Here is a 115,343-nt window from a genome sequence, read left to right on the forward strand (position 1 = left end):
AACTCTTTATGCTTTTTCAACTGAGAACTGGAAAAGACCGAAAAAGGAAGTTGATTATTTAATGAAGCTTCCAGAAGAATTTCTAGGTACATTTTTACCAGAATTGATTGAAGAAAACGTACAAGTCCGAGTAATAGGGCAAAAAGATCGTCTTCCTACGCATACACGCAGAGCGATGGAGAAAGCCATGGAAGATACGAAAGAGAATACGGGATTAATTCTTAATTTCGCGTTAAACTATGGAAGTCGAGATGAAATCGTTTCTGCTGTGCAACATATGATGAAAGATAATGAGGAAGGAAAAATTCGTTCTGAAGAGGTAAGTGAAGAAATGCTTTCCTCCTACTTAATGACGAATTCTTTACCTGATCCAGAGTTGTTAATCCGAACAAGCGGAGAGCTACGTATTAGTAATTTCATGTTATGGCAAATTGCATATTCGGAGTTTTGGTTTACAGACGTGTATTGGCCAGACTTCAAAGAAGAACATTTGCTAAATGCGATTACTGACTTTCAACATAGAGGGCGCAGATTCGGAGGCGTGTAGAAAGAGAGGGTTTGGTAGTGAAACAGAGAATTATTACTGGAGTGGTTGCTGCCGCGCTATTCATTCCCATCGTAATATACGGTGGCGTGCCTTTTACGGTTTTAGTGTATGCACTTGCTTCTATAGGTTTATATGAATTAATTCGTATGAATAAGCTTACGCTTATTTCAGTACCGACAGTTTTAGCTGCAGTATTATTGTGGATTCTTTTAATTCCAAGTAGTGCATCAGAACTGTTTACATGGATTGGATTAGGTAAATTGGAAATCACATTTGTGATTGTTTTATTACTTTTATCATATACAGTCCTTTCTAAGAATACATTTACTTTTGATAATGCTTCATTTTTACTGATGGCGACGACATATGTGGCAATGGGATTCTTATATTTAAATGAAACGAGAATATTAGGAATTAAATATGTATTTTGCGCATTATTTGTTATATGGGCTACTGATTCAGGCGCATATTTCGTAGGAAAAGCATTGGGCAAGAGAAAATTGTGGCCAGAAATCAGTCCAAATAAAACGATTGAAGGTTCATTAGGGGGCATCGTTTGTGGAATTATTGTGGCACTTGTTTACAACGTGTTCTTCCCAGTCGAATCGAATGTAGTAATTTTAATTGTGCTGACAATTATCATTTCTATTTTTGGACAAATTGGTGATTTAGTACAATCTGCTTTTAAACGTCATTATGGCGTAAAGGATTCAGGTACAATTTTACCTGGGCATGGTGGTATATTAGACCGAACAGATAGTTGGTTATTCGTTTTACCAATTCTCTACTTCTTATTACAATACAATTAATAAATGAACGAGGGGTTGGAGTCATGAAAAACATTAGTTTATTAGGTGCAAGCGGATCAATTGGTACACAAACTTTAGATGTATTACGCTCGCACCCAGACCAATTCCGTCTCGTTGCTTTTTCTGTAGGGAAAAATATTGACTACGCAGTAAAGGTAATTCAAGAATTTTCTCCGCAAATCGTCTCTGTGCAAAGAGAGGAAGATGTTTTAAAATTACAATCTGTTTCTGGTAATACAAAAATTGTATATGGTAGTGAAGGACTTTTAGAAGTAGCATTACATCCAGATGCGGAGATTGTAGTAAATGCTGTTGTAGGTAGCGTAGGGTTGTTACCAACACTTCGTGCAATTGAGGCGAAAAAAACAATTGGAATTGCAAATAAAGAAACGTTAGTAACTGCAGGACATCTTGTAATGGAAGCAGCACGAAAACATAATGTTTCGTTACTTCCAGTTGATAGTGAACATTCGGCTATTTTTCAATGCTTGAATGGTGAAAATGAAAAAAGAATTTCTCGTCTTATTATAACGGCTTCTGGTGGAAGTTTCCGCGATAAAACGAGGGATGAATTGCATCGTGTGACCGTAGAAGATGCGCTTCGACATCCAAACTGGTCAATGGGTTCGAAAATTACAATTGATTCTGCTACAATGATGAATAAGGGACTAGAAGTAATTGAAGCACATTGGCTTTTTGGTATCCCTTATGAGCAAATCGATGTTGTTTTACATAAAGAAAGTATTATCCATTCTATGGTTGAATTTGAAGATCGTAGTGTAATGGCGCAGCTTGGTTCACCTGATATGCGAGTACCAATTCAATACGCACTTACATATCCTGATAGATTGCCTCTTTCAGACACAAAACAGTTAAACTTATGGGAAATAGGGGCGTTGCATTTTGAGAAAATGGACCAAGAACGATTCCGTTGTTTACGTTTTGCGTATGAAGCTGGAAAAGCAGGTGGAAGTATGCCAGCTGTAATGAACGCAGCGAATGAAGTAGCTGTTGAAGCCTTTTTACAAAAGAGAATTGATTTCTTAACAGTGGAAGACCTCATTGAAAAAGCAATGAACCATCACAATGTCATTGCACGACCGAGCTTAGAGGAAATTTTGGAAATTGATGCGGCCACAAGACGGTTTGTGATGGAACAAATTTAGCAAAGGTGGTTATGGAATTGAATACAGCGATTGCCTTTATATTAATTTTCGGTGCACTCGTATTTTTCCATGAGCTAGGGCATCTATATTTCGCAAAAAGAGCAGGTATTTTATGCCGCGAGTTTGCGATTGGTTTTGGTCCGAAAATATTCTCATTTGAAAAGAATGAAACGGTGTATACGATTCGATTACTGCCCCTTGGTGGCTATGTAAGAATGGCTGGCGAGGATGCGGACACAGTTGAGTTAAAGCCTGGGAAAAAGGTTGGCCTTGTATTAAATGAAAAAGACGAAGTTGTGAAATTAGTTTTTGATGGATATGAAAAGTATCCAAATGTTCGTGTTATTGAAGTCGAACAAGCTGATTTGGAGCATAATTTAACAATTTCGGGCTATGAAGAGTACGAGGAAGAGCTTCAAACATTCCGAGTGAATGAAAAGGCTCGTATTATTACTGCGGGGGAAGAAATTCAAATTGCCCCGTATAATAGACAATTTGGCTCGAAAAAACTAGGGCAACGCGCTTTAACAATCTTTGCGGGTCCTGCAATGAACTTCATTTTAGCATTTGTTATTTTTGTGATTCTTGGATTTGTACAAGGGGTCCCTATTGACAAACCAATGGTCGGAAAAGTGATGGATAACAGTGCAGCACAGCAAGCTGGATTGAAAGAGAATGATACAATTCAAGCTATTGATGGGAAAAACACAAGTACATGGAAAGATGTTGTTACTATTGTACGTGAAAACCCAAATAAAGAAATTACGTTACAAGTAAAGCGTGATAATGAACAGTTTAATGTGAAAGTAACGCCAACACTCGATAAAGAAGGAAAAGACGAAGTTGGTAGGATCGGTGTTTATTCTCCTGTAGAGAAAACAGTGATGGGTTCTATTAAATCAGGTTTTGAACAAACGTACCAATGGACGAAACTAATTTTTGAGTCTCTTGTGAAATTAGTAACTGGTCAATTTTCTATTAATGAGTTGTCAGGTCCAGTAGGAATTTATAATCTAACAGATCAAGTTGTAGATTATGGGTTTACGCGTGTACTAAGTTTAGCTGCAGTTCTAAGCATTAATCTTGGTTTATTTAATTTATTACCAGTTCCTGCTTTAGATGGTGGCCGTTTATTCTTCTTCTTAATTGAAGCGTTACGAGGGAAACCAATTGATCGCCAAAAAGAAGGAATGGTTCACTTTATTGGTTTTGCATTATTAATGTTACTTATGTTAGTTGTAACTTGGAATGACATTCGTAAGTTTTTCTTGTAAAATAAAGTGAAACTTATAATGAAATAGAGCTCGTAGAATAAAATCCCTCACCTAACTCGAGGTGAGGGGTTTTACTGCGTGTAAGAGTAAAATGAAGAGGTGCAAATAAATGAAACAAAGTATGGTATTCAGTCCTACATTACGTGAAGTTCCAGCTGATGCTGAAATTAAGAGTCATCAGCTATTACTTCGTGCAGGTTTTATGCGTCAAAATGCTTCTGGTATTTATAGCTTTCTACCATTTGGATTAAAAGTATTACACAAAGTAGAACGTATCGTTCGAGAAGAAATGGAGCGCGCAGGAGCTGTAGAATTATTAATGCCAGCTATGCAAGCTGCAGAATTATGGCAAGAATCAGGTCGTTGGTATTCTTACGGATCTGAATTAATGCGTATGAAAGATCGTAACGCTCGTGAATTCGCATTAGGAGCGACACATGAGGAAGTAATTACGGATCTTGTGCGTGATGAAGTGAAATCATATAAAAAATTACCGTTAACATTATACCAAATTCAAACAAAATTCCGTGATGAGCAAAGACCTCGTTTCGGCTTATTACGTGGAAGAGAGTTTCTAATGAAAGATGCATACTCTTTCCATGCTACACAAGAGAGCTTAGATGAAGTATACGATCGCTTATATAAAGCATACTCTAACATTTTTGCTCGCTGTGGCTTGAATTTCCGTGCAGTTATTGCTGATTCTGGAGCAATGGGCGGAAAAGATACACATGAATTTATGGTATTATCTGATGTTGGTGAAGATACAATTGCATACTCTGACACATCTGATTATGCAGCAAACATCGAAATGGCTCCTGTTGTAGCTACGTATACGAAGAGTGACGAAGCAGAAAAAGCACTTGAAAAAGTAGCAACACCAGACCAAAAAGCAATTGAAGAAGTATCTGCATTCTTAAACATTGCAGCTGACAAGTGCATTAAGTCTATGGTGTTTAAAGTAGATGAGAAATTAGTAGTTGTACTTGTTCGTGGTGATCACGAAGTAAACGATGTGAAAGTGAAAAATGTATACGGCGCTTCAGTTGTTGAGCTTGCTTCTCATGAAGAAGTAAAAGCATTATTAAATTGTGAAGTTGGTTCATTAGGACCGATTAATGTAACAGGTGATATCGAAATTATTGCTGATCACGCTGTAGCATCAATTGTTAACGGATGTTCAGGAGCGAATGAAGAAGGGTTCCATTATGTAAATGTAAATCCAGAACGTGACTTTAAAGTAAGTCAATATACAGATTTACGCTTTATTCAAGAAGGAGACCAATCTCCAGATGGAAACGGAACAATTCTTTTCGCACGCGGAATTGAAGTTGGTCATGTATTCAAATTAGGAACTCGTTATAGTGAAGCAATGAACGCAACATTCCTAGATGAAAATGGAAAAACACAACCACTTATTATGGGTTGTTACGGTATCGGTGTATCTCGTACAGTAGCAGCAATTGCAGAGCAATTTAACGATGAGAACGGCTTAGTTTGGCCAAAAGCGGTAGCACCGTTCCATGTGCATGTAATTCCAGTAAATATGAAATCTGATGCACAACGTGAAATGGGTGAAAATATCTACAACTCATTACAAGAACAAGGCTATGAAGTGTTATTAGACGATCGTGCAGAACGTGCAGGTGTTAAATTTGCAGATGCAGATTTATTCGGTCTTCCAGTTCGTGTTACAGTTGGTAAAAAAGCAGACGAAGGTATTGTAGAAGTGAAAGTACGTGCTACAGGTGAGTCTGAAGAAGTAAAAGTAGAAGAACTTCAAACATATATTGCAAATATTTTAAAATAAGAAGAGGTACCTCGTAATGGGGTACCTTCTCTTTCTTTGTAAACGTATTTTGTAAAAGAAGAGGTGAGAAATCTTTCTTTGTGGTACGTTTCAATTTATAATAGCAAATGGAAGGAGAGTGCTTATGTCTTTAACAAATGAACAACAAGAGCGATTTCAAATTTTGCTCCAGCAGTTGCAAATACCAGACGACCTTATAAATCAATATTTACAAGGCGGTGGTATTGAAAGGCTCGTTATTGATAAAGCGAATAAAAGTTGGCATTTTGATTTACAAGTGCCACGTATTTTGCCTACAGAATTATATGAATTGCTAGAAACAAAGCTTAAGCAATCATTTTCTCATATTGCAAGAACAACATTTGCATTAGAAACAGAGAATAAACAATTTACAGAAGAAGAAGTGAGGGCGTATTGGCCGCTTTGTACGGAACGAATTACATTTTCACCTATGTTCGCATACTTAAAGAAGCAGCTTCCACAGGTGAATGGAGTGAAGTTGCTAATAAATGTAAATAACGAGCTGGAGTCTACGGCTTTAAAGAAAAACGTTGCGAAACCAGTAGGGGATCAATACGAAGTTTTTGGATTCCCGCGTTTTCAGTTAGACACACATATACAGCAAAATACAGAAGAAATGCAAAAGTTTCGTGAACAAACGCAGCAAGAAGACCGTGAGCGTGTTATACAAGCTATGGAAGAAATGGCGAAGAAGCAAGCTGAAGAAAGCAGCGTTGTGTATGAAGGACCGATTACACTCGGGTATCTTATTAAGCCAGATGAAGAGATTACACCGATGCGAGAAATTCAAGATGAAGAAAGAAGAAAAACGGTTCAAGGATATGTCTTCCATGTAGAAACAAAAGAGCTTCGTAGTGGGCGTACGTTATTAACTTTAAAAATAACGGATTATACGGATTCTATTATGATCAAAATGTTCTCACGTGACAAAGAAGATATTCCAATGCTGCAATCCTTGAAAAAAGGAATGTGGGTGAAAGCGCGTGGTTCTGTTCAAAATGATACATTCGTTCGAGATTTAGTAATGATTGCAAATGATATTAATGAAATAACAGGACCGTCTCGTAAAGATAAAGCACCAGAAGGCGAAAAACGAGTAGAGCTGCATCTCCATACTCCGATGAGTCAAATGGACGCTGTCACTCCAGTTTCTAAGCTTGTTGCTCAAGCTGGTAAATGGGGACATGAGGCTATTGCGGTTACAGATCATGCCGTGGCTCAGTCCTTCCCAGAGGCGTATTCTGCAGGGAAGAAGGCTGGTGTTAAAGTTATATATGGTGTAGAAGCAAATCTAGTTAATGATGGTGTACCGATAGCGTATAACGAAGCGCATCGTTTACTTGCAGAGGAAACGTATGTTGTTTTCGACGTTGAGACGACAGGTTTATCAGCTGTATACGATACAGTCATTGAGTTGGCTGCCGTAAAAGTAAAGGGTGGCGAAATTATTGATCGCTTTGAATCTTTCGCAAATCCACATCAACCATTATCAGCGACGATTATTGAATTGACAGGTATTACGGATGATATGTTAACTGATGCACCTGAAGTGGACGAAGTGTTTAAAAAGTTTGAGGAATGGATGGGCGACCATACACTTGTTGCCCATAACGCGAGCTTTGATATGGGCTTTATTAACGTAGGTTTTAAAAAGGCTGGACTAGAAAAAACGAATAATCCAGTTATTGATACGTTAGAACTTGCACGATTTTTATTCCCAGAAATGAAAAATCATCGATTAAATACGATGTGTAAAAAACTTGATATTGAATTAACACAACATCACCGTGCGATTTATGATACAGAAGCGACGGGATATTTACTTGTGAAAATGTTGAAAGACGTAATTGAAAAGGGATTTGAATATCACGATCAATTAAATGATAGCATGGGACAAGGGGATGCGTATAAGCGTGGCCGTCCAAGTCATATGACGTTACTTGCCACATCAGATGTTGGATTGAAAAATTTATATAAACTTGTTTCATATTCTCACCTTAATTACTTTTACCGTGTACCACGTGTGCCGAGATCACTATTAAAAAAATATCGTGAAGGGATTTTAGTAGGAACGGCTTGTGATAAAGGTGAAGTGTTCGAGGCAATGATGCAAAAGGCACCTGAAGAGGTAGAAGAAATTGCCCAGTTCTATGATTACATTGAAGTAATGCCTCCAGAGGTGTTGCGTCATTTAGTAGAACGTGAGCTTGTTCGAGACGAAGGTCAATTAAAAACAATTATTTCTAACTTAGTAAAACTAGGTGAGACGTTAGATAAACCAGTTGTTGCTACAGGAAACGTGCATTATTTAGACCCTGAGGATGCGATGTATCGTAAAATTTTAGTCAGTTCGCAGGGCGGAGCCAATCCGTTAAATCGACATTCATTACCGCCAGTACATTTCCGTACAACTGATGAAATGTTAGAATGTTTTTCATTCTTAGGTGAAGACAAAGCGAAAGAAGTTGTTGTAACAAATACACAAAAGATTGCGTCATTAATTGGTGATGTGCATCCAGTAAAAGACGATCTATACACACCGAAAATTGAAGGTGCTGATGATGAAACGCGTGATATGAGTTATAAAATGGCGCGTAGCATTTATGGTGAAGAACTACCGGAAATTGTAGAAGCACGTTTAGAAAAAGAATTAAAAAGTATTATTGGGCATGGATTCGCCGTAATTTATTTAATTTCACATAAGCTTGTGAAAAAATCGTTAGTAGACGGATATCTAGTAGGTTCGCGTGGATCGGTAGGGTCATCATTTGTTGCAACGATGATGGAAATTACAGAAGTAAACCCATTACCACCACACTATGTATGTCCGAAGTGTAAGCAATCAGAATTCTTTAATGATGGTTCTGTAGGTTCTGGTTTTGACTTACCAGATAAAGAATGTCCTGCTTGTAATATTCCATATGTAAAAGATGGACATGACATTCCTTTCGAAACGTTCCTTGGATTTAAAGGAGATAAGGTGCCCGATATCGATTTGAACTTCTCCGGGGAATACCAACCACGTGCCCATAACTATACGAAAGTACTGTTCGGTGAAGACTATGTATATCGTGCAGGAACGATTGGTACAGTTGCGGAAAAAACTGCTTACGGATATGTAAAAGGTTATGCAAATGATCATAACTTAACGATTCGAAATGCAGAGATTGATCGCTTAGTAGCAGGGTGTACCGGTGTAAAACGTACAACAGGACAGCATCCAGGCGGTATTATCGTTGTGCCAGATTACATGGATATCTTTGATTTCTCACCAATACAGTACCCAGCTGATTCAATTGGTGCTGAATGGAGAACAACGCATTTTGATTTCCACTCGATTCATGATAATTTATTAAAACTTGATATACTAGGACACGATGATCCGACCGTTATTCGTATGTTACAAGATTTAAGTGGTATTGATCCGAAAACAATCCCAACGGATGATCCAGAAGTAATGAAAATTTTCTCTGGTCCAGAATCGTTAGGGGTAACAGAAGAGCAAATTAACTGTAAAACAGGTACACTTGGTATACCAGAGTTTGGTACAAAATTCGTAAGACAGATGTTAGAAGAGACAAAACCGACGACATTCTCAGAGTTAGTCCAAATTTCTGGACTATCACATGGTACTGACGTATGGCTTGGTAATGCAAACGAGTTAATTTATAACGGTACATGTACGCTGAGCGAAGTTATCGGTTGTCGTGATGACATCATGGTATATTTAATCTATCAAGGTCTAGATCCATCATTAGCCTTCAAAATCATGGAGTCGGTTCGTAAAGGTAAAGGTGTACCGGAAGAATGGGAAGAAGACATGAAAAATAATAATGTACCAGGTTGGTATATTGATTCATGTAAGAAGATTAAATACATGTTCCCTAAAGCCCATGCGGCTGCTTACGTACTTATGGCTGTACGTATCGCATATTTTAAAGTACATTTTGCACTGTTATTCTATGCCGCATATTTTACAGTTCGTGCAGATGATTTTGATGTAGAGGCAATGGCGAAAGGTTCAGCATCTATACGTGCAAGAATTGATGAAATTGCTCAAAAAGGATTGGATGCAGCGCCGAAAGAGAAAAGTTTATTAACAGTACTAGAAATGACACTTGAAATGTGTGAGCGAGGATACTCATTCCAAAAGGTGGATTTATACCGCTCACATGCAACAGAATTTATTATTGATGGAGACACATTAATTCCTCCATTTAATGCGGTACCTGGTCTTGGTACAAACGCAGCTTTAAGTATTGTGGAAGCACGTAAAAATGGAGACTTCTTATCAAAAGAGGACTTGCAGCAGCGTAGTAAGGTCTCGAAAACAATTATTGAGTATTTAGATAGTCAAGGTTGTTTAGGAGATTTACCGGATCAAAACCAGTTATCACTGTTCTAGTAGGTAGGAAAAGTCTTTGCAAATCAACATTTCCTATGATATACTATTAACCGAGATAACCATGTCATGTATATTGTGTAAAGAAAAGAGTGGGGAAACCCACTCTTTCGTGTTACTATCTATGTTTTCTCTACGTAGATAGGTAAAAGATTTCTGTCGTATATACATATTTTGTTACAAGTTTTACTTCTTAAATTTGGTAATACTAAGACAGATAATCCCTGCTGAACAGCAGGGGCTTTTGTTAGCTAACGAGAAAGAATAAGATAGACCGTTTTTAAAGTGGCGGGGTCTTCTTCTTTTAAATGGTACATGACGGCAGGAAGGAGGCTGTTTATGGATAAGAAAGTCACAGAAGTTGTAGAAGCATTTGCGCAGCCGATCGTTGAAGAGTTAAATCTTGAACTTGTAGATGTAGAGTATGTGAAAGAAGGACAAGACTGGTTCTTACGCGTATTCATCGATTCTGAAAAGGGAGTCGACATTGAAGAATGCGGTGCGGTAAGTGAACGTTTAAGCGAAGCTTTAGATAAAGAGGATCCAATTCCTCATCTTTACTTTTTGGATGTATCATCTCCTGGAGCGGAACGCCCATTAAAGAAAGAAAAAGACTTCCAGCAAGCGGTAGGAAAACAAGTGGCAATTAAAACATATGAGCCGATTGATGGTGAAAAGATGTTTGAAGGAAAACTGCTTTCTTACGATGGTACAACAATAACATTATTATTAACAATTAAAACACGTAAAAAAGAAATCCAAATTTCGATGGATAAAGTCGCAAATGCGCGACTTGCTGTTACGTTTTAGTTAGAAGGGGGATCTTCATGAGCACTGAGTTATTAGATGCTTTGCTCGTATTAGAATCTGAAAAAGGCATTAGCAAAGACATTATTATTGATGCGATTGAAGCAGCTTTAATCTCTGCTTATAAGCGCAATTTTAATCAAGCACAAAACGTTCGTGTGAGCTTTAACCCAGAAGTGGGAACAATTCAAGTTTTAGCACGTAAAGACGTAGTAGACAATGTGTTTGATCCACGTCTTGAAATTTCTGTAGAGGAAGCAAGACAAATTAATCCAAACTACCAAGATGGTGACGTACTAGAAATTGAAGTAACACCAAAAGACTTTGGTCGTATTGCAGCACAAACTGCAAAACAAGTTGTCACACAACGAGTGCGTGAAGCAGAGCGCGGTGTTATTTACTCTGAGTTTAGTGACCGTGAAGAAGATATTATGGTAGGTATTGTACAACGTCAAGATGCTCGTTTCATCTATGTAAGCTTAGGAAAAGTAGAAGCTTTATTACCTGTAAGTGAGCAAATGCCTAATGAGCAATACAAACCACATGATCGTATTCGCGTATTCATTACGAAAGTAGAAAAAACGACAAAAGGACCACAAATTTACGTATCACGTACACATCCTGGTCTTTTAAAACGTTTATTCGAAATGGAAGTTCCTGAAATCTATGATGGAACTGTAGAAATTCGTTCTGTAGCACGTGAAGCTGGCGATCGCTCTAAGATCTCTGTATATGCAGAGAACACTGATGTTGATCCAGTTGGTTCTTGTGTAGGACCAAAAGGGCAACGTGTACAACGCATTGTAGACGAATTAAAAGGTGAAAAAATTGACATCGTCCGCTGGTCAAATGATCCAGTTGAATATGTTGCAAATGCATTAAGCCCATCACAAGTTGTTAAAGTACTTGTAGATGAAGAAGAAAAAGCGACAACAGTAGTTGTTCCAGACCACCAGTTATCATTAGCTATCGGTAAGCGTGGACAAAATGCACGTCTTGCAGCTAAATTAACAGGCTGGAAAATTGATATTAAGAGTGAGTCTGATGCGAAACAACTTGGTATTGTAACAGAAGAAGATAGGGTAATCGCATTTGGATTCGATTCAGTGGAAGACGAAATCGAATAGAGGTGATGAGTATGAGCAATCGAAAAGTTCCGTTACGAAAATGTGTTGCAACGCAAGAAATGAAATCAAAACGAGAGCTCGTTCGCATTGTTCGTTCCAAAGAGGGAGAAGTGTCCATTGATTTAACTGGGAAAAAATCAGGACGAGGTGCTTACTTGTCGAAGGACAAGGAGAGCATTCTTCAAGCTCAAAAGAAAAATGTTTTGGAACATCATCTAAAAGCGAAAATCGACGGTTCTTTATATGAAGAGCTTCTTGAGCTTGTTGAGAAGGAGTCGAAATAAGTGTCCGATTGGAAATCGTTTTTAGGACTAGCAAACCGGGCTCGGAAAATTATTTCGGGTGAAGAACTCGTTTTAAAAGAAGTACGAAGTGGCAAAGCAAAACTTGTATTGCTATCTGAAGATGCGTCAGTAAATACTACAAAACGCATCACAGATAAAACTACGTACTACAACGTACCAATGAGAAAGGTCGAAAATCGACAACAATTAGGGCATGCGATTGGGAGAGATGAGCGAGTCGTTGTAGCTGTGTTAGATGTAGGCTTTGCGAAAAAGCTGCGTAGCATGCTCGATACAAATTACCGGGGGTGAAGGTATGAGTAAAATTCGAGTGCATGAATATGCAAAAAAACATAATATCTCAAGTAAAGATCTTATGACAAAACTAAAAGAAATGAATATCGAGGTTTCGAATCATATGACAATGTTAGACGATGAAGTAGTAAATAAATTAGATAATGAATATCAAACTGAAAAACCTTCTGTTGCAGATGAGTTTGAAGTAGAAGAAAAAGTTGTTCGCAGTAAAAAGAACAGCAATAAGAAAAAGAAAAAAGGCAAAGGAAACGAAGACAAACGTCAAGAGAACTTTGCTGGTAGACAACAAACTCAAATTGTAGAAACACCAGATAAAATTACTTTCTCTGGAAGCCTTACAGTAGGAGATCTTGCTAAAAAATTAAGCAAAGAGCCATCTGAAATTATTAAGAAGCTCTTCATGCTTGGAATTATGGCAACAATTAACCAAGACTTGGATAAAGATACAATTGAGTTAATTGCTAACGACTACGGTATTGAAGTAGAAGAAGAAGTAATTGTAAGCGAGACTGAGTTTGAAACATTCATTGATGAGCAAGATGATGAAGAGAACTTAAAAGAACGTCCAGCTGTAGTTACAATCATGGGACACGTTGACCATGGTAAAACAACATTACTGGATTCTATTCGTAACTCAAAAGTAACTGCAGGCGAAGCGGGTGGAATTACTCAGCATATCGGTGCATATCAAGTTGAAGTAAACGATAAGAAGATTACATTCTTAGATACACCTGGTCACGCAGCATTTACAACGATGCGTGCTCGTGGGGCACAAGTAACGGATATTACAATCCTTGTTGTTGCAGCGGATGACGGTGTTATGCCACAAACGGTTGAAGCAATTAACCATGCGAAGGCAGCAGGAGTACCAATTATTGTTGCTGTGAATAAAATGGATAAACCAGCTGCAAACCCTGATCGCGTAATGCAAGAACTAACTGAATATGAATTAGTTCCAGAAGCTTGGGGCGGAGATACTATTTTCGTACCAATTTCTGCAATTCAAGGCGAAGGCATTGACAACTTACTAGAAATGATCCTTCTTGTAAGTGAAGTAGAAGAATATAAAGCAAATCCAAACCGCTATGCAACTGGTACAGTAATCGAAGCACAGCTTGATAAAGGTAAAGGAACTATCGCGACATTACTTGTTCAAAATGGTACGCTTCGAGTTGGAGATCCAATCGTTGTTGGAACTTCATTCGGACGTGTTCGTGCAATGGTAAGTGATATTGGTCGTCGTGTAAAAGTTGCTGGTCCATCAACTCCTGTTGAAATTACTGGTTTAAACGAAGTACCACAGGCTGGAGATCGTTTCATGGCATTTGCTGATGAGAAGAAAGCTCGTCAAATTGGTGAATCACGTGCACAAGAAGCGTTAGTTGCACAACGTGGTGAGAAATCTAAATTAAGCCTTGAAGATTTATTCCAACAAATCCAAGAGGGCGATGTAAAAGAAATTAACTTAATCGTAAAAGCAGACGTACAAGGTTCTGTTGAAGCGATGGCAGCATCACTTCGTAAAATTGATGTTGAAGGCGTAAAAGTTAAAATCATTCACACTGGTGTAGGTGCGATTACAGAATCTGATATCATTTTAGCTTCTGCATCTAATGCAATTGTAATTGGATTTAACGTACGTCCAGATGTGAACGCGAAGCGTACAGCTGAATTAGAGAACGTTGATATTCGTTTACACCGTATTATTTATAAAGTAATCGAAGAGATTGAAGCAGCTATGCAAGGTATGCTTGATCCAGAATTCGAAGAAAAAGTAATCGGTCAAGCAGAAGTTCGTCAAACGTTTAAAGTAACAAAAGTTGGAACAATCGCAGGTTGTTACGTAACAGACGGTAAAATTACGCGTGATAGTGGCGTACGTATTATCCGTGACGGCGTAGTAATTTTCGAAGGACAACTTGATACGTTAAAACGTTTCAAAGACGACGTAAAAGAAGTTGCACAAAACTATGAGTGTGGTATTACAATTGAGAGATATAATGATCTTAAAGAAGGGGACATCATTGAAGCGTACATTATGGAAGAAGTGAAGCGATGATTATCGCTTCACTCTCATTCGAGTGTATGATTTACGATGTGCATTCTTTAAAAGAGAAACGTGCAATTTTACAACGTGTGTTAACTCGTGTAAAACAGCGCTATAATGTAGCTGTTTCTGAAGTTGGGCACCAAGATGTATGGCAACGTACAGAAATTGCAATTGTTTCCGTATCCTCAAATCGTGTTATCTGTGAGAAAGAAATGAATCGTGTACTTGAGTACATCGATTCATTTCCTGAAATTGAACGTACAATAACACATTTGGAATGGTATTGAATGAGGTGAAGAGTTATGAAATTACGTGCGAACCGTGTGGGCGAGCAAATGAAAAAAGAATTAGGCGACATTATCAGTCGTAAAATTAAAGACCCACGTATTGGATTTGTTACAGTAACTGATGTACAAGTGAGTGGTGATTTACAAATTGCTAAAGTATATATTTCTGTTTTAGGTGATGAAGAACAGAAAGAAAATACTTTAAAAGGTTTAGCGAAGGCAAAAGGCTTTATTCGTTCAGAAATTGGCCAACGTATTCGTCTTCGTAAAACACCAGAAATTACCTTTGAGTTTGATGAGTCTATCGGATATGGTCATCGAATTGATACACTTTTACATGAAATTAATAAAGACGGTAAACGTGAAGAATAATGGATAGACATTTGTCTATCCATTTTTTCAATGCAAAATAAGTTTTGGATATTTACTACGAGAGAATTATGATGAGGTGAACATATATGGAAGGTGTAGTATTATTACATAAGCCAAAAGGCATGACATCACATGATTGTGTATTTAAATTAAGAAAGATATTGCGAGAAAAGAGAATTGGTCATACGGGAACATTAGACCCTGATGTAACAGGAGTATTACCAATTTGCGTTGGAAGAGCAACGAAAATTGCACAATTTTTAACAAGTGAAACGAAAACATATGAAGGTGAAGTAACATTAGGGTTTTCAACGACAACTGAAGATGCTTCTGGTGAGGTTGTTGAAACGAAAAATGTAGATCGTACTATTACTCGTAAGGAAGTAGAGAAAGTCCTTGCGGAATTAACAGGCACGATTGAACAAATGCCACCAATGTTCTCGGCTGTAAAAGTAAACGGGAAAAAATTATACGAATATGCAAGAGCAGGGCAAGAGGTGGAACGTCCAGTTCGTACAATTACAATTCATGAATTCATATTACTTGATGATCGTGAAGTTTTTGAAGGAGAAAATATTTCATTCCGTTTCCGTGTAACGTGTAGTAAAGGAACATATGTAAGAACGTTAGCTGTAATGATCGGGGAAAAACTTGGTTTCCCATCACATATGTCGCACCTTATAAGAACGGCATCTGGTGAATTTTTATTAGAAGATTGCATATCATTTGAAGAAATTGAAGAAAACGTGCAAAATGGAACAGTAGAGTCTATCTTCATTTCAATTGATGAAGCATTAAGTAAGTTTCCAAAAATGGTTGTAGATGAAAAGCAAGCAGAGAAAATAAAGAATGGTATGTTCTTAAAAAATGAATTAGAAATAACAGCACCATTTATTACAGTGTTTGATAAAAATGATCGTTGCTTAGCAATTTATGAACATCATCCGAAACATCCTGGTATGTTAAAGCCGATGAAAGTACTTGTGAATAATCAAGAACTAAAGCTATAATGAATTATTGGAAGGATTATTACAGAAAAAGGTGAATTCAAGCGTGAAACTTATTCATTTAACTCATCCACATGAACAAAATAAATTAGAATTACCACCTACTGTAATGGCATTAGGATTTTTTGATGGCATTCATTTAGGACATCAATGTGTAATTCGAACTGCGAAAAAAATAGCGGACGACCGAGGATATAAAAGTGCAGTTATGACATTTCATCCTCATCCATCTGTTGTTTTAGGAAAAAAGGATGCGCATGTGGAGTATATTACACCGATGCGCGATAAAGAAAAAATAGTCGAAAGCTTAGGAATCGATATATTATATGTAATTAAATTTGATGAATCATTTGCAGGGTTATTACCGCAACAATTTGTAGATGATTATATTATTGGTTTAAATGTAAAGCATGTAGTAGCAGGGTTTGATTATTCATATGGACGTTTAGGAAAAGGAAAGATGGAGACTTTACCATTTCATGCAAGAGGGGAGTTTACACAGACTGTGATTGAAAAAGTTGAATTTCAAGAAGAGAAAGTAAGTTCTACAGCATTACGAAAGTTAATTCGAAATGGCGAAATGGAGCAAATTCCATCTATTTTAGGTAGAGCCTATACTGTAGCGGGAACAGTTATACACGGCGACAAACGTGGACGTCAAATTGGTTTTCCAACAGCTAATGTAGGTTTAAGTGATGAGTATTTATTGCCACCTGTAGGTGTTTATGCAGTGAGATTAAAAGTTCACGATGAATGGTACGATGGTGTATGTAATATTGGATATAAACCGACTTTTAAAGAAGATGAGCGTCAATTATCAATTGAAGTGCATTTATTTGAATTTAACAAAGATATATACGATCAAAATGTTACAGTAGAGTGGCATATGCGTATAAGAGCAGAAAAGAAATTCAACGGTATTGATGAGTTAGTTGAACAAATCGCAAAAGATAAGAAAACAGCCCAAGAATATTTTGTGAGCGAAAAGAATATACTTGCTTTTTCAAATGAAAAGTAGTATTCTATGTTATGTACTTTATGACAACCATTGCTTGGCATTGCGACTCACCGACGCTTGCTAGGTAATTGGGGGTTTAATTAATAGGAGGTGAAATAGGATGGCTTTAACACAAGAGCGTAAAAATGAAATCATTGCACAATTTAGAACTCATGAGACTGATACTGGTTCTCCAGAGGTTCAAATTGCTGTCCTAACGGAGCAAATTAACACTCTAAACGAGCACTTACGTACTCACAAGAAAGATCATCATTCACGTCGTGGTCTATTAAAGATGGTTGGTAAACGTCGTAACTTACTAACTTACCTTCGTAATAGCGATATCACACGTTACCGTGAATTAATCACAAAGCTTGGCTTACGTCGATAGTCAAAGAAGCGGGAATATTCCCGCTTTTTTGTTAGGTAAAAATATATCTTCTACGCTTTATAGCTTACTTAATTTTAGGCAATACTAGAGGTAGAATATTGTGATATACTATCCATTTACATAGAAGAATTGAATACTTTAAATTGAGAGGGGTACTTAAATGAGTCAAGAAAAGCAAGTCTTCTCGATAGATTTAGCTGGTCGCCAGCTAACAGTTGAAACTGGTCAGCTTGCAAAACAAGCGAACGGAGCAGTATTAGTAAGATATGGCGATACAGCGGTTCTATCTACAGCAACTGCATCAAAAGAAGCAAAAAATGTAGATTTCTTCCCACTTACAGTAAACTATGAAGAGCGTTTATATGCAGTCGGAAAAATTCCTGGCGGTTTCATTAAACGTGAAGGTCGTCCAAGTGAAAAAGCAATTTTGGCAAGTCGTTTAATCGACCGTCCAATCCGTCCACTTTTCGCAGATGGTTTCCGTAACGAAGTACAAGTTGTCAGCATCGTAATGAGTGTTGATCAAGATTGTTCTTCTGAAATGGCAGCTATGCTTGGTTCTTCATTAGCGTTATCGATTTCAGATATTCCATTTGAAGGTCCAATCGCGGGTGCAACAGTTGGTCGTATTAACGGCGAATTCGTTATCAACCCAACAGTAGAACAGCAAGAACAAAGTGATATTCACCTTGTTGTAGCTGGTACGAAAGATGCAATTAACATGGTTGAAGCAGGAGCAGATCAAGTGCCTGAGGAAACAATGTTAGAAGCAATTATGTTTGGTCATGACGAAATTAAACGTCTAATTGCATTCCAAGAAGAGATTGTACAAGCTGTAGGTAAAGAGAAATCAGAAGTGAAACTTTATGAAGTTGACGCTGATCTTAACCAAGCTGTACGTGAAATGGCTGAAGAAGATATGCATTCAGCAATTCAAGTACATGAGAAACATGCACGTGAAGATGCAATTAACGAAGTGAAAAAGCGTGTTATTGAGCATTACGAAGCGCAGGAAGCTGACGCTGATACATTAGGACAAGTAAATGAGATTTTATATAAAATTGTAAAAGAAGAAGTACGTCGTCTTATTACAGTTGAAAAAATCCGCCCAGATGGCCGTAAAGGTGACGAAATCCGTCCATTAGCATCAGAGGTTGGCATTTTATCTCGTACACACGGTTCTGGTTTGTTCACTCGTGGACAAACACAAGCATTAAGTATTTGTACATTAGGTGCATTAGGCGATGTGCAAATTTTAGATGGTCTTGGTGTAGAAGAATCAAAACGCTTTATGCACCATTACAATTTCCCATCATTTAGTGTTGGTGAAACTAGACCAATGCGTGGACCAGGTCGTCGTGAAATCGGTCACGGTGCACTAGGAGAACGCGCACTTGAGCCTGTAATTCCATCTGAAAAAGATTTCCCATACACAGTACGTCTTGTATCTGAAGTTTTAGAATCAAATGGTTCTACTTCACAAGCAAGTATTTGTGGTAGTACTTTAGCAATGATGGATGCTGGTGTTCCACTTAAAGCTCCAGTTGCAGGTATTGCAATGGGTCTAGTTAAAACTGGTGAGCATTACACAATTTTATCTGATATTCAAGGTATGGAAGATCATTTAGGTGATATGGACTTTAAAGTAGCAGGTACAGCACAAGGTGTAACTGCACTACAAATGGACATTAAAATCGATGGTCTATCTCGTGAGATTTTAGAAGAGGCATTACAACAAGCGAAAGTTGGTCGTGTGCACATTCTAAATCATATGTTATCTGTTATTCCAGAGCCACGCACTGAATTATCAGCGTACGCTCCAAAGATTATTACAATGACAATTAATCCAGATAAAATCCGTGACGTTATCGGACCGAGCGGTAAACAAATCAATAAAATTATTGAAGAAACTGGCGTTAAAATTGACATCGAGCAAGATGGCACAGTATTCATTTCTTCAATAAACCAAGAAATGAACGACAAAGCTAAGAAAATTATCGAAGATATCGTTCGCGAAGTACAAGTAGGTGAAATCTACGAAGGAAAAGTGAAACGTGTTGAGAAATTCGGTGCTTTCGTTGAATTATTCAGCGGTAAAGATGGATTAGTTCACATTTCTGAACTTGCACTTGAGCGTGTAGGTAAAGTAGAAGACGTTGTAAAAATCGGTGACGTAATTACGGTTAAAGTTATCGAGATTGACAAGCAAGGTCGTGTTAATCTATCTAGAAAAGTATTGCTAAAAGAAGAGCAAGAAAAAGAAGCTGCTAAAGAAGAAAACAAACAAGAGCAGCAATAAGCGAAAGCCAGTTTAACTGGCTTTTTTTGTTATGTAAAAATATGATTTATATATATTTTTATGTCAGTATAGGTATAGTTTTCATTATAACGCTCAAATTAACAAAGATAAGAAGAAAAATGTTTTTTTATATAGTTAATTTGGGAGGGTTTATATGAAAGTTCGTATATTGGCATACATATGTATATTTTCTTTATATGTCAGTTTAGGCTCTTATTCTGTTTTTGCACAGGATAACTTATATGAAGAAATTCAAAAGCATGCAAAACAATATGAGATTGCACCTCAAAATGCGATGATTGATAAGATATGGAAAGCAACACCAGGATATAATGGAAGACAAGTTGATATGGAAGCATCCTATAACAATATGAAGAAGCTAAAGGAATTTGATCAAAAACACCTTGAATTTAAGGAAGTATCACCGAGTGTCCACTTAGAAGATTTATCACCTGCTCCAATTTATAGGGGGCATCCGAATAAAAAGATGGTGGGATTAACAATAAATGTGGCATGGGGAAACGAGTATTTGCCTCGTATATTAGAAATATTGAAAAAGCATGATGTGAAGGCGACTTTCTTTTTAGAAGGACGTTGGGTGAAAGAAAATTTACGATTTGCAAAAATGATTGTCGATGCAAATCAAGAAGTCGGAAATCATTCTTATACGCACCCTAATATGAAAACGCTATCATCTGATGAAATACGAGAGCAGTTACAAAAAACAAATCGAATGATTGAAGCTGCTACGAATCAAAAGGTGAGATGGTTTGCCCCGCCGAGTGGAAGTTTTCGGGATGAAGTCGTGAAAATCGCTGATGATTTCCAAATGGGAACGATTATGTGGACTGTCGATACAATCGATTGGAAGCGACCTGAGCCAGATGTACTATTGCAGAGAGTAATGAGAAAAATACACCCAGGTGCTATCGTATTAATGCATCCTACTTCGTCAACGGCAGAAGCATTAGATACAATGATTAAAAAATTGAAGGAACAAGGATATAAAGTAGGGAATATAACAGAATTACTGGATGAAAAACGTGTGGATTAAATACATTTGCATGACATTCATCCTTAAACTTGTTATCATTAAATAATAGCACTTATTTAGAGAAACTGGCAGTAGGAGGAAAGTTTTTGATTAAAAAATATACTTGTAAAAATGGTGTAAGAATAGTTATGGAGAATATACCAACTGTAAGATCGGTTGCGATTGGTATTTGGATCCATGCGGGATCAAGAAATGAAAATGAAAAAAATAACGGGATTTCTCACTTTTTAGAGCATATGTTCTTTAAAGGGACAGAAACACGTAGTGCACGCGAAATTGCAGAATCATTTGATAGTATTGGTGGGCAAGTGAATGCTTTTACTTCAAAAGAGTACACTTGTTACTATGCAAAAGTGCTAGATGAACATGCTAAATATGCTTTAGATGTATTAGCTGACATGTTCTTTAATTCAACATTTGATGAAGAAGAATTGAAAAAAGAGAAGAATGTCGTATGTGAAGAAATTAAAATGTACGAAGATGCTCCAGACGATATTGTGCATGATATGTTAACGAAAGCAACATATGAAACGCATCCGCTTGGATATCCTATTTTAGGAACAGAAGAAACACTTGATACGTTTACAGGTGATACGCTACGCCAATATATTAAGGATCATTATACACCTGAAAATGTAGTTGTTTCAGTTGCAGGAAATATTGATGAAGCCTTCTTACAAACGGTAGAGCAATATTTCGGTAGTTATGAAGGAACAACAAACCGTGAACAAGTACATAGTCCAATTTTCCATTTTAACAAAGTAGCACGTAAAAAGGAAACAGAACAAGCTCATTTATGTTTAGGATATAAAGGCTTACAAATGGGACACGAAGATATTTATAACTTAATTGTATTAAATAACGTTTTAGGCGGTAGTATGAGTAGCCGTTTATTCCAAGAAGTACGTGAGCAACGTGGGTTAGCTTACTCAGTATTTTCTTACCATTCTTCTTATGAAGATACAGGTATGTTAACACTGTATGGTGGAACAGGTAGTCAACAATTAGATACACTGTATGAAACAATGCAAGAAACATTAGAAACATTGAAAAATACAGGTATTACAGAAAAAGAGCTTATTAATAGTAAAGAGCAATTAAAAGGAAACTTAATGTTAAGTTTAGAAAGTACGAATAGTCGTATGAGCCGTAATGGTAAAAATGAATTGCTACTTCGTAAGCATCGTTCACTTGATGAGATTATCGAAAGTGTAAACACTGTAACAAAAGAAAATGTAGATGGGTTAATTCGTAACATGTTTACAGATGAATTCTCTGCAGCATTAATTAGTCCAGATGGAAAACTTCCAAAAGGAATAAAACTATAATCAACTTTTACGATGTATCTGAAAATAACCTTCTCTCTTTTTAAATGAGAGAAGGTTATTTTTTTTATACATATAGAATAGGTACTAATTATAGACAATGCAAATGAAAAATTTAGTAGGGGAGTGGAGTGAGTATGCGATTAAGTGAATTAAGCGGTAAAGAGGTTGTAGATATAGAAAAAGCGGAAAAAATGGGAGCCTTAGGTTATATGGATTTAGAGATTAATGAGAAAGACGGACAAATACAAACACTTATAATACCTGTAGGGAAGTGGGGAGGTTTTAAAAAGGAACCACAAGAAGTAAGAGTGGCATGGAGTCAAATAAAGAAAGTCGGACACGATATGCTTCTTTGTGATAGTATAGATCGTTCAAATTCGGAGTGAAGGATGGCCATTTTGGTCATCTTTTTTTGTATCTACATAGAAACCTGATAAATCATATGTGCATTTGGATTTTCAATCACCATAAACTCGTACATTACATATGATGTGGAGGAAAAAGAAAAAGTAGGCACTTTTCTTATAAATGACAGAAAAAGAAGGTGAATTAGGGAATGTTGACTGAGATGCATATTGCTGTCATAGGAGGAGATGCAAGGCAGCTAGAAGTAATTCGTAAGCTAGTTGAATTGGATGCGAAACTTTCTTTGATAGGTTTTGATCAGTTAGATCATGGTTTCACAGGGGCAGCAAAAGAAAGTATACAAAATTTAGATTTCACTTCTGTAGACGCAATTATTTTGCCGGTTGCCGGTACAAATGCCAAAGGAGAAGTAGATACTATTTTTTCAAATGAAAAAGTTTCAATAACGAAAGAACAAATTGAAAATACACCAGAACACTTTACTATATATTCAGGTATTGGTACACCTTACTTGGAAAATCTCGTATCTACTACGAATCGAAAACTTGTTAAATTATTTGATCGTGATGATGTAGCAATATACAATTCTATTCCAACGGTAGAAGGTACATTAATGATGGTAATTCAACATACCGACTATACAATTCATGGGTCCAATGTAATGGTTCTAGGATTTGGGAGAACAGGAATGAGTGTTGCGAGAGCATTTCAATCATTAGGAGCCCATGTCAAAGTTGGAGCAAGACGATCTGAACATATTGCACGTATTACAGAAATGATGTTTTCTCCTTTTCATATGCAAGACATAGAGAAAGAAGTAGGAAATATCGATATTGTAATTAATACGATTCCGCATCTCGTTGTAACAGCGAATGTTATTGCAAAAATGCCAGCTCATACGTTAGTGATTGATTTAGCTTCTAAACCAGGCGGTACTGACTTTAGATATGCGGAAAAAAGAGGAGTCAAAGCATTGCTAGCACCTGGATTACCAGGTATTGTTGCCCCAAAAACGGCTGGGCAAATTTTAGCAAATGTTCTTTCTCAGTTATTAGCAGCAGATGCAATTGCAAAGGAGGAGGAAAAGAAATGAGTTTGAAGGGGAAACGAATTGGTTTCGGATTTACAGGTTCACATTGTACGTACGAAGAAGTAATGCCTCATTTAGAAAAATTAATTGCTGAGGGAGCAGAAGTACGTCCTGTTGTTTCTTACACTGTTCAATCAACAAATACTAGATTTGGAGAGGGAGCAGAGTGGATTAAGAAGATTGAAGAAATAACAGGTTTTAAAGCAATTAATTCAATCGTTGGTGCAGAACCACTAGGACCTAAAATTCCACTAGATTGTATGGTAATTGCACCACTAACAGGGAATTCTATGAGTAAATTTGCAAATGCAATGACAGACTCTCCAGTATTAATGGCAGCGAAAGCGACGTTAAGAAATGGCAAGCCTGTCGTATTGGCTGTTTCGACGAATGATGCTCTAGGGCTTAATGGAGTAAATCTAATTACACCAACAAGGTGACGACAAAGCATAAACGCTTATATGTCGCCATCTTGAGGGAGCTTAGGGTAAAGCACAAGTTCGAAATCATCGAGCCTTTGCCACTTTTCCTTTTTATAAACAGCCTTTTCTAAAACCGACTTTAGGAGGCTGTTTTTCTTTTTGGGATCATCTGTTTTAAAGTACAAATCAAGAACATGCTCTACTTGAGGTATTGTATCTTTCTTGACTTTTTCCTTCTTAATTTCGGTTTTAATTTCTTTCTTTAAGTTTTCCATAGTGGAAGTAATTTCAGTTATACGGTCAGAAACTACATTCGAGCGTTCTAAAAACATATCGACTGTGTAAACGCCACGTTCTAATAAATCATGTAAATTATTTTTTTGTTTTTGGACATCCACTAATTCTTTTTCAAGCTTGCGTAATGCAGCTTCATTCATTTGAATGACTTGTGTTTCTTTTAATTTGTCATCTTGCTTATGTTTTTCAAAATCAGCTTTATAATTGATGTACCATTCTTTTAATGCCTCGAGTAAACGCTTCTCAATTAATTCAGTATAACTTGATTTGTTTTCACAGCCACGGTGTTTACAATCCATCGTTTCTTTTCGGTTCTTCGGATAACGTTGGACCATGCTATAACCACATTTACTACATTTAATAATGCCAGCTAGAGGATTTTTAATTCCATTCGTATTGTAAGGAACGTGATATCTTGAGTTTAATTTCTCTTGTACTTGTTCAAATAAACTTTCTGGTATGATTGGCTCATGTTTGCCATCAGCAATAATCCAATCTGATTTATCTTGACGAGCACAACTTCTTTTTACGGCATCAGGCTGTTTTACTTCTTTTCTCTTTTGCCAAGTCACTTTTCCGATGTACACATTGTTTTTTAATATATCCAAGATGCTGTAGGGGTTCCATTCATTCCCTAACTTACTTTTGTAACCAAGATCATTTAACTTGCTTCGGATTGCGTTAGCGCCCATATCCTCATTTGCATACCAATCAAATATCATCCTTACAACAGAAGCTTCTTCTGAATTAATCGTTAAAGTACGCTCTCGCTTATTTAAACGATGTATATCATATCCGAATGGTGCATGTGTACCAAGGTAATTCCCAGCCTCTACACTAGCGACACGACCTCGTTGCATACGTCGTGTAATAATCTTTAACTCCTTACGAGCCATAAACGCTTCAAATTCGCTATATTCTTCATCCCACTCATCATTAAGGTCATAAGTCTTCCTAGGTGTCATAATCTTCGTATTCGAGCGTTTAAACGTCTCTAAAATGATTCCTTGCTCTTTCATACCACCACGACCTAAACGGTCCATATCCATACAAAGAACAACATCATATTTATTATCTTCAATCTCTTCAAGCAGCGCTAACATCTCAGGGCGTTTCACTAAGCTCTCACCAGAAACGATTTCCTCACGAACAGATAAAACATTTAAGTTCATTTCCTTGGCAATTTTCAGCAGGGTAGTGCGGTGCTTAGCTAATGTTTCTCCTTCGCCGCGCGCTTCAGCTTCGAGATCTGCACGGGATTTTCTTAGGTAGATTGCTGTTTTCATAAATATAACCCCTTTCATATCATGTATTATATTATATAAAATTATTATAATAGTAAGAGAAGTTTCATAATAAATGGTTGTTTCTTTAATGTGTCCCTCAAGAAAACTTATTATTGTTTTTTTATGTGAAATAATGCAGGGAAAATGTTTTTTTTGATTAAGATTAATTATATAATCGTATAATGTCTTACTGAATGAACATATGTTAGAATTGAAAAGGAACACTAGTAATGGAGTGATTTAATATGCTTACGGATTTTGATATTAGAACAAAGTTAATAGAAAGACTTCACAAAGATAATTCTAATAAAGAATACCGTATTATAGAAGAACTTAGTATTTGTGATGGTGTAGCGCGAGCTGATGTAGTTGTTGCAAATGGAACCCTGGCTGGATATGAAATTAAAAGTGACCATGATACACTAGAGCGTTTACCTAACCAAGTAGATTGTTATGATAAGACGTTTGACAAATGTACAATAATTGTGGGAGAAAAGTTTGCTGACAGAATTCAGGAATATGTACCAGACCACTGGGGAATAGAAGTAGCTTACATCAATAGATTTGGAAATATTTCAATTAAAAGAATTAGAACAAGTAGAATCAATAAAAATGTAATGGGAGATACCCTTTTAGACCTACTTTGGAATCCAGAAATTAAATCTTTTTTGAAAGATAATAAAGTACGTGGATATTCTAATAAAGACAAGGCAGGTCTAAAAGAGTTAACAATGAATTTCATTCCCTTTAAGGTTTTAAAGGATTATACCAGAGAAACTTTAAAAACTAGGACTGGTTGGAGAGAAGATCTGCTATGAATGTTATATGATGATTCGTAGCAATTGCTCTCCAAGTAGTAAAATTACCAGGTTTGTTGGATATACTGTGAGCCTTTTCGTATATTTCATTATCTCCCCAAGAGTAATCTCTTCCCATATAGTATTGAGAAGAGATAAGTTGCTGACAAGCATCTTGTATCTTCTCAATCTTTAATCCACCTTTTTTATTAGTATCCCCTTTATAAATTACATAATAATCTTCGGTTGTATACCTAATATTAAAAGATGGCTGGATTCCTGGTTTGTATTCAAAGTAGGTCCAATGATTAACTGCATAATCGGAATAAATTACATTAACCCCGTTATTATTGAAATGGGGTTTAATTTTTTGGAAAAGTTTATTTTCTAATCTGTTAAGTATTGTGATTTCGTATCTGTCAACTTTCTGCAATGAATCGGGAAACGAATTACTTGCAAATATAACATGTTGAAATTCACTGATATTACTAATTAAATTAATTGCCCCATTAATTAAGAAAGATACTTCGTTGATTTTTGAAGATTCCACATGTTGAACGTCAATAATTAATGAAGTTCGTGAAAGTTCAACCTTCTCTAAAAGGTCTTGGTAGTTACTTTCAAAATCATCATCTAATATTTCTTCAATGTATAAACGTAATGCGATTCCATTTTTGCATGTTGAGAAAATTTTACTGATTTTTTCATTACTGTCCGAGAGCTTGATAACTGGTATCACCTGATGATTATCGCATTTTGCAAGCAATTTAAAATAATCATCATCTAACAAATCGTCATGCTCAAATGAGACATCGAACATAAAAGGACGATCTTTCCAAAAATCACTAATTCCTGAAAAATTTCCTCTTCCAATTACATCAGGTGTTAATTCAAGAAGTGGTACGATGTTATCTTTAACCTCGTTTTCTAACATGAACAGTGCATCTTTTTCTCCTTGCTTACATTTCAAAATAGGAACATATAGCATTTAAAGTTACTCCCCTCATTATTAAGTTTGTTATTGAGCCGTTAAAAGAATATTTTGTACGATTTTCCTATGTATAGTTTAATAATCTCGTACTCGTTTTATAACATCACCACCTTTCAGGTTACATAGAAATTCTAACTGAAATTGGATTATCTTTGTTTTAAGGAAACGATGGTGTTCCAAAGTATGCTAAATGTTTTGAAAGTCGCGTTATAATTCTCACGATATATGACCCTTTTTTTTACATCTTCCTTTAGTAGAATTATAGAAAAATTAAGTTCGGGCGTATTCTCACCTTCAGTGAGTCGGGGGTGGCTGTATAATAGTATTTCTTTTCGATTTATGCTTTTGATGATATATAATTTTCCGTGCGTTTCATGTTTAATAAAATAAGCATAATTTCCGAGATAGTCTGGAAGAAGGAAATGATAGATTATGTAAGTAATAAAAAATGAGAAAGGAAAACAGGCGATAAGAAATCCAGCTAAAACTTCCCAATTAATTGTCTCAGGTAGCACAAAAAGCGGTCTAAGAATCGGTGATAATGGAAAAACTAGTAAAATTGATATGATTGTTATATGTGAGAAACGTATAAGGATATTTTTTTCCATAGAAAAAAATATCTTCTCTACATTTGAGGTGAATAGTAAATTAATTCCTTTAAGTATAATTAAGGAAGTGGAAATTATTATTGTAATATACGGAATAGGCAATTCGTTAAGTAGAGTTTGTATGTCCTTCATATTTAGTGGTTCTCCTTTATGATTATAAATTCTTGTTTACAAACTAATATGTTTTTAGACAAGCAAATCCACCAGGAACCCCATAAATCTCCGCAACTTCTTGAAGAGATAAATGAGTATCTTCATAAGCAGAAATCATTTCATCAGTAAGTAATAACTCTACTGCAAAAGTATTTGCTTCAATCTCTAGTCGATCTACAGAAAACAGAGTTTTATTTCTTAAAAATGGAGTATTTGCTTTAGGATGTAATAAAGCGTGCCCTAGTTCATGAGCACAAACAAAGCGTTGAGTAATTTCATCTATTCTATTATTGATATGTATGAATTTAATGCGTTTATATGTGTTGTAAAAACCAAGAGTATTCCCAAGGTCTTCAAACAACACTATAATATTTTTTCGTTTTGCAATTTCAAATGGATTTGTTGTTGTGTGCTTTTCTACAATTTTGCGTGTGTATTCTTTAATGTCCATTTTTCGCTCCATTCATTATTTCTTATACTTGTCTGGAGTGAATTTTTGCTTGGCAAGTTGTTTTGCCATGCGCATAGAATTTTCAAGAGAGATACGAATCATTTCCTTTGTATGTTCATCGATAGGTTCACCATCGAACATAAGGGCATCCTCACTGTTTTCTAAATCCTCTAAAGTCTTTTCTAAGTCACGTGCAATATCGCGTTCTTCTTTAATTGATAAATTAGATGAATTATTAGATACCATTTCTTTTGTTTGTGTTCTATCTAGCAAATAATCTGTTGATACTTCAAAAAAGTCTGCGATTTTCTTTAAAGTATCATAATCTGGTTCACGCTGACCTTGCTCATAATTAGCTAATTTTCCTCTTGAAAAGCCCAAACGATCAGCAAGTTCATATTGACTTAATTTTTGCTTTTTCCTAAGTTCCGAAATCTTTTTTCCAAGCATAAATTCTTCCTTCTTTCTTTACTAAATAAGAATAGGTGCTTTTTTCTTAATTATAGAAACGTTTAGTTTCTAAATCCATAAAAGAAACAAAAAGTTTCTAATAAATATTGACAGAAACGATTTGTTTCTTTATATTATAGAGTATAAGGAAACAAAATGTTTCTTTAGGGGGTGAAATAGTGGATAAAAAAAGAAATAAGATGATTGAGTTTAGAAATGGTCAATCAAGGTTAGTTGTAGCAAGGAAGCTAGAGATCACTCCTCAAATGCTAGGAGCAATCGAGCGTGGTGATAGGACACCTTCATTAGAATTAGCCAAAAGAATAGCTGATTTTTATAAAACCACAATTGATTATCTTTTTTTTAATTAAAAAGGAAACAAAACGTTTCCTCGGGGGTGAGAAAATGCCATCAACTAACATGGCAGTACCAACAGAGCCGTCGCATAAACATATAAAAAGCACTTCAAGAGGTGACACCATGAGCCAACAAGAAGAATATGCGGCGACTTATGAATTTGGAAAAACGAAAGTCCATGTTGTGGCTCCTGAGCCAAAATCACAAAAGGATATTGATAAAATCCGTCAAGCATATTACAAGGCTGGTTGGGCCATCATCAAAGAGATACAAGTAAAAGCAAACGTTGAGGAATAGTTCCTCTCTTTTTATACGAAAAGTAGACAAGTTACATATGTGCTAAGTTCATTGTAACCATTTGAAAACTAAATATGGAGGCGAACAGATATGGGAACAAGCATATACTGCAATTCATCGATAGGAGAATTATTACAGAATGCTAGAGAATGTTGTGACAATGTTCAGCTGAAAACAAAGAAAGGGTTATCTAAGTACCTTGGTATTACACATGAACGATTAACCCGTATTGAATCTGGACTTTCTAAACCAGAATTTGAACTTGCGATGGATTGGTGCCATGCAACAGGAGCAAAGTTAAATCAACAAGCGATTAAACATATTTATGGTGTTGGGTTACCACCTACAGATCCACGTTTAACTCAAGATGTAAATCTACAATTGATGAACTACATTAAACAAGCTGAAGAGGGAATTGCGGCAGCGAAAGAAATTATGAACTTACAAGTTACAACAAGGTCATGGAAGCATGATGAAAAGAAGAAACATGAATACGCAGTTCATGCAAAAGAAATATTCGATACAATCCAAGCTACTCAATGTGTAGTCCAAGCTCTTGAACAAGTTCATTTTGGCATTATGGAACAAATACAAAGAAGTTGGTTGCAAAAGGCTATGGCGGAGAACGTTATTATTCAATCGGTGGATAGCTTAATGAATTTAACAAAGGTGCTTTGAGGGAGGAAGGAAAATGACAGTAGATTATAAGAAACCGAGTCTAAAAGAATATAAGGAATTAATTCGCTATGATGCAAAACTAACTGGTGAAATTAAAATAGCAGAATTACTCAATGAGGATTCAAAAACAGTTGAGTTAAAGCAAGAGAAGAAATTATTGGGGATTCGAATCAAGATTATCGAAGCATCATTTATTTTGAAACATAAATGGGCAAAAGAAAAAGCTACCGCCTAGACAACAGTAGCTCTGAAAAATATCCTAAAGCAATTATAACATTATATAAATCATTTGGACAAGCCACTGTGCTTGTCGTTATGACCAGAAAGTGATTGTTCCTCCCATACCCCTACAATGTTCCTTTCTGGTTGTAACGATGCGTACAGCATTAATTTAATTAGAAAGGAGATGTAATTCATGAATGATAAAAACAATTGTCTTCATGATCTAGTTCTTCCAGGAGATTTTTCATTTGCGAATAAACTTCGTAACTGTATGAGTGAATGTATTTATAACATGTTTAATGCAGAATCAACCGAAGAATCAAATCACTGGGAAGAAGAGCTGGAGCGATGTATAAGGGAATTTAAAATGCTTCGTGATACAAAAGAGGAACATGAGGCATCGTTGAGTTATCGCGTAGTGATTAAAGATTTAAGAGCAAGAGGAGTTAACGTTTCGTTAGTAACACGGAGAAAATAAAAAGATCTATCACTTGGCAGAGTGATAGACAAACGGTCTTGCAAAAGATCTTAGGATTAATTATATCAAATTAGCATTCGTATAACAACGGAGTGTGCTACATGCTTTTAGACAAATCGTTACATAGAGTGTTGCTGAACCCTAAAGTGTTTCAACAAGCAACATCAGAGCAACACCTAATTTACTTAGTAAAACAATATCTCAAAATAGAATACAAGAATTATCGCTTATTACGTGTAGAGGACGGATTCGCGATATGTAAACGGAAGGATGAATAATATGGCAGTTTATAGACCAGTACACGTTTCATTTTGGCAGGATTCATTTGTTTTAGATCTTACACCAGAGGAGAAGTATTTCTACTTATATTTGATGACAAACAGTAAGACGTCTCAATCAGGAATCTATGAGCTTCCACTTCGTATCATTGAAACTGATACAGGATATAATCGTGAAACTGTTATGAAGCTATTAGAACGTTTTGCTGAGTACGGAAAAATTAATTACAACCAAAAAACAAAAGAGCTGTTCTTAATCAACTGGTTAAAATTCAATCCAATTAAAAATGTAAACATTGAAAAGTGTGTCTTAAAAGAGATTCAATCTGTGAAGGACCAGGATTTTTTAGTTGATTTCTATGAAACTTGCTTGCAATTAGAACGAGAACAAGATTTTAAAATCCCTCGTATTAAGGAGTATTTATCAGTCCGTTTGGAGGGGCTTATAAGGGGCTTCCAAGACCCTAGCAAGGAAGAAGAAAAAGAAAAAGAAGAAGAAAAAGAACAACAACAACAACAAGAAGAACGCGCAGGCGCGGAAGAAGTTGTTGAGGTTAATCCAATTTCTTTTTACGAACAAAACTTCGGATTCATTACACCTTTTATCGCAGATGGTATTTATGCTTGGATAGATGATTTAAATGCAGAGCTAGTTATTAAGGCTATGGAGATTGCTTTAGAGAAGAATACGAGAAATATGTCTTACGTAAATACGATTTTAAGAGATTGGCATCTTAAAGGATTTAAAACAGTAGCTGATGTTGAGGCAGCTGATAAAGCATTTCGTGCTCAGCGATTACCAAAAGCTCAGCAACAAACACAAGCACCTTATCAACAAAAAGGCTTATCGGAAACTACTAAAAACGTAATACAGCAGCAACAAGCATGGGAGCAGAACATTCCAACAGAAGAAGAACTTGCAGTACTTAACCAACAGAATGCGTGGTTGGCTAAATGAGTAACGATATGATTCGTAATGTTGAAGCTGAACAAAGTGTTTTAGGTAGCATAATCCAAGAAGGCGATTTAATTAAAGATTGTCAGCTAAAGGTAAAACAGTTTTCTTTACCAACGCACCAAGTGATTTTCAGGGCAATGAGAGAATTAGAGGATGCTGAGGTTCCCATAGATCTTGTTGCTCTCATTGGAAAATTCGATGAAAGCTTTATGCATCAAATTGGCGGAATTGAATTCTTTGTAAACTTAACAGAAGTTGTTACGACTACTAAAAATTTCTCGTATCACGAAGGCTTAGTTATCGAAGCTTGGAAAATGCAACATGCTCAGGAGGTTGCTGGTAATTTATATAACCGCCTTCAGCAAGATAGGGATATGAGTGCTATTAGTACATCAATTGATGAATTAACTGCCATTGAAGAAACGGGTTACTCAGATGAATTTAACTTGAAAGATACGCTTGTTGATTTGTATAAGAACATGCAAATTGATGTAGGAGATTTAACCGGTATACCAACTGGTTATGATGACCTGAACAGAATGACAGCAGGGTTACAAGAAGGTGATTTAATTATTGTTGGGGCCCGACCTTCAATGGGGAAAACAGCATTCGTATTAAACGTTGCTTTTCATGCAGCAAGCGCTAATACAGCAACAGGAATCTTCTCGCTCGAGATGGGGGAGGAACAGCTACTTAAGAGGATGATTTCAAGTACTGGAAATATTGACGCTACGAAATTAAAGAATCCTAAGAAGCTATGTAATTTAAAGGATTGGGAAAAAATTAGTCAAGCGATGGGATTAATTAATGATTTGCCATTAGAAATTTACGATAAAGCAAATGTAACGATGCAAGAGATTTATGCAAAGGCTAGGAAATTAAAGCGTAAGTATCCTGATAAAAAGGTTTTAATTGCAATTGATTACTTGCAGCTTATTGTAGGGGATCCAAAGCATAGAGGGAACCGCATGCAAGAAATCGGTGAGATTAGTCGTAAGTTAAAACTGATGGCAAGAGAGCTAAATGTATGTGTAGTTGCATTATCACAGTTAAGTCGTGCTGTAGAAAGTAGACAAGATAAGAGACCATTGTTATCAGATTTACGTGAGAATGGTCAAATTGAGCAAGATGCGGATTTAATAGCATTCTTATACCGTGAGGATTACTATGACCGCGAGACAGAAAATAAAAACATAACGGAAATTATTTTAGCGAAACAGCGAAATGGTCCAGTTGGTGTTGTTGAACTAGCATTCATTAAAGAATTTAGTAAGTTTGTAAATTTAGAGAGAAAGTTCAATCATCGACAGGAGGCTTAATCATGTTGTTACGTCAGGAAGTAGAACGTAGAAAACTAATAATCATTCGTAAATTATTAGGGTTAGGATTAACTGAAATTAATGGACAAACATTAGATCAACTAACGTTAACGCAGCTTGAAGGACTTTTAATTGCAAGCTTGCAGGTATTGGAGGGGAAAAACAATGCCAAAGCAATTAACAATTTTTGACGTGGAGCCAGTTGTATCATTTGATCCTAAGAAAGCTCATATTCACCGTTTGAATTCAAAATTAAGGTATACAGATGTGGTAGTGCAAATACCACGCCAAGCCAAAGCAATTGATGAATTAAAACCAACGACAGCGCCTGATGAACGTTATGAGTTATTTGAAGATTACACAATTGGAATTTGGCGTTATAAACGAGCGGAGGATAAACAATTTGTATGGGAAGAGGCCGAAAAAATGTGTAAGCAAGCAAGGAATGAAAAAAAGCCGATTCCAATACGGCTTCATTTATCACTTGAACAAGCATTTGTTCCAGAAAATGTTGTGCAATATCTATAGACAAATAAAAAAAGCTGAGATCACTCTCAACTTACTTCGACAAAGTAATTATAACATACGGGAGTGATCTTGGTGGGAATTAGAAAAGAAAATCTTGTTGAAATGACAGCTGAAATAGATTTGAAAATAAACGGAATATATGTTGTTAAAAATGGTCAGGTCCAACTAATAGAACCACCTCAAGGTGGCTATGGGGAACAATCATTTGTATATCAAAGTGGAAAAGTAATTCGTATGGAAGAACGAAAAACACAGTTATTATAATCAAATTTGAATTTTATACAAATATACAGAAATGATTGAGGGATAAATCTATAAATAAAACCTGTACTCTCATTATATACAGAGTACAGGTTTTGGATACAGATGCTGAGTTCTTGGGATGGTGAACACCAGCAACAAAATAATATCACGAGTATTTAGAAAAAACATCAGATAATTGTTTCCGATTTTTCAAATAATAGTTAATTAGTTTTAAATAAACCAAAGCGTTATTTTGTACCAAATAAAAATAAAAGAGCCCTACAAGAGGGCCACGCGAATATTTTCGCATATCGTATACCTTAGTATATGTATGTCCCAAAAGGATATGATCAAAATAGTTATTTGAATAGAAAAGAGCACCAGTAGGGCGTATGGCGCTCTTTGACCAGGAACTATATTGTGTATTTTCTATAGTCCGTATAAGTATATGGAAGTTGAAAATAAAGAGTGAATACATTTAAAACAAAATTCTTATTGAATAAAAAATAAAAGAACCCGTTTGTTATAAACGGATTCTTCCCTTAAGGTGTGCAAGGAATACAAGGTAACTGGCCTAGGGAAACCTGTAGAATTCCTTGTGATTGTAATGTATGCAAAGGAATCAATAAGGTTAATGAGTTTTAAACAAAATCCTTATTTTAAAGTTAAAGAGCGCCTTGTAGAGCGCTCCTTATGCCTAATTATAAATACTTATGTTCGATCTTAGATTAATTTCTTACTTGGAGAAATAAAATGCTCTTAAACAAAGTTTAGATAGACAATCGAGCCCATAATTACAATATAAAATACCGCACAAAAGAAGATTAAAATGTATTTTAATGTCTTGTTCATATTAGTACCGTCCTAAAAGAGGGTTATTTGGATTTTAATATCGTATGTAAAAAAGGTGCATTTATACAAGGGAAGGGTAGCTAGCAAAAGTAAAACAAAATCTTTATTTAAAAACTAAAGAGCGCTTTTTAAAGCGCTCCTTAAGAAAAATAAAAAAGAATACCTCATGATACTGTATGTATGTTTTTTAGGAATGTAAGGATTTAAAACAAAATCGTTATTTGAAAAAATACCAGCTTAAATACTGCGTACATATATTTAAGCTGGAACAAAGAAATAAAGTTATTGTTTGTGTTTTTCCTCTTTATCAAGGAAAAATACAACGAATATTGCTAGGAGAATAGGCAGCCAAACTTCGTGTGGCATATTAAAACCTCCTTAAAATATGAATCTACTATATTTTACCATATACAAGAGTTTCAATGTAAGGCAATTAAAAAGATGAGTTTATAACCAAAACGCTATTTTGTACTGAGTAAATGTTGATGTTTATTAAAATGATAAAGCAGCTAGCTCAATGAACTAACTGCTTTATCGTCCAACAAGAACAATACCCACAATACATTGTAACTTAAGGTTACAACTATAGTATGAGTAGAAGTGAAAATGTTATGCAAGAAAGTTAAATAAAAACTTCATTTTAAACAACAAAGCAGCTAGCCGAAATAGCTAACTGCTTCGTTGTGCAATTTTAGAAGTTACAATCGATACGGATATATGTTGTAACAAAAAGTTACAACTATAGTATAAACAAATATCAAAATATTATGCAAGTAAGAAAACTAAACAAAAATTTCATTTTGTAGAAAAAAGGAAACTAAAAAAGAGCACCATGCATAAGTGCTCTTTAAGATAGGAGGTAACACTTTGAGCTGAGTCTACGTTAGAAGTATATGGTGTAAAAAAAGAAATAAGAACAAGATTTTATTAACTCAGTACAAAAAGCAGCTAGCAAAAGCTAACTGCTCTCAGAAAAAAACGTTAAGAAGGAAGTTCAGAACTCAAGTGTATTTATAGTATGGACAAGGTTTATGGATTTATTCAAGGGGGATGGATAATGTGCATTTATTGAGAAAACGCGGTTAAAGAATTCTTTAAGAAGCAAGAGTCGGAACGCAATAAAAAAGCAGTTAGCAAAAGCTAACTGCATAGTGAATAAGAAGAGCCTAATGGTCATTCGTATTCAACCTTGGTGTATCTATATTGTTAACATATTTTAGAAATTTATTCAATAAAAGAGCAGCTAGCAAAAGCTAACTGCTTGGCTGGTTCTCCGTGGGGATCGGAGAAAGGTTAGGGATTCATTAAATGAGTTCAGGCTATTGCCTAACTACATTATTGACGGAATGTTTATTAAATAATCATAGTGGTAATTTATTGTTTGTTTTAATTTAAGGCTGGTTCAAAAAAAGTGATGTACCAACAAAATATAAAATTATTAAAAGGAAAATTGCTATGAAAATGTCAAAAAATCTTTTTCATCAGTAAGACCTTCTTTATGAAGAATATTAACATTTATCTAGAATTTGAACAAAATAATCCTTTTCTAATAAAAGGTTACTAAAATATGAGAAAATGATATAATAATCCAAATTACACATTTAGTCCTACTGGAAGAACCAGCGGACACTGAACTATGATGAGCATTATTGATATTGCTCTGTAGTTGGTGTCCGCTTTTTTGTTTTTATTAACAAAATATATAAGGAGTGTTTATATATATGACGCAATTAACTTTCTTACCTAAAATTGATCGCAAAGCAACTCAGGCTCGTTTAGAAGAGATTCTTGAAAATGTTCGTATTTATAGACAATTTGGGATGATTAGACATGAGATGAAGGTTACAGCATCTAGCGAGGTAAGATATCACGGTCCAACAAATATAGCAGGGAAGCCAGCTGAAGATATTGCTTTAGCAAATGTTGCTATGAGTGAAAGAGAAGTGAAATTACAACGTTTGTCTTTTCAAGTTGATAAGGCGTTAAGTCGTTTTAGTAAAAATCAAAGGGATATTATTGTAAAAAGATATTTAGAAGATGAAGAAGTCTTTGATTATATGGTTTATAACGAAATTGGTATGAGTGAGCGTACGTATAGACGAAATAAATCTAATGCTTTTTATAAATTAGCTTTTGCTCTCAGATTAGAAGTATATGAGGCAGAAGAAAGTGGAGGTAATGAATAATGAATTTTGTTCAACCAATACGTGACCCAGAGCAAATACAGCAGTTAAAAGAGTATTTTAAGGAAAAGAGCTTACGTAATTACATTCTCTTCATTATGGGTATTAATACAGGATTGAGAATCTCGGACATTTTGAAATTGAAAGTAGGAGATGTCAAAGGTAGTCATATATCTATGCGGGAAAAGAAAACAGGGAAACAGAAGCGAATACAAATTACTGCAGCACTGAAAAGAGAGCTTAAATGGTTTATTGTAGAAAGAGAAGACAATGAGTATTTATTGCAAAGCAGACAAGGTAAGAATCGTCCAATTGGTCGTAGCATGGCATATAAGATATTAAGCGGAGCAGCGGCAGATTTCGGGTTAGATGAAATAGGAACACATACGTTAAGAAAAACATACGGGTATCACATGTACATGCAAACAAAAAACATAGCATTACTCATGGAGATATTCAATCACTCGTCAGAGAAGGTCACGTTACGCTATATAGGTGTTAACCAAGATGCAATGGATAAAGCAATGACTAGGTTTAAAATCTAATCATTGCTTATTTCTTTTTAAATCTAAGAGTATAGAACAAAAAAGAAGGTTCCTTGGTGAGAGTACGGTTACCTCCCTTTTCCTTGCTACTGATAATGATAATTTGAAGGATTGAAATGATTAACTATGCAATAAAAGAAAGAAATTCTAGCAAAGCAGGATATTTGTGATTTGGGAATTTTTGATTATATAGATAAGTAAACGTAATGAATATAAGTAAAGTTGCTATTGAAAAAAGTAAAACATCAAGTGAGGTAAATAGCTTTCCTAAAATAGATAATAAGGATGAATCTTGCGAACTCATTAAGTAAGCCTCCTTGTATTTAATTTTTAATGTATAAATTTAAATAATATTTAGATCTAACTCTTGATATAAAATCTATGCATTTCTCTATTATAATGAGGTACTTATTATAATAGAGTTTAATCAATTTAAGAAAATTATAACAATTAAAACGATTTATGAGAAGCGAAATTTAAAAGAGAGCTGAGTTCGCCTAAGCTTATTATTATTGTATAAGATTTCTAAAAAATAATACTTTACAAACAATACACCTTTAATTAGAATAATTCATATAATTCGACGAAATACGACAAAATAAATGCGTTATCAATTTTCAGAAAAACAAGAATGTTAAATACGTTTTTGGGGTACTTTCTGTATGAATTAGATAGGTAATAAAGTAAATATGCAATATGAATCAGGGTTTATAGAATTAATCTCTATGAAGATTCGGAGAAAAGATGCTATTAAATCTTTCGCGTAACACAACCCTAAAAGTTAGTCTTTTTAAATTAGCTCACACCAAGACAAAATTATGTATAACACAAGTAATAGAAAAACATAACTTATTTTTTGAAGGAGATACAGGAGATATGGGGAAGCTATTTAAAAAAAAATCTGTAACACAACTATTAGATCATAATAAGAGTAAGAATTTAACAAAGACATTAGGATTATTTGATTTAATTATGTTAGGAATAGGTTCCATAATTGGAACGGGAGTTCTTGTGTTAACCGGATTAGTAGCAGCAAGAGATGCTGGTCCTGCAGTTATTTTTTCATTTGTACTTGCAGCAATAGTATGTGGATTTATCGCTTTATGTTACGCAGAAATTGCTTCTGCACTTCCGACTTCAGGTAGTGTATATACGTACTCTTATGCGACGATTGGTGAGTTTGTGGCACATTTAGTGGGTTGGACGCTACTCTCAATTTATATCGTGGCTACAGCAGCGGTTGCTAGTGGATGGACAGGATATTTCCACAATTTAATAAGTGGATTGGGATTAGAGATACCCAAATCACTGGTATCGATTCCATCGCAAGGTGGTATTATGAATCTACCAGCAGTTGTCATTACACTAATTATTACATGGATGTTATCACGTGGTACGAAAGAAAGTAAACGTATCAATAACATAATGGTGTTAATTAAAATTGGAATGGTTATATTATTTATTGTAGTTGGTGTATTCTATGTAAAACCAGAGAACTGGGTACCGTTTACACCATACGGTTTAAATGGCGTTTTAGCTGGTGGAGCAGCCGTCTTTTTTGCTTTTATGGGGTTTGATATACTGGCAACTTCAGCAGAAGAAGTAAAAGATCCGCAACGAAACCTTCCCATTGGTATTATTGTATCATTAATTATATGTACAATCATATACGTTATAGTGTGCCTTGTTATGACAGGTATGGTTTCCTATAAAGAATTAAATGTACCTGAAGCAATGGCTTATGTAATGGAAGTCGTAGGACAAGATAAAGTTGCTGGTATAATTGCTGTAGGAGCAGTAATTGGTCTTATGGCTGTTATTTTCTCAACTATGTACGCAGCAACACGTGTATTCTTTGCTATGAGTCGCGATGGACTATTACCAAAATCACTTGCGAAGATTAATAAACAGACTGGAGCGCCAACTTTTACAATTGGATTGGCGGGAATAGGAAGCTCTTTAATAGCTGGATTTATTGATTTAAAAGAGTTAGCAAATTTAGTTAATATTGGCGGTTTGGTAACGTTCGCATTGGTTGGTGTATCAGTTATTATACTACGTAAGACACATCCAAATTTAAAACGAGGTTTTATGGTACCGTTTGTACCTGTATTACCAATCATTTCAATTGTAAGTTGTGTATTTTTAATGCTAAATTTACCATTAAGAACATGGGTGTACTTCAGTGTTTGGATAGCAATTGGTACTTTAATATATTTCATATATTCAATGAAACACAGTAATTTAAACGAGGAAACACTTTCGAAAGTAAATGATAAAATAGCGAAATAATTTTAATATCAAGTAATGTAGATATTAATAAAATAGTAAAAGATGACTTTTGTTAAATATAGAAGTCATCTTTTTTTAATTATTTGAGAAGTTTAAGATTCTATTCAAAAATAGTTAAGGGAATAAAAAAGAAAGCAAAAACAGCTAAACATTCTTTTGCTGTTTTTGCTTATATAATTTCAATTAGAGGCACCGTTATACAGTTACTCATAAATTTCGTACTGTGTAACTCAAAAGAGAAAGTTAAATTAAATCAATGATATCAAGGACTGTGGCGTATGGCTCAGTTACACACAATATAAGATATGGGTAAGTGAAGCAACGGCATAAAACAAAAGCACAGTTTATCAAATGGACGTAAAGCTTCATTATCATCAAGTTAAGAAATTCATTGTTTCCAATTAATAGTATCCATTTTTATGTAGTTGTTATTGATTTTGAAAAAATAAAAAATCGCCTCATTAAAGGCGATTCATAGTTTATTCATTTTGCATTCTTTTGATAAGTAAGTATCTTTTAAATACAATGTTCTATATTAACGTCTTTCTGGTTCTTTTTCTTTTCTTCTAAGACCAAATAAACCTGCTAGTCCTAATAAACCAAGCCACGCCCAATTATTATTATCATCACGATCATTGTTCAAATCATTTGTTGTATTCACATTTCGAGTTCTAGTATCATTATTAACTCTATTCATGTTATTGTCATTAACTCGAGTTGTAATATTATTATTATTATTAACTCTATCCATATTATTTCCATCGTATTCAGCATGAACATTGGTACCAAAAACCATAATAGTTAGTAATAGAGCACTTAAAATAGATGAGAATTTTTTCTTCATAGTTTTCCCTCCTTTCATATTCAGTAATGTCTCCAGTTTCTTTAGACAATATTCGTTTGAAAATATATAAAACCATTTGAATTGAAATTATGATAAACATCTTTAATTTTTATTATTAAAAGTACTTATAATAATGGATTAAGTTAATTGAAATGTATTTATTATTTATAAGAATAAATTTTTAGTAACGGTACATTCTATGAGGGAAAATTACTATATTTGGGTAAGGTGTTCCGTATGAGTTATAAGAACTTATTTTCTTTAATCCAGAACATGGTTAGGAAAATTTTTTCTATAGTAAGTATTGTTGCTAAAAGTTTAATTTCTTTAAGGAGGAATATTTTTATGGGTATTTTAAGTGGAAATCCACAAAATGAACCAATGCACTACGGGGAAGTCTTTGGGATTTGGAGTTATCTTGCAGGAGCACAAGGCACAATTGCTGGATATCAAGTTCTTATTAACCACACAGGAGATGAGGACTTAAAGAAATTTTTAGAAAACCTTGTAGAGAATGATATCCAATCAGAGGTTGAAGAATTAAAAAACTTATTAAAATTAAATGGAGTTGCATTACCACCAGCACCTCCAGAAAGACCAGTTGCATCTATTGAAACGATTCCTCCTGGTGCTCGTATTAATGATGCGGAAATTGCAGCTAAAGTTTCTATGGATCTTGCTGCTGGGCTAGTAGCATGTAGTCAAGCTATGGGACAATCTCTTCGAGAAGATGTTGGAATGATGTTTGGTCAATTTCATATGAAAAAAGCACAAGCTGGAGCTATATTGCTTCGTCTGAATAAGAAAAAAGGTTGGATTATTCCACCTCCATTACATGTTCTACAATCAGATCAAGCATAATAACAAAAATAAAATTTAATCTATTCTTTATGGCTGTTGCAGTGAGGTAGTCTAAGGAAATAAAGGTTATTAGCGAATTAAAATAAGTGGCAGAGTCATGACCGCTTTTTGGCAGTAAATGTGCCGATTGTTTTGGGATTAGCATGTTATATTTGTATTGTGAGTAGTGGCGGAAAATAACGCTCACAAGATTCCTGATAATTGAAAATGGATCGTCATGACCGGTGGCGGTGGTTGTAGATTGGATGAACAATTGTTTCTTGTTTTTACATTCAATTGCAATTCACATTATGTAGATGGAGAAGGGCTTTTGCTCTTCTTCCAGTTACTTAATATTGTGGGAGTGAATGAATGTAACGGTATTAAGTGATTGAAACAAGAATAAATACCGTATTTATATAGTAATAACAAAAGATTTTGACGAAAGAGCAACTGGTGCACGGTTGCTCTTTCATTATGCAAAAATTGCATGAGTAATGTCAGGATTAAAAGAATAGCATATTATCTTTCTCGATGTACATATTAAGTAAAGTATTTAATATCATACATAAAAGGCGGGGTAATATGAGTGAAAATAAGAAAAGTAAAGAATTGAATAAGGTGAAGAAGTATTATTTTAATGAGGATAATCAGCCAGTAGCTGGCATAGAGTTAACTTTGCCGCCTGATATAGGAAGTATGTTAGACCCGAAATCAGAAGATGATGATGAAAGTAGAGAAAGTAATAATGAATAAGTTTAATCTAAGCATCCATTCGGGTGCTTTTTATTTTGGTTAAGGAGTGAGGGGAATTGGATAGCTTTTTAAATGGTAGAATCGCTGCACTTGGTCTTATACCCATCGATAAGAAAGCATACATCAAATACTTTAAGCCTAATGAGAAGGCGTATAAGAAGGTTGGGATTGATGTTAATCGATTTAAGTATTATAAGCTGTATGAACAGAAGCCGATGTTTTACTCTGTAGAATATCTCACGCAAACACCAATAAAAGATTTATTGGAAAGAGATAGAGGAAATCAAACACGCTGGGTAAAGACAGATGAAAGAATATAAAACCAAACAAGAGAAGCGTAAGTTCTATGACAGTGGTGAGTGGAAGAGTATACGCGAGCAAGTAAAGAAGCGTGACAACTATGAATGTCAGGGATGTAAACGGAATGGTCGTGTTCAAACAGACAATAATGAATACAGTGAGAGTGCCAAGCGTAAAAAGATACAACTCGTTGTCCATCATATAAAAGAACTAGAACATCATCCAGAACTTGCGTTAGAAATAAACAATTTAGAAACAGTATGTGTGGATTGCCACAATAAAGAACACGGTAGAACATTCAAAAAGAAACAGAATAAATGGGAACACGATGAAAAGTGGTAAAAATGATTCGAAAACAGTCCCCCCCTTAAAATATTTCATCAAAAAATGCTCTAAGGGGCACCGGAGGAGGGGGTCGTTTTTCCAGATTTTTAAGTTATTTCGTATAGGACCCCTACCCAGTATGAAAATATGATTGAATCGAGGTGATATTATGGCGGATATTGATGAGCGTGAGGTGCTAGTTAACAAAGAAAAAAATCGTTTGAAAAGATTATTTAAAGACATCCCACCTAGTAAGTTAAAAGTGGTTGAAGGATTAATTATTCAGGCAGCAAGATTACGAGTTTTATTAAATGAGATGTGGATGGATATATCTGAGAATGGTGACTATGAAATGTTCTCACAATCTGATAAAACAGAGCCGTATGAAAGAGAACGACCTGTTGCCCGGTTATATAATACCCGTGATCAATCATATCAAAGGGTCATTAAACAACTAACGGATTTGTTGCCAGAAGGAAATAATAAAAAAGAAATTAAGAAATATTCGGCAAGTGATTTAATATGATTGTTCATAAGTATGTAAGTGAATATATAGAACTATATGAAATAGGAACAGTGGTATTAAATAAAGAACGTATCATGCTTATAAATTATTTAAAGCAAGATATATTAACCCGTAATGATTTACATTTTGATGTGGATTTAATTCATAAATGTGTAACTTTCATAGAAAAGTGGCATTTCAAATTAAATTCCTTTCAGAAATTTTTAATAGCATTTGTGTTTTTGTTTGATGAATATGAGGATGTTTATTTTGATCAACACTTCTGGATGATGGCAAGGGGTGCTGGTAAAAACGGATTGATTAGTGCATTGACACACTTCTTTATTAGCGAGTTGCACGGTATTGAGCATTACAACGTATCAGTAGTTGCTAATACAGAAAGACAGGCTAAAACTTCTTTTATAGATGTTTATGAAAAGAATAAAAAACATGAAATATTAGACGAGTTATTTGTATCAACAAAACAATTGATAACAAATAAAGCTACTCGTTCAACTTTTGAATTTCATACGTCTAATGCAGGGAGTAAAGACTCGTTAAGGGACGGGTGTGTTATTTACGATGAGATACATAGATATGAAAATAGCGATGTTGTAGAAGTGTTCTCTAGCGGTTTAGGTAAAGTTCCTAACTCTAGGGAATTTTTTATTACCACAGATGGATTTGTTCGTGAGGGGTATCTTGACAAAATGAAAGAGCGAGCTATGAATATCCTGAAAGGGAAAGAAAAAGAAGATAGATTGTTTCCTTTTATTTGTAAGCTTGATAACGCTGAAGAAGTAGATAATCCTGATATGTGGGAAAAAGCAAATCCGATGTTTAGTAAGCCAATGAGTCAATACGCTAGAGGATTGTTTAAGAAAGTTATGCGTCAGTATAAAAATCTAGAAAACGATCCGTCTAATAGAGAAAATTTCATGACTAAAAGGATGAATATACCGGAAGTAGATTTAACAAAGTCTGTAGCTTCATGGGAAGAAATCATGCGTACTGGTTTTGAAGAAGATGGAGAAACACTGAGAGAAGTTCCGGATTTAAAGCACAAAGTAGCTGTAGGCGGTCTCGACTTCGCCAGCATCAAAGACTTCGCAGCAGTCGGCTTGCTATTTAAACATGGTGAAGATTATATATGGAAAGGTCATTCATTTGTACGTAAAGGATTCTTGGACAAGGTGAAATTAAAAGCGCCTATTTATGAATGGGCTGAAAATGGCTTACTAACTATTGTGGATGAGCCGGTTATTAATATCTCTCATATTGTGGATTGGTTTGTAAAAATGCGTGAGATATACGGATTTAACACAATAGTAGCTGATACATTCCGTCTTGATCTTGTTAAAACAGCACTTGAAGCTGAAGGTTTCATATTGTTATACATCCGTAACCCAAAAGCTATTCATTCTTTATTAGCGCCAAGGGTAGAAACGTTATTTGCAAACAATCGTATTATTTTTGGTGATAATCCATTAATGCGTTGGTACACCAATAACGTCTACGTCCACATCAAAAAAGACGGCAACAAAGAATATTTGAAGAAAGATGAATTTAAGAGAAAAACAGATGGATTCCAAGCCTTTATCCATGCATTATGGCAAGCGGATAACATTCTTGTGGATGAATTCGACTTTATGTTAGACAGTATTAAATTCTAATAAAGGGGGTGATAATCATTGGATGGTTGGACGCAGTATTTAAAAGAAATAGTGAAGTAGGATTTATGTTTGATGTGGAAATGTTTATCGAAAAGGCAAATAGAGTCCATATGAAGCGATTAGCGATTGATACATGTATTTCTTTTTTAGGAAGAACAATAAGTCAGTCGGAATTCAGAGTGAAAAACGGTGAAGAATTTGAAAAGGATGAGCTTTATTACCGATTAAATGTTAGACCAAATAAGAATATGACAGCAAGTACCTTTTGGGAGAGTTTCATTTACAAACTTATTTATGATAATGAAGCTTTGATTATCCAAGCGGATGATGGTGATCTACTTATTGCTGATGACTTTGAACATAACGAATATGCTGTGTTTGAAGATACTTTTACAAATGTCACTGTAAAAGGTTATCAGTTTAAAAGAAGTTTTAAACAAAGTGAAGTCATTCATTTAAGATACAGGAATGATAAGTTATCACCTCTTATCGATGGTTTGTTTACTGATTATGGTGATTTATTCGGTAGAATATTAAGTTCTCAAAAACGTAAGAATCAAATTCGCGGAACAGTTGATATGGACATGCTCGCTGCAAAGAGCAAAGAACACCAATCAAAACTGCAAGAGTTCATTGATAACATGTACAAAGCGATTGGAGAAAAAGATGTCGCTATCATTCCACAACAACCAGGTTTTAAGTATGCTGAAACGTCAGGTGGAGCAAATTCTGGGCAGAGTGTGGAGGAAATTAATAAAGTAACAAATGGCTTCTTAAATCAAGTAGCAATGGCTTTTGGTATTCCAACTGCTTTGATATATGGCGAAATGGCTGACGTTGAGAAGCAAACGAAAAATTATATGCTTTTCACAGTGAAACCTTTATTAAAAAAGATTTCTGATGAAGCAAACGTTAAATTTTTTGAAGAAGAAGAGTATCTTTCAGGTCAAAAAATTGAAGTTAAAGCTGTTTCTTATCAAAGTATATTTGATCTTGCAACAAGCATCGATAAACTCATTTCTTCAAGTGCATTTACAGGGAATGAGATTCGATTAGAAGTAGGATATGAAGTTTCTGATGATCCTAACTTAAATACACATCATATTACGAAAAACTATACGAAACTAACTGAATCTGAAGGAGGTGAGAATACAAATGACGGTGAAAATTGACGTTAAAGGACCAATTATTTCGAATGATGAAGCTTGGATTTATGATTGGTTTGAAATGGATGCTGCAAGCCCAGGTAAAATTTCAAAAGAACTAACTAATGCCAATGGTGATGATTTAATTGTATCGATTAACAGTCCTGGTGGTTATGTGCACGAAGGATCAGAAATTTATACAGCATTAAAAAATTATCCTGGTAATGTGGAAGTTCAAATTGTTGGTTTGGCTGCAAGTGCAGCTTCTGTTATTGCGATGGCTGGTGATAAAGTCCGAATTTCACCTACAGCACAAATTATGATTCATAATGCTTCAATGTGGAATGGTGGAGATCATCGTGACATGGAAAAGGCAGCTGAAATGTTGAAAACAACAGATAGAGCAATTGTAAATGCTTATGTCATTAAAAGCGGTAAATCAGAAAAGGAACTACTTAATATGATGGCTGAAGAGACTTGGATGAGGCCGCAACAAGCATTAGAAAATAATTTTGTGGATGAAATTATGTTTATGGATAATCAGGTTAAAATGACAGCTTCAACTGCTACTGCCACCATGCTTCCGCAGAAAGTAATCGATGGCTTTAGAAATGGAACAATGAACAAAGGCCAAGGGATTACAAAAGAAGATTTAAATGCAGCATTATCAGGATTAAAAAATGAAATCCTGAATGATTTACAAAACAATATAGAAGAACCAAAGGAGCCGCATCCTAAACCTGTAAAAAACAGTGGGATTAAAGGGCTCCTTTTAAAATTATAAAAATTGGGGGAAACACATAATGACGATTAAATTTAATAAATCTGAAGCATTTAATAAAGCAAAAGCAAAATTGACGGACACTTTAACTAACGCGGAAAGTACAGAACAAGAACAAACGTCAGCGTTTGAAGGTTTCTTTGATGCACTACAAACAGATGTAGCAAATACGGTCCGTGAACAAGTAAATAACGATATGCTTGATCGTTCAATTTTACAGCAACGTGGTCAAAATGTTTTAACTTCAGCAGAAACAAAATTCTTCAATGCAGTTGTTAAAGAAGGTGGATTTACAGATGGCTCAATCCTTCCTGTAACGACTCAAGAGCGTGTGTTTGAAGATTTAGTTACAGAACATCCCTTATTAGCTGAAATTGGTTTGCAAGATTTAGGAGCAGTTACGAAGTTTATTTACTCTGATGCAACGAAGGCGTATGTATGGGGCGAATTATTCGGGGAAATCCGTGGGCAAATTGATGCTATCTTCAAACAAGAAAAAATTGGTCAACTTAAATTAACTGCATTTGCAGCAATTCCAAATGATATGAAGGAACTTGGCCCGGAATGGATTGAACGTTATGTTCGAACTGTTTTAGTAGAAACATATTCAGTCGGTCTAGAATTTGGCTTTATTAATGGTGGCGGATCTGTAGCACATCAACCAGTTGGTTTAATGAAAGATGTAAATCCAGAAACAGGCGCTGTTACTGATAAAAAATCTTCTGGTAAACTAACATTTGCTCCGTCTGATAAAGGGGTAATTGTAGCAGGCGAACTTTATGAAGTAGTAAAAGCTTTATCTGTTGATGCAAAAGGGAAATCCAGAAAAGTATTAAATAAAATTGTAATGGTAGTTAACCCGATTGATGCGATTGGCGTACAAGCACGTAATACAATCCAGACCGCAACAGGTCAATGGGTAATGGCATTGCCTTATAACATTAAACCTGTCGAGTGTGAGGAAGTTCCTGTTGGTAAAGCATTATTCTTTGTAAAAGGACAATATATTGCTGCAATCGCAGGTGGATACAAGCTAAAAGAATTTGATCAAACATTAGCTTTCGAAGATGCTACCCTTTATACAATTAAACAATTTGCTAATGGGAAACCGAAAGATAATAAAGCGGCTCTTGTTTACGATTTAGAAATTTCATTTACACCATCTACAGAAACAAAAACTAAATAAAGGGTGAAGTGAATGAGAAACGCAACAATTTCAGATGAAATATTGCAAGAATTTAAAGAGAGGATGCACTTAGGAGATGAGGAAGATGATAACTTAAAACGCATCCTTTTTACGTCTAACAAGGTATTAATTAGGGTTTGTGGGAATTATGATTTAAATAAAGACGAGGAGTTCAAAGAATTAGTCTTTGAACGCTCTCGTTATGTTTATAACGATGCATTAGAGTATTTTGACAAGAATTTTTCAAGTCAGATTAATAGTTTAGGTATTGATAAAGCATTAGAAGAAATTAAACTGGACGGTGAGTAATATGCGTCCTTTTCAGTATAAAAAACCACTGAATACAGGTGATTTTAGAAATCGGATTAGCATTGAACAGCCTGTAATAATAAAAGATGAATTAAACCAAGTAATCCAAACATCTTGGCAAGAATTAAAGAAAGCCTGGTCAATGATAAAAACGGTGAAAGGTTCCGAGTACATTGAAGCTTCTACTTCGCAAGCTACACGGGTTTATCGCTTTGTGATTCCTTATGCTTCTGATATTACAGAAGAAATGCGAATCAATATGAAAGGTCGTATCTTTGATATTATTGAACCGCCAATGAATGATGATGAAACGTATCAAACATTGACTATTATCGCAAAGGAGCATACTTAATATGAATGATTTTGCGAGTGAGATTGCTAGAGAATTACAAAGATATGCAAATGTTGTGGAAGAAGAGTTAACAAATGCACAAGAAGATGTAGCTGATATTGCTGTAAGTAAGTTAAGACAAAATAGCCCTAAAAAAACAGGTGGTTATCGTAAAGGTTGGCGTAAGAAAAAAGTAGGTAAAGCCGTTGTTATCCATAATACAAAAGGGCAATTAACGCATCTTTTAGAAAATGGTCATGCGAAAGCTAGTGGTGGCCGAGTACCGGAGAAAGTGCATATTCGTCCCGTTGAAGAGTATGTAATTGATGAATTGCCAAAACGTATTGAAAGGGCAATTGAATCATGACATTAACATTAGGAGAATTTATAAAAATTCTTGAAGCTACAGGCTATCCTGTGGCCTATTCGCATTTCATAGCAACACCAGGTAATCCAGTTCCAGCGCCACCGTATATCTGTTTTCTTGTGGATGGGTCAGCAAATTTAATGGCTGATAACAAGGTGTATCACAAGATAAATGATGTAAATATAGAGCTTTATACAACTAAGAAAGATGTAGTTGCGGAAGCCAAGTTAGAACAAGTACTAGATGATCACGAGATTCCTTATGACTCGTATGGGACTTTTATTGAATCTGAAAATATGTATCAAAAATTTTATGAAACGAGGTTGATATAAATGAATGAAAATAAAGTAGCATTTGGTTTAAAGAATGTCCATTATGCGCTTTTCGATATTAAAGATGGTGTAGTTACATTTAATACACCAATTCCATTACCTGGTGCGGTTGAATTAACGTTTGATCCACGAGGGGATTTAATTGAATTCTACGCTGATGACATGCTTTATTACGCTGCAAGTAATAACCAAGGGTATGATGGAACGCTTTCTATTGCGACTATTCCGGAACAATTTGCAATTGATGCACTAGGGGAGGAATTAGACGAAGAAGATGGTGTGTTAAATGAGTTAGCGGATGCGAAAGGAAAATCATTTGCATTATTATTTGAATTTGATGGCGATGTACGAGCAACTCGACACGTTATGTTTAACTGTTCTGCAAGTCGTCCAACACTTGCATCTAAAACGAAAACAAATTCAGCGGAGCCAAATACAAATGAACTTAAATTTGTGTCCAGCCCTATTGATATTAATGGAAAACGTATGGTTAAAACGAAAACTACTACTAAATCAAAAACAGATATTTATAATAATTGGTACAAAAAAGTGTATACAAAAGTACCTGCATTACCAAAAGGAGCGTAAGTAAATGGAAAAGACAATTATAATAGACGGAAAACAGGTCAAATTAAAAGCTAATGCAGCATCAGCCAAGCGATATAAGGCGCAATTTAGACGGGATTTATTTGCCGATATGTTTAAATTAGGAGCTATAGGTACATTTGCTTCGCAAGATGCAACAGAAGGTACTATTGATTTTTCTAACTTAGATTTCGACAAGGTAGATTTTGAAGTTTGTTACGATTTAGTTTGGTTATACGCTAAAACAGCTGATCCTGAAATTCCAGACCCGATGACTTGGTTAGAAGGATTTGATGAGTTTCCTATTTACGATATAATGCCGGAAATTAATGAGATGGTTCAAAAAACAATGGGAGCAAAAAAAAAGTAAAGAAAATTAATGGAGAGCAAGGGACTTTCGGTGATGAAGAATTAAGCACTGAATTGTTCCTTGCTCTTTGTTATGAAGCAAAGCTCACATATTGGGACTTAGAAGTGATGACGATTGGTGATTGTTTTGATTATATCGCTGAGTATGCTGAAATGAAAAATCCAGGAAAAGAAAAAGTTCGAAAAGCAACTCAAGAAGACTTTAATGCTTTCTAAGAAAAAGGGGTGAGATAATGGCAGGAGGAAAAATTAAAGGAATTACGATTGAAATTGGAGGGAATACGCAGCCGTTACAAAATGCCTTAAAAGACGTGAATAAGCAAAGTGATTCTTTGACTAAAGAGTTAAAAGATGTTGAACGTTTATTAAAGTTTGATCCCGGTAACGTTGAGGCACTTGCTCAAAAGCAACAGTTGCTTACACAACAAATTGAAAAAACTACACAAAAGCTCGATAAATTAAAAGAAGCGGAGCAACAGGTTCAAGAGCAATTTCAGAATGGGAAAATTTCAGAAGAGCAGTACCGCGCATTTAGGCGTGAAATTGAATTTACACAAGGGTCACTTGATGGTCTGAAAAACAAGCTCGGTAATATGAAAGCCGAACAAGAAAATGTAGCAAGTTCAACAAGACAATTAGAAACTTTATTTAGTGCTACAGGAAAAAGTGTTGATGATTTTGCGAGCGCATTAGGTAATCGTCTTGTAAATGCAATTAAAAGTGGATCGGCTACAAGTCGACAGTTAGAACAAGCAATTGGCCTTATTGGTCGTGAAGCTTTAGGAACTGAAGCTGATATTGAAAAATTACAACGCGCCCTCCGATCTGTGGATGCCGGAAACTCTATTCAACAAGTACAAAATGAGTTAAGAGACTTACAACAAGAAGCTGGCAGAACCGAGAAGAAGTTTGAAGGTCTAAAAGTGGGATTAGAGAATGTTATCGGTGGATTAGCAGCAGGTGGTGGAATTGCAACAGCTGTTGAAAAAGCACTTGATATGTCAAAATTGAAAACCAAAATTGATATATCTTTTGATGTCCCTGAATCCTCGAAAAAATCAGTAGAAGAAGCAATAAGAGGCGTAACAGCTTATGGAGTGGATGCTGAAGAATCACTTGCTGGTGTACGTAGGCAATGGGCTTTAAATAAAGATATTAGTGATGAAGCGAATGCATCTATCGTTAAAGGTGCAGCGACAATCGCGCAATCCTATGACGGTATAGATTTTACAGAGTTGATTCAAGAAACCTATGAAATAGGAAATGAATTAGGAATAACGCAAGATAGTGCTCTTGGTATGGTTGATGCTTTGTTAAAAATGGGATTTCCGCCAGAACAGTTAGACATCATTGCTGAATATGGTAGCCAGCTAACCCGTGCAGGCTTTAAAGCTGAGGAAGTCCAAGCAATTATGGAAGCTGGTGTTGAAACCGGTAGTTGGAATATTGATAATCTTTTAGATGGGCTTAAAGAAGGTAGGATTCAATTAAATGAATTCGCACAAGGAGCTGACAAAGCTTTAAAAGAAGCACTTGATGGTTCTGGTATTGCAACTGAACAAATAGAAAAATGGGGTGCAGCTGTCGCTAAAGGTGGAAGTGATGGTTCAAAAGCTATGGTAGAAGTAGCTAAAGCGATAGAAGGAATAGAAGATCCTGTTAAAAAGAATCAAGTAGGGGTTAAAGTTCTAGCCACTATGTTTGAGGACCAAGGGCAAAATTTAACTAATACTTTAATAAGAGCTTCGGAAAAAACCGTAGACTTCCAAAAGAATCAGGAGAAATTGAATGAATCCATAAAAAAAATGGATGCAAATCCAGCAGTTAAGTTTCAAAAGGCAATGGAAGATTTAAAAATGGCTCTTGAACCTATACTAGGAGTGATTGCTGATGTTGTTGCTAGTATTGCTGATTGGATTTCTAATAATCCAGAATTAGCAGCGACATTAGCAGCAGTTGCAACGGCTATTGGGGTAATTTCAGGGGCACTTATGGCAATTGCGCCAATAGTTATGGCGGTCATGGGTGTATTTGAAATCGGAGCCGCCGCCGCACTAGGCATAGTTGCTATTGTTCCTATTATCGTAGCCGCTATAGTTGCTCTTGGAGTGGCTATTTATAAAAACTGGGATGATATTAAAAATTGGACAATAGAAGCATGGGATTCTATTAAAGAGTATTTAGTAGAGCTTTGGGACGGGATATCCCAATCCTGTAATGAAGCATGGTCTTCATTTTTAGAAGCAATGCATGAATTTTTTGATCCGATAGGTCAATTTTTTAGTGATTTATGGGAGGGTGTAAAGCAGGCGTGTAGCGATGCGTGGAATTCTACTGTTGAATTCTTTTCTGAAGCATGGTCTTCTTTCATAGAAATGATGCATAGTTTCTTTGATCCGATAGGTGAATTCTTTAGTAGTTTATGGTCTGGCATTGTTGAAACTGCTTCCTCTTGGTGGTCCTCTTTAGTTGAAACAGCTTCTGAATTGTGGGGAACATTAACGCAAGCATGGCAAGAAACATGGGATACAATTCTTACTGTTTTAGATCCAATTATTTCGGCAGTTTCTACCGTTTTAGAAGCTGGTTGGTTGTTAATACAGGCAGGTGCACAAATTGCATGGGCGGCAATCTGTCAATATATTATTCAACCGATTCAGGAAGCTTACGACTGGGTAAGTACACAAATCGGTGAAATGGTCACTTGGCTTGGTACACAATGGGAAATTGCAAAAGCTATGGCACAAATTGCTTGGGGACTATTTAAGCAATATATTATTCAACCGGTTCTAGACACTTGGAACTTAGTAAAAGAAAAGTTCAGTGATTTAGTTTCTTGGCTAAATTCACAATGGGAGACAGTTAAATCATATACATCAGCAGCATGGGGGTTATTTAAACAATATATTATAAAACCTGTACAAGATACTTGGAATTTAGTAAAAGAAAAGTTTAGTGATTTATCCAATTGGATGTTAGGAATTTGGGCGAAAATAAAAGGGTATACACTTGAAGCATGGAAGATGGTTTACACATACATCGTTGAACCAGTTATTTCAGCTTATAATTCTGCAAAAGAGAAATTCAATGATATGTACAACACAGCACGGGAAAAATTTGATTCGGTTAAGAATGCAGCTCAAGAAAAATTTGAAGCGGCAAAACATTTTATTATAGATCCAATTAAAGATGCAGTTGACAGTATAGAAAAATTCATTGGGAAGATTAAAGGATTCTTTAGTGACTTGAAGTTAAAAATTCCAAAACCAGAAATGCCACCTCTTCCACACTTCAGCTTACAAACAAGCACGAAAAATGTTTTAGGTAAAGATATTACATTTCCGTCAGGAATTAATATTGATTGGCGTGCAAAAGGTGGTATCTTCACTAAACCAACTATCTTTGGAATGAATGGCGGAAACTTGCAAGGTGCAGGAGAAGCGGGGCGAGAAGCAGTGCTTCCCCTCAATAAAAAGACACTTGGAGATATTGGTGCAGGAATTGTAGCAGCCATGCCACGACAACAGTTTGTTATGCCGGGAGAAATAAATCAACTAATGGGTGAAATGAGCCGTATGATGGCTAGTTCTGTGAGTCAATTATCAGGATTAAAGAGTGTCATGAGTGGTGTATATGGAAGCATGTCAAATAGTAGACAAGCTATGGCAAGCAGCGTATCAAATCAAGTGATTAATTACGGATCTGGTTCATCTTCTAGTGGTGGAGTAATTCCAATGCTTGGTGGAGATTTAGTTGTTGAAGTTCCAGTTATTTTAGAGGGAAGAGATGTGGCACGTGGTACTTATCGATATACAACCGAGTATCAAGATAGAGAAGAAAAAAGAAACTCAGCCTTTTAGGTTTGGGTTTCTTTTATTTTAGAGAGAAGTGGGGTGACGGTATGAGTTCTTTTACATTTAACAATATACGTAAGGATTTTATTCAAATCGAAAAAGGATGGAAAAGACCAGCGTGGGCGCCATTAAAACGAAAATTTCTAAGTGTTCCAGGTTATCCAGGTGCAAGATTATTAACGACAGAAACTGAAATGCGAGTTTTACCTGTTCCGGTCGGAATTATTGTTCCTGATGGATCTGACCTAGAAACATTAAAAGAAGAAATAGCAAAGTGGTTAATTACAGAAAAACCTGTTGAATTAGTCTTTGATGTAACACCTGATAGGACATACCTGGCGGTTATTGATGAAGATTTTGATCCTGAGGATTTTATTACTTTAGGTAAAGGTACTTTGAATTTTGTTTGTCCAATGCCATATAAGTTAGGGCCTACTAAAACATTAGAATTTGAAATGGATGGGCATGGGTTAATAGCAAATGTTCAAAACAAAGGGAGCGTCGAATCTAACCCAATTATAGAAGTTGAAGTAACGAAGCCTTCCACATTTCTTGATTTATGGAATGGAACGGATTATTTTCGCATTGGATATCCATTGAAAGCAGACCAGGTTCCAGTGGAAAGAAATCAACGTGTATTATGGGACGAGATGGGGACAACCGTAGGATGGACGGATGTCCCTAAAACAGAAGATATGACAGGTGGAGGAAAGTTTAAATCAGATGGATATCGTTTTATGGCTGAATATCTAGGTGAACCTACAGTAAAAGGATGGCATGGTTGCATAGCCAAAAAGAATATTCCACAAGGACCTTTACAGGATTTCATCATGCAAGCCTATGTACGTATTAATAGCCATCATTGGGATCAAATGGGACGTGTGGAAATAGGTCTTCTTGATGAAAATAGCGATTATGTAGCTCGTATATCGATGAGCGATGTTCAATGGGAAGCCGAGCAAAACAGCGGATTCGCTTCTGTTGGTAATAGTAAAAAACCAGGTGGACAGGTATTCATTAATGAACATGGAGATCACCCAGACACTTGGACAAATTTTAGAGGTCGTTTATGGCTTGCTAGAACTGGGAACAGATGGGAAGCATATATTTCTAAATTTATTTTAGGTACGGAGATTGATGATGCTGAAAGGTTTGTTGTATGGTTCGATGAAAATAACGTCAATATGAATAAAGTTACTCAAGTACAAATCAGTATTTCTCAATTCTCTAACAACATGTTTTGTTCGGAAATGTCTATTGACGATTTGAAAATTTGGAAGGTTAACATGAATACACAAAATAATCCGCCTTATATCTTTGATGTTGGTGACAAAGTAGTTATTGATACTGAGCGAAGTCTTGTAACGATAAATGGTAAAAGTGCTATTAATTTAAAAGATATATTTAGTGACTATCCTGTTATTCATAAGAGTTCTAATAAACTAGAAATCATGCCTTCTACTGTCGGAACAGCCAAAGTAACGTATAGGGAGCGATTTAGATGAGGACACCAAGCGGAATTTTACATGTTGTTGATTTTAAAACGAGTCAAATCGTTTCCAATATACAACCAAAAGATTATTGGGACGATAAGCGACATTGGGAGATAAAAAATAACATTGATACTTTAGAGTTTAAAGTATTTGATAATACAGACCATGCAGCGACACTCAGGCAGCAAAATTTAGTTTTAAAAGAAGTTCGTGATGGTCGCATTGTTCCATATGTAATTACTGAAGCTGAAAAAGATTCAGATGATAGATCGGTCATTGCTTATGCATCTGGTGAATGGATTCAACTCGCGAAAGCTGGCATTATCAATCCACAGAAGATTGTAGGTAAAACAGTCAATGAGTTTATCGATATAGCTCTTGTGGGTACGAAGTGGAAAAGAGGAAAAACAGAATACGCTGGCTTCCACACTATGACGATTGATGAATTCATAGATCCACTGAAATTTTTAAAAGACATTGCTTCCTTGTTCGATTTAGAAATTCAATATCGCGCAGAAGTTGTAGGGTCTCAAATTGTTGGTCGTTATGTAGATATGGTGAAAAAGCGAGGGCGTGATACAGGTAAAGAAGTAACTCTTGGTAAAGATTTGATGGGTATCAAACGCATTGAGAATTCCCAAAATATATGTACAGCCTTATTGGGGTTCGTAAAAAAAGAAGGTGGGGACTTTATAACCATCTCTAGTATTAATAATGGAGTTCCTTATCTTGTAGACACTGATGCATTTCAGCGATGGAATGAACGAGGACAACATAAATTCGGATTCTATACACCGGAGACAGAGCAAGATATAACACCACAACGTTTAATGACTCTTATGAAAACGGAGATAAAGAAACGCGTTAATTCATCTGTTTCTTATGAAGTAAATACACAAAGTATCGGTCGTGTATTTGGACTAGCTCATGAGCTAATTAATGAAGGCGACACAATTCGAATTAAAGATACTGGATTTACACCGAAACTTTATTTAGAAGCACGGGCAATCGCTGGTGATGAATCATTTACTGATCCTTCACAAGATAAATATGTATTCGGAGATTATCGAGAAATTGTGGATGCTAATGAAGAATTACGTAAGCTCTATAATAAAGTCCTGGCTTCATTAGGTAGTAAACAAGAAATTTTAAATCAGCTAGATAAGTTGGTTAAAGAGACTGCTGAAAAAGTAAATGATGCTCAAAAAGAATCTGAATCCGCTAAGAAACTGGCTGAAAAGGTCCAGGAAAACCTGAAAAATAATACGGTGAATATTATTGAAGCTAAAAATCCACCGTCCGATAATCTTATAGTAGGTAAAACAGTGTGGCGAGATATTACCAACGGTAAACCGGGTATTTTAAAAGTGTGGAACGGTAAAGGTTGGGAGCTTCTTATTCCTGATGTAGAGTCAGTAAAGGAAGAAACACTGAAACAAGTTAATAAAGATATTCAGCTCACAAAAGAAGAATTAAACAAAAAAGTGGAAGAAGCGCAAAGCGAAACCAATGGACAATTCAAGGAAGTTAAAAATAGTCTCCAAGAAGTTTCGCAAACTATTAAAAATGTACAAAACTCTCAAGGTGAAATTAATAAAACTGTTTCTGAAATGAAACAAACTAACGAGAGTTTTACTAAATCTATTGAATCATTAACAAAAAAAGATGGTGAAATCACTGAAAAATTAAATACAGTGGAAGATACAGTTGAAGGTACAAAACAAACTATTGCCGATGTGAAGCAAACAACAAACGTTTTAACAAAAACAACAAATGAAATAAAGAACACGGCGACTTCAAATAAGCAGACCATTGAACAATTACAAACCGACATGAGTAACATTTCTGTAGGTTCAATTAATCTAGCAAGCGATTCAGAAACAGGGTTAAACAAACAGAATATGACTGGAACATGGTCAGACAGTAAACAAATGACTCTTTCTAATAAGATTAATTACAGAAATAAGACGTTTACTATTTCTTTTTTATTCACTGGGAAAATGACTAAACTTAATACAAATCCTTGGTTCGGTGTAGAAACGGCAATAACTTATACAGACGGAGAGCAAGAATGGAAATCTGTACGTGCAGACTCACAATTAAAGATTAATGTAGATTATAAGGACGAGCCTCTAACTGTTACATTCAAAACAAAAGATAAGGATGTAACTCAAATTAGGTTTTATTACTCTGGAAGAAATATTGATGGTAATTTAAACTCACATCATGCGAAATTGGAAGAGGGGAACATAAGAACTACATGGCAGCCTGCTAATGATGAAGTTACTTCTAAAGAAACGTTCACGAAAAAAACAACTGAGATTGAGCAAAGTGTGAATGGAGTCAAAGAAAGTATTAAAACGGTAGAAAAAACACAAACCTCTTTTAATGAACGTGTTAACACTGTAGAAAAGAATGCAGAAGGAACAACTGCAAGTGTTAAGAGATTACAGGAAACACAAACTGAGCAAGGAAAAACGCTTAGTGAGGCTACTACAACAATAGGTCAACATTCTGAAGCATTGAAATTAACAATGAAAAAGAAAGACGTTGAGGATTATGTAGGCGGTTTAGGTACTGTCAACGAATTGCGTGATGCGGATTTTAAGTTAGGGCAGAAATATTGGTTTTGGAATAGTGGTAATGGAGCAACTGGATCTGTTGATACGAATTTAAAATACAAAGGTATGAATACATTTGCAATTACCGGTACTGGCCAGACTCAAGATCGTTGGTGGGGACTTACAAGTCAATTCATTGAGTGTCAGGTTAACGAGGACTTTGTTGCATCAGGTTATTTCAATACTGATGCGAAAACACCTATTGATAGTGGTGGTGCATTTATTGAAATTGAATGGTGGACAGCTGACAAAAAAACTCGTGTTAAAACAGCTAGAACGAATATCAAGGTTGTAAATAATACGTGGGTTCGTGCTGTATGTACAGATAAAGCACCTGCCAATGCAGCGTTTGTGAGATGGCGTTATTACGTTACGAGAAATGGGCGTTTATGGTGTGCTGCACCTATGTTACAACGTGGCACTATAGCTACAGAATTTTGGTTACATCCGAAAGATCAAACGGATGTTGATAAAATGATGGAAGATATCGCTAATAAAGTAGCTACCGAAAAATACAATCAGAAAGTTACCGAATTAGAAAGAAGTATTAGTGCTACTGAAAAAGGTATTTCACTTGTTTCTGGAAAACAAGAAACCTTTATAAATGAGACTTATAAAGGTTATGTAACGAAAACGGAATCTAGGTTAGAAGTGTTAGATGACGGGATTATAGCGCAGATTTTAAAGGACGGTATTGTTACTGCCATCAATATGTCTCCAGGGAAAATCACAATCAATGCTGCAAAGTTGGATATTAATGCTGATACAATGGTCAAATGGCTAACAGCAAAGGGCATTGATACGAATCTTATTAGAATTAATGGTGATAAAATAACCATTGATAAAAACGGTGTAACTGTAAAAATGCTAGATTTCCTCTACGAAGACGAAAGAGGAATGAAAACAACAGTTATGTCTAAACGCAATCTAATTAGCGACCATGATTTTTCAAGTGCTATAAAGAAAGACATCGGGAACTCTGATTATTGGGGTTTTGATGGTGGATATGGTCTTCCGTGGAAAGTGAATGGCAACGTAGTTATAGAAAAAAATACAGCCTTGTTTAATTACGAACAAATGGTGAATGCAGCACGAGTAGATATGTATAACTATCCTGAAACAACCGTTAAAAACGGAATACATCCAGGTAATATTTATACACTATCAGCACATTTTCGATGCGCTATGATTAATGGAAAGAGAGTAACTGCTAAACCACAGCTGCACATTTGCTATGTAACGTATAGAGATAATGTTCATTACGATATATGGTACGAATCAAAACTTTCATTTGATGCACCTAGCACATACTATGGTGACATTCAGCGTAGGTCGTTCACTTTTACAATCCCAGCTAGTTACAAACCGCAGGAACACGCTGTTGTTATAAAAGTAGAGTCTGCGGATGCAAATATTGGACAAGGAACAGCAGTTTGTGTGTCAGGTGTTACTTTAGTGAGTGGCAAATATGCATCTATGTATGACTGGGATCGAGCAGCAGCAGAAAGAGCAGACGGTCTTCAACCATTTAATAAGATCGCAATAGGAGATGCGAATACCAACATAGGTATAGCACCTGATGGATACACGTTGGATATAAGCACGAACAAAGAGGTTAAGTTTTTCACGAACATCCGAGCATTGCAAGGTGTAAGTCTTGGTGGGAATGCATTTCAACAGTGGGGGCATATTCGTTTTGCAGACGGTAATCTCGGCCCAGGCTTTTACGTGAACAGCCCGAATGGTTGGAAATTTAATGCCCTTGGATAAAAAGGAGAGATATAGATGAATAAGTATGACAATCAAATGATGCCACTCCAAGCAGGTGAAAGCTTTCCCTTTATGGGGAGGCTGGTAGATGCAACGAGAACTGATACAGGGATTTCCGTGCAAGTACCTGCCGATATGCTAAAGAATGCTGGCATTCCTGACGGAACTAGTAAAGTTGAAGTATGGAGGGAGATGTCAGACGGTACAATCTGTTTCAGAATCGCAACAAGATGTGAACTATGTGGACGAGGTTCGAGGTTATATGAATTAGATTTGGGATTTGTTAAAAAAGGCCTTTGTGCAGAAGATTATTTTAAGCTTACAGGAAAAAATCCTCCACAAGAACCAGTAACAATTGAAAATACAACGCAAATAGAGCAGCTATAAGCTGGTCTGTTTTTATTATCTAAAAAGGAGAGGAAAAGATGGATCGTATTGATTTATTATTAAAAACCTTTATTGCCACTTTCGGTGGCTTCTGTGGGTATTTCTTGGGAGGATGGGATGCAACATTGAAAATCTTAGTGACGATGGCAGTTATTGATTATTTAACTGGCATGATTGCAGCAGGGTATAACGGAGAATTAAAAAGTAAAGTTGGTTTCAAAGGCATCGCCAAAAAGGTGGTGCTTTTTCTTTTGGTCGGAGCGGCAGCTCAATTAGATACAGCGTTAGGAAGTAATAGTGCTATTCGTGAAGCGACAATTTTCTTCTTCATGGGTAATGAATTACTTTCACTTTTAGAAAACGCTGGCCGAATGGGTATTCCACTTCCGCAAGCTTTAACAAATGCAGTTGAGATTTTAGGCGGTAAACAAAAACAAGAAGATAAAAAAGGAGATGTTAAGTAATGGGACAAATTATTGATATTTCAAAATGGAATGGTGACATTAACTGGCCTATAGCAAAGCAATACATTGATTTCATCATCGCTCGTGTACAAGATGGTTCAAATTATGTAGATCCATTGTATAAAGGATATGTACAAGCCATGAAGCAACATGGTATTCCTTTTGGTAACTATGCATTCTGTCGATTTGTTTCTGAAAATGATGCACGAATAGAAGCTCGTGACTTCTGGAACCGTGGAGACAAAAGCGCGACAGTCTGGGTTGCAGATGTTGAAGTGAAAACAATGAATGATATGAGAGTGGGCACACAAGCATTTATTGATGAACTACGCCGATTAGGTGCTCAAAAAGTTGGTTTATACGTTGGTCATCATATGTATGCTTCGTTTGGTATGGCGAATGTAAAATCTGACTTTGTTTGGATTCCTCGTTATGGCGGTAACAAGCCAGCTTATCCATGCGATATTTGGCAATACACAGAGACAGGTAATGTACCTGGTATCGGTAAGTGTGATTTGAACCAATTGATTGGCAGTAAATCATTATCTTGGTTTACAGGAGAAAAACAACCAGAACAAGCTATTGCCAATGGCGGCTATCAATATGTTAAATCTGGTGGTTTTGGTATTTCATTGGTTCAGGAAGTCGTAAATGCTATGAATGAGCGTGGAACAAAAGGGAAGGTTGTCTCTGATCCATTAACTGGTTTAGCTTACTTACAAACTGAAGTACTACCTAATGGCGAGCTTGATAAGATTACAGCTTGGATGGATGAAAGAAACTGGTGGTACGAGTACATTAAAAAATAAAACAAAAGAATAGTTTTATTAATAAAGATTATTATCTGGTTCTATATGTAGATAATTATATATTGATTTTCATCTTTATAAATGTTAGGGTAAATATACACCGTTTCTTATTTATCTATGAGTACTGTCTGTAGAACGAATAGAATAATTTGAAAAAATCCCCTTTTGCACCTATATGCAGAAGGGGATTTTAATATTTATGAGATTTAAAATTTACTTTTAGATAATGCTTTAAGTACGGGCTTTACAATTAAACCTATTAAACGAAAGCCTTTAAATATAGAGCGTACAACTTTCAAGGAATGTTCCTCCTAGTTGATGTTAATAAATGTATCATTATATAAAAAATAGAGATATAAAAATTTTTCTTCCATTTATCTTGTTCTTTTAAATTCTTCTTTCTTTGCCCTTAGAATCTAGCAAAATAGCATAAAAATTAATTAAAAAAGACAATTATTCTATTTATAAAACTATTCACTAAATTATTACCTTGATTAATCTTTAGAATCCTCATCGCTCATAATATATTCGATATCTTCATCTGTAAATTCATTGCCTTTAAATACTGGATGCCCATTTGGATCGAGCATACCCATTACTTTTTTATCTCTATCAGACACAATTAGTGTATAGTCCTCCATAAGAAAAGAGTTTTTTGGTAAATCCACTAATATTCTCCAAGCTGGTCTTATATCATCATTGTTTCTATTTTCTTTCACAATTTTAAATGTATAAGCCTCATCAAAGAAAAGCTGGTTGATATCTTCATTAACTACTCCATCTAATTTATTTTTCTTATGATAATGTTTAGCAATTTCTATTGCTTCCTGAGGCTTTAACATTACATCTACAGTAATTTCATTTATTTTCCTATAATGTCTTGAAAAATCTTCTTGCTTTAATTTTATATAATTTTGAAATTCTTCAGTAGACAATTGTTTAAACTCTTCATCAGACATATTTTTATACTTATCTAAAGACATATAAAATTCTCCTTTTATTTATATTTCAATCTTAATCTTTCGATATATTCTATTGAATGGTCAATAGAAGCTTTATCAAATAAATGTTTATTTTTCATTACTTGTTCAAATACATATTCTTCTCTTTCTAACCTACTAAGATTCATATATTGCTCTTTTCCTATATCTAACCACTGCTCTGCATGAAAACCCTCATGATGCATATTTATGACGGATGGTTTTTTCTTTAAATATATATCCCCATTAACAAAATCAAACGCTGCTTCTACATTGTTTGGAAGAATTGTTCCTTTTTTATCTATATTAACTTTTATACCTAATTCTCCCCATTCCTTTTTATACGCTCGAATTTCCTTTCTAGTAGCTAAAGTTTCTCCAATTTCATTGGTTTGAATATTTACTTTTCTAAAATCCAAGTCAGCTCCGCTTGTTGCCTTATTAACTTCAGCTGTACTTTCAGCAAACTGATGAGTCAATAATTTTTCTTTAGATTGTTTAAGGGCATTGCTATCTGAGAAAGAGTCTACAATATTTCTTCCTGTATAAGCAAATTGATTTTTTGGCATTAGAATATTATTCAACATGTCAACGCTTTGCTTATACTTATCTAAAGTTATTACGTTTTTAGTGCCGTGTATAAAATTTACACTTTCACTAAGTTTTGAGGTTTTGCCTAACGTTGAAACTTTATCTACACCTTTTGTTCCTACGAATAATTCAGCGATTGCTAATTTAACTTGCATCTCTACATTTCCATACCATTTAGCTCTGCTATTCCAATCTCCATTTACAACATCTTGATTCCACGAATCAGAAATAGCTTGTTCTACAGCAGCAAATGTTTCGTCGATATGAGAAAGAGCATACACAGCACCCTCAACACTATCTATTGGATGTAAAATTGTGTTTAATATTCCTTTAAGTTCATCTAACACCGCTTCATTCTGCCCTTTTTTGTAATTATAATATTGCCCGATAATAGGAGTGTTTTCTATCTGTCGAATAAACTTTTCGTACAAATGATCTATCGCTTCTACGTTATTTTCAACAGTATCTTTAAATTTATCGAACAACGATTCTTCTATAATATTACTTCCTTCAGAATGACGTTTTTTTTCTTCTGTAATCGCTTGGATAGAAGTTATCCACTCCATATTCAACCCTTGCGTACTAAATGTACCACTTGCAGGACTAAAGCCTTTTCCACTTTGAACTTCCGCCAAACCCATCGCAATGCTAGCGGCTAGTTGGAGTGCAGTATCATAATTATTACTAGAAGTATAATTAAATTCATATAGATGTTCTAATTTTTCTTGCAGTTTTTTCCTCATGACAGTAAAAAGATTCGCCATAGCGTCCATACCCGGGAGTGGCACAGCTTGATTGATGGCTTCTATACTTGTTTTCATTCGGTCAATTTCTCGAATTTGTTCTAGTAACTCTTGTTCAACGACATCCGTGGAAGCGACTTGTGATTGGAATTGACTTGGAAAAGCATCATTCTGACGAATTAACTCTTCACACAGATAAATGATTCCTTGTGCTAAAGGACGAAAGGTTTGTACAAAAAATGATTTTGCACTGCTATATGTTTGCCCTTGTAACACAGTATCCATTGCAAAAGCGTCAATCGACTGAATCGCTTGTTCCATACCTTGAATGGTAGCCGTACATACAGCATTCATACTTTGTGTTTGGGCATGTACTTCCCCTAAATACATATTTAAACTCAAAAATCTCCCCCCTTTTATGCGAACAAGTAAATCATACCAATTAAAGGATATATATGTAAATATGCTGCTGTAGTAAACTCAATATCAAAGTAGAACTTTTCCATTTAATTACCAAAGTACCGTCTAATTCGTTTATGGGTACCTGTGAAGAATATGGTATACAAAATAAATTTACAGGATTTGAAATAAATATATAATAGAAGAAAAAAGAAATGTTTATATTGTCGCTACCATGTTGGCGTCAACCTCATGCGCCTAATGGCAACAAAAAACATCTACTTCGTCCCATTCGGCCAAGATGCACCAGAGAAAAAACCGAACTCAATGGTAGCTCGCATGGAGCTGCTGGAAGATACAGTGTTAGAAGCGCTGCAAGGGAAGCAATTGCAACCGGTTGTCGTAGAAAAATTCAGATATATGAATTAAAAAACGAAAAAAAACGGACAATTTTTGATGAAACCATCATTCTTACTGTAGAATATGATAAAATTAACGTTATTAAGATCAGAAGGGGTATTGTATACTCCTTCTGATTCTAAGTTATAGAAGGATTGGTATCTAGAAAGGGGCATAGTGATGGAAAAGCAAAAAACTTTTCATGTCGCTGTAGTTGGAGCAACCGGCGCAGTTGGTGAACAAATGTTAAATACTTTAGAGAAACGAGAATTTCCAATCGGGAAATTAACGTTACTTTCATCTAAACGATCTGCAGGTAAGAAACTTGTATTTAAAGGCGAAGAATTTACAGTTCAAGAGGCAACTCCTGAAAGCTTTGAAGGAGTAGATATCGCACTATTTAGTGCTGGTGGATCTGTATCGAAACAATTAGCGCCAGAAGCAGCAAAACGCGGTGCGATTGTTGTTGATAATACAAGTGCATTCCGTATGACAGAAAACGTGCCACTTGTTGTACCTGAAGTAAATGAAAACGACTTAAAAGAACATAATGGTATTATTGCAAATCCAAACTGTTCTACAATTCAAATGGTAGTAGCTCTTGAGCCAGTTCGTCAGCAATATGGTTTAAAACGAGTAATCGTTTCCACATATCAAGCTGTATCAGGTGCTGGTGCGGCAGCTATTGAAGAACTGCATGAACAATCACAAGCAATCTTAAATGGCGAAGAAGTTAAGGCAAATGTTCTTCCTGTATCAGGTGATAAGAAGCATTTCCCAATTGCTTTTAATGCGATTCCACAGATTGATAAATTCCAAGATAATGGATTTACGTTTGAAGAAATGAAAATGATTAACGAAACGAAAAAAATTATGCATATGCCTGAATTAGAAGTAGCGGCAACATGTGTACGTTTACCAGTTGTATCAGGACACTCTGAGTCTGTTTACATCGAAGTAGAAAAAGAAGGCGTAACAGTAGCAGAATTAAAGAGCTTACTTGCAAATGCGGAAGGTATTGTTCTGCAAGATAATCCAGAAGAGCAGTTATATCCAATGCCAGCTACTGCAGTAGGTAAAAACGAAGTATTCGTTGGAAGAATCCGTAAAGATTTAAATAACGATAAAGGATTCCATCTTTGGGTCGTATCTGATAACTTATTAAAAGGCGCTGCATGGAATTCTGTTCAAATTGCAGAGCGCTTAGTAAAATTACAATTAGTGTAAACGGCTAAGAGAAGGTGCAAAATATGAAAATAATTGTTCAAAAATTTGGTGGCACATCAGTACGTGATGACAATGGACGTAAGCATGCGCTTCATCATATAAAAAAATCATTAGCTGCTGGTTATAAAGTAGTTACTGTCGTATCTGCTATGGGCCGTAAAGGTGAACCATATGCAACGGATACGTTATTAAGTCTTGTAAATCAAGAGGAATCTACTATTTCTAAACGTGAGCAAGATTTATTATTATCATGCGGAGAGTTAATCTCTGCAATTGTTTTCTCTAATATGTTGAATGAGAACGGTATAAAAGCAGCAGCATTAAATGGTGCACAAGCTGGTTTTGTAACGAATGATGACTTTACGAATGCAAAGATTATTGAAATGAATTGCGATCGTATACATGAAGAGTTAGAAAATGTAGATGTAATCGTCGTTACAGGATTTCAAGGGCAAACGAAAAAAGGTGATACGACAACACTTGGACGCGGAGGTAGTGATACTTCAGCTTCAGCATTAGGTGTTGCACTTCATGCTGAATATATCGATATATTCACTGATGTAGAAGGTGTTATGACTGCGGATCCTCGTATTGTAAAAGATGCACGTCATCTTCAAACTGTAACGTATAACGAAATTTGTAACATGGCTTATCAAGGTGCGAAAGTCGTTCATCCACGTGCAGTTGAAATTGCGATGCATGCAAAAGTGCCACTTCGTGTACGTTCTACGTATTCTGAAAGTGAAGGTACTCTTATTGCAGCATACGATGGTGCTACAAAAGGGCAGGATGTAGAAGAACGTCCTGTTACAGGTATTGCCCACGTATCGAACGTAACGCAAATTAAAGTACTTGCAAAAGAAACGGCATACGACATACAGCAGCATGTATTTAAAGAAATGGCAAACGAAGGCATTAGTGTTGATTTAATTAACATTTCTCCTACTGGTGTAGCTTACACAGTAAATGATAATGTATCAGCTCGTGCTGTCGAAGTGCTAAAACAACTTGGATATGAGCCAATTGTGACAGAACATTGTGCGAAAGTATCTATCGTTGGAGCTGGAATGGCAGGCATCCCAGGGGTTACTGCAAAAATCGTTACAGCTTTAGCGGAAAAAGGTATTCAAATCCTGCAATCGGCAGATAGTCATACAACAATTTGGGTTCTTGTAAAAGAAACTGATTTAGTGGAGGCTGTAAATGCATTACATAGTGCGTTTGAGCTTTCAAAAGAAAAGCAACTGGAACAATAAGGAGTGAGACCATGATAGATTTTGGGACAATTGCAACCGCGATGGTAACACCGTTTGATATAAACGGGAATATCGATTTTGCAAAGACAACGAAATTGGTAAATTATTTAATTGATAACGGTACAACAGCAATCGTGGTAGGAGGAACGACAGGAGAATCTCCTACATTAACTTCAGAAGAGAAAGTAGCGTTATATCGCCATGTCGTATCTGTTGTCGATAAAAGAGTGCCCGTAATCGCTGGAACAGGTAGCAATAATACGCATGCTTCTATTGACTTAACTAAAAAGGCAACAGAAGTTGGTGTGGATGCAGTAATGCTAGTAGCACCGTATTATAACAAACCGAGTCAAGAAGGAATGTATCAGCATTTTAAAGCAATTGCTGAAAGTACGCCGCTTCCGGTTATGCTATATAACGTTCCAGGACGATCTATTGTACAAATCTCCGTTGATACAGTTGTTCGTTTATCAGAAATAGAAAACATTGTTGCTATTAAAGATGCCGGCGGCGATGTGTTAACAATGACAGAAATCATTGAAAAAACAGCGGACGACTTTGCGGTATACAGCGGTGATGACGGTTTAACGTTACCAGCTATGGCAGTTGGAGCGAAAGGTATCGTTTCGGTAGCATCTCATGTTATCGGAAACGAAATGCAAGAAATGATTACAGCATTTCAAGCAGGAGAATTTAAGAAGGCACAAAAATTACATCAATTACTTGTAAGAGTAACTGATTCATTATTTATGGCGCCAAGTCCAACTCCAGTAAAAACAGCGTTACAAATGGTTGGATTAGATGTGGGCTCTGTACGTTTACCACTTCTTCCATTAACAGAAGAAGAAAGAGTAACGTTACAATCTGTAATGCAATCTATCCCTCGTTAATAAAAAATGACCTAGTGTAGAACTAGGTCATTTTTTATTATATGCAAATCTTTTCCTCTTTTTCTCACCTATATGTGTTTTTATAAGAACATTAATCGCTTCTTCATTATGTGTATAAGAAAATAATCGTACCCCTTTAACTGAGTCAAAAAATGATAGATATTATGGAATGAACGCAATAAACTACGGTGTCTGTTTTTAGAGAAATTCCCTCAAATGTGACGTAATTCATAAAAAAACTCCATTTTGTAAGTGTTTTTGTTGGATTCTAGAAAAATAAATCTTGAAACTCCCTATTATGAAATGAATTTAGCGTATGTATGGCTAGTTCTTCAAAATAATATGGAGTATAAAATCGAAGTAAATATAAAGGAAATACGTTCGATACTTTTGTTGTCATTCCGTTCTTTTACTCTTTCTTTCGCACGATTTAACTTGTGTTCTATTTCTTGTATCAGGTATAATATGGCTAAGTAGCTTAGTACGGGTATGCTTAGCAAAATTGGGAAAAATTATAATTTAATTAAATTTTCATATCATATCGAATAAGATATTTGATTTATATAATGAAAGAGAGGTGAAACCTGGTTTAAAAAATAAACAAGGACATGATATCGCATAACGGTAAGGACATTCGTCTTGGACGGTGAAAATATGGTGGTTGTAGAGTTTCCCCTGGTGTCTCTGCAATTTTAGTGAAATCAGTGTTTGCAAGATTTTTAAACCAGGCAACAACATGAAGAGAAAAGAGAATGAGTCTGTTAAAGTATTTGCTCTTGGTGGAGTAGGTGAAATCGGGAAAAACATGTACTGTGTTGAAATTGATTCTGAAATCTTTATCGTAGATGCAGGGTTAATGTTCCCGGGAGATGAAATGTTTGGAATTGATATCGTTATTCCTGATATTACATATTTAGTGGAAAATCAAGAGCGAGTAAAAGGTTTATTTATTACTCACGGTCATGAAGATCATATTGGTGGAATTGTGTATGTACTTCGTAAATTATCTATTCCAGTCTATGCAACGAAATTAACAGTAGGACTTATACAAGAAAAACTTGGTGAAGCGGGCATGTTAGGCCGTGTAGACCTAAAAACAATCGATTCAAATTCAACAGTAGAATTTAACACTACAACGGTGTCATTCTTCGGAACGACACATAGTATTCCGGACTCTGTTGGCGTTTGTTTCCATACATCAAAAGGTGCAGTCGTATATACGGGAGACTTTAAATTCGATCAAACTCCAATTGGAAATAGTGGAGCAGACCTTGGGAAAATGGCGCAAATCGGAAATGAAGGCGTACTTTGCTTATTATCTGATAGTACAAACGCAGAGCGCCCAGGTTATACAGGTTCAGAAAAAGAAGTTGGTGTAGAAATCTCTAAAGTGTTCTACGGCGCAGAAGGTCGTATTATCGTTGCTTCATTTGCATCGAATGTACATCGTATTCAACAAGTATTTGATGCAGCTGCTGAAACAGGGCGAAAAGTAGCGGTAGTAGGACGTAGTATGGTGAAAGTAGTAGACATTGCAAGACGTCTTGGTTATTTAGATGTTCCAGAAGGTATGGTTATTTCATTACAAGAAGTAGACAACTTCCCAGAGAAAAAGGTAGCTATTTTAACGACAGGTAGTCAAGGTGAACCGATGGCTGCTCTATCAAGAATGGCAAAACAAGCACATAAACAAATTTCAATTCGTAAAGGTGATACTGTTATCATTGCTGCTTCGCCAATTCCGGGTAATGAAATATCTGTATCAAAAATTATTGATTTGTTATTTAGAGCTGGAGCTGAAGTTGTTTATTACGGCGAAAGAAAAGTTCACGTTTCAGGTCACGGTAGCCAAGAAGAATTAAAATTAATGTTAAATTTAATGAAACCGAAGTACTTTGTACCCGTACATGGTGAGTTCCGTATGCAAAAAGCACATGCATATTTAGCTGAAGATGTAGGTATTACAAGAGAAAATATCTTTATCGTAGAAAAAGGCGATGTAATTGCTTTTGGTGACGATGAAGCGAACTTAGTCGGTAAAGTACAAGCTGGTAATGTTTTAATTGATGGATTAGGTGTAGGTGACGTTGGTAATATCGTTCTTCGAGATAGAAAGATGTTATCTCAAGATGGAATACTAGTAGTTGTTGTAACGCTTGGTAAAGATGAAAAGAAAATTATCTCTGGTCCAGAAATCATTTCACGTGGCTTCGTATATGTTCGTGAATCAGAAGCGTTAATTGAACGATCTACAGAGATTGTACGTATGATTGTTGAGCAGTCAATTAAAGAATATTCAATTGAATGGTCAATGTTAAAACAAAATATTCGTGAATTATTAGGGCAGTTCTTGTACGAAGAGACAAAGAGAAAACCTATGATTTTACCGATTATTATGGAAGTATAAAAAGGATCACCCTTATGGGTGATTTTTTTTCTTTTTAACCCTATCGAATGAAATTTATAACTTAAGAAATAATAGTTATATACGAGTGAAAGGGGATGCGAAATGACAGAACGTGATCGATATACAAATGAAGAAAAAGAAGCTGAGCCAAAAGAAGTTGGAAAAGAGGCTTCAATAGTTGAAAAAATTCAACAGCTTGGACAGACAAATGTACCACAGATGAATGAATCACGTATTCATTGTTTAACGATTATCGGACAAGTGGAAGGTCATGTTCAATTACCACCGCAAAATAAAACAACAAAATATGAGCATATCATTCCGCAAATTGTTGCGATTGAACAAAATCCGAAAATTGAAGGTTTGCTTTTAATATTAAATACGGTTGGAGGTGACGTTGAAGCTGGGCTAGCAATTTCTGAAATGGTAGCTTCACTTTCAAAACCAACAGTATCTCTAGTTTTAGGCGGGGGGCATTCCATCGGTGTACCGATTGCTGTTTCTACTGACTATTCGTTTATTGCGGAAACTGCGACGATGACAATTCATCCAATTCGTTTAACAGGTCTTGTCATAGGTGTGCCACAAACATTTGAGTATTTGGATAAGATGCAAGAAAGAGTCATTCGTTTTGTGACGAAGCACTCGAAAGTAACAGAAGATCGTTTTAAAGAGCTTATGTTTGCGAAAGGAAATTTAACGCGAGATATTGGGACGAATGTAATTGGTGGCGATGCAGTAAAGTACGGTCTTATAGATGATGTCGGCGGTATTGGAAATGCGATTCGAAAATTAAACGAATTAATAGATGTTCGCGCGGAAGATAGTACAGAAGGGACAATGCTACAATGATTTTATATACAATTATGCCAGAGCAACTTGTGTATCCGGCCGATTATTCACAATGTGAAAGTCAAAAAGTTGTAAATATAAATGGTGTGGAATTAATGGTTTCTGAAGAGGAACATGGATGTTATTCTATTGTACGTGTGCTAAGTACGGACCCACTTCACTATTTAGAGTTTGAGCCCGGTCAGAAAATAACCTTTTAGCAAAAAGAAGGATTTTGTTTAGAAGCTATGGTATAATATAAAAAACAAGACGGTTGAGCAGCCATGAGTAGGCTGCTTTCTTCTGTTTATTTAGCATTTTACAAGAAGTGTAAAAATAGAAGATATAAAGACCTGAAAAATAGAGAAAACAGACATATAAATAGAGCATTTTGAGGGGAGCTTTACTTATATGTAGAACACGAGGTGAAGAAATGGCAAAACAAAAGCAAAGAGGGACGAAGGCAAAGGCAAGACGTACGATAAAGCCAACTTTGTATTATGAAATCGTCGGTTTAACTCTTTTTGCACTTTCAATCATTACGATTTTACAGCTAGGCGTTGTAGGGAAATCGTTTGTGTTATTTTTTCGCTTCTTCTTTGGTGAGTGGTACATAATTGGTGTGTTAGGTGTAATAGCTTTATCGGTTTCCTTTGTTATAAAACGCGGATGGCCGAACCTTTTAAATAAACGATTAATTGGATTTTATTTAATTGTATTGGCGATATTAATGTTTAGTCATATTACATTATTTAACCTTCTTACAAAAGATGGAGCAGTGCAAAATACTTCTGTTATTGTGAGTACGAAAGATAACTTCTTTCTTGAAATGAAAAAGGGGCCAGATAGCGTTCATTTAGGTGGTGGTATGTTTGGTGCGCTTATGTTCGCAACATGTTACTTCTTATTTGACGAAGTAGGAGCTTATATCATTGGTATTATTCTAGTTATTCTCGGTATACTTTGTATAACAAATAAGCATATTGGAGAAGTGTTAGCTCCAGTTGGTAGAATTCTTAGAAGTCAGTTTCAAGTGATGCAAGGGGATTATAAAGATTGGAGAGCCAAAAGAACGGCTGAACAAACAGAAAAGAAAAAAACAACAAGAAGCACAAGAAGCAAACGTGCTGCAGAACAAGAAGAAATTATTGAGCCGATGGAAGAAATCTCAATTGATCCTCCGATTATTTCGAATTTCACTGAGAATTATCCTGTAAATGAAGAAGAGGATAAACGAATCGAAGTAGAGCAAGAAGATTTAATCACTTCACCGTTTATTGAAGAGACTCCGCCAATTGAAGAACCAAAGAAAAAGCGTGGAGAAAAAATTGTTGAATCGTTAGAGAGTGAAGCGCAAGCACCTCCTATGCAATTTTCAAATGTAGAAAATAAAGATTACAAGCTTCCTTCACTTGATATATTAAAATTTCCAAAGAATAAGCAAGTTACAAATGAAAATGCGGAAATTTATGAGAATGCTCGTAAATTAGAACGTACATTCCAAAGTTTCGGAGTGAAAGCGAAAGTAACAAAAGTACATAGAGGTCCTGCAGTTACAAAATATGAAGTGTATCCTGATATGGGGGTAAAGGTAAGCAAAATTGTCAGTTTAAGTGATGATTTAGCCCTTGCTTTAGCTGCAAAGGACATTCGTATTGAAGCGCCAATTCCCGGGAAATCAGCTGTAGGGATCGAAGTTCCGAACTCGGAAGTTTCGATGGTAACGCTGAGGGAAGTTCTTGATTCTAAGGCTAATAATCATCCGGAAGAGAAGTTGTTAATTGGTCTTGGCCGAGATATTACAGGTGAAGCTGTATTAGCCCGTCTAAATAAAATGCCCCATTTACTCGTAGCTGGTGCGACAGGTAGCGGGAAAAGTGTATGTATTAACGGTATTATTGTTAGTATTTTAATGCGTGCAAAACCACATGAAGTAAAATTAATGATGATTGACCCGAAAATGGTAGAGTTAAATGTATATAACGGTGTGCCTCATTTGTTAACGCCAGTTGTAACTGATCCGAAAAAAGCATCGCAAGCATTGAAAAAAGTTGTGAGTGAAATGGAACGTCGTTATGAATTGTTTGCTCATAGTGGTACACGTAACATTGAAGGATACAACGATTATATAAAAGAGCATAATAGTCAATCAGAAGCGAAACAACCCGAATTACCTTATATTGTAGTAATTGTGGACGAGTTAGCAGATTTAATGATGGTTGCTTCGTCTGATGTAGAGGATGCGATTATGCGTCTAGCGCAAATGGCTCGTGCTGCTGGTATTCATTTAATTATTGCAACGCAACGTCCGTCAGTTGACGTTATTACGGGTGTTATTAAAGCAAATATTCCATCACGTATTGCATTCGCTGTATCTTCTCAAACAGATTCTCGTACAATTCTTGACGGTGGTGGTGCAGAGAAGCTACTAGGTCGTGGAGACATGCTGTTTATACCAATTGGTGCATCGAAACCTGTACGTGTACAAGGCGCATTTTTATCAGATGATGAAGTTGAGAGAGTTGTAGAATATGTTATTGGACAGCAAAAAGCACAATATCAAGAAGATATGATTCCGCAAGATGTTCCTGATACGAAGCAGGAAGTAGAAGATGAATTATATGATGAAGCGGTTCAACTTGTAGTGGAAATGCAAACAGCATCTGTTTCTATGTTACAACGTAGGTTTAGAGTAGGTTATACGCGAGCTGCTCGCCTAATTGATGCAATGGAAATGAATGGTGTAGTAGGTCCGTATGAAGGTAGTAAACCGAGAGAAGTGCTCATTAATGATGTACAAGAAAAAAGTTCTTAAAAAAAGCCTAATTGTTTTTACAATTAGGCTTTTTTATATAGTGTTTTTGTTATATACTATACTCAGTAATAAAGAAAGGGCTTACATTTAGGGTCGCTCTTTAGAATACGAATACTTTGAGTATGTTTTATGTAAATGTTCGATATTTAATGCAGAAAAATGTTAGATTTTGTTGACACGTATGAGAGCAAGTGGTAAGATTACTTCGAAAAGAATCACTGCCTCATATAATCTTGGAGATAAGGTCCATAAGTTTCTACCTGGCAACCATGAATTGCTAGACTATGAGGGGAAAAGTGTGTAACAAAGGATGTAAAGGATCTTTGTGCCGAACTTTTTCTCGAAATGAGGAATGTTTATGGTGCAAAGTTTTTTTTATGCAATAAAGAGTGAAAATTTTATTTAAAAAAATTATTATTATTTATTCGACAATTATACTTATTTTGGTGGATAGTCATTTGTACTATGTTGTAAGTTGAAAAAAGAGAAAAGAAGTCTTACATCAGAGGTCGAATAATTGAAATGCGGGGGAGTCTTATGTCAGTAAAATCCGATAGTCGTCACCTATATCTACGGGTGATTGATCACATCAAAGAAAAAATTAAAGATGGGGCGTATAAAGAACGACAAAAGTTACCATCAGAGTTTGATTTAGCGAAAGAACTTGGCGTAAGTAGAGCGACTTTAAGGGAAGCGTTGCGTATTTTAGAAGAAGAAAATGTTGTCATTCGTAGACATGGTGTAGGGACATTTGTAAATGCAAAGCCATTATTTTCTTCTGGAATAGAACAACTTTCTAGTATTACAGATATGATTTCTAGTGTGGGGAAAACACCAGGAACAATCTTTTTATCATCATCTACTACAACTTTAACAGAAGAGGAAAAAGAGAAGTTTAATAGTGAAGATGGTTTTAATGCAGTGATGATTGAACGCGTGCGTACAGCAGATGGGGAACCTGTTGTGTATTGTATCGATAAACTTGCAAAAGAAATATTGCCAGATTTATCGGGTTACAATGAGGAATCATTATTAACGGTGATACATAATAACACACATAAGCGCATAACATATGCGGTTGCTCACATTGAGCCAATTGGCTATCACCCTAAAATTTCACCGATTTTAGAATGTGAGCCTGAAACAGCACTGCTTGTATTAAAACAAATGCACTATGATCAAAATGATGAGCCAATCTTATATTCTATCAATTACTTTAGAGCTGATAAATTTAGCTTCCACGTATTAAGAAAGCGTATGTAGGTAAATTCCTTTTTAGGGAGGTGACAGCAAGAAGTAAGGAACAGCAGCGTAAGAATAAATATATATCATTTTTGGAGGGGTTTCTAGTATGAAGAAAAAAGCAGGCCTTTTATTATCATTAACATTAGCAGCAAGTACAGTTTTAGGTGCATGTGGTAACTCGGATAAGGCGAGCAGTGACAAGAAAGACACGAAAGACAATAAAGACTTCAAGGTTGGTCTCGTAACGGATGTTGGGGGCGTTGATGATAAGTCATTTAACCAATCTTCTTGGGAAGGGTTACAAAAGTTTGGTAAAGATAATGGTTTAAAAGAAAAGACAAATTATCGTTACCTTCAGTCTGAAAAAGAAGCTGATTATATTCCGAATTTAAAAAAATTCTCGAAAGATAAATATGATTTAACATTCGGAATTGGTTATAAATTAGAGGGTGCAATTAAAGAAGTAGCAAAAGAATCGTCAAAACAACAATTTGCAATCGTAGATACTGTTGTAGATGCACCGAACGTAACGAGCATTACGTTTAAAGATCATGAAGGATCATTCCTTGTAGGTGCGGTAGCAGCTATGTCAACAAAATCAAATAAAGTAGGATTTGTTGGTGGAATGAAAAGTGATTTAATTAGTAAATTTGAAAATGGATTTAAAGCTGGTGCAAAGGCAGTAAATCCAAACATTGAAATCGTATCTGAATATGCAGAAGCATTCGATAAGCCTGAAAAAGGTACAGTTCTTGCTTCAGCAATGTATGGTCAAGGCGTAGACGTAATTTATCATGCTGCTGGTGGTACAGGTAACGGTGTGTTCACAGAAGCGAAAAACCGTAAGAAAAAAGGTGAAAATGTTTGGGTAATCGGTGTTGACCGTGACCAACATCAAGAAGGTATGCCTGAAAATGTAACATTAACTTCAATGATTAAACGTGTTGATGTAGCAGTAGAAAAAGTAGCTAAAGAAGCAAAAGATGGGAATTTAAAAGGTGGGAAAATTGAAGAGTTTGGCTTAAAAGATGACGGTATTGGTATTTCAAAAACAACTGATAACGTGAAAAAAGTTAACCCTGAAATTTTAACAAAAGTAGAAGAGCTTGAAAAGAAAATTACAGCCGGTGAAATTAAAGTGCCAGCTACAGATAAAGAGTATAAAGAATACGAAGCTTCTCTAAAAAAATAAATAGAGAAATAGCAAAGGTTAGTTCATAGAACTAACCTTTGTATGTATAAAACTTCCGAATTGCTTAATAAGTTAATAGTGTAATAGGGAATGTTCCCTGTTAAAAGGAGGAACACAATGGAATACGTAATTGAGATGAATAACATTACGAAAGTATTCCCAGGCATTGTAGCGAATGATGATATTACGCTGCAAGTAAAGCAGGGTGAGATACATGCTTTACTTGGAGAAAATGGTGCAGGGAAATCCACATTGATGAATGTACTATTTGGTTTGTACCAACCAGAGCAGGGTGAAATTAAAATTAAAGGTAAACCTGTAAAAATCACAAATCCGAATATAGCAAATGACCTTGGTATTGGAATGGTCCATCAACACTTTATGCTTGTTCATAATTTTACAGTTACAGAGAATATTATTCTCGGAAATGAACCGAAGAAAAAAGGGAAAATTGCTGTTGAGGATGCTGCTAAAGAAATTCAAAAACTGTCTGAACAATATGGTTTGGCTGTAGATCCATATGCGAAAATACAGGATATTTCAGTTGGTATGCAACAGCGTGTTGAGATTTTGAAAACTCTTTACCGCGGTGCAGAAATTTTAATATTTGATGAACCGACAGCTGTGTTAACACCACAAGAAATTCATGAGCTAATTCAAATTATGAAAAAGCTTGTACAAGAAGGAAAATCTATTGTTCTTATTACACATAAGTTGAAAGAAATTATGGAAGTTTGCGATCGTTGTACGATTATTCGTAAAGGAAAAGGGATTGGAACGGTTGACGTTGCAAATACGGATGAAAATAAACTTGCAGAATTAATGGTCGGACGTCAAGTGAATTTTAAAACAGAAAAAATAGACGCGAAGCCAAAAGAAGAGGTACTTTCAATTGCAAACCTTGTTGTTCACGATGCACGTCAACTACCTGCTGTAAAAGGCCTTGACTTAACTGTTCGTGCGGGGGAAATTGTTGGGATTGCAGGGATTGATGGAAACGGACAAAGTGAATTAATAGAAGCGATTACTGGTTTACGAAAAGTTGAGTCAGGTTCTATTGCAATTAAAGGAAAAGAAATAACAAATTGGCCTGTTAGAAGAATAACAGAAGAAGGAATTGGTCATATTCCAGAAGATCGTCATAAACACGGACTCGTTCTTGATTTTTCTGTTAGAGATAATATAGTTCTTCAAACATACTATAAAAATCCGTTTTCAAAGAAAGGGATTTTAAATTTCAGCAAAATTACAGAAAAAGCAAAGGCTCTTATTGAACAGTTTGATGTACGTACACCTAGTGAGCAAACGTTAGCACGCGCTCTATCTGGGGGGAATCAACAAAAAGCAATTATTGCACGTGAAGTAGACCGAAATCCAGATTTATTAATTGCGGCACAGCCAACACGTGGTTTAGATGTAGGAGCAATTGAATTTATTCATAAGAGATTAATAGAGCAAAGGGATAAAGGAAAAGGTGTATTACTTTTATCATTAGAGTTAGATGAAATCTTAAATGTTAGCGATCGAATTGCTGTTATTTATGAAGGGGAAATTGTAGCAATAGTTGATGCGAAAGAAACGAATGAACAACAGCTTGGATTGTTAATGGCTGGAGGAACAAAGAAGGAGCAGGTGGGGACAAATGGCTAAAAAGCTTTTAACAGAACGAACGATAAATATTTTAGTCCCAGTACTATCCGTTATTTTCGGCTTACTTGTAGGAGCGATTGTAATGCTAGTTAGTGGCTATGATCCAATTGTTGGTTATAGTGCACTTTGGACAGGAATGTTCGGCAGCGCAAGTGCGATTGGTGAAACGCTCCGTACAATGATACCGCTTATTCTTGCTGGCTTATCGGTGGCGTTTGCATTTCGTACAGGTTTATTTAATATCGGGGTAGAGGGTCAATTGTTAGTTGGTTGGCTTGCAGCGGTTTGGTTCGGTTATGCAGTCTCACTACCAGCGTTCCTTCATATTCCATTATCGATTTTATTTGCCGCATTGGTGGGCGGAATTTGGGGCTTCATTCCGGGATATTTAAAAGGGAAGTTTCAAGTGAATGAAGTTATTGTAACTATTATGATGAACTATATTGCGTTGTATGTAACGTATGACATCATTAAGCGTTTCTTACATGCGGGTAATGACAAAACGTATGATATTAAAGAGAGTGCGTCACTATCTTCAGACTGGCTTGCTTCTATTACTGATGGTTCACGTCTACACTGGGGAATTATTGTAGCAATTTTAATCGCTATTTTAATGTGGTTCTTATTAGATCGAACAACTTTAGGTTACGAATTAAAGTCTGTAGGATTTAATCAGCATGCTTCTCAATATGCAGGTATGAAAGTTTCTCGTAATGTAGTATTCTCTATGACAATTGCTGGTGCATTTGCGGGGATTGGTGGAGCGATGGAAGGATTAGGGACATTCCAGAGTATGACAGCGATGTCTTCGTTTACAGGAGTAGGATTTGATGGGATTGCCGTAGCATTACTTGGAGGGAATAATCCGTTTGGTATAATCCTTTCAGCTTTATTATTTGGTGGTTTGAAAAGTGCTTCCCCTCAAATGAACTTTGAGGCAGATGTACCGTCAGAGCTTATTAATGTAATTATTGCATGTATCATCTTCTTTGTTGCATGTAGTTATGTGTTAAGATGGGCGCTTACACGCATGAGCAAGGAGGGGAAATAAATGAGCTTTTTAGATATATTAGCCATTCTTGTGACGGGTACGTTATATACATCGGCACCTATCATTTTCACAGCACTAGGTGGTGTATTTAGTGAACGATCGGGTGTTGTAAATATCGGATTAGAAGGACTAATGCTATTTGGTGCATTTATTGGAGTTGTTACAAACTTATTGATGGGTGATACTTGGGGAACGATGACTCCATGGATTGCGTTATTATTTGCGGCAATTGGTAGTGGATTATTTGCATTACTTCATGCGGTAGCTTCTATTACATTCCGAGCAGATCAAGTTGTAAGTGGTGTAGCCATTAACTTCTTATCTCTTGGTTTAACAGTATTTGCAATTAAGAAGATTTTTGATAAAGGGCAGACTGACTTTATTCAGTATCGTATTGAAAAGATTGATATTCCAGGCCTTTCGGATATTCCGGTTTTAGGGAAAATATTTTTCTCGAACGTACCAATAACGTCGTATATTGCCATTATTTTAGCATTCGTTGTTTGGTATGTTATTTATAAAACACCGTTCGGTCTTCGTCTACGTGCTGTTGGTGAACACCCAATGGCAGCGGATACGATGGGGATTAATGTATATGAAATGCGTTATATTGGAGTCTGTATTTCAGGAGTGTTTGCTGGAATTGGTGGAGCGATTTTTGCAATGTCAATTTCTAATAACTTCTCAGGGGCAACTATTACAGGACAAGGTTTCTTAGCTTTAGCTGCTATGATTTTTGGGAAGTGGAATCCACTAGGCGCATTAGGTGCAGCTCTATTCTTTGGTTTTGCGCAATCTCTAAGTGTAACGGGCGGAACAATTCCTGTATTAGATCAAATTCCAAGTGTTTTATTAACGATATTACCATATGTATTCACAATATTAGCGCTTGTTGGTTTTGTAGGTCGTTCTGAAGCTCCGAAAGCATTAGGAACTCCTTATGAAAAAGGAAAACGATAAGTATTTTATAAGTATAAAAAAGCTCGCACATTAGTGTGGGCTTTTTTACATAGAATATATTTAATACGGAATTTTACTATGTTCCTTACATATTAAAGTTTTTAGAAAGAATCATATGTAAGCATAATAAGGGAGAAAAGTTGATTTTTTATTTCTAAAAACTGTATATTGAAGAGGAATATTCCTATATACGTAAAGGAGGGCTATAAATGAAACTAATGGAACAACAACTACATGAGTTAGATGGTTTGCGCGTACATATTATTCCGACTGATAAATATAAAACGAATACCTTTGTATTTCGTTTTAAAGCGCCTTTAAATGAGGAGACGGTGACAGAGCGTGCCCTATTGCCATACGTATTGCAAAGTGCGACAGAAAAATTACCTTCTGTAATTCGTCTTCGTCAATATTTAGAAGAATTATACGGATCTTCTTTAGCGGTAGATGTAAGTAAAAAAGGGGAAGACCATATTATCTCCATTTATGTAGACATTGCAAATGAATTTTACTTACATGATGCACCACCGTTATTTGAAAAAGCGCTTTCTATGTTGTCAGATATTGTGTTACATCCAGCAACGGAGGGCAACGGTTTCCTATCTTCTATCGTAGAAAGTGAAAAAAGAGCACTGTTACAGAGAATTGAAGCTACTTATGACGATAAAATGCGTTATGCAAACGAGCGTTTAATTGAAGAAATGTGCAAAGTAGAACCGTATCGTTTAAGTGCAAATGGAAAAAAAGAGAGTGTTATGTCTATTACAAATGAAAGTCTGTATCAATATTATCAAAAGGTGTTAGCGGAAGATGAAATGGATCTATATATTATTGGGGATATTTCAGAAAACGCCGTTGATCTTGTAAGTAAGTATTTTTCTATTTCAGCTCGTCCAGTGAGAGAAAGAAATGTACTCCTTCATAGACGAAATAATGAAGAAAAAGAAGTTGTTGAAAAACAAGAATTAAAACAAAGTAAATTACACATCGGTTATCGTACATTTGTCACATATAAAGATGAAGATTATTTTGCATTGCAATTGTTCAATGGATTGTTTGGTGGCTTTTCTCATTCGAAGTTATTCGTAAATGTGCGTGAAAAAAATAGTTTAGCGTACTATGCAGCATCGCGCTTTGAAAGTCATAAAGGTTTATTATTTGTTATGTCAGGAATTGAAGCGAAAAATTATGAAAAAGCAGTTGAGATTATTAAAGAACAAATGCTTGCGATGCAAAACGGAGAGTTTTCTGAAGAAGAAATACATCAAACAAAAAGTGTCATCCAAAATCAAATATTAGAGGCAATTGATACACCACGTGGCTTTGTAGAAATGCTATATCATGGTATTATTTCAGATCGTACACGTCCAGTTGAAGAATGGCTTACAGGTATAGAAAGTGTGACAAAAGAAGAAATTGTAAAAGTTGCTAAAAATATTGAACTAGATACAATTTACTTTTTACAAGGAACGGAGGGAGAGTAAATGGAGAAAATTGTTTATGAGCAATTAAAAGAAACACTCTATTATGAAAAACTTCCTAACGGATTAGATGTATATGTTTTACCGAAACAAGGATTTAATAAAACATTTGCGACGTTTACTACGAAATATGGTTCTGTAGATAATACATTTGTACCATTAGGGAAAGAAGAAATGATTCGTGTGCCAGATGGGATTGCACATTTTCTTGAGCATAAATTATTTGAAAAAGAAGATCACGATGCTTTCCAATTGTTTAGTAAACAAGGAGCATCGGCAAATGCTTTTACATCCTTCACACGAACAGCTTACCTTTTTTCAGGTACTTCAAACGTAGAACAAAATTTAAATACATTGCTAAACTTCGTACAAGAGCCCTATTTCTCTGAAAAAACGGTTGAAAAAGAGAAGGGGATTATTGGGCAAGAAATTCAAATGTATCAAGATAACCCAGATTGGCGTTTGTACTTTGGGTTAATTGATAGCTTATTTGTAAAACACCCAATTAAAATTGATATTGCGGGGACAATCGAATCTATTAGTAAAATTACGAAAGATTTATTATATGAATGTTATGAAACATTTTATCATCCGAGCAATATGTTATTATTTGTTGTGGGTGCAATTGATCCAGAGAAAACAATGGATTTAGTACGTGAAAATCAAGCGAAAAAAGATTATAAAAACCAGCCAGAAATTGTGCGTTCATTTGAAGAAGAACCAAATGAGGTAAATGAAAAGAAAAAAATTATTTCAATGCCTGTGCAAACGCCGAAATGTTTAGTTGGTATTAAAGCGACTAATTTAAAAGAAAAGGGGCAAGCGCTTTTAAAACAAGAAATTGCGCTTACGTTACTTTTAGATTATTTATTTGGAAAAAGTTCGGTTCATTACGAAGCTTTATATAATGAAGGACTTATTGATGATTCATTCTCGTATGACTATACAGAAGAAAATAACTTCGGTTTTGCAATGGTTGGTGGTGATACGAAACAACCTGATGAATTGGCAGATCGTTTAAAAGATATTTTATTAAAAACAGATTATGATCAATTAGATGCGGCGGCATTAGAACGAGTGAAGAAAAAGAAAATTGGTGGTTTTTTACGCTCTTTAAATTCACCAGAATATATTGCAAATCAATTTACACGATACGCGTTTAATGAATCTAGCCTATTTGATGCATTGACTGTATTAGAAGGACTAACCGTTCAAGACTTACAAGAAGTAGCGGGATTATTGTTATCAGAAGAAAAAATGAGTGTTTGTCAGGTGTTACCGAAAAAATAATCTTTTAAAGATACCCTCATCTTATCATTGAAAAATTGTAAGATGAGGGTATTATTTAGTTGTGTGAAAATTGAAGTTGTAGAGATAAGAGAGGGAATTTATGAAAAAGTATGCGTTAGTAACTGGAGGGAGCGGAGGGATTGGCTCTGCTATTTCGAAACAATTAATTCAAGATGGATATACAGTTTATGTTCATTACAATAACAGTGAAGAAAAGGTATTGGAATTGCAGAAGGCATGGGGAGAAGTTATCCCTGTTCAAGCTAATTTAGCTTCTAGTGATGGAGCAGAACGATTGTGGGGACAAATTGAACATCCTATTGATGTTATTGTATACGCAGCGGGGAAGAGTATTTTTGGATTAGTAACAGATGTAACAAACGATGAATTGGATTATATGGTAGAACTTCAAGTGAAGAACGTATATAAATTACTTTCTATGGCACTTCCGCCTATGATCGGGAGAAGAAGTGGTAATATTGTAATTGTTTCATCTATATGGGGACAAATAGGGGCTTCTTGTGAAGTACTTTATTCAATGGTAAAAGGGGCGCAAAATTCATATGTGAAAGCTTTAGCGAAAGAAGTTTCTTTAAGTGGATTACGTGTGAATGCAGTAGCACCAGGAGCAATTGAAACGGAAATGTTAAGTGTTTTTTCTGAAGAAGATAAAATGGGAATTGCTGAAGATATACCATTAGGTAGAATAGGATTACCAGAAGAAGTAGCGAAAACAGTTTCATTTCTCGTATCACCAGGAGCGTCTTACATAACTGGACAAATTATCGGAGTGAATGGCGGTTGGCACTGCTAAAAAATTCTTACATAAAAAATGAATAGTTGCACAAATTAAGGATGATTTTATTACTCAATAGTGAGGTGCTTAATTATGTCAGTATTAGATAATTTTGATCAGTGGAAGAGCTTTTTAGGAGAACGTTTAGAGCAAGCGCAAGACAAAGGTTTAGATGGCGGTGCGGTATCAGATATGGCATTTCGTGTTGGCGACTATCTTGCTAATGAAGTAGAAGGACGCAATGACCAAGAGAAATTATTAGCTGAGCTTTGGAAAGTTGCTGATGAACAGGAGCAACATACAATTGCAAATTTAATGGTTAAGTTCGTACAACATAAGTAAAAGTAGAGAGGAGATTCTCCTCTCTACTTTTTTTGTATAATAATTACACAGGATAGATTATACATTTAGCTTCCCTATTAGGGTGAAATCATATAATATAGTACGTAGGTGTAAAGTAAGCAAGGGGAGTGATCTTGGATGATTGAATGGTATTTTGAATATGAAATACATAAAAACCGACCTGGCTTGCTTGGTGACGTTTCTTCGTTAATCGGTATGCTCGGCATTAATATTGTCACAATTAATGGTGTAGATAATGCACGACGTGGGTTACTCCTCATGTGTGATAATCAAGAGCAAATCTCTAGACTTGAATCAATTTTAAATACGATGGATAACATAACGGTAACGAAATATCGTCCGCCCAAGCTAAGAGATAAGCTAGCGGTTAGGCATGGTAGGTATATACAACGAGATGCAGATGATAAGAAAACATTTCGATTTGTGCGTGATGAATTAGGCTTACTTGTAGACTTTATGGCAGAAATCATGAAAAAAGAAGGCCATAAACTAATTGGGATACGCGGAATGCCTCGTGTCGGAAAAACAGAATCCATTGTTGCTGCAAGTGTTTGTGCAAATAAAAGGTGGTTATTTGTATCATCTACTCTTATTAAGCAAACTGTTCGCAGTCAATTAATTGAAGATGAGTATAGCGATGACAATATTTTCATCCTAGATGGAATTGTGTCAACGAAGCGTGCTAACGAAAGACATTGGCAGCTCGTTCGTGAAATTATGAGATTGCCTGCAACGAAAGTTGTGGAACATCCTGATGTATTTGTGAGTCAGTCAGAATACACATTGGATGATTTTGATTATATTATCGAGTTGCGTAACGATTATGATGAAGAAATTCAATATAATTTAGTAGATGAAATTGAGCAAGGTACGCAAAATAATTTCTCTATGTTTGACTTTTAAAGAAATATTGAGGTGTTAGTAGTGACGGAATTGGGACAAAAGCTGAAAGAAGCAAGAGAAGCGAAAGGCTTGACTATTGATCAGCTGCATGAGATTACAAAAATTCAAAAACGCCACTTAGTGGCAATTGAAGAAGGCAATTATGATGTATTGCCAGGAGCTTTTTATGCGCGTGCATTCATTAAACAATACGCAGATGCGGTTGGATTAAATGGAGAGGAACTGCTCGTAGAACATCAGAGTACGATACCACAATCTGAAAAGCGTGAAGTTCCACAAGTATCAACGGGACAAAAAACACAAGAAACAATGCAAAAATCTTCATCATGGCCAATTGCAGATCACATGCCGAAAATCTTAGTTGCGCTGTTAGTCATCGCAGTTGGAGTGGTAATCTGGTTTGTGTTTCAAGCGTTAACTGGAAAAGATGATGAAAAAGTTCCAAGCGCTCAAAGTGAGAAAATTGAAGTTCAAAAAGCGAAAGATTCTCCGTTAGATACAAAGAAAGATGAAGTGAAAGCGGAAGAGCCAAAAAAAGAGGAACCAAAGAAAGAAGAACCAAAGAAAGAGGAGCAACCAGCACAACCAACTGGACAGCAAGAAGTGAAAGTAGTTGGAACAACTGGAAAGGTATCTACTTTGGAAATTCATAATAATAAAACATTAGAACTGGAAATTTCAGCTAAGGGTACAAGTTATGTAGATGTTAAGGATGATGCGGGTAACGAAATTCTAAACACTACAGTACAAAGCGGTCAAATAGAGAAACGCGATGTATCAACATTAAAAGAAGTACGACTTAATATTGGAAGTGCACCGAATGTTGAAATTAAACTGAATGGCCAAGTGCTTGCTTTCCCGTTAGATCCACAAAAAGAATATCACCAAAGATTGGTGATTAAAAACCAAGGGATAGAGCAACCAGCACAATAACAGTCATCGCTTCGATGACTTTTTTTCGATGAACAAATGTTTTTGATATGATGGAGGAATAGCTGTGAATTTACCAAATAAAATTACAATATCTAGAATCTTCTTAATTCCAATTTTTATGGTAATTATGTTAGCGCCCTTTGATTGGGGTTCATACAAAATTGGTGATGTTGATTTGCCAATTCAACATTTAGTGGGGGCACTTATCTTTATCATTGCTTCAGCTACAGATTGGATTGATGGACATTACGCAAGAAAGTATAATCTTGTAACGAATTTAGGGAAGTTTCTTGACCCGTTAGCTGATAAATTGCTTGTTTCGGCAGCACTTATTACATTGGTAGAGATGCAATATGTACCGGCTTGGATTGTTATTGTAATTATCAGTCGTGAGTTTGCGGTAACTGGTTTACGTCTTGTACTTGCTGGAACAGGGGAAGTAGTTGCAGCAAATCAGCTAGGGAAAATTAAGACATGGACACAAATTATTGCGATTGCAGCATATTTATTACACGATGTACCTTTAAATTTAATCCATATTCCAGTTGCGGATATCTTCATATGGATTGCATTAATCTTTACTGTTATTTCAGGATGGGATTATTTCTGGAAAAATAGAGCTGCTTTTGTAAACTCAAAATAGAAGTTTATGGGGGAATTGGGATGAATGCTGAGATTATTGCGGTTGGAACTGAATTATTACTTGGACAAATTGCAAATACAAATGCCCAGTTTTTATCTGAAAAGTTAGCTTCAATCGGAATTAACGTGTACTATCATACTGTTGTTGGTGATAATAATAAGCGACTGCAAAAGGCGATTGAAGCTGCGGAAGAACGTGCTGATATACTTATTTTTACAGGTGGATTAGGACCAACAAAAGATGATTTAACGAAAGAAACGATAGCTGCTAGTTTAGATGAAGAGCTTGTGTATGATGAAAAGGCATTAGCCTTAATAAGTAATTACTTTAAGCGTACAGGCCGTGAATTTACGGAGAATAATAAAAAGCAAGCGCTCGTTTTAAATGGAGCAACAGTATTTGCAAATAACCACGGTATGGCGCCAGGTATGGGGGTAAATAAGAACGGAAAAGTTTATATTTTATTACCAGGGCCGCCAAAAGAAATGAAACCAATGTATGTAAGTTACGTAGAGCCTTTTTTACGTAATTTTACAACAGGAGAAAACATTTATTCTCGTGTGCTTCGTTTCTTTGGTATTGGGGAGTCCCAATTAGAGGTGAAAGTGCAAGATTTAATTGATGGACAAACAAACCCAACAATTGCCCCGTTAGCAAATGATGGAGAAGTGACATTACGTTTAACCGCTAAGCATCAAAATGTTAGCGAAGCGGAGAAACTAATTCAACATGTGGAAGATTTGATTTTAGAAAGAGTAGGAGAATTTTTCTACGGATATGACCAAGAATTTTTGCATTATAAGGCAATCGAGTTATTGAAGAGAAAAGGGTTAACTTTAGCGTGTGCAGAAAGTTTAACAGGTGGTCTTTTTGGAAATCAAGTAACTGAAAACGCTGGTGTTTCTTCTGTATTTAAAGGCGGTGTCATTTGTTATCATAATGATGTGAAGCAACATGTTTTACGTGTGCCTGAAGAAGTATTGCATACTGATGGTGCAGTTAGTAAAGAATGTGCTCGTTATCTTGCTGAAAATGTTAAGGATGTATTAAAAGCGGATATCGGAATTAGTTTCACTGGGGTAGCAGGGCCAGATGCTTCAGAACAGAAAGAACCAGGAACAGTATTTGTTGGGCTTTCGATTAAGGATGAGCCAACTGTAGTCTTTCCTCTTAATTTAAGCGGAAGTCGTCAACAAATTAGAGAACGAACAGTAAAATATGGATTTTATCATTTATATAAAAAGCTAGAAGAGATATAAGTTTCTTCTAGTTTTTTTTACGGTTAAATTTAGATATTATTTGATGGAAAATAAAAAAATCGAATAAATGTTCGATTTTTGTTGGCAAATTGAATTGAAAATAGGTATAATAAGATTAGCAATTCAGTTAAGGAGGAATTTTGAATGAGTGATCGTCAAGCAGCGTTAGATATGGCGTTAAAACAAATAGAGAAGCAATTCGGTAAAGGTTCAATTATGAAATTAGGAGAACAAGCGGAGCGTAGAGTTTCTACGGTTTCTAGTGGTTCTTTAGCACTTGATGTGGCACTAGGAGTAGGCGGATATCCACGTGGCCGTATTATCGAAATTTACGGACCTGAAAGTTCAGGTAAAACGACAGTTTCATTACATGCAATTGCAGAAGTACAACGTCAAGGTGGACAAGCAGCATTCATTGATGCGGAGCACGCAATGGATCCTGTATATGCACAAAAATTAGGCGTTAACATAGATGAATTACTATTATCACAGCCTGATACAGGGGAGCAAGGATTAGAAATCGCGGAAGCACTTGTACGAAGTGGTGCGGTTGACATTATCGTAATTGACTCTGTAGCAGCTCTTGTACCGAAAGCAGAGATTGAAGGCGACATGGGTGACTCACACGTAGGTTTACAAGCACGTTTAATGTCACAAGCACTTCGTAAGCTTTCAGGAGCAATCAACAAATCAAAAACAATTGCAATCTTTATTAACCAAATTCGTGAAAAAGTTGGGGTTATGTTCGGAAACCCAGAAACAACTCCGGGTGGTCGTGCGTTGAAATTCTATTCAACTGTCCGTCTTGAAGTGCGTCGTGCGGAGCAATTAAAGCAAGGTAACGACATCGTTGGTAATAAAACAAAAGTAAAAGTAGTGAAAAATAAAGTAGCACCACCATTCCGTGTTGCGGAAGTTGATATTATGTACGGAGAAGGTATTTCAAGAGAAGGTGAAATCTTGGATATGGCTTCTGAGCTTGATATTGTTCAAAAGAGCGGTGCTTGGTATTCTTATAATGAAGAACGCCTAGGACAAGGTCGTGAAAATTCGAAGCAGTTCTTAAAAGAAAATACAGATTTAAGAGAAGAAATTGCCTTCTTTATTCGTGAGCATCACGGAATTAGTGAAGATTCTGGTGCTGAGGGCGCAGAAGATTCAACTCTTCTTGATTAAAAAAATAAAAGACACGGTCTCGTGTCTTTTATTTTTTTATCTACTATTAAGGAGCATAATACTATAGATAAAAATATTTTTTGACTTCAAATGGGTTGTGTAAAGAAGGATATTTAAATATTTTAAGTAAAGAAATGGGAATTACTAAGGTTTTCCAGTATAATAGGCTCCTTACTTTTTAAATTTAGGTCACATTCAAGGCTGAAGGTAAAGAAAGTAAAAGTAGACAACGCTTGACAATGAAAATTACGATAGATACAATGAGAATGTATATTTTTTCTTATATACGATATACTCTTCTCAAGAAGAGAAGTAATATTCGGAGTAAGGTTTAAATCTTACCGAAATAATAATATGACATTTTAATTGTGAAATGAAGAAAGTCCCTTAAAAAAAGCGGGACGACGGTCTTTGCTGTATGTTGTAATTCAATGTACATGCCGACAGTCTTTTTTCATTCATAGCAAGGGGAGGTGAAATCATGAGTAGTACAGTTTGGATACTCATCTCCATTTTGCTTGCAACAACAGTCGGTGCAGTTGTTGGCTTTTTTGTTCGAAAGTCTATTGCTGAAGCGAAGATTAATGGTGCGGCTAATGAAGCAAAACGTATTCTAGACGAAGCGAATCGTGAGGCTGAAGCACTTAAGAAAGAAGCGCTTTTAGAAGCAAAGGATGAAATTCATACACTTCGTACAGAAGCTGAATTAGAAATTCGTGACCGTAGAAGCGAATTACAAAAACAAGAAAATCGTTTAATGCAAAAAGAAGAGAACCTTGATCGTAAAGACGAAACGCTCGATAAACGCGAGCAACAGTTAGAGAAGAAAGAGGAATCTCTTGTAGCGAGACAACAACAGATTGAAGAGTTGGAAAGCAAAGTGGGAGAGTTAGTTCAAAAGCAACAAACAGAATTAGAGCGCATTTCCAATCTGACACGCGAACAAGCGAAAGCAATTATTCTTGGTAAAGTAGAAAATGAAGTTTCTCATGAAATCGCTGTTATGGTAAAAGAAAGTGAAGTTCGCGCGAAAGAAGAAGCGGATAAGAAAGCAAAAGAGATTTTATCTCTTGCAATGCAAAGATGTGCAGCTGATCATGTTGCTGAAACAACCGTTTCGGTTGTAAATCTTCCAAATGACGAAATGAAGGGACGTATTATCGGGCGTGAAGGTCGTAATATTCGTACGTTAGAAACGTTAACGGGTATTGACTTAATTATCGATGATACACCAGAGGCGGTAATCCTTTCTGGATTCGACCCAATTCGTCGTGAAACAGCTCGTATCGCTCTTGATAAACTAGTACAGGACGGACGTATTCACCCAGCGCGTATTGAAGAGATGGTCGAAAAATCAAGACGTGAAGTGGACGAGTATATTCGCGAAGTCGGAGAGCAAACAACGTTTGAAGTGGGTGTTCATGGATTACATCCAGATTTAATTAAAATTTTAGGTCGTTTAAAATACCGTACAAGTTATGGTCAAAACGTCTTAAAACACTCTATGGAAGTTGCATATTTAACTGGACTTATGGCGGCAGAGCTTGGCGAGGATGAAAAACTAGCAAGACGTGCAGGTCTATTACATGATATCGGAAAAGCGATTGACCATGAAGTAGAAGGAAGCCACGTTGAAATTGGTGTTGAACTTGCAACGAAATATAAAGAGCATCCTGTAGTTATAAACAGTATTGCATCTCACCATGGTGACACAGAACCAACTTCTATCATTGCAGTTTTAGTTGCAGCAGCAGATGCTTTATCAGCTGCAAGACCGGGAGCTCGTAGTGAAACACTTGAAAACTATATTCGTCGTCTTGAAAAGTTAGAAGAGATTTCAGAGTCTTATGAAGGCGTTGAAAAATCATTTGCAATTCAAGCAGGACGTGAAGTTCGTATTTTGGTAAAACCAGATACAATCGATGACTTAGAAGCTCATCGTTTAGCTCGTGATATCCGAAAACGTATTGAAAATGAACTGGATTACCCAGGACATATTAAAGTAACTGTTATTCGTGAAACACGTGCAGTGGAATACGCAAAATAAAGTGGTGAAACACCACTTTATTTTTTTGTGTTGGAATTGGATAAAATAAAGACAGTTAGCTATATAGCATAAAAGTGAAACAAACTTATAATAAAGATATTATAAGGAATTTACTTGATGCTATAGCAATAAAAAATGCAGTACATAGAAAGGGTAAGACATATGAGAATATTATTTGTTGGGGATGTAGTAGGATCTCCTGGTAGAGGTATGATTCAACAATACGTACCGGCATTAAAGAAAAAATATACGCCTACAGTAACAATCATTAATGGAGAAAATGCAGCAGGTGGGCGTGGGATTACAGAAAAAATATATCGAAACTTTTTAGAGTGTGGGGCGCAGGCAGTTACACTTGGAAACCACGCTTGGGATAATCGTGAAGTATTTGAATTCATCGATGATGCAAAATATCTTGCAAGACCAGCTAACTTTCCAGAAGGAACTCCAGGAAAAGGACTTATCTTTGTGAACTGTAATGGAACAGAAGTTGCAGTTATTAATTTACAAGGACGTACTTTCCTTCCTCCAATTGATTGTCCATTCCGTAAAGTGGATGAATTAATTAATATTGCGAAAAAACGTACGAATATTATATTTGTTGATTTCCATGCGGAGACTACAAGTGAAAAACAAGCGCTAGGTTGGTATGTAGATGGACGTGCTACAGCAGTAGTAGGTACGCATACGCATGTCCCTACAGCGGATAACCGTATTTTACCAAGCGGAACGGCATACATTACAGATGTTGGGATGACAGGGCCGTATGACGGAATATTAGGTATGGACAGAGAAGCAGTATTGAAGAAGTTTTTAACAAACTTACCAGTACGATTTGAAGTAACAAATGGTAGAACTCAATTAAGTGCAGTGTTAATTGATGTGGATCCAAATACAGGAAAAGCAAAGAAAATTGAACGTATTTTAATTAATGATGATCAACCATTTTTTGAGTAAATTTTCGTTAAATTTTAGATAAGTTATTATATTTTAATTTTTTAGAAAAATTACGAAAATTTAGCAGGAATACGCGCCATTCCTCGTGAATATAAGTTAAAGTGAAATAATTGCTAATACTTTTTAAAGAAACGAGGAGGAAACGCGGAATGGAAATATTAAAAGTTAAAGCAACGTCGGTCCCTAATTCTGTAGCTGGTGCACTTGCAGGTGTTATTCGCGAACGCGGAACAGCAGAAATTCAAGCTATTGGTGCAGGTGCATTGAACCAAGCTGTAAAGGCAGTAGCAATCGCAAGAGGATTTGTAGCGCCTAGTGGTTTGGACCTGATTTGTATCCCAGCGTTTACAGATATTATGATTGATGGCGAAGAGCGTACAGCAATAAAATTAATTGTAGAACCTCGTTAAGTTTAAACAACCTGTTTGCAGTATGCAAACAGGTTGTTTTTATAATGGAGGAATGAAAATGAAAATTTTTGATGCTCATTGTGACGTGCTTCTTCAGTTATGGAGTGCACAAGGGAAAAGGAATTTTAAAGATGATTCACAATTACATATTACATTTGAACAGTTAAAGAGAAGAAAAGGAAGTATACAATGTTTTGCTATATATGTACCAGAAACAGTGGCATATGAAAACCGATTTGAAGTAGCATTACAAATGGTAGATATTTTTTATAATGAAATTTTATCCCTACCAGGTGTGAAGTTTATTCAGACAAAAGATGATATTAACATATTAAAACAGGACGAGATTGGAGCGATATTAACAATAGAAGGATGCGAAGCAATTGGAAAAGATGCAATGAAATTACGGTTGTTGTATCGCCTAGGAGTACGTTCTTTTGGACTAACATGGAATTATGCCAATCTCTTAGCTGATGGTGCGCTAGAGACACGTGGGGCGGGTTTAACGACTTTTGGTAAACATGTTGTACAAGAACTGAATGCGTTACATGTATGGACTGATGTGTCTCATTTGAATGAAAGAAGTTTTTGGGATGTTATAGAGATTGCAAAAAATCCTATTGCTTCCCACTCAAATTGTATGAAACTTTGCGAGCACCCACGTAATTTAAACGATGAACAACTTAAAGCTCTTATAAAGCGAAATGGCATGATTGGTGTCACTTTTGTACCTCAGTTTCTAACAAATGAAAAACAAGCGAATGTAGCAGATATAGTAAGACATATCGAATATATTTGTTCATTAGGTGGAGAGCGCAATATAGGATTTGGTTCCGATTTTGATGGGATTTTAGAAACAGTTGTAAATGTATCAGCGTATCGAGATTATGAAAATGTAATGAATGAGCTTTGTAAACACTATGCTGCATCTACTGTAGAACGATTTTTATATGATAATTTTGTAGAACATATGAGTTTTTAAATTTCGATTTAAAATTCAGAAAAATCAAAATTAATTCATTTGATTTTATTGCTTTTTTTAAGACCTAATACTAGAATGAAAAACAAAATAGCTTTATACTAAAGATTCAGGGAAATCAGAAGAGGCATAATTTGCGTCCGTTGTAGTTTATTTGCATAAAAAATGCTAAACTATTACTGTAAAAAAATACACTACAATGAATGCAGCCAAAAGGGGTGTAGGAGATGATTAGTCAACTTTCATGGAAAGTTGGAGGCCAACAAGGTGAAGGAATTGAAAGTACAGGAGAAATTTTCTGTATTGCATTAAACCGATTAGGATATTACCTATACGGTTACCGCCACTTCTCATCACGTATAAAAGGCGGCCATACAAATAATAAAATTCGTGTAAGTACAACAGAAGTACGAGCGATCTCAGATGATTTAGATATTTTAATTGCTTTTGACCAAGAAACAATTGATTTTAATTTCCACGAACTACGTCCAGGTGGAATTGTAGTTGCGGATGCGAAATTTAATCCAACAATACCTGACAATACAGATGTAAATCTATATGTGATACCGTTTACAGATATTGCTTCAGAATTAGGCACATCATTAATGAAAAACATGGTTGCTGTTGGAGCATCAAGTGCAGTATTAGGATTAGATGAAACAGCTTATTTAGATGTTGTTGAAGAAATCTTTGGTCGTAAAGGAGAGCAAGTCGTTCAAAAGAATATGGACGCAATTAAACGCGGCTCTCAATATATGAAAGAATTACTAGGTGAGAAAGTAAACATGATGCAGCTTGAAAAAGCTGATGGTAAAAAACGCATGTTTATGATTGGAAACGATGCAATCGCATTTGGTGCGGTAGCTGGTGGTGCTCGTTTTATGTCAGCATACCCAATCACACCTGCATCAGAAATTATGGAATACTTAATTAAAAAATTACCGAAAGTCGGCGGAACAGTAATCCAAACTGAGGATGAAATCGCAGCTTGTACAATGGCAATCGGTGCAAACTATGCTGGTGTTCGTACATTAACGGCATCTGCTGGTCCTGGTCTTTCATTAATGATGGAAGCAATCGGTTTAGCGGGTATTACAGAAACCCCATTAGTAATTGTTGATACACAACGTGGCGGCCCAAGTACAGGATTACCAACGAAACAAGAACAGTCTGACTTAATGGCGATGATTTACGGTACGCATGGTGAAATTCCAAAAATCGTAATGGCGCCAAGTACAGTTGAAGAAGCTTTCTATGACATTGTAGAAGCATTTAACTTATCTGAAGAATATCAAGTTCCTGTTATTTTCTTAACAGATTTACAGCTTTCGTTAGGAAAACAAACAGTAGAACCACTTAAATTAGATAAAGTGGAAATTCGTCGTGGTAAGCTTGATTTAGAAGCAGAATTACCAGAACGTGAAAATAAAGCATACTTCAAGCGTTATGAAGTAACAGAAGACGGCGTTTCACCACGTGTTTTACCTGGTATGAAAAATGGTGTTCACCATGTTACAGGTGTAGAACATGATGAAACTGGAAAACCGTCGGAATCAGCAATAAACCGTAAAGATCAAATGGACAAACGTTTCCGTAAAATGGAGAACTTGAAGTTTAATACCCCTGTTTATAAAAATGTTAAGCATGAAGAAGCAGACGTATTGCTTGTTGGATTTAACTCAACTCGTGGTGCGATCGAAGAGGCAATGACGCGTTTAGAACAAGAGGGTATGAAAGTAAACCATGCTCATGTGCGTTTAATTCACCCGTTCCCAACAGCTGAAATCGATCCACTTGTGAAAAAGGCGAAGCGTGTTGTAGTAGTAGAAAACAATGCAACAGGTCAGCTTGCTAACATTATGAAAATGAATCTTGGTAATGGTGAGAAAATTTCTAGTCTTTTAAAATATGATGGAAACCCATTCTTGCCGAAAGAGATTTACAACGAATGCAAAAAAGGGGTTGTATTAAATGGCAACATTTAAGGACTTTCGTAACAGTGTAAAGCCAAACTGGTGCCCAGGTTGCGGAGACTTCTCAGTGCAAGCTGCAATTCAACGTGCGGCAGCTAACGTTGGCCTAAATCCAGATGAACTTGCTGTTATTTCTGGTATCGGCTGTTCAGGCCGTATTTCAGGTTATATTAATTCATATGGTGTGCATAGTATTCATGGTCGTGCCCTTCCGATTGCACAAGGTGTGAAAATGGCAAATCGTGATTTAACAGTTATCGCTTCAGGTGGTGACGGTGATGGATTTGCGATTGGTATGGGACATACAATCCATTCTATTCGTCGTAATATCGACATTACGTACATCGTAATGGATAACCAAATTTATGGATTAACAAAAGGGCAAACTTCACCACGTAGTGAAGCTGGATTTAAAACGAAAAGCACACCACAAGGTTCAATTGAACCATCACTAAATGTAATGGAAATGGCCTTAACAGCTGGTGCGACATTTGTGGCGCAAAGCTTTTCGAGTGATTTAAAAGAATTAACACAAATTATTGAAGCTGGTATTAACCATAAAGGATTTTCATTAATTAACGTATTTAGCCCATGTGTTACTTACAATAAAGTAAATACTTACGATTGGTTTAAAGAGAACTTAACGAAACTAAGCACAGTAGAGGGATATGATCCATCTAATCGCATGATGGCTATGCAAACTTTAATGGAAAATAACGGTTTAGTAACAGGGTTAATTTATCAAAATACTAAGCAACCATCATATCAAGAACTTGTTAAAGGCTATAGTGAAGAGCCTTTAGTGAAATCTGATTTAAATATGGATCAGAAAATGTTTGATGAGCTTGTTGCTGAATTTATGTAATGTAAGAAAAAAAGGTTGCCGATTTGGCAACCTTTTTTTATGTACAAAATATAGGGTAGCCTTATTTACTTAGAAAATTCAGAATGATAAAATAATATATAAATCGTTGTATGAAAATGGCAAGTTCATTGCTTATGAAATGTAAGGTAATAAAAGGCCTTTGTATTGTTAAGATTGGCGAAACACGTCATACTATGGTAATGTTTATAGGGATAAAGCAATATGCTTTTGGGTAGGACAACAAGAAATGATAAAAAGGGAATGTCTATTTGCGTGGGGAAGACTTCATTCTTATGAATGATTAGATTGATTACTCAAGTTTCAAAGGACAAGTTATCTCTCCAGCTATCTAACCATTTTTGAGGTGAGTCTAAGCGCATTAAAATGGACTATAGAGTGTGTATAGTTAAGGGTGAAAGGAGATTACCGATGAACGAGCAACAACGATTAGCAAGTCAACAAGCAAATTCCTCTATGAAAAAAGAAGAGAAAGATTATAGTAAATACTTTGAAAGTGTATATCAACCACCTTCCTTAAAGGATGCGAAAAAGCGTGGGAAAGAAGAAGTTAAAATTGAACGGGATTTTGGCTTACCTGAAGAGTTTCGCAATTTTGGTACAGGAAGAAAGTTCTATATTCGTACATATGGTTGTCAAATGAATGAGCATGATACGGAAGTAATGGCAGGTATTTTCACAGCACTTGGATATGAACCAACTTTTTCAACTGAGGATGCAGATGTAGTTTTATTAAACACTTGTGCAATTCGTGAAAATGCTGAAAATAAGGTGTTTGGTGAGCTAGGCCATTTAAAGTCACTCAAACGAAGAAATCCAGACCTTTTAATTGGTGTATGTGGTTGTATGTCTCAAGAGGAATCTGTTGTAAATAAAATTATGCAAAAAAATCAGCATGTAGATATGGTATTTGGAACGCATAATATTCATAGACTACCGTACATTCTAAAAGATGCGATGTTCTCGAAAGAGACGGTAGTTGAAGTATGGTCAAAAGAAGGTGACGTAATTGAAAACCTTCCGAAAGTACGTCGTGGTGATATTAAAGCTTGGGTAAATATTATGTATGGCTGTGATAAATTCTGTACGTATTGTATTGTACCGTATACACGCGGAAAAGAGCGAAGTAGACGTCCAGAAGATATTATCCAAGAGATTCGTCATTTAGCTGCAAATGGTTATAAAGAAATTACGTTACTTGGACAAAACGTAAATGCATATGGTAAAGACTTTGAAGATATAGAATACGGTCTTGGCGATTTAATGGACGAACTTCGTAAAGTTGATATTGCCCGTATTCGTTTTACAACGAGCCATCCACGTGATTTCGATGATCACTTAATTGAAGTGCTTGGAAAAGGTGGCAACCTAGTAGAACATATCCATTTACCAGTTCAATCTGGAAGTACAGATATGCTGAAAATTATGGCACGTAAATATTCGCGTGAGCATTATTTAGAACTTGTAAGAAAAATTAAAGAAGCAATTCCAGATGTAGTATTAACAACAGATATTATCGTTGGTTTTCCAAATGAAACAGATGAGCAATTTGAAGAAACGATGTCGTTATATCGTGAAGTAGGGTTTGATACTGCCTTTACATTCATTTATTCTCCTCGCGAAGGTACACCAGCTGCAAAAATGAAAGATAATGTACCGATGGAAGTAAAGAAAGAACGTCTTCAGCGTTTAAATACACTAGTAAATACGTTAGCAATTGAAAAGAATAGTCGTTACAAAGGTCAAATTGTAGAAGTGTTAGTTGATGGGGAAAGTAAAAATAATCCGGAAGTACTTGCAGGTTATACTCGTACGAATAAACTTGTAAACTTCGTCGCTTCAAAATCTTTAATTGGTCAGCTTGTGAAAGTGAAAATAACGGAAGCAAAAACTTGGTCTCTTAACGGGGAATTAGTTGAAGAGCCGATTGAGGTGAAATAATAGATGAAAGTATATTCGAAAGATGACATTGTTGAACAAGCGAAAGAATTAGCAAAAATGATTTCTGAAACAGAAGAAGTTGATTTTTTTAAGAAAGCAGAGGCGCAAATTCATAAAAATGAAAATGTAAAGCGCGCAATCGATGAAATTAAAGCACTGCAAAAACAAGCAGTAAACTTGCAACATTACGGGAAATGGGAAGCTTTAAAAAAGGTAGAAGCTGAAATTGATGCATTGCAAGATAAGTTAGACAGTATTCCAGTCGTACAACAATTTAAATCTTCACAAACATACGTAAATGACTTATTACAGTTAGTTGCTAGTACAATTTCTAACAACGTAACAGATGAAATATTAATTTCAACTGGTGGCGATGTACTAAAGGGTGAAACTGGCGCAGCGGTAGAAAGTAAAAAAGGAAATTGTGGTTGTTAAAGAGATGTCATATTGACATCTCTTTTTTTTTGTGGATTAAACGTAAGTTCTTCTCAAAAAAAGAATGACACATTCCGCTATTGTCACGCATATGATTAAGTGAATAGTGATTGAGGAGGGTTACGAATGTCCGAATTTAGAGAGATTATTACAAAAGCAGTGGTTGGAAAAGGACGTAAGTATACAAAGTCAACGCATACATGTGAATCGAATAATGAGCCAACAAGTATTTTAGGGTGCTGGGTAATTAACCACTCGTACGAAGCAAGAAAGAATGGAAAACATGTGGAAATTGAAGGTTTCTATGATGTGAACACTTGGTATTCATTTGATGGAAATACAAAGACTGAAGTTGTAACAGAACGTGTGAACTATACGGACGAAGTAAGTATTGGTTATCGTGATAAAAACTTTTCTGGTGACGATTTAGAAATTATTGCTCGTGTTATTCAGCCGCCAAATTGTTTAGAAGCACTTGTATCACCAAATGGTAATAAAATTGTTGTAACTGTAGAACGTGAATTTGTAACAGAAGTAGTTGGAGAAACGAAAATTTGTGTAAGTGTAAATCCTGAAGGCTGCGTAGAATCAGATGATGATTTCCAAATTGCTGATGATGAATTTGAAGAATTAGATCCGAACTTTATCGTTGATGCAGAAGAAGAGTAATAGAAAGCTAGGGAGAAGTTCTTCCTAGCTTTTTACTTTACATAAGTGGCGCTGAATGAACATGATTCTTTATGAAATATGTTATAATGAAGAAAGACTCCTGAAATAGGAGATAAGAGTGTCCGTGAAATGCGACATATATGAAAATAGATTATCATGTAAGAATTATGGAGGAAAAGTATGACTCAATATACGCCTATGATACAGCAATATTTAAAGGTTAAGGCAGATTATCAAGATGCCTTTTTATTTTTTCGCTTAGGCGATTTTTATGAAATGTTCTTTGAGGATGCTGTAAAAGCAGCTCATGAACTTGAAATTACATTAACGAGCCGAGATGGCGGTAGTAGTGAACGTATACCAATGTGCGGTGTACCGTATCATGCGGCTAAAAACTATATTGAACAACTTGTTGAAAAAGGATATAAAGTAGCTGTTTGTGAGCAAGTAGAAGATCCGAAAACAGCTAAAGGTGTAGTACGTCGTGAAGTAGTACAATTAATTACGCCAGGAACGATGATGGAAGGGCGTACAATTGATGAGAAAGAAAATAACTTCTTAGCCGCATTAACACATTTTGAAGATGGATCGTATGCATTAGCTTGTAACGACTTAACGACTGGACAAAATACAGTAACGTTATTGACTGGTTCAGTAGAAGATATTTTATTAGAAGTGTATGCAACTGGTTCGAAAGAAATTGTTGTTGATTCTTCATTTTCTAAAGATGAACTAAACAAGTTAACTGAAACATTGAAAATGACGATTTCGTATGAAGATGCAACGGCAATTCCGGAAGGATTAGAACATCTTGTGAAAAATGTTTCACAAGCAAAATTAATTAAAGCAGTTGGACGCTTATTTAACTATGTAATAAGAACACAAAAACGTTCTTTAGATCATTTGCAACCAGTAGAAATTTATTATACGAATCAATTTATGAAAATTGATGTACATTCAAAGCGGAATTTAGAACTGACAGAAACACTTCGAACGAAAGAGAAAACAGGATCACTATTATGGTTATTGGATAAGACGAAAACAGCTATGGGTGGTCGTATGTTAAAACAGTGGATGGAACGTCCACTTATACAGAAAGAAAGAATTGAAGAGCGTTTAGAAATGGTTGAAACGTTTGTAAATGATTACTTCTTACGTGAAGATTTAAAAGAAAAGTTAAAAGAAGTATATGATTTAGAACGCTTAGCAGGAAAAGTTGCATTTGGTAACGTAAATGCAAGAGACTTATTACAATTAAGACGTTCATTGCTGCAAGTACCAGCTATTTTAGAAGCAATTAGTTTGTTAGATAACGCTTATGCATCGAGATTAATTCAAGGTGCAGATCCATGTGAAAGCTTAACAGAATTACTAGGAAGAAGTATTCAAGAAAACCCACCGCTTTCGATTAAAGATGGAGATATTATTAAAGATGGTTATAATGACAAGCTTGATCAATATCGTTACGTTAGTAAAAACGGGAAAACGTGGATTGCTGAGCTTGAAAAAAGAGAACGTGATATTACCGGAATTAAATCATTAAAAATCGGATACAACCGTATTTTCGGTTACTACATTGAAGTAACGAAAGCGAATCTTGCAGCACTTCCAGAAGGTCGCTATGAGCGTAAACAGACGCTTGCTAATGCTGAACGTTTCATTACAGATGAACTGAAAGAAAAAGAAACGTTAATCTTAGAAGCTGAAGAAAAAATTGTACAGCTAGAATACGATTTATTTACAGCACTTCGTGAAGAAGTAAAAGTATTTATTCCGAAATTACAACATTTAGCGAAAGTAATTAGTGAATTAGACGTACTGCAAAGTTTTGCGACAGTTAGTGAAGAAGAACAGTTTGTAAAACCTGTACTGACAACGAAGCGCGAAATCTTTATTAAAGATGGTCGTCATCCTGTTGTTGAAAAAGTATTGAACGGGAAATTGTATGTACCGAATGATTGTATTATGCCAGAGAATATGGATGTCTTTTTAATTACAGGTCCGAACATGTCTGGTAAAAGTACGTATATGAGACAATTAGCACTTGTAACGGTTATGTCGCAAATCGGTTGTTTCGTACCAGCAACAGAAGCAGTATTACCTGTATTTGACCAAATCTTTACGAGAATTGGTGCAGCGGATGATTTAATTTCAGGTCAAAGTACATTTATGGTCGAAATGTTAGAAGCGAAAAATGCAATTGCAAACGCATCAGAAAGAAGTTTAATTTTATTCGATGAAATTGGACGCGGTACATCTACGTATGATGGTATGGCACTTGCACAAGCGATTATTGAACATATTCATGACCAAATTGGTGCAAAAACGTTATTCTCTACGCATTATCACGAATTGACGGTGTTAGAAGAGAGTTTAGATCAACTGAAAAATGTACACGTTTCAGCAATTGAAGAGAATGGAAAAGTAGTATTCCTTCATAAAATTCAAGATGGAGCAGCTGATAAAAGTTACGGAATTCACGTTGCGCAACTTGCGGAGCTTCCAGATAGCCTAATCGCTCGTGCGAAAGAAGTGTTAGCACAGCTAGAAGGACAGGAAGAAATTATTATTCCAAAACGAGTAGAAGTAAAAGTACAAGAAGCTGCTCCAGAACCTGTAGTTGTAAAAGAGGAAATAGCAGAAATACAGGAAACGAAAGTAGAGACTGAAGAAGAATCGCAACTATCTTTCTTTGGAGGAGAACAGTCTTCGAAGAAACAAGAAAAGCCTCTGCTAGATCAAAAAGAAACAGCAGTACTGGCGCAAATTAAAAAAATCGATTTACTTGATATGACACCTTTAGAAGCGATGAACGAATTGTATCGCTTACAGAAAAAGTTAAAGAAAGGATGAGTAAGTAGATGGGGAAAATTCGCAAACTCGATGACCAACTCTCTAACTTAATTGCGGCAGGGGAAGTAGTAGAGCGCCCTGCTTCAGTCGTAAAAGAACTTGTGGAAAATTCTATCGATGCGAATAGTACATCTATTGAAATCCACTTAGAAGAAGCTGGGTTATCGAAAATTCGTATCATTGATAACGGTGATGGTATTGCAGAAGAAGACTGTATCGTCGCTTTTGAACGCCATGCAACGAGTAAAATTAAAGATGAAAACGATCTGTTCCGCATAAGAACACTCGGTTTCCGCGGTGAGGCATTGCCAAGTATTGCCTCAGTTAGTGAATTAGAATTAATTACTAGCACAGGTGATGCGCCTGGTACACACCTTATTATTAAAGGTGGAGACATTATAAAGCAAGAGAAGACTGCGAGCCGAAAAGGAACAGATATTACAGTACAAAACTTATTCTTTAATACACCAGCGCGTCTTAAATATATGAAAACCATTCATACAGAGCTCGGAAATATTACAGATATCGTGTATCGTATTGCAATGTCACATCCAGAGGTATCGTTAAAACTGTTTCATAATGAAAAGAAATTGCTTCATACGTCAGGTAACGGTGATGTAAGACAAGTACTTGCATCGATTTACAGTATTCAAGTTGCGAAGAAGCTTGTTCCAATTGAAGCCGAATCTTTAGACTTTACAATTAAAGGCTATGTAACATTACCAGAAGTAACGAGAGCATCTCGTAATTATATGTCAACGATTGTAAATGGTCGTTACGTTCGAAACTTTGTATTAATGAAAGCAATTCAGCAAGGATACCATACATTACTGCCAGTTGGCCGGTATCCAATTGGTTTCTTATCGATTGAAATGGATCCAATGCTAGTTGACGTTAACGTACATCCAGCGAAGTTAGAAGTTCGTTTTAGTAAAGAACAAGAATTGCTAAAGCTGATCGAAGAAACATTGCAAGCTGCATTTAAAAAAATACAGCTTATTCCAGATGCAGGTGTAACAACGAAGAAAAAAGAAAAAGACGAAAGTGTGCAAGAACAGTTCCAGTTTGAGCATGCGAAGCCGAAAGAACCATCTATGCCGGACATCATTTTACCGACTGGCATGGATGCAAAACAAGAAGAACCGCAGACTGTGAAACAGCCAGCGCAGCTTTGGCAACCACCGAAGCAAGAATGGCAACCACCACAGTCGCTCGTGAGAGAAGAACAAAGTTGGCAACCATCCACTAAACCGATAATCGAAGAACCAATTCAAGAAGAGAAATCGTGGGACAGTAATGAAGAGGACTTTGAACTAGAGGAATTAGAAGAAGAAGTTCGGGAAATAAAAGAGATTGAAATGAACGGGAATGACTTACCACCGCTTTATCCAATTGGACAAATGCATGGAACATATATTTTCGCTCAAAATGATAAAGGCTTATATATGATTGACCAGCATGCTGCGCAGGAACGTATTAATTATGAATACTTCCGTGATAAAGTAGGAAGGGTAGCGCAAGAAGTACAAGAGTTACTTGTACCGTACCGTATTGATCTATCTCTTACTGAATTTTTACGTGTCGAAGAACAGTTAGAAGAACTAAAAAAAGTCGGGCTATTTTTAGAACAATTCGGCCATCAATCCTTTATCGTCCGCTCGCATCCAACGTGGTTCCCGAAAGGACAAGAAACAGAAATTATCGATGAAATGATGGAGCAAGTTGTTAAACTAAAAAAAGTTGATATTAAGAAGTTACGTGAAGAAGCAGCTATCATGATGAGCTGTAAAGCATCCATTAAAGCAAATCAATATTTAACGAACGATCAAATATTTGCTTTACTGGAAGAACTTCGTACAACAACAAACCCATACACATGCCCACACGGAAGACCGATTCTTGTGCATCATTCTACTTATGAGTTGGAGAAGATGTTTAAGAGGGTTATGTAGAGTGAATAGATTACATTTCAAAAGGGAGCAACATTTACTGTTGCTCCCTTTTAATATGTAGATTTAATAGTTAAACGAGAATATGCTGAAGTAATTTCACAGTTTATTTCTTGGTTGCATTAGCTTAAATTTATCTATGTATAAAAAAGCGCTGTATACAGCACTTTTTAAAAGGTGCATGAATTGTATAATAAAGATTTCTACATTACTAACCAAATAATTATGGATGGTTAAATGTTGCTTCTTATTTGGCTAATTGTTATAAGGATCTATACAATTACTTATTTTGATTATTATTGATTTTTTCAGTGTATAGAACTTGCTCTTTATAGTGCTTCTTAATTGGGAAGTTATGTGTATCTGTACCGTTCTTGAATTTTTTGTCAATGGGGTTCTTTAGAGGAACTGTTGTAGTTTCAGTAAATTCATATGGGTAATTTATTTTAGATTTATCTTCAAACATGAAAATGCCTCCTTTTAGGATCTCCTAAATTCTTTACTATAACATGATATGCATATAGATATTTTTTGGACTAGTTATTTATATAGGTTAATGGAATTTAATTACATAACTACTGAAACATTTTAAAGGAAAACAATTTAAGAAAGAAATGGTATGAATAGCTGTTGGCTCCTATTGTTGTTTTTTTGTTTGATAGTACAGTGAATTATGCATATAAATTCAATATAGATTGTTTTTATAATATGGTTTATATGGGGTTTTCTTGATAATATAATGTGGAATATTATAGTGTTATTAGGTTATTAGGAACATTTAATGCTGTTTCATAACTGAAAGGGAATTGAAAAAAAACTGAAACTTTTCTCATAAAAATTCAATCTAACTTGAAAAATGAAAGGAAAATGAAATTTTCCAAAAGATATTCTTTGTTAAGATAAAAAGCATACATACAAAAAGCATTGACATATCTTAAAAATTTATTTTCAAGATATAGTGGGGGAAAAGATGAGATTAGAAAAACAATTAATAAAAAAGATGTATTATGAAACGTTCCTAATGGAGAATGAAACAAAACCAACTCTTGACGTACTTGGACAAGCTTATGTAAACGAAGAAAAAAATGAGATTTCTGATGGGTCTTATATTCGTTTTGCGCAAGGTGAATTTTATTATCGTCATCAAGATTTTGAAGCAGCTATTTTTAAATGGGAGAAGGTTAGTAATGAATTAGCACCATGGGCACAAAAAAATATTGCGGATGCTTATTTCGAACTTAATCAATTACCAGATGCTGAAAATATTTATACTTCCATTACTACTGATAATAAAATATTGATGACCGAAATTAGACTACAATTACTTTCTCTTTACATTGAGCAAAATAATTTTGACTCAGCTTTCGGTGTTATTAAAGAAGCAGTTTCTTTAAATCCTGATTATCCGAATGTCACAAAAATTGCCCGTTCCTTTTATGAGGAACAGCAAGATTTTGATAGTGCAGTAGAGCTTGCTGTGAATGAGTTAATTCGAATAGAATCGTATCCTTGGTTTGAGGTGTTAAAAGGATATATCGATAAAGGGTTTACTAAACATATTTCACCAGACTATTTTTATGATGCATTAGCTACATTAAATAATGTAGATCAAGTACAATTTACACAAATGGTTTCATCACTTTGGAACAGTTATAAAGATGAACCAAATTATTTATTATGGCTTAATACAATAAATGAATTTTTCTTACATATTGAAATACATTCGTCCGATATATGGAACAAAGTTTCTGCTCTTTACGAAGAAACGTACTTTGCATTAATTCAAGGTCAATATACGCTTAGACAATTAGACGATATCATACCAAATCTGTTAGCAAACTGGTTAAAGGTAGTCAATCCATCTTATGCTGTATTTCCATCTGCAGCTGTATTGGCATGGGATGAGATTTTCCCTTCCAAAATAGATTCAGCAAATATAGAACATGCGGAAAACTTACTGTCACATTCTATTAATCATGTAAATGGCTTAGAGTACAGCTTACACCTTTTTGAATCTATTACACAGTGGGCACAAAAGCAGAATATAGAAATAGGTCACCGATTTAAGTGGTTAGTTGACGAGCTCGCAGATTTAAGAACAAATCGTATTTTAGTAACGGGAACTTCAGGAAACGGAAAAACTACATTTATTAACTCTATATTAGGAGAAAATATATTAGAAAAATCAATTTCAAATGTAGTAGTTTTAAAAAATGATGCTCATATAGAAATAAACGCTATAACAGACTCAGCAATTACAACAACGGAAGATATCACTGATTACCATAATATGATGTCTCAGCACCATCAAACATATAGAGATAGAGCGTGTGTTGAATTTAAATTACCATGCAGATTTTTAAATGAAAATAAACTTACATTTGTAGTGACACCTGGCTTTAATAGAAATAACGACACTAGAGATGAGATATTCGAATATTTAAATTCTGTAGACGAATTACTATTCGTATTGAATGCGGATTCACCTTTTACTGATAAAGAACGTGATATTCTATTAAGTATTCAAGAACATACGCCAAATTTACAAATTCATTTCTTATTAAATAAAATCGATAACATTTACAGTGAAGCAGAAGTGAAAAGGGTATTACATGATACGGCAACGAGAATAAATACATATTTCCCGTATGCGAGAATTTTCCCTTATTCCTCGTTATATACAAGTAGTCAACAATTAAATGGTCTAATCGAGTTTATTCATTTTAACTTTAATCATAAAAATATCGATGCAGAACGTACTGAAAAGTTATTATTTTTCATTCGAAAAACAATTACATATCTTTTGGATAAACGTGTTGAGAAAGAAAATAATCTGGTGGATGCTATTAATTGGAATGAAGATATGCTAGTGAAACTAAACGGTAGCATTAATAACCTTACTGCATTTGAGAGGGAAAAAATTCATTTCATTACACAATCATATCGTTCAATGAAGACTGAAATTACAAATGATCTTACCGAAAATATTCCGAAGATATTAAAGAGCTCTTCTAATTTAATTAGTGAAGAAAGTGATTTCGGGCACATGGATACGGAACTAAATAAAGCAATGAATGAAAGAGTGCATAAATATTTAGAACAAACTGTATTACCTAATCTTGCTCTTTCTATGCAAAATTGGATTGCAACTTCTAATAATGAGCTTCTTCAAAGTCAAACGTATTTAGAAGAACTTAGTGAAGGGCTTAATTCACTATTTGGAGAAAATAGAATACAGTTAGAATGTGACTTTAAAGTGCTTGATGACTGGCGCAGAGATACTGACAGGATGACGACTAAAATACAAATGGATGAAGTAAATATTTTACGTCGATTTACGCCAGCACAATTTTTACTGAAAAGTGCCGGTAAATTATTTGGAGTTCTTCCTAAAAATAAATCTATGCTATATAACAAATATAAACAGTATGTAGAAAATGAAGATTATACTGAAGTAACGGCTTCTATTATGAAGAAATTTTTCTTGCAATTTGAGCTGTTTGAAAACACACAAGAGCGAGATATTAATATATTCTTTAGGAATCCCTTTAACTCCTTAAAGCAGGCTGTAGAAAACACGCATTTAGAAATACAAGAAAAACAAGAGATGTTACATAAGATGAAATCAAATCCTGAAATCTATCATGATTCTATCATGCTCTTTGAATTGAGATTGCGTCAATGTGAAGTAATTTTAAATATAGGTGATGATAATACCTATACGGATGTAGCTTTAGAAACAAGCGTAGAATAAAAGTAAACACATCAGATTTTGTATATACACGATCTGATGTGTTATAAGAAAGTAAAAGGAGCAACTGTAATAAGTTGCTCCTTTTTCATATATAGATTATTTTTCTGTTTCTTTAATTTTAGTTTGTACTTCGCCAGTTTTAATTTTATTGCTTTCTGAGAAACGTAATAAATCGCCTTCAATAATTTTGTCAGACATTCGTAATTCATTTTGTGCACGTTTAATGAGGGCTTGAGCTTCTTTTTTTGGTAAATCTACAATTTCACCTGTTATACGGTCGTAGAAAGTGTTGTTTTTGTATGCATACTTATCTGTAACGAAGCTACCATCACGTAAAACAACAAAGCCAGTATATTCATCTGAAAACATATCATGGCCAAAACGGATATCATTCGTAGAATCAACACCTAATAAATTTAGAATAGTAGGTTTCATATCGATTTGTCCCGTAGGCTTTGAAATAGTTTGACCTTCTGTTTGTCCTGGAATATGAATATATAAAGGTGTACGTTGTAAATTTAAAGTATCAAATTCTGTTATTTGATCTTTTTCTAAAAACTGTGCCATTGCACGATTATGTTTTTCGGAAATGCCATAATGATCACCGTATAACACAATAATAGAATTATCGTAAAGCCCCTCGGCCTTTAGACGTTCAATAAATTTTTTAATGGATTCGTCTAAGTAACGTGCTGTTACGATGTAACGATCAAATACGCCATTACCAGAGGTGTATGGTTCAATGAATTTTGTATCTTCATCATACGTAAATGGATAATGGTTTGTTAAAGTAAGGAAACGAGCATAGAATGGTTGATTAACAGTTTTTAATATATCTACTGATTGATCAAAGTATTCGATATCTTTTAATCCCCAATTTAAATTTGTTTCTGGTGTGATTTTGTAATCAAGTTCATTATAGTAACGGTCATAACCAAGAGCGGAGTACATAATATTACGATTCCAAAATGTTGCGTTATTTGCATGAAATACAGAAGTGAAATAACCTTGTTGACGTAAAATTTCTGGAGTTGCAGTATAATCATTGTTACCGTGTGTGAAGAATACAGCTCCTCGATTTAATGGATACAACGACGTATCGATTAGAAATTCTGAATCGGATGTTTTCCCTTGACCAGTTTGATGGAAAAAGTTATCAAAGTAATAACTTTCATTTATGAATTCATTTAGGAATGGTGTAACTTCTTGCCCGTTCACTGATGCGCCTATTAAGAAGGTTTGCAAGGATTCAAGAGTGACGACAATTACGTTTTTTCCTTTCGCTGCACCAAACATATTAGGGTTTGGCTCGCTTTGATTTGCTTTTACGTAGTTTTCAGTTTCTTGTAATTTACTACTATCAGCAAGTGCTTTTTGTGACCCAGCTTTTACTTGCAGTGTTAAGTCATATACTTGGTGAGTATATAAGCCTAAATTTTTGACAAGCATGACTCGGTCGAATGATCTTGTTAATAATTCAGGGCGCTCTTTTTCTGCAAGATGTAGATTCGCAAAGAATACACCAATCGTTAAAAGAAAGTATAAAAAGCGCGTAGAATGAGTTACACGTTCTGTTTTAAAGACCAATGATTTCTTTTTTAATAAAATAAAGAAGAAAACAATGTCTACGAATGCGAGTATAATTTTGTAGTTTAATATTTCTATAATACTGCCGCCTAATTGGCCAAAGTTTGAGGTTTGTCCAAGTACTGGTAATGTAACGAAATCACTATAAAAATCATAGAACATTACATTTCCAACAAGTACGATTGTTAATAAGAAATTAATACAGAGCGCTATATAATTTCGCTTTTTACCAGTTGCAAATAATGCTAATCCAACAAACGCTAATGATGCGGCTAGAGGGCTAATAAATAAAATAAGCTCTTGCGTTGAAGACTCAATTTTTAAATCAAAACTGAATCGCGTAATAAGATATGTTTTTAACCATACTGCTAAAGCCATTATTATAACAAAACTTATATTTTGCATCTGTAAATTTATTTTGTTCTTCATTTTTACACCTTCTTTATATAATTTATTTAACTAAAGTTATATATTATGTTTTTATAACTATTAGAATGGAATGAACCATGTAGACTTTGTTTTCTAAAGGGAATAATTTGAAGTATTCATATACATACAATGGGGATTTTTAAAGCGTAGTAGCATAAATATAACTCTTTTTGAGAAACGGGCAGAAAAAGTCATAGTTGTAGTGAAATTGACTTATAGACATCCTACCATATTAAACACTATGATGATGTTACAAAATATCGAACAAATAAAAGTGAAAATGGATAGAGACTTTTAAAACTGTTGACATTCAATTTATTAGAATTGAATGCCAATCGTTTTAAATATACAGTTATATTACATATGTATTTTGTAAAATCCTGATTTTTTGTCGGTTAATCATTAGCCGGGAAGGATAGGGGGCTTATTAATATACTTTTACTATATATGAGTAAAGTGTTTTGAAATTAAAAATATTTGACTGACATTTTAATGATAGAAATTAAATGTCAGATAAGTACTTTCCAACATACAGACCACTTGCAGCTGCTTGAGATAATGAATGCGTAACGCCTGAACAATCTCCAATTAAAAATAGCCCATGCACACTTGTTTCAAAATAGTTATTGAGTTTTATCGTAGGAGCATAGAACTTTCCGTCAATTCCATATAACAAAGTATCTTTATCAATCGGTTCTTGTATAAATTGTTCTAAGCGTAATAAAAACTCTTTGAGCCCTTCAATATATAATTGAGGGATTTCTTGATTCAAATCTCCATAATCCCCCTGTAGTGTAGGGTGTATACGATTATGCTCCATGCTGTTTTCCGCCGTAGGTTGTTTCTTTAGTAAGTCCTCTAAGCGCTGTATAACAATCCGATCTCGTCCTTGGTTAATGTCTTTAATAATTGAACTTGCGTATACATTTGCTTCTTTGAGAGTTGGAAAATAGCGAGGAATAAATAAAGTGAAATTTAAATTAGAAGTGCCAGTTCCTTGCTCTCGAAAATTTTGACCGTCAGGCATAACTAAACCTTCTTCGTACTTTCGAATGATGCGGCCTTGTGGATTCATACAGTAAGTAGTTGCTGTGAAATGCTCACCTTGATAAGAAAGTTTTGTTTCAAAAGTATCTTTTAATATAGAACGTAATTGATGTTCTTTCATTTCTACTCTAATTCCTAAATCTAAACGTGTTTGCTCCTGAGAAATATTTAGGGAACTGCATATTTCTTTTAACCAATCGGCCCCAGAGCGCCCAGTTGCAAATACAAGTTGCTTAGTTTGAACTGTTCCTTGATTTGTCTCTATTGTAAAATGATCTTCCTGTTTCAGAATATGTTGTACATCTATATGAAATTGGATCTTTATTTTCGTCAGTAAAAATTCATAGAGCTGCTGAAAAATGTTACTGGAAAGTGTAGTACCAAGATGTCTTACTTCTGTTGTTAGCATTTGTAAACCACACGCTTCAGCTCTCTTAGTGAGACTTGAATTTTCAGTAGAATATTTTGAAACCGAACTTCCACCAAACTGACATAGAATTTCATCTACTTCAGCCATGAGTTGTATAAAACCCTCTTTACCGACTTTTTTCTCAAGTTCTCCGCCAAATCCGTTTGTATAATTAAATTTCCCTTCAGATTTTCCTAAACCACCAAACCCGAAATATTTATCACATGTAGTACAATTACACACTTTTCCTTCGTCTAAAGGACAATGGCGATCTTCTAGCGCTTTACCTTTATCAAGAATTAAAACTTTTTTGTTACTTTTAGCTAGTGAATAAGCCATAAAAATGCTACTTACTCCAGCGCCGATAATCGTAACATCATACATATTCTTCCACCTGCTAACGAATAGTTTGTTTTTTATTTTTCTAGTGTATAACAATTTTATGAAGTTAAGAAATAGCTTTTATTAATAAAGTGGGAGTTTTTGAACTTGATGCTTTATTAATTTCTACGAGTGGTGGAGTAAATACAAAAATTTTTATTTGAAAGAAGAAACAGTTTAAAAAATAACTATGTCATATGATTAATAACATCTTACATAGAAAAAAACAGACCTTTTAAGTGAAGAGGTCTGTTAATGATTTTAAATCTTATTTAGCAAATACATGGTTACCAATTACTGCTACTGTTTGACGTGTCGTAATCCACTTGTCTGTTGATGTTTTTGGATTGTAGAAATAAAGCCAGTCAGAATGTACTCCATTTGTGGAGATAGCCTCTTCTACAGCCATTTTTGCTTCTGCGCTTGCAGGCTGATTAATTCTTCCATCTGTAACAGGAGTAAATGCATATCCGTATTTAATAGGTTCATAAATAACGCCTGTTATTGTATTTGGAAAACCTTTTGCATTTACACGATTTAGTATAACTTTCGCTACTGCTACTTTTCCTTTATAGGATTCGCCACCTGCTTCAGCGGTAACTAAGCGTGCCATTAAGTCTTTTTCTTTTTGTGAAATGCTTGAGTTGATTTTTAAATGTTGTCCTGTATAAAGCTTGTTTCCGACTGTATTGTTCATTTGTTTTATAGATTGGACAGTGACATTGTAACGCCTTGCTATCGTTTCTAATGAATCTCCCGGTTGTACTTGATAAATAATTTGTCCAGAAATGTTGGCTGGCTTGGCGTTTTGAGGAACAGTGATTTCATTTGATTTCACGGACCCTGGAATATGTAACTGTTCGCCAATAAAGGTTTGATCGTTTCCTTTATTATTAGCCTGTTTAATGGATTGTATTGAAACTCCGTATTGTTTACTAATGCCCCAAAGTGTATCGTTCTTTTTTACTGTATGAATGGTAGAAGCTTCAGCTGTGCTTTGACTACATACGAATGTAATTGCAGCTGCAGATAAAGGGATTATATGTTTTAGTTTTAGTAATTTCATTGTAAATCCTCCTAAGAAAAAATTAAGGTGAAACTATTAAGTAATGTAGTTTGAAATGTATATATGCGTAATATATTAATGTAAGTATATTAGCACATATAAAATAAATAATCACTATAAGTTTCATCTTCGTGTAGTGTAGAGTCCGAATATGAAATATTGCATATGAAAATACATTGAAGTTCATATTTCTGATTACTATAATCTATTTAGTAGAAAGGGAATACGTTATAGAAATAAAATCATTATAGATTAATATAATGATTAATTATTAATTATTAATAGGAGGATTAATGCAATGAAAATATTTCAAAAAATGTGTGCGTCAACTGTAATCATTACAACACTTTTAGGAACAGGGGGTACTATCAATAGTGTACATGCTGATTCTATAGAACAGCAGATTAAATCAGGGATAGAACAAGAAACAGATAAGCAAATCATTGTAAAATTTAAAGCGGATTTGGATTTGCCATATGAAGATGGTATTGAAAAACAAATACAATCTCAAACGAATGATAAAGTAATAAAAGATTTTTTGAAAGAATATCCAGATGTAACATTTACTCGTTTATTCACATCTGTAAGCCCGGAACAAATACAAAACCTTGAAGTGAAAGCACCTAATCATGTATCTACAAGTTTATTAAACTACTATATTCTTCAAAATCAAAATAGTGGGTATGAAGAAGAAATAGTAGATAAGTTAAAGGCATCTTCTTTAATAGAAGATGCGTATATGAAGAAACAAGAGAAAATAATGCCACCTGAAGTGCAATCATCAAGTGTAGCTCTTAATCCTAGTAACAATCCTAGATTTAAAAAACAAGGTTATCTTGAAGCGGCCCCATACGGTATTAATGCGCCTTTCGCCTGGGGAATTCAAGGCGGTAATGGAAATGGTATCACTTTTGTTGATATGGAATACGGATGGTTATTAAATCATGAGGATTTATTACATCAAAAAATTGAGTTAATGTCTGGAAGAAATATAGATCAGCATGTCGGTCATGGGACGTCTGTACTAGGAATTGTATCCTCTGAGGACAATGAAGTTGGGAATATTGGGATTGCGCCAAAAGCGAAAGCAAAGGTTATCTCTCAAATAAGAGATAATGGACAGTATAATACGGCTGATGCAATATTAAGCGCTGTAAATCAGTTAGAAGCTGGGGATGTTTTATTGTTAGAGGCGCAAGCATCTTTCGATGGATATGGTGATAAATATTTACCTGTTGAAGTACAACCAGATATCTTTGATGCAATTCGTGCTGGTACAGATAAAGGGATTGTAATTATAGAGGCCGGAGCAAATGGGTGGAATGATTTAGATGAGTTCAAAGATAGAAAGGGTAAGCAAGTCTTAAATCGTAATAGTAAAGATTTTAAAGATTCGGGTGCAATTATGGTAGGAGCTGGCTCTTCATCTTTCCCTCATGAACGTATGTGGTTTTCGAATTATGGAAGCCGTATTGATGTGTACGGATGGGGAGAAAATGTAGATACAACTACAGCTGAACAAAGTAGAAGTGCTGTAAACCTTTATACTTCAAGCTTT

General features: G+C 35.4%; 102 protein-coding genes, 2 pseudogenes and 1 riboswitch (2 of these 105 running past the window's edge). Of the genes and pseudogenes, 92 read left to right on the plus strand and 12 right to left on the minus strand.

Going from position 1 to position 115,343, the window contains the following annotated elements; translation table 11 throughout:
- From uppS to dpaB, 22 genes and pseudogenes are all read left to right on the plus strand, one after another.
- Nucleotides 1-547: the 3' portion of an isoprenyl transferase gene (gene uppS / locus EBQ15_RS20365; protein ID WP_000971295.1), read on the plus strand. 230 nt of this gene lie to the left of the window's left edge; the window shows 547 of its 777 coding nt (coding positions 231-777); the start codon falls outside the window, past its left edge; it ends in the stop codon at nt 545-547.
- Between the two features lie 17 nt (nt 548-564).
- Nucleotides 565-1,356 carry a phosphatidate cytidylyltransferase gene (gene cdsA, locus EBQ15_RS20370; protein WP_000813592.1) on the plus strand — a complete coding sequence of 264 codons (792 nt, stop codon included), beginning with the start codon at nt 565-567 and terminating at the stop codon, nt 1,354-1,356.
- Between the two features lie 23 nt (nt 1,357-1,379).
- Complete coding sequence (dxr, locus tag EBQ15_RS20375) at nt 1,380-2,522, plus strand: 1-deoxy-D-xylulose-5-phosphate reductoisomerase (RefSeq protein WP_000790374.1); 1,143 nt, start codon at nt 1,380-1,382, stop codon at nt 2,520-2,522.
- A gap of 17 nt (nt 2,523-2,539) precedes the next feature.
- Nucleotides 2,540-3,796 carry an RIP metalloprotease RseP gene (rseP, locus tag EBQ15_RS20380; RefSeq protein WP_001090243.1) on the plus strand — a complete coding sequence of 419 codons (1,257 nt, stop codon included), beginning with the start codon at nt 2,540-2,542 and terminating at the stop codon, nt 3,794-3,796.
- A gap of 109 nt (nt 3,797-3,905) precedes the next feature.
- Nucleotides 3,906-5,606, plus strand: coding sequence for a proline--tRNA ligase (locus EBQ15_RS20385; RefSeq protein ID WP_000814299.1), 1,701 nt, complete (start codon nt 3,906-3,908; stop codon nt 5,604-5,606).
- Nucleotides 5,607-5,730: 124 nt separating this feature from the next.
- Complete coding sequence (locus EBQ15_RS20390) at nt 5,731-10,032, plus strand: PolC-type DNA polymerase III (RefSeq protein WP_000060005.1); 4,302 nt, start codon at nt 5,731-5,733, stop codon at nt 10,030-10,032.
- Nucleotides 10,033-10,368: 336 nt separating this feature from the next.
- Nucleotides 10,369-10,839, plus strand: a complete 471-nt coding sequence (gene rimP, locus EBQ15_RS20395; protein WP_000359096.1) for a ribosome maturation factor RimP — start codon at nt 10,369-10,371, stop codon at nt 10,837-10,839.
- Nucleotides 10,840-10,856: 17 nt separating this feature from the next.
- Nucleotides 10,857-11,963 (plus strand): transcription termination factor NusA, encoded by a 1,107-nt coding sequence (nusA, locus tag EBQ15_RS20400; protein ID WP_000102603.1) that lies wholly within the window; start codon nt 10,857-10,859, stop codon nt 11,961-11,963.
- Nucleotides 11,964-11,974: 11 nt separating this feature from the next.
- Nucleotides 11,975-12,247, plus strand: a complete 273-nt coding sequence (rnpM, locus tag EBQ15_RS20405) for an RNase P modulator RnpM (RefSeq protein ID WP_000071127.1) — start codon at nt 11,975-11,977, stop codon at nt 12,245-12,247.
- Nucleotides 12,248-12,559 carry a YlxQ family RNA-binding protein gene (locus tag EBQ15_RS20410; RefSeq protein ID WP_001286524.1) on the plus strand — a complete coding sequence of 104 codons (312 nt, stop codon included), beginning with the start codon at nt 12,248-12,250 and terminating at the stop codon, nt 12,557-12,559.
- A 4-nt stretch (nt 12,560-12,563) separates the two neighbouring features.
- Entirely contained in the window at nt 12,564-14,624 is a 2,061-nt protein-coding gene (infB, locus tag EBQ15_RS20415; protein ID WP_000036343.1) for a translation initiation factor IF-2, read from the plus strand.
- Complete coding sequence (locus EBQ15_RS20420) at nt 14,621-14,902, plus strand: DUF503 domain-containing protein (protein WP_000582363.1); 282 nt, start codon at nt 14,621-14,623, stop codon at nt 14,900-14,902. Before infB ends, EBQ15_RS20420 begins: the two co-directional genes overlap by 4 nt.
- Before the next feature lie 15 nt (nt 14,903-14,917).
- Nucleotides 14,918-15,274 (plus strand): 30S ribosome-binding factor RbfA, encoded by a 357-nt coding sequence (rbfA, locus tag EBQ15_RS20425; RefSeq protein ID WP_000776437.1) that lies wholly within the window; start codon nt 14,918-14,920, stop codon nt 15,272-15,274.
- A gap of 86 nt (nt 15,275-15,360) precedes the next feature.
- The gene (gene truB / locus EBQ15_RS20430; protein ID WP_000399348.1) at nt 15,361-16,284 is read left to right on the plus strand and encodes a tRNA pseudouridine(55) synthase TruB; all 924 of its coding nucleotides are present in this window, start codon (nt 15,361-15,363) and stop codon (nt 16,282-16,284) included.
- Between the two features lie 43 nt (nt 16,285-16,327).
- Nucleotides 16,328-17,299, plus strand: a complete 972-nt coding sequence (gene ribF, locus EBQ15_RS20435) for a bifunctional riboflavin kinase/FAD synthetase (protein WP_000766702.1) — start codon at nt 16,328-16,330, stop codon at nt 17,297-17,299.
- 100 nt (nt 17,300-17,399) lie between these two features.
- Nucleotides 17,400-17,669: a 30S ribosomal protein S15 gene (rpsO, locus tag EBQ15_RS20440; RefSeq protein ID WP_001229392.1), complete on the plus strand. Its 270-nt coding sequence runs from the start codon at nt 17,400-17,402 to the stop codon at nt 17,667-17,669.
- Between the two features lie 160 nt (nt 17,670-17,829).
- Nucleotides 17,830-19,968, plus strand: a complete 2,139-nt coding sequence (pnp, locus tag EBQ15_RS20445; RefSeq protein ID WP_000076737.1) for a polyribonucleotide nucleotidyltransferase — start codon at nt 17,830-17,832, stop codon at nt 19,966-19,968.
- Nucleotides 19,969-20,122: 154 nt separating this feature from the next.
- A complete protein-coding gene (locus tag EBQ15_RS20450; protein WP_000868232.1) occupies nt 20,123-21,022 on the plus strand; it encodes a polysaccharide deacetylase family protein in 900 nt (299 codons plus the stop codon).
- 86 nt (nt 21,023-21,108) lie between these two features.
- A complete protein-coding gene (locus tag EBQ15_RS20455; protein WP_000592989.1) occupies nt 21,109-22,350 on the plus strand; it encodes a M16 family metallopeptidase in 1,242 nt (413 codons plus the stop codon).
- A 134-nt stretch (nt 22,351-22,484) separates the two neighbouring features.
- On the plus strand, nt 22,485-22,736 hold the full coding sequence (locus EBQ15_RS20460; RefSeq protein ID WP_001239756.1) for a YlmC/YmxH family sporulation protein: 252 nt from the start codon (nt 22,485-22,487) through the stop codon (nt 22,734-22,736).
- Nucleotides 22,737-22,906: 170 nt separating this feature from the next.
- Nucleotides 22,907-23,809, plus strand: a complete 903-nt coding sequence (gene dpaA / locus EBQ15_RS20465; protein ID WP_000954735.1) for a dipicolinic acid synthetase subunit A — start codon at nt 22,907-22,909, stop codon at nt 23,807-23,809.
- A pseudogene (dpaB, locus tag EBQ15_RS20470) lies at nt 23,806-24,231 on the plus strand (dipicolinate synthase subunit B); the annotation flags it as partial. The gene dpaA and the pseudogene dpaB, both read left to right, overlap by 4 nt.
- A 32-nt stretch (nt 24,232-24,263) precedes the next feature.
- On the opposite strand, the gene EBQ15_RS20475 reads toward dpaB, so the two are convergent.
- Entirely contained in the window at nt 24,264-25,811 is a 1,548-nt protein-coding gene (locus tag EBQ15_RS20475) for a recombinase family protein (RefSeq protein ID WP_000844789.1), read from the minus strand.
- Between the two features lie 245 nt (nt 25,812-26,056).
- Here EBQ15_RS20475 and EBQ15_RS20480 point away from each other — a divergent pair, with 245 nt between their 5' ends.
- Nucleotides 26,057-26,629: a sce7726 family protein gene (locus tag EBQ15_RS20480; RefSeq protein WP_000954482.1), complete on the plus strand. Its 573-nt coding sequence runs from the start codon at nt 26,057-26,059 to the stop codon at nt 26,627-26,629.
- Here the strand turns inward: EBQ15_RS20480 and EBQ15_RS20485 are convergent.
- From EBQ15_RS20485 to EBQ15_RS20495, 3 genes are all read right to left on the minus strand, one after another.
- The gene (locus tag EBQ15_RS20485; protein WP_000967623.1) at nt 26,598-27,596 is read right to left on the minus strand and encodes a beta family protein; all 999 of its coding nucleotides are present in this window, start codon (nt 27,594-27,596) and stop codon (nt 26,598-26,600) included. The genes EBQ15_RS20480 and EBQ15_RS20485 overlap by 32 nt on opposite strands.
- Nucleotides 27,597-28,382: 786 nt before the next feature.
- Nucleotides 28,383-28,811 carry an ImmA/IrrE family metallo-endopeptidase gene (locus EBQ15_RS20490; protein WP_000351737.1) on the minus strand — a complete coding sequence of 143 codons (429 nt, stop codon included), beginning with the start codon at nt 28,809-28,811 and terminating at the stop codon, nt 28,383-28,385.
- Nucleotides 28,812-28,826: 15 nt separating this feature from the next.
- Entirely contained in the window at nt 28,827-29,261 is a 435-nt protein-coding gene (locus tag EBQ15_RS20495) for a helix-turn-helix domain-containing protein (protein WP_000900760.1), read from the minus strand.
- A 179-nt stretch (nt 29,262-29,440) separates the two neighbouring features.
- On the opposite strand from EBQ15_RS20495, the gene EBQ15_RS20500 reads away from it, so the two are divergent.
- The 12 genes from EBQ15_RS20500 to EBQ15_RS20555 all read left to right on the plus strand — a co-directional run bounded on the left by EBQ15_RS20500 (nt 29,441) and on the right by EBQ15_RS20555 (nt 38,199).
- On the plus strand, nt 29,441-29,632 hold the full coding sequence (locus EBQ15_RS20500; protein ID WP_000358950.1) for a helix-turn-helix transcriptional regulator: 192 nt from the start codon (nt 29,441-29,443) through the stop codon (nt 29,630-29,632).
- A 34-nt stretch (nt 29,633-29,666) separates the two neighbouring features.
- Entirely contained in the window at nt 29,667-29,915 is a 249-nt protein-coding gene (locus EBQ15_RS20505; protein ID WP_001141266.1) for a hypothetical protein, read from the plus strand.
- Between the two features lie 90 nt (nt 29,916-30,005).
- Nucleotides 30,006-30,593 (plus strand): hypothetical protein, encoded by a 588-nt coding sequence (locus EBQ15_RS20510; protein ID WP_000537283.1) that lies wholly within the window; start codon nt 30,006-30,008, stop codon nt 30,591-30,593.
- 13 nt (nt 30,594-30,606) lie between these two features.
- Nucleotides 30,607-30,828, plus strand: a complete 222-nt coding sequence (locus EBQ15_RS20515; protein ID WP_000215310.1) for a hypothetical protein — start codon at nt 30,607-30,609, stop codon at nt 30,826-30,828.
- Nucleotides 30,829-31,008: 180 nt separating this feature from the next.
- Complete coding sequence (locus EBQ15_RS20520) at nt 31,009-31,293, plus strand: hypothetical protein (RefSeq protein WP_000998366.1); 285 nt, start codon at nt 31,009-31,011, stop codon at nt 31,291-31,293.
- A gap of 279 nt (nt 31,294-31,572) precedes the next feature.
- Nucleotides 31,573-32,529 (plus strand): DnaD domain-containing protein, encoded by a 957-nt coding sequence (locus EBQ15_RS20525; protein WP_000312142.1) that lies wholly within the window; start codon nt 31,573-31,575, stop codon nt 32,527-32,529.
- Nucleotides 32,526-33,848 carry a replicative DNA helicase gene (gene dnaB / locus EBQ15_RS20530; RefSeq protein WP_000063909.1) on the plus strand — a complete coding sequence of 441 codons (1,323 nt, stop codon included), beginning with the start codon at nt 32,526-32,528 and terminating at the stop codon, nt 33,846-33,848. Before EBQ15_RS20525 ends, dnaB begins: the two co-directional genes overlap by 4 nt.
- A 2-nt stretch (nt 33,849-33,850) precedes the next feature.
- Nucleotides 33,851-34,039 carry a hypothetical protein gene (locus EBQ15_RS20535; protein ID WP_000926800.1) on the plus strand — a complete coding sequence of 63 codons (189 nt, stop codon included), beginning with the start codon at nt 33,851-33,853 and terminating at the stop codon, nt 34,037-34,039.
- On the plus strand, nt 34,014-34,376 hold the full coding sequence (locus EBQ15_RS20540) for a hypothetical protein (RefSeq protein ID WP_001125999.1): 363 nt from the start codon (nt 34,014-34,016) through the stop codon (nt 34,374-34,376). The genes EBQ15_RS20535 and EBQ15_RS20540 overlap by 26 nt, the downstream gene beginning before the upstream one ends.
- 72 nt (nt 34,377-34,448) lie before the next feature.
- Complete coding sequence (locus EBQ15_RS20545) at nt 34,449-34,640, plus strand: DUF3954 domain-containing protein (protein WP_000512854.1); 192 nt, start codon at nt 34,449-34,451, stop codon at nt 34,638-34,640.
- Between the two features lie 2,552 nt (nt 34,641-37,192).
- A complete protein-coding gene (locus EBQ15_RS20550; RefSeq protein WP_000192851.1) occupies nt 37,193-37,657 on the plus strand; it encodes an ArpU family phage packaging/lysis transcriptional regulator in 465 nt (154 codons plus the stop codon).
- Entirely contained in the window at nt 37,657-38,199 is a 543-nt protein-coding gene (locus tag EBQ15_RS20555; protein WP_001012161.1) for a site-specific integrase, read from the plus strand. The genes EBQ15_RS20550 and EBQ15_RS20555 overlap by 1 nt, the downstream gene beginning before the upstream one ends.
- A gap of 124 nt (nt 38,200-38,323) precedes the next feature.
- Here EBQ15_RS20555 and EBQ15_RS20560 read toward each other — a convergent pair whose 3' ends face one another.
- Nucleotides 38,324-38,503: a hypothetical protein gene (locus EBQ15_RS20560; RefSeq protein ID WP_000098196.1), complete on the minus strand. Its 180-nt coding sequence runs from the start codon at nt 38,501-38,503 to the stop codon at nt 38,324-38,326.
- 572 nt (nt 38,504-39,075) lie between these two features.
- Here EBQ15_RS20560 and EBQ15_RS20565 point away from each other — a divergent pair.
- A complete protein-coding gene (locus EBQ15_RS20565; RefSeq protein ID WP_000517041.1) occupies nt 39,076-40,491 on the plus strand; it encodes an amino acid permease in 1,416 nt (471 codons plus the stop codon).
- A gap of 535 nt (nt 40,492-41,026) precedes the next feature.
- Here EBQ15_RS20565 and EBQ15_RS20570 read toward each other — a convergent pair.
- Nucleotides 41,027-41,335 (minus strand): WGxxGxxG family protein, encoded by a 309-nt coding sequence (locus EBQ15_RS20570; protein ID WP_000726422.1) that lies wholly within the window; start codon nt 41,333-41,335, stop codon nt 41,027-41,029.
- Nucleotides 41,336-41,680: 345 nt separating this feature from the next.
- On the opposite strand from EBQ15_RS20570, the gene EBQ15_RS20575 reads away from it, so the two are divergent.
- The 21 genes from EBQ15_RS20575 to EBQ15_RS20670 all read left to right on the plus strand — a co-directional run bounded on the left by EBQ15_RS20575 (nt 41,681) and on the right by EBQ15_RS20670 (nt 62,536).
- On the plus strand, nt 41,681-42,196 hold the full coding sequence (locus tag EBQ15_RS20575) for a DUF3231 family protein (RefSeq protein ID WP_000512145.1): 516 nt from the start codon (nt 41,681-41,683) through the stop codon (nt 42,194-42,196).
- A gap of 564 nt (nt 42,197-42,760) precedes the next feature.
- Nucleotides 42,761-42,931 carry a hypothetical protein gene (locus tag EBQ15_RS31260; protein WP_001293573.1) on the plus strand — a complete coding sequence of 57 codons (171 nt, stop codon included), beginning with the start codon at nt 42,761-42,763 and terminating at the stop codon, nt 42,929-42,931.
- 56 nt (nt 42,932-42,987) lie between these two features.
- A complete protein-coding gene (locus EBQ15_RS20580) occupies nt 42,988-43,251 on the plus strand; it encodes a hypothetical protein (protein ID WP_000376830.1) in 264 nt (87 codons plus the stop codon).
- Nucleotides 43,238-43,573, plus strand: a complete 336-nt coding sequence (locus tag EBQ15_RS20585; RefSeq protein WP_000666391.1) for an HNH endonuclease — start codon at nt 43,238-43,240, stop codon at nt 43,571-43,573. The genes EBQ15_RS20580 and EBQ15_RS20585 overlap by 14 nt, the downstream gene beginning before the upstream one ends.
- Nucleotides 43,574-43,724: 151 nt before the next feature.
- Nucleotides 43,725-44,081, plus strand: coding sequence for a hypothetical protein (locus EBQ15_RS20590; protein ID WP_000763336.1), 357 nt, complete (start codon nt 43,725-43,727; stop codon nt 44,079-44,081).
- Complete coding sequence (locus EBQ15_RS20595) at nt 44,078-45,733, plus strand: terminase TerL endonuclease subunit (RefSeq protein WP_000635295.1); 1,656 nt, start codon at nt 44,078-44,080, stop codon at nt 45,731-45,733. The genes EBQ15_RS20590 and EBQ15_RS20595 overlap by 4 nt, the downstream gene beginning before the upstream one ends.
- A gap of 8 nt (nt 45,734-45,741) precedes the next feature.
- Nucleotides 45,742-46,905 carry a phage portal protein gene (locus tag EBQ15_RS20600; protein WP_422851062.1) on the plus strand — a complete coding sequence of 388 codons (1,164 nt, stop codon included), beginning with the start codon at nt 45,742-45,744 and terminating at the stop codon, nt 46,903-46,905.
- Nucleotides 46,889-47,662, plus strand: a complete 774-nt coding sequence (locus tag EBQ15_RS20605) for a head maturation protease, ClpP-related (RefSeq protein WP_000216395.1) — start codon at nt 46,889-46,891, stop codon at nt 47,660-47,662. Before EBQ15_RS20600 ends, EBQ15_RS20605 begins: the two co-directional genes overlap by 17 nt.
- Before the next feature lie 19 nt (nt 47,663-47,681).
- Nucleotides 47,682-48,845 (plus strand): phage major capsid protein, encoded by a 1,164-nt coding sequence (locus tag EBQ15_RS20610; protein WP_000152778.1) that lies wholly within the window; start codon nt 47,682-47,684, stop codon nt 48,843-48,845.
- A 12-nt stretch (nt 48,846-48,857) separates the two neighbouring features.
- Nucleotides 48,858-49,154: a hypothetical protein gene (locus EBQ15_RS20615; RefSeq protein WP_001243200.1), complete on the plus strand. Its 297-nt coding sequence runs from the start codon at nt 48,858-48,860 to the stop codon at nt 49,152-49,154.
- A gap of 1 nt (nt 49,155) precedes the next feature.
- A complete protein-coding gene (locus tag EBQ15_RS20620; protein WP_001247296.1) occupies nt 49,156-49,506 on the plus strand; it encodes a phage head closure protein in 351 nt (116 codons plus the stop codon).
- 1 nt (nt 49,507) lies between these two features.
- On the plus strand, nt 49,508-49,852 hold the full coding sequence (locus tag EBQ15_RS20625; protein ID WP_000997556.1) for an HK97 gp10 family phage protein: 345 nt from the start codon (nt 49,508-49,510) through the stop codon (nt 49,850-49,852).
- Nucleotides 49,849-50,184, plus strand: coding sequence for a hypothetical protein (locus EBQ15_RS20630; protein WP_000176452.1), 336 nt, complete (start codon nt 49,849-49,851; stop codon nt 50,182-50,184). Before EBQ15_RS20625 ends, EBQ15_RS20630 begins: the two co-directional genes overlap by 4 nt.
- Nucleotides 50,185-50,772: a major tail protein gene (locus EBQ15_RS20635; RefSeq protein ID WP_001004907.1), complete on the plus strand. Its 588-nt coding sequence runs from the start codon at nt 50,185-50,187 to the stop codon at nt 50,770-50,772.
- A gap of 4 nt (nt 50,773-50,776) precedes the next feature.
- Complete coding sequence (locus EBQ15_RS20640; RefSeq protein WP_000415905.1) at nt 50,777-51,139, plus strand: hypothetical protein; 363 nt, start codon at nt 50,777-50,779, stop codon at nt 51,137-51,139.
- A 232-nt stretch (nt 51,140-51,371) separates the two neighbouring features.
- Nucleotides 51,372-54,998: a phage tail tape measure protein gene (locus EBQ15_RS20645; RefSeq protein WP_000897024.1), complete on the plus strand. Its 3,627-nt coding sequence runs from the start codon at nt 51,372-51,374 to the stop codon at nt 54,996-54,998.
- A gap of 41 nt (nt 54,999-55,039) precedes the next feature.
- Nucleotides 55,040-56,497, plus strand: coding sequence for a distal tail protein Dit (locus EBQ15_RS20650; RefSeq protein WP_000094124.1), 1,458 nt, complete (start codon nt 55,040-55,042; stop codon nt 56,495-56,497).
- On the plus strand, nt 56,494-60,876 hold the full coding sequence (locus EBQ15_RS20655; RefSeq protein WP_001260190.1) for a phage tail spike protein: 4,383 nt from the start codon (nt 56,494-56,496) through the stop codon (nt 60,874-60,876). The genes EBQ15_RS20650 and EBQ15_RS20655 overlap by 4 nt, the downstream gene beginning before the upstream one ends.
- Before the next feature lie 15 nt (nt 60,877-60,891).
- The gene (locus tag EBQ15_RS20660; RefSeq protein WP_001045978.1) at nt 60,892-61,263 is read left to right on the plus strand and encodes a hypothetical protein; all 372 of its coding nucleotides are present in this window, start codon (nt 60,892-60,894) and stop codon (nt 61,261-61,263) included.
- A gap of 38 nt (nt 61,264-61,301) precedes the next feature.
- Nucleotides 61,302-61,727, plus strand: a complete 426-nt coding sequence (locus tag EBQ15_RS20665; protein WP_000373864.1) for a phage holin family protein — start codon at nt 61,302-61,304, stop codon at nt 61,725-61,727.
- Nucleotides 61,727-62,536 (plus strand): GH25 family lysozyme, encoded by an 810-nt coding sequence (locus EBQ15_RS20670; RefSeq protein ID WP_000529741.1) that lies wholly within the window; start codon nt 61,727-61,729, stop codon nt 62,534-62,536. Before EBQ15_RS20665 ends, EBQ15_RS20670 begins: the two co-directional genes overlap by 1 nt.
- A 494-nt stretch (nt 62,537-63,030) precedes the next feature.
- On the opposite strand, the gene EBQ15_RS20675 is transcribed toward EBQ15_RS20670, so the two are convergent.
- Both EBQ15_RS20675 and EBQ15_RS20680 read right to left on the minus strand, forming a co-directional pair.
- Complete coding sequence (locus EBQ15_RS20675) at nt 63,031-63,519, minus strand: hypothetical protein (protein WP_000050865.1); 489 nt, start codon at nt 63,517-63,519, stop codon at nt 63,031-63,033.
- A 14-nt stretch (nt 63,520-63,533) separates the two neighbouring features.
- The gene (locus EBQ15_RS20680; RefSeq protein ID WP_000056017.1) at nt 63,534-65,252 is read right to left on the minus strand and encodes a zincin-like metallopeptidase toxin domain-containing protein; all 1,719 of its coding nucleotides are present in this window, start codon (nt 65,250-65,252) and stop codon (nt 63,534-63,536) included.
- A 237-nt stretch (nt 65,253-65,489) separates the two neighbouring features.
- Here EBQ15_RS20680 and spoVFB point away from each other — a divergent pair.
- The 33 genes and pseudogenes from spoVFB to mutL form a co-directional block, all read left to right on the plus strand.
- A pseudogene (gene spoVFB / locus EBQ15_RS20685) lies at nt 65,490-65,678 on the plus strand (dipicolinate synthase subunit B); the annotation flags it as partial.
- 150 nt (nt 65,679-65,828) lie between these two features.
- Nucleotides 65,829-66,875 carry an aspartate-semialdehyde dehydrogenase gene (gene asd, locus EBQ15_RS20690; RefSeq protein WP_000414846.1) on the plus strand — a complete coding sequence of 349 codons (1,047 nt, stop codon included), beginning with the start codon at nt 65,829-65,831 and terminating at the stop codon, nt 66,873-66,875.
- A gap of 23 nt (nt 66,876-66,898) precedes the next feature.
- Entirely contained in the window at nt 66,899-68,131 is a 1,233-nt protein-coding gene (dapG, locus tag EBQ15_RS20695) for an aspartate kinase (protein ID WP_000692454.1), read from the plus strand.
- 11 nt (nt 68,132-68,142) lie between these two features.
- Nucleotides 68,143-69,021 (plus strand): 4-hydroxy-tetrahydrodipicolinate synthase, encoded by an 879-nt coding sequence (dapA, locus tag EBQ15_RS20700; protein WP_000564763.1) that lies wholly within the window; start codon nt 68,143-68,145, stop codon nt 69,019-69,021.
- A 736-nt stretch (nt 69,022-69,757) separates the two neighbouring features.
- The gene (locus EBQ15_RS20705; protein ID WP_000823096.1) at nt 69,758-71,428 is read left to right on the plus strand and encodes a ribonuclease J; all 1,671 of its coding nucleotides are present in this window, start codon (nt 69,758-69,760) and stop codon (nt 71,426-71,428) included.
- A gap of 102 nt (nt 71,429-71,530) precedes the next feature.
- A complete protein-coding gene (gene tepA, locus EBQ15_RS20710) occupies nt 71,531-72,280 on the plus strand; it encodes a translocation-enhancing protein TepA (RefSeq protein WP_000139818.1) in 750 nt (249 codons plus the stop codon).
- Nucleotides 72,277-72,480 (plus strand): YlzJ-like family protein, encoded by a 204-nt coding sequence (locus tag EBQ15_RS20715; protein WP_000605020.1) that lies wholly within the window; start codon nt 72,277-72,279, stop codon nt 72,478-72,480. The genes tepA and EBQ15_RS20715 overlap by 4 nt, the downstream gene beginning before the upstream one ends.
- Before the next feature lie 212 nt (nt 72,481-72,692).
- Complete coding sequence (locus EBQ15_RS20720) at nt 72,693-75,074, plus strand: DNA translocase FtsK (protein ID WP_001118777.1); 2,382 nt, start codon at nt 72,693-72,695, stop codon at nt 75,072-75,074.
- Nucleotides 75,075-75,277: 203 nt separating this feature from the next.
- Nucleotides 75,278-75,379: riboswitch (purine riboswitch) on the plus strand.
- A gap of 232 nt (nt 75,380-75,611) precedes the next feature.
- Complete coding sequence (locus EBQ15_RS20730; RefSeq protein WP_000114182.1) at nt 75,612-76,337, plus strand: GntR family transcriptional regulator; 726 nt, start codon at nt 75,612-75,614, stop codon at nt 76,335-76,337.
- An 88-nt stretch (nt 76,338-76,425) separates the two neighbouring features.
- The gene (locus EBQ15_RS20735; RefSeq protein ID WP_000725771.1) at nt 76,426-77,511 is read left to right on the plus strand and encodes a BMP family lipoprotein; all 1,086 of its coding nucleotides are present in this window, start codon (nt 76,426-76,428) and stop codon (nt 77,509-77,511) included.
- 117 nt (nt 77,512-77,628) lie between these two features.
- Nucleotides 77,629-79,161, plus strand: coding sequence for an ABC transporter ATP-binding protein (locus tag EBQ15_RS20740; protein WP_000456907.1), 1,533 nt, complete (start codon nt 77,629-77,631; stop codon nt 79,159-79,161).
- Nucleotides 79,154-80,212, plus strand: coding sequence for an ABC transporter permease (locus EBQ15_RS20745; protein WP_001085254.1), 1,059 nt, complete (start codon nt 79,154-79,156; stop codon nt 80,210-80,212). Before EBQ15_RS20740 ends, EBQ15_RS20745 begins: the two co-directional genes overlap by 8 nt.
- Entirely contained in the window at nt 80,213-81,172 is a 960-nt protein-coding gene (locus EBQ15_RS20750) for an ABC transporter permease (protein WP_000008855.1), read from the plus strand.
- A gap of 209 nt (nt 81,173-81,381) precedes the next feature.
- Nucleotides 81,382-82,656 carry an EF-P 5-aminopentanol modification-associated protein YfmF gene (yfmF, locus tag EBQ15_RS20755; RefSeq protein ID WP_000772404.1) on the plus strand — a complete coding sequence of 425 codons (1,275 nt, stop codon included), beginning with the start codon at nt 81,382-81,384 and terminating at the stop codon, nt 82,654-82,656.
- Nucleotides 82,657-83,943 (plus strand): EF-P 5-aminopentanol modification-associated protein YfmH, encoded by a 1,287-nt coding sequence (yfmH, locus tag EBQ15_RS20760; protein ID WP_000411983.1) that lies wholly within the window; start codon nt 82,657-82,659, stop codon nt 83,941-83,943.
- 100 nt (nt 83,944-84,043) lie between these two features.
- Entirely contained in the window at nt 84,044-84,757 is a 714-nt protein-coding gene (ymfI, locus tag EBQ15_RS20765) for an elongation factor P 5-aminopentanone reductase (RefSeq protein ID WP_000759607.1), read from the plus strand.
- A 75-nt stretch (nt 84,758-84,832) separates the two neighbouring features.
- Entirely contained in the window at nt 84,833-85,081 is a 249-nt protein-coding gene (locus tag EBQ15_RS20770; protein WP_000114450.1) for a DUF3243 domain-containing protein, read from the plus strand.
- A gap of 138 nt (nt 85,082-85,219) precedes the next feature.
- Entirely contained in the window at nt 85,220-86,005 is a 786-nt protein-coding gene (locus EBQ15_RS20775; protein ID WP_000574107.1) for a DUF3388 domain-containing protein, read from the plus strand.
- A 21-nt stretch (nt 86,006-86,026) separates the two neighbouring features.
- On the plus strand, nt 86,027-86,938 hold the full coding sequence (locus EBQ15_RS20780; RefSeq protein ID WP_000137475.1) for a helix-turn-helix domain-containing protein: 912 nt from the start codon (nt 86,027-86,029) through the stop codon (nt 86,936-86,938).
- 64 nt (nt 86,939-87,002) lie between these two features.
- Nucleotides 87,003-87,581: a CDP-diacylglycerol--glycerol-3-phosphate 3-phosphatidyltransferase gene (gene pgsA, locus EBQ15_RS20785; protein ID WP_001052967.1), complete on the plus strand. Its 579-nt coding sequence runs from the start codon at nt 87,003-87,005 to the stop codon at nt 87,579-87,581.
- A gap of 20 nt (nt 87,582-87,601) precedes the next feature.
- Nucleotides 87,602-88,840: a competence/damage-inducible protein A gene (locus EBQ15_RS20790; RefSeq protein WP_000990695.1), complete on the plus strand. Its 1,239-nt coding sequence runs from the start codon at nt 87,602-87,604 to the stop codon at nt 88,838-88,840.
- A gap of 144 nt (nt 88,841-88,984) precedes the next feature.
- Nucleotides 88,985-90,016, plus strand: a complete 1,032-nt coding sequence (gene recA / locus EBQ15_RS20795; RefSeq protein ID WP_001283860.1) for a recombinase RecA — start codon at nt 88,985-88,987, stop codon at nt 90,014-90,016.
- Nucleotides 90,017-90,497: 481 nt separating this feature from the next.
- Nucleotides 90,498-92,063, plus strand: coding sequence for a ribonuclease Y (gene rny, locus EBQ15_RS20800; protein WP_000099770.1), 1,566 nt, complete (start codon nt 90,498-90,500; stop codon nt 92,061-92,063).
- A 162-nt stretch (nt 92,064-92,225) separates the two neighbouring features.
- Nucleotides 92,226-93,020: a TIGR00282 family metallophosphoesterase gene (locus EBQ15_RS20805; protein ID WP_001221095.1), complete on the plus strand. Its 795-nt coding sequence runs from the start codon at nt 92,226-92,228 to the stop codon at nt 93,018-93,020.
- Nucleotides 93,021-93,169: 149 nt separating this feature from the next.
- A complete protein-coding gene (spoVS, locus tag EBQ15_RS20810) occupies nt 93,170-93,430 on the plus strand; it encodes a stage V sporulation protein SpoVS (RefSeq protein ID WP_000404341.1) in 261 nt (86 codons plus the stop codon).
- Between the two features lie 58 nt (nt 93,431-93,488).
- Nucleotides 93,489-94,412 carry a dipeptidase gene (locus EBQ15_RS20815; RefSeq protein ID WP_000688042.1) on the plus strand — a complete coding sequence of 308 codons (924 nt, stop codon included), beginning with the start codon at nt 93,489-93,491 and terminating at the stop codon, nt 94,410-94,412.
- Between the two features lie 224 nt (nt 94,413-94,636).
- A complete protein-coding gene (locus EBQ15_RS20820; protein ID WP_000625417.1) occupies nt 94,637-96,394 on the plus strand; it encodes a 2-oxoacid:acceptor oxidoreductase subunit alpha in 1,758 nt (585 codons plus the stop codon).
- Nucleotides 96,381-97,247 carry a 2-oxoacid:ferredoxin oxidoreductase subunit beta gene (locus EBQ15_RS20825; protein WP_000190155.1) on the plus strand — a complete coding sequence of 289 codons (867 nt, stop codon included), beginning with the start codon at nt 96,381-96,383 and terminating at the stop codon, nt 97,245-97,247. Before EBQ15_RS20820 ends, EBQ15_RS20825 begins: the two co-directional genes overlap by 14 nt.
- A gap of 429 nt (nt 97,248-97,676) precedes the next feature.
- The gene (gene miaB, locus EBQ15_RS20830) at nt 97,677-99,206 is read left to right on the plus strand and encodes a tRNA (N6-isopentenyl adenosine(37)-C2)-methylthiotransferase MiaB (protein WP_001005375.1); all 1,530 of its coding nucleotides are present in this window, start codon (nt 97,677-97,679) and stop codon (nt 99,204-99,206) included.
- Nucleotides 99,207-99,209: 3 nt separating this feature from the next.
- Complete coding sequence (locus tag EBQ15_RS20835) at nt 99,210-99,641, plus strand: YlbF/YmcA family competence regulator (protein WP_000870461.1); 432 nt, start codon at nt 99,210-99,212, stop codon at nt 99,639-99,641.
- 126 nt (nt 99,642-99,767) lie between these two features.
- A complete protein-coding gene (gene cotE / locus EBQ15_RS20840; protein ID WP_001288799.1) occupies nt 99,768-100,310 on the plus strand; it encodes an outer spore coat protein CotE in 543 nt (180 codons plus the stop codon).
- A gap of 180 nt (nt 100,311-100,490) precedes the next feature.
- The gene (gene mutS, locus EBQ15_RS20845; protein WP_000196027.1) at nt 100,491-103,163 is read left to right on the plus strand and encodes a DNA mismatch repair protein MutS; all 2,673 of its coding nucleotides are present in this window, start codon (nt 100,491-100,493) and stop codon (nt 103,161-103,163) included.
- Between the two features lie 8 nt (nt 103,164-103,171).
- Complete coding sequence (gene mutL / locus EBQ15_RS20850; protein WP_000516456.1) at nt 103,172-105,115, plus strand: DNA mismatch repair endonuclease MutL; 1,944 nt, start codon at nt 103,172-103,174, stop codon at nt 105,113-105,115.
- Nucleotides 105,116-105,392: 277 nt separating this feature from the next.
- Here mutL and EBQ15_RS20855 read toward each other — a convergent pair whose 3' ends face one another.
- Nucleotides 105,393-105,578 carry a hypothetical protein gene (locus EBQ15_RS20855; RefSeq protein WP_000461136.1) on the minus strand — a complete coding sequence of 62 codons (186 nt, stop codon included), beginning with the start codon at nt 105,576-105,578 and terminating at the stop codon, nt 105,393-105,395.
- 504 nt (nt 105,579-106,082) lie between these two features.
- On the opposite strand from EBQ15_RS20855, the gene EBQ15_RS20860 reads away from it, so the two are divergent.
- On the plus strand, nt 106,083-108,866 hold the full coding sequence (locus tag EBQ15_RS20860; protein ID WP_001235301.1) for a dynamin family protein: 2,784 nt from the start codon (nt 106,083-106,085) through the stop codon (nt 108,864-108,866).
- 96 nt (nt 108,867-108,962) lie between these two features.
- Here the strand turns inward: EBQ15_RS20860 and EBQ15_RS20865 are convergent, their stop codons facing one another.
- The 3 genes from EBQ15_RS20865 to EBQ15_RS20880 all read right to left on the minus strand — a co-directional run bounded on the left by EBQ15_RS20865 (nt 108,963) and on the right by EBQ15_RS20880 (nt 113,785).
- Nucleotides 108,963-110,882: an LTA synthase family protein gene (locus EBQ15_RS20865; RefSeq protein WP_000791037.1), complete on the minus strand. Its 1,920-nt coding sequence runs from the start codon at nt 110,880-110,882 to the stop codon at nt 108,963-108,965.
- A gap of 502 nt (nt 110,883-111,384) precedes the next feature.
- Nucleotides 111,385-112,722: an NAD(P)/FAD-dependent oxidoreductase gene (locus tag EBQ15_RS20875; RefSeq protein ID WP_000272400.1), complete on the minus strand. Its 1,338-nt coding sequence runs from the start codon at nt 112,720-112,722 to the stop codon at nt 111,385-111,387.
- A 265-nt stretch (nt 112,723-112,987) separates the two neighbouring features.
- A complete protein-coding gene (locus EBQ15_RS20880) occupies nt 112,988-113,785 on the minus strand; it encodes a cell wall hydrolase (RefSeq protein ID WP_000771175.1) in 798 nt (265 codons plus the stop codon).
- A 298-nt stretch (nt 113,786-114,083) separates the two neighbouring features.
- Here EBQ15_RS20880 and EBQ15_RS20885 point away from each other — a divergent pair, with 298 nt between their 5' ends.
- A protein-coding gene (locus EBQ15_RS20885; protein ID WP_000689189.1) for a S8 family peptidase crosses the window boundary here: on the plus strand, nt 114,084-115,343 show its 5' portion. It continues 582 nt past the right edge of the window; only the first 1,260 of its 1,842 coding nucleotides appear in the window; its start codon is at nt 114,084-114,086; its stop codon lies off the right edge, out of view.

This window comes from Bacillus sp. 2D03 (assembly GCF_003946765.1).
GTDB lineage: Bacteria > Bacillota > Bacilli > Bacillales > Bacillaceae_G > Bacillus_A > Bacillus_A cereus.

Bases quoted from the DNA above. Each gene is read 5' to 3' on its own strand.
- EBQ15_RS20865 (WP_000791037.1), bottom strand. From the start codon at position 110,882: ATGAAGAACAAAATAAATTTACAGATGCAAAATATAAGTTTTGTTATA.
- dpaA (WP_000954735.1), top strand. From the start codon at position 22,907: ATGTTGACTGAGATGCATATTGCTGTCATAGGAGGAGATGCAAGGCAG.
- EBQ15_RS20675 (WP_000050865.1), bottom strand. From the start codon at position 63,519: ATGTCTTTAGATAAGTATAAAAATATGTCTGATGAAGAGTTTAAACAA.
- EBQ15_RS20565 (WP_000517041.1), top strand. From the start codon at position 39,076: ATGGGGAAGCTATTTAAAAAAAAATCTGTAACACAACTATTAGATCAT.
- nusA (WP_000102603.1), top strand. From the start codon at position 10,857: ATGAGCACTGAGTTATTAGATGCTTTGCTCGTATTAGAATCTGAAAAA.
- EBQ15_RS20805 (WP_001221095.1), top strand. From the start codon at position 92,226: ATGAGAATATTATTTGTTGGGGATGTAGTAGGATCTCCTGGTAGAGGT.
- dapA (WP_000564763.1), top strand. From the start codon at position 68,143: ATGATAGATTTTGGGACAATTGCAACCGCGATGGTAACACCGTTTGAT.
- cotE (WP_001288799.1), top strand. From the start codon at position 99,768: ATGTCCGAATTTAGAGAGATTATTACAAAAGCAGTGGTTGGAAAAGGA.
- EBQ15_RS20775 (WP_000574107.1), top strand. From the start codon at position 85,220: ATGATTGAATGGTATTTTGAATATGAAATACATAAAAACCGACCTGGC.
- rimP (WP_000359096.1), top strand. From the start codon at position 10,369: ATGGATAAGAAAGTCACAGAAGTTGTAGAAGCATTTGCGCAGCCGATC.
- EBQ15_RS20665 (WP_000373864.1), top strand. From the start codon at position 61,302: ATGGATCGTATTGATTTATTATTAAAAACCTTTATTGCCACTTTCGGT.
- pnp (WP_000076737.1), top strand. From the start codon at position 17,830: ATGAGTCAAGAAAAGCAAGTCTTCTCGATAGATTTAGCTGGTCGCCAG.
- EBQ15_RS20740 (WP_000456907.1), top strand. From the start codon at position 77,629: ATGGAATACGTAATTGAGATGAATAACATTACGAAAGTATTCCCAGGC.
- EBQ15_RS20750 (WP_000008855.1), top strand. From the start codon at position 80,213: ATGAGCTTTTTAGATATATTAGCCATTCTTGTGACGGGTACGTTATAT.
- EBQ15_RS20385 (WP_000814299.1), top strand. From the start codon at position 3,906: ATGAAACAAAGTATGGTATTCAGTCCTACATTACGTGAAGTTCCAGCT.
- EBQ15_RS20525 (WP_000312142.1), top strand. From the start codon at position 31,573: ATGGCAGTTTATAGACCAGTACACGTTTCATTTTGGCAGGATTCATTT.
- EBQ15_RS20515 (WP_000215310.1), top strand. From the start codon at position 30,607: ATGACAGTAGATTATAAGAAACCGAGTCTAAAAGAATATAAGGAATTA.
- EBQ15_RS20535 (WP_000926800.1), top strand. From the start codon at position 33,851: ATGTTGTTACGTCAGGAAGTAGAACGTAGAAAACTAATAATCATTCGT.
- EBQ15_RS20505 (WP_001141266.1), top strand. From the start codon at position 29,667: ATGCCATCAACTAACATGGCAGTACCAACAGAGCCGTCGCATAAACAT.
- EBQ15_RS20730 (WP_000114182.1), top strand. From the start codon at position 75,612: ATGTCAGTAAAATCCGATAGTCGTCACCTATATCTACGGGTGATTGAT.
- EBQ15_RS20855 (WP_000461136.1), bottom strand. From the start codon at position 105,578: ATGTTTGAAGATAAATCTAAAATAAATTACCCATATGAATTTACTGAA.
- EBQ15_RS20635 (WP_001004907.1), top strand. From the start codon at position 50,185: ATGAATGAAAATAAAGTAGCATTTGGTTTAAAGAATGTCCATTATGCG.
- EBQ15_RS20420 (WP_000582363.1), top strand. From the start codon at position 14,621: ATGATTATCGCTTCACTCTCATTCGAGTGTATGATTTACGATGTGCAT.
- EBQ15_RS20585 (WP_000666391.1), top strand. From the start codon at position 43,238: ATGAAAGAATATAAAACCAAACAAGAGAAGCGTAAGTTCTATGACAGT.
- yfmH (WP_000411983.1), top strand. From the start codon at position 82,657: ATGGAGAAAATTGTTTATGAGCAATTAAAAGAAACACTCTATTATGAA.
- rnpM (WP_000071127.1), top strand. From the start codon at position 11,975: ATGAGCAATCGAAAAGTTCCGTTACGAAAATGTGTTGCAACGCAAGAA.
- rny (WP_000099770.1), top strand. From the start codon at position 90,498: ATGAGTAGTACAGTTTGGATACTCATCTCCATTTTGCTTGCAACAACA.
- EBQ15_RS20705 (WP_000823096.1), top strand. From the start codon at position 69,758: ATGAAGAGAAAAGAGAATGAGTCTGTTAAAGTATTTGCTCTTGGTGGA.
- EBQ15_RS20620 (WP_001247296.1), top strand. From the start codon at position 49,156: ATGCGTCCTTTTCAGTATAAAAAACCACTGAATACAGGTGATTTTAGA.
- miaB (WP_001005375.1), top strand. From the start codon at position 97,677: ATGAACGAGCAACAACGATTAGCAAGTCAACAAGCAAATTCCTCTATG.
- EBQ15_RS20560 (WP_000098196.1), bottom strand. From the start codon at position 38,503: ATGAGTTCGCAAGATTCATCCTTATTATCTATTTTAGGAAAGCTATTT.
- EBQ15_RS20720 (WP_001118777.1), top strand. From the start codon at position 72,693: ATGGCAAAACAAAAGCAAAGAGGGACGAAGGCAAAGGCAAGACGTACG.
- EBQ15_RS20645 (WP_000897024.1), top strand. From the start codon at position 51,372: ATGGCAGGAGGAAAAATTAAAGGAATTACGATTGAAATTGGAGGGAAT.
- EBQ15_RS20650 (WP_000094124.1), top strand. From the start codon at position 55,040: ATGAGTTCTTTTACATTTAACAATATACGTAAGGATTTTATTCAAATC.
- EBQ15_RS20745 (WP_001085254.1), top strand. From the start codon at position 79,154: ATGGCTAAAAAGCTTTTAACAGAACGAACGATAAATATTTTAGTCCCA.
- EBQ15_RS20820 (WP_000625417.1), top strand. From the start codon at position 94,637: ATGATTAGTCAACTTTCATGGAAAGTTGGAGGCCAACAAGGTGAAGGA.
- EBQ15_RS20570 (WP_000726422.1), bottom strand. From the start codon at position 41,335: ATGAAGAAAAAATTCTCATCTATTTTAAGTGCTCTATTACTAACTATT.
- yfmF (WP_000772404.1), top strand. From the start codon at position 81,382: ATGAAACTAATGGAACAACAACTACATGAGTTAGATGGTTTGCGCGTA.
- EBQ15_RS20835 (WP_000870461.1), top strand. From the start codon at position 99,210: ATGAAAGTATATTCGAAAGATGACATTGTTGAACAAGCGAAAGAATTA.
- rpsO (WP_001229392.1), top strand. From the start codon at position 17,400: ATGGCTTTAACACAAGAGCGTAAAAATGAAATCATTGCACAATTTAGA.
- truB (WP_000399348.1), top strand. From the start codon at position 15,361: ATGGAAGGTGTAGTATTATTACATAAGCCAAAAGGCATGACATCACAT.
- EBQ15_RS20520 (WP_000998366.1), top strand. From the start codon at position 31,009: ATGAATGATAAAAACAATTGTCTTCATGATCTAGTTCTTCCAGGAGAT.
- EBQ15_RS20825 (WP_000190155.1), top strand. From the start codon at position 96,381: ATGGCAACATTTAAGGACTTTCGTAACAGTGTAAAGCCAAACTGGTGC.
- ymfI (WP_000759607.1), top strand. From the start codon at position 84,044: ATGAAAAAGTATGCGTTAGTAACTGGAGGGAGCGGAGGGATTGGCTCT.
- EBQ15_RS20640 (WP_000415905.1), top strand. From the start codon at position 50,777: ATGGAAAAGACAATTATAATAGACGGAAAACAGGTCAAATTAAAAGCT.
- EBQ15_RS20610 (WP_000152778.1), top strand. From the start codon at position 47,682: ATGACGATTAAATTTAATAAATCTGAAGCATTTAATAAAGCAAAAGCA.
- EBQ15_RS20390 (WP_000060005.1), top strand. From the start codon at position 5,731: ATGTCTTTAACAAATGAACAACAAGAGCGATTTCAAATTTTGCTCCAG.
- dxr (WP_000790374.1), top strand. From the start codon at position 1,380: ATGAAAAACATTAGTTTATTAGGTGCAAGCGGATCAATTGGTACACAA.
- EBQ15_RS20485 (WP_000967623.1), bottom strand. From the start codon at position 27,596: ATGCTATATGTTCCTATTTTGAAATGTAAGCAAGGAGAAAAAGATGCA.
- EBQ15_RS20625 (WP_000997556.1), top strand. From the start codon at position 49,508: ATGAATGATTTTGCGAGTGAGATTGCTAGAGAATTACAAAGATATGCA.
- EBQ15_RS20540 (WP_001125999.1), top strand. From the start codon at position 34,014: ATGCCAAAGCAATTAACAATTTTTGACGTGGAGCCAGTTGTATCATTT.
- EBQ15_RS20860 (WP_001235301.1), top strand. From the start codon at position 106,083: ATGAGATTAGAAAAACAATTAATAAAAAAGATGTATTATGAAACGTTC.
- EBQ15_RS20480 (WP_000954482.1), top strand. From the start codon at position 26,057: ATGCTTACGGATTTTGATATTAGAACAAAGTTAATAGAAAGACTTCAC.
- EBQ15_RS20490 (WP_000351737.1), bottom strand. From the start codon at position 28,811: ATGGACATTAAAGAATACACACGCAAAATTGTAGAAAAGCACACAACA.
- EBQ15_RS20655 (WP_001260190.1), top strand. From the start codon at position 56,494: ATGAGGACACCAAGCGGAATTTTACATGTTGTTGATTTTAAAACGAGT.
- infB (WP_000036343.1), top strand. From the start codon at position 12,564: ATGAGTAAAATTCGAGTGCATGAATATGCAAAAAAACATAATATCTCA.
- EBQ15_RS20590 (WP_000763336.1), top strand. From the start codon at position 43,725: ATGGCGGATATTGATGAGCGTGAGGTGCTAGTTAACAAAGAAAAAAAT.
- spoVS (WP_000404341.1), top strand. From the start codon at position 93,170: ATGGAAATATTAAAAGTTAAAGCAACGTCGGTCCCTAATTCTGTAGCT.
- EBQ15_RS20550 (WP_000192851.1), top strand. From the start codon at position 37,193: ATGACGCAATTAACTTTCTTACCTAAAATTGATCGCAAAGCAACTCAG.
- EBQ15_RS20605 (WP_000216395.1), top strand. From the start codon at position 46,889: ATGACGGTGAAAATTGACGTTAAAGGACCAATTATTTCGAATGATGAA.
- EBQ15_RS20715 (WP_000605020.1), top strand. From the start codon at position 72,277: ATGATTTTATATACAATTATGCCAGAGCAACTTGTGTATCCGGCCGAT.
- EBQ15_RS20510 (WP_000537283.1), top strand. From the start codon at position 30,006: ATGGGAACAAGCATATACTGCAATTCATCGATAGGAGAATTATTACAG.
- EBQ15_RS20450 (WP_000868232.1), top strand. From the start codon at position 20,123: ATGAAAGTTCGTATATTGGCATACATATGTATATTTTCTTTATATGTC.
- EBQ15_RS20495 (WP_000900760.1), bottom strand. From the start codon at position 29,261: ATGCTTGGAAAAAAGATTTCGGAACTTAGGAAAAAGCAAAAATTAAGT.
- recA (WP_001283860.1), top strand. From the start codon at position 88,985: ATGAGTGATCGTCAAGCAGCGTTAGATATGGCGTTAAAACAAATAGAG.
- mutL (WP_000516456.1), top strand. From the start codon at position 103,172: ATGGGGAAAATTCGCAAACTCGATGACCAACTCTCTAACTTAATTGCG.
- mutS (WP_000196027.1), top strand. From the start codon at position 100,491: ATGACTCAATATACGCCTATGATACAGCAATATTTAAAGGTTAAGGCA.
- EBQ15_RS20555 (WP_001012161.1), top strand. From the start codon at position 37,657: ATGAATTTTGTTCAACCAATACGTGACCCAGAGCAAATACAGCAGTTA.
- EBQ15_RS20815 (WP_000688042.1), top strand. From the start codon at position 93,489: ATGAAAATTTTTGATGCTCATTGTGACGTGCTTCTTCAGTTATGGAGT.
- EBQ15_RS20735 (WP_000725771.1), top strand. From the start codon at position 76,426: ATGAAGAAAAAAGCAGGCCTTTTATTATCATTAACATTAGCAGCAAGT.
- EBQ15_RS20575 (WP_000512145.1), top strand. From the start codon at position 41,681: ATGGGTATTTTAAGTGGAAATCCACAAAATGAACCAATGCACTACGGG.
- dapG (WP_000692454.1), top strand. From the start codon at position 66,899: ATGAAAATAATTGTTCAAAAATTTGGTGGCACATCAGTACGTGATGAC.
- EBQ15_RS31260 (WP_001293573.1), top strand. From the start codon at position 42,761: ATGAGTGAAAATAAGAAAAGTAAAGAATTGAATAAGGTGAAGAAGTAT.
- EBQ15_RS20615 (WP_001243200.1), top strand. From the start codon at position 48,858: ATGAGAAACGCAACAATTTCAGATGAAATATTGCAAGAATTTAAAGAG.
- EBQ15_RS20460 (WP_001239756.1), top strand. From the start codon at position 22,485: ATGCGATTAAGTGAATTAAGCGGTAAAGAGGTTGTAGATATAGAAAAA.
- EBQ15_RS20670 (WP_000529741.1), top strand. From the start codon at position 61,727: ATGGGACAAATTATTGATATTTCAAAATGGAATGGTGACATTAACTGG.
- EBQ15_RS20475 (WP_000844789.1), bottom strand. From the start codon at position 25,811: ATGAAAACAGCAATCTACCTAAGAAAATCCCGTGCAGATCTCGAAGCT.
- EBQ15_RS20790 (WP_000990695.1), top strand. From the start codon at position 87,602: ATGAATGCTGAGATTATTGCGGTTGGAACTGAATTATTACTTGGACAA.
- tepA (WP_000139818.1), top strand. From the start codon at position 71,531: ATGACAGAACGTGATCGATATACAAATGAAGAAAAAGAAGCTGAGCCA.
- EBQ15_RS20660 (WP_001045978.1), top strand. From the start codon at position 60,892: ATGAATAAGTATGACAATCAAATGATGCCACTCCAAGCAGGTGAAAGC.
- EBQ15_RS20875 (WP_000272400.1), bottom strand. From the start codon at position 112,722: ATGTATGATGTTACGATTATCGGCGCTGGAGTAAGTAGCATTTTTATG.
- EBQ15_RS20595 (WP_000635295.1), top strand. From the start codon at position 44,078: ATGATTGTTCATAAGTATGTAAGTGAATATATAGAACTATATGAAATA.
- rbfA (WP_000776437.1), top strand. From the start codon at position 14,918: ATGAAATTACGTGCGAACCGTGTGGGCGAGCAAATGAAAAAAGAATTA.
- EBQ15_RS20880 (WP_000771175.1), bottom strand. From the start codon at position 113,785: ATGAAATTACTAAAACTAAAACATATAATCCCTTTATCTGCAGCTGCA.
- EBQ15_RS20770 (WP_000114450.1), top strand. From the start codon at position 84,833: ATGTCAGTATTAGATAATTTTGATCAGTGGAAGAGCTTTTTAGGAGAA.
- dnaB (WP_000063909.1), top strand. From the start codon at position 32,526: ATGAGTAACGATATGATTCGTAATGTTGAAGCTGAACAAAGTGTTTTA.
- EBQ15_RS20630 (WP_000176452.1), top strand. From the start codon at position 49,849: ATGACATTAACATTAGGAGAATTTATAAAAATTCTTGAAGCTACAGGC.
- asd (WP_000414846.1), top strand. From the start codon at position 65,829: ATGGAAAAGCAAAAAACTTTTCATGTCGCTGTAGTTGGAGCAACCGGC.